The 112050-nt window shown below is 63.9% G+C and carries 113 protein-coding genes, 1 tRNA gene and 1 pseudogene (1 of these 115 only partly in view); 66 read left to right on the plus strand and 49 right to left on the minus strand.

Annotation, left to right across the window (positions count from 1 at the left end; all coding sequences use genetic code 11):
- Window positions 1-288 precede the first annotated feature (288 nt).
- The 9 genes and pseudogenes from ureC (at window position 289) to LB564_RS27300 (ending at window position 6995) form a co-directional block, all read left to right on the plus strand.
- Window positions 289-2001 (plus strand): urease subunit alpha, encoded by a 1713-nt coding sequence (ureC, locus tag LB564_RS27260; protein ID WP_140703150.1) that lies wholly within the window; start codon window positions 289-291, stop codon window positions 1999-2001.
- Window positions 2002-2062: 61 nt separating this feature from the next.
- Window positions 2063-2556, plus strand: a pseudogene (locus LB564_RS27265) (DUF29 domain-containing protein).
- A 2-nt stretch (window positions 2557-2558) separates the two neighbouring features.
- The gene (locus tag LB564_RS27270) at window positions 2559-3152 is read left to right on the plus strand and encodes a hypothetical protein (RefSeq protein WP_140703148.1); all 594 of its coding nucleotides are present in this window, start codon (window positions 2559-2561) and stop codon (window positions 3150-3152) included.
- Window positions 3153-3196: 44 nt separating this feature from the next.
- Entirely contained in the window at window positions 3197-3802 is a 606-nt protein-coding gene (locus LB564_RS27275) for a glutathione S-transferase family protein (RefSeq protein WP_224542306.1), read from the plus strand.
- Window positions 3799-4407: an urease accessory protein UreE gene (gene ureE / locus LB564_RS27280; protein ID WP_224542307.1), complete on the plus strand. Its 609-nt coding sequence runs from the start codon at window positions 3799-3801 to the stop codon at window positions 4405-4407. The genes LB564_RS27275 and ureE overlap by 4 nt, the downstream gene beginning before the upstream one ends.
- On the plus strand, window positions 4400-5071 hold the full coding sequence (locus LB564_RS27285; RefSeq protein WP_224542415.1) for an urease accessory protein UreF: 672 nt from the start codon (window positions 4400-4402) through the stop codon (window positions 5069-5071). The genes ureE and LB564_RS27285 overlap by 8 nt, the downstream gene beginning before the upstream one ends.
- On the plus strand, window positions 5068-5508 hold the full coding sequence (locus LB564_RS27290; protein ID WP_224542308.1) for a DUF3995 domain-containing protein: 441 nt from the start codon (window positions 5068-5070) through the stop codon (window positions 5506-5508). Before LB564_RS27285 ends, LB564_RS27290 begins: the two co-directional genes overlap by 4 nt.
- Window positions 5505-6146 (plus strand): urease accessory protein UreG, encoded by a 642-nt coding sequence (ureG, locus tag LB564_RS27295; protein ID WP_140703141.1) that lies wholly within the window; start codon window positions 5505-5507, stop codon window positions 6144-6146. Before LB564_RS27290 ends, ureG begins: the two co-directional genes overlap by 4 nt.
- Before the next feature lie 81 nt (window positions 6147-6227).
- On the plus strand, window positions 6228-6995 hold the full coding sequence (locus tag LB564_RS27300; protein WP_224542309.1) for a class II aldolase and adducin N-terminal domain-containing protein: 768 nt from the start codon (window positions 6228-6230) through the stop codon (window positions 6993-6995).
- 317 nt (window positions 6996-7312) lie between these two features.
- Here LB564_RS27300 and LB564_RS27305 read toward each other — a convergent pair whose 3' ends face one another.
- The gene (locus LB564_RS27305) at window positions 7313-7948 is read right to left on the minus strand and encodes an HAD family hydrolase (RefSeq protein ID WP_224542310.1); all 636 of its coding nucleotides are present in this window, start codon (window positions 7946-7948) and stop codon (window positions 7313-7315) included.
- A 241-nt stretch (window positions 7949-8189) separates the two neighbouring features.
- On the opposite strand from LB564_RS27305, the gene LB564_RS27310 reads away from it, so the two are divergent.
- On the plus strand, window positions 8190-9149 hold the full coding sequence (locus LB564_RS27310; protein WP_140703135.1) for a sugar-binding transcriptional regulator: 960 nt from the start codon (window positions 8190-8192) through the stop codon (window positions 9147-9149).
- A 25-nt stretch (window positions 9150-9174) separates the two neighbouring features.
- Here LB564_RS27310 and LB564_RS27315 read toward each other — a convergent pair whose 3' ends face one another.
- Window positions 9175-9360: a hypothetical protein gene (locus LB564_RS27315; protein WP_224542416.1), complete on the minus strand. Its 186-nt coding sequence runs from the start codon at window positions 9358-9360 to the stop codon at window positions 9175-9177.
- A gap of 111 nt (window positions 9361-9471) precedes the next feature.
- Between LB564_RS27315 and gcvA (LB564_RS27320) the strand changes: the two genes are divergently transcribed.
- From gcvA (LB564_RS27320) to LB564_RS27360, 9 genes are all read left to right on the plus strand, one after another.
- Window positions 9472-10377: a transcriptional regulator GcvA gene (gene gcvA, locus LB564_RS27320; protein ID WP_224542311.1), complete on the plus strand. Its 906-nt coding sequence runs from the start codon at window positions 9472-9474 to the stop codon at window positions 10375-10377.
- Between the two features lie 221 nt (window positions 10378-10598).
- Window positions 10599-11909, plus strand: coding sequence for an ABC transporter substrate-binding protein (locus LB564_RS27325; RefSeq protein WP_224542312.1), 1311 nt, complete (start codon window positions 10599-10601; stop codon window positions 11907-11909).
- 123 nt (window positions 11910-12032) lie between these two features.
- A complete protein-coding gene (locus tag LB564_RS27330; protein WP_224542313.1) occupies window positions 12033-12905 on the plus strand; it encodes a carbohydrate ABC transporter permease in 873 nt (290 codons plus the stop codon).
- 11 nt (window positions 12906-12916) lie between these two features.
- Window positions 12917-13741, plus strand: a complete 825-nt coding sequence (locus LB564_RS27335; RefSeq protein ID WP_224542314.1) for a carbohydrate ABC transporter permease — start codon at window positions 12917-12919, stop codon at window positions 13739-13741.
- A 49-nt stretch (window positions 13742-13790) separates the two neighbouring features.
- Complete coding sequence (locus LB564_RS27340) at window positions 13791-14795, plus strand: ABC transporter ATP-binding protein (protein ID WP_224542315.1); 1005 nt, start codon at window positions 13791-13793, stop codon at window positions 14793-14795.
- A gap of 11 nt (window positions 14796-14806) precedes the next feature.
- Window positions 14807-15577 carry an L-iditol 2-dehydrogenase gene (locus LB564_RS27345; RefSeq protein ID WP_224542316.1) on the plus strand — a complete coding sequence of 257 codons (771 nt, stop codon included), beginning with the start codon at window positions 14807-14809 and terminating at the stop codon, window positions 15575-15577.
- Window positions 15578-15742: 165 nt separating this feature from the next.
- Window positions 15743-17221, plus strand: coding sequence for a mannitol dehydrogenase family protein (locus tag LB564_RS27350; protein ID WP_224542317.1), 1479 nt, complete (start codon window positions 15743-15745; stop codon window positions 17219-17221).
- 15 nt (window positions 17222-17236) lie between these two features.
- Window positions 17237-17920 carry an HAD-IA family hydrolase gene (locus tag LB564_RS27355; protein WP_224542318.1) on the plus strand — a complete coding sequence of 228 codons (684 nt, stop codon included), beginning with the start codon at window positions 17237-17239 and terminating at the stop codon, window positions 17918-17920.
- On the plus strand, window positions 17917-19503 hold the full coding sequence (locus LB564_RS27360) for an FGGY-family carbohydrate kinase (protein WP_224542319.1): 1587 nt from the start codon (window positions 17917-17919) through the stop codon (window positions 19501-19503). Before LB564_RS27355 ends, LB564_RS27360 begins: the two co-directional genes overlap by 4 nt.
- 9 nt (window positions 19504-19512) lie before the next feature.
- Here the strand turns inward: LB564_RS27360 and LB564_RS27365 are convergent, their stop codons facing one another.
- The 6 genes from LB564_RS27365 to LB564_RS27390 form a co-directional block, all read right to left on the minus strand.
- Window positions 19513-20598, minus strand: coding sequence for an ABC transporter ATP-binding protein (locus LB564_RS27365; protein ID WP_224542320.1), 1086 nt, complete (start codon window positions 20596-20598; stop codon window positions 19513-19515).
- Between the two features lie 2 nt (window positions 20599-20600).
- Window positions 20601-21647, minus strand: coding sequence for an NAD(P)-dependent alcohol dehydrogenase (locus tag LB564_RS27370; RefSeq protein WP_224542321.1), 1047 nt, complete (start codon window positions 21645-21647; stop codon window positions 20601-20603).
- Window positions 21648-21662: 15 nt separating this feature from the next.
- Window positions 21663-22475 (minus strand): carbohydrate ABC transporter permease, encoded by an 813-nt coding sequence (locus LB564_RS27375; protein ID WP_224542322.1) that lies wholly within the window; start codon window positions 22473-22475, stop codon window positions 21663-21665.
- Entirely contained in the window at window positions 22472-23338 is an 867-nt protein-coding gene (locus tag LB564_RS27380; RefSeq protein WP_224542323.1) for a carbohydrate ABC transporter permease, read from the minus strand. Before LB564_RS27380 ends, LB564_RS27375 begins: the two co-directional genes overlap by 4 nt.
- Before the next feature lie 141 nt (window positions 23339-23479).
- Window positions 23480-24751 (minus strand): ABC transporter substrate-binding protein, encoded by a 1272-nt coding sequence (locus LB564_RS27385; protein ID WP_224542324.1) that lies wholly within the window; start codon window positions 24749-24751, stop codon window positions 23480-23482.
- A gap of 240 nt (window positions 24752-24991) precedes the next feature.
- Entirely contained in the window at window positions 24992-25909 is a 918-nt protein-coding gene (locus LB564_RS27390) for an AraC family transcriptional regulator (protein WP_224542325.1), read from the minus strand.
- Window positions 25910-26142: 233 nt separating this feature from the next.
- On the opposite strand from LB564_RS27390, the gene LB564_RS27395 reads away from it, so the two are divergent.
- Both LB564_RS27395 and LB564_RS27400 read left to right on the plus strand, forming a co-directional pair.
- The gene (locus LB564_RS27395) at window positions 26143-27546 is read left to right on the plus strand and encodes an MATE family efflux transporter (RefSeq protein WP_224542326.1); all 1404 of its coding nucleotides are present in this window, start codon (window positions 26143-26145) and stop codon (window positions 27544-27546) included.
- 425 nt (window positions 27547-27971) lie between these two features.
- Complete coding sequence (locus LB564_RS27400; protein ID WP_224542327.1) at window positions 27972-29033, plus strand: aromatic ring-hydroxylating oxygenase subunit alpha; 1062 nt, start codon at window positions 27972-27974, stop codon at window positions 29031-29033.
- Window positions 29034-29527: 494 nt separating this feature from the next.
- Here the strand turns inward: LB564_RS27400 and LB564_RS27405 are convergent, their stop codons facing one another.
- The 4 genes from LB564_RS27405 to speB all read right to left on the minus strand — a co-directional run bounded on the left by LB564_RS27405 (window position 29528) and on the right by speB (window position 32785).
- Window positions 29528-30175 carry an amino acid ABC transporter permease gene (locus LB564_RS27405; RefSeq protein WP_140703106.1) on the minus strand — a complete coding sequence of 216 codons (648 nt, stop codon included), beginning with the start codon at window positions 30173-30175 and terminating at the stop codon, window positions 29528-29530.
- Window positions 30172-30828: an amino acid ABC transporter permease gene (locus LB564_RS27410; protein ID WP_224542328.1), complete on the minus strand. Its 657-nt coding sequence runs from the start codon at window positions 30826-30828 to the stop codon at window positions 30172-30174. The genes LB564_RS27405 and LB564_RS27410 overlap by 4 nt, the downstream gene beginning before the upstream one ends.
- Window positions 30829-30834: 6 nt before the next feature.
- The gene (locus LB564_RS27415; RefSeq protein ID WP_140703104.1) at window positions 30835-31644 is read right to left on the minus strand and encodes a transporter substrate-binding domain-containing protein; all 810 of its coding nucleotides are present in this window, start codon (window positions 31642-31644) and stop codon (window positions 30835-30837) included.
- Between the two features lie 79 nt (window positions 31645-31723).
- Window positions 31724-32785 (minus strand): agmatinase, encoded by a 1062-nt coding sequence (gene speB, locus LB564_RS27420; RefSeq protein WP_140703103.1) that lies wholly within the window; start codon window positions 32783-32785, stop codon window positions 31724-31726.
- Between the two features lie 209 nt (window positions 32786-32994).
- Here speB and gcvA (LB564_RS27425) point away from each other — a divergent pair, with 209 nt between their 5' ends.
- The 8 genes from gcvA (LB564_RS27425) to LB564_RS27460 all read left to right on the plus strand — a co-directional run bounded on the left by gcvA (LB564_RS27425) (window position 32995) and on the right by LB564_RS27460 (window position 41907).
- Window positions 32995-33966, plus strand: a complete 972-nt coding sequence (gcvA, locus tag LB564_RS27425; protein ID WP_224542329.1) for a transcriptional regulator GcvA — start codon at window positions 32995-32997, stop codon at window positions 33964-33966.
- 119 nt (window positions 33967-34085) lie between these two features.
- Complete coding sequence (pncB, locus tag LB564_RS27430) at window positions 34086-35390, plus strand: nicotinate phosphoribosyltransferase (RefSeq protein WP_224542330.1); 1305 nt, start codon at window positions 34086-34088, stop codon at window positions 35388-35390.
- Between the two features lie 244 nt (window positions 35391-35634).
- Window positions 35635-37044, plus strand: coding sequence for a hypothetical protein (locus LB564_RS27435; RefSeq protein ID WP_224542417.1), 1410 nt, complete (start codon window positions 35635-35637; stop codon window positions 37042-37044).
- 155 nt (window positions 37045-37199) lie between these two features.
- Complete coding sequence (locus LB564_RS27440) at window positions 37200-38504, plus strand: ABC transporter substrate-binding protein (protein WP_224542331.1); 1305 nt, start codon at window positions 37200-37202, stop codon at window positions 38502-38504.
- A gap of 106 nt (window positions 38505-38610) precedes the next feature.
- Window positions 38611-39492 carry a branched-chain amino acid ABC transporter permease gene (locus tag LB564_RS27445; protein WP_224542332.1) on the plus strand — a complete coding sequence of 294 codons (882 nt, stop codon included), beginning with the start codon at window positions 38611-38613 and terminating at the stop codon, window positions 39490-39492.
- Window positions 39489-40451: a branched-chain amino acid ABC transporter permease gene (locus LB564_RS27450; RefSeq protein ID WP_224542333.1), complete on the plus strand. Its 963-nt coding sequence runs from the start codon at window positions 39489-39491 to the stop codon at window positions 40449-40451. The genes LB564_RS27445 and LB564_RS27450 overlap by 4 nt, the downstream gene beginning before the upstream one ends.
- A complete protein-coding gene (locus tag LB564_RS27455) occupies window positions 40448-41173 on the plus strand; it encodes an ABC transporter ATP-binding protein (protein WP_224542334.1) in 726 nt (241 codons plus the stop codon). The genes LB564_RS27450 and LB564_RS27455 overlap by 4 nt, the downstream gene beginning before the upstream one ends.
- Window positions 41170-41907, plus strand: coding sequence for an ABC transporter ATP-binding protein (locus LB564_RS27460; RefSeq protein WP_224542335.1), 738 nt, complete (start codon window positions 41170-41172; stop codon window positions 41905-41907). Before LB564_RS27455 ends, LB564_RS27460 begins: the two co-directional genes overlap by 4 nt.
- A gap of 59 nt (window positions 41908-41966) precedes the next feature.
- Here LB564_RS27460 and LB564_RS27465 read toward each other — a convergent pair whose 3' ends face one another.
- Entirely contained in the window at window positions 41967-43349 is a 1383-nt protein-coding gene (locus tag LB564_RS27465) for a sodium:proton antiporter (RefSeq protein ID WP_224542418.1), read from the minus strand.
- A 70-nt stretch (window positions 43350-43419) separates the two neighbouring features.
- Window positions 43420-44034: a bifunctional nicotinamidase/pyrazinamidase gene (pncA, locus tag LB564_RS27470; protein WP_224542336.1), complete on the minus strand. Its 615-nt coding sequence runs from the start codon at window positions 44032-44034 to the stop codon at window positions 43420-43422.
- A gap of 295 nt (window positions 44035-44329) precedes the next feature.
- Here pncA and LB564_RS27475 point away from each other — a divergent pair, with 295 nt between their 5' ends.
- From LB564_RS27475 to LB564_RS27500, 6 genes are read left to right on the plus strand one after another with little or no spacing between them, the layout of a single operon-like run.
- Entirely contained in the window at window positions 44330-45184 is an 855-nt protein-coding gene (locus LB564_RS27475; RefSeq protein WP_224542337.1) for an FAD binding domain-containing protein, read from the plus strand.
- On the plus strand, window positions 45181-47934 hold the full coding sequence (locus LB564_RS27480) for a molybdopterin-dependent oxidoreductase (protein WP_411910216.1): 2754 nt from the start codon (window positions 45181-45183) through the stop codon (window positions 47932-47934). Before LB564_RS27475 ends, LB564_RS27480 begins: the two co-directional genes overlap by 4 nt.
- On the plus strand, window positions 47931-49472 hold the full coding sequence (locus tag LB564_RS27485; RefSeq protein ID WP_224542338.1) for a 6-hydroxynicotinate reductase: 1542 nt from the start codon (window positions 47931-47933) through the stop codon (window positions 49470-49472). The genes LB564_RS27480 and LB564_RS27485 overlap by 4 nt, the downstream gene beginning before the upstream one ends.
- Window positions 49472-50356 carry a UPF0280 family protein gene (locus LB564_RS27490; protein ID WP_224542339.1) on the plus strand — a complete coding sequence of 295 codons (885 nt, stop codon included), beginning with the start codon at window positions 49472-49474 and terminating at the stop codon, window positions 50354-50356. Before LB564_RS27485 ends, LB564_RS27490 begins: the two co-directional genes overlap by 1 nt.
- Window positions 50349-50933 (plus strand): amino acid synthesis family protein, encoded by a 585-nt coding sequence (locus tag LB564_RS27495; protein WP_224542340.1) that lies wholly within the window; start codon window positions 50349-50351, stop codon window positions 50931-50933. The genes LB564_RS27490 and LB564_RS27495 overlap by 8 nt, the downstream gene beginning before the upstream one ends.
- Window positions 50930-51391: a MarR family winged helix-turn-helix transcriptional regulator gene (locus LB564_RS27500; RefSeq protein ID WP_224542341.1), complete on the plus strand. Its 462-nt coding sequence runs from the start codon at window positions 50930-50932 to the stop codon at window positions 51389-51391. The genes LB564_RS27495 and LB564_RS27500 overlap by 4 nt, the downstream gene beginning before the upstream one ends.
- A gap of 47 nt (window positions 51392-51438) precedes the next feature.
- Here the strand turns inward: LB564_RS27500 and LB564_RS27505 are convergent, their stop codons facing one another.
- Genes LB564_RS27505 through LB564_RS27515 form a run of 3 tightly spaced genes read right to left on the minus strand, consistent with a single transcriptional unit; the run spans window position 51439 to window position 55297 of the window.
- A complete protein-coding gene (locus LB564_RS27505; RefSeq protein ID WP_140703079.1) occupies window positions 51439-52407 on the minus strand; it encodes a substrate-binding domain-containing protein in 969 nt (322 codons plus the stop codon).
- Window positions 52404-53717, minus strand: coding sequence for an ABC transporter permease (locus tag LB564_RS27510; protein WP_224542342.1), 1314 nt, complete (start codon window positions 53715-53717; stop codon window positions 52404-52406). The genes LB564_RS27505 and LB564_RS27510 overlap by 4 nt, the downstream gene beginning before the upstream one ends.
- On the minus strand, window positions 53714-55297 hold the full coding sequence (locus LB564_RS27515; protein ID WP_224542343.1) for a sugar ABC transporter ATP-binding protein: 1584 nt from the start codon (window positions 55295-55297) through the stop codon (window positions 53714-53716). The genes LB564_RS27510 and LB564_RS27515 overlap by 4 nt, the downstream gene beginning before the upstream one ends.
- A 219-nt stretch (window positions 55298-55516) precedes the next feature.
- Between LB564_RS27515 and LB564_RS27520 the strand changes: the two genes are divergently transcribed.
- Window positions 55517-56536: a LacI family DNA-binding transcriptional regulator gene (locus LB564_RS27520; RefSeq protein ID WP_224542344.1), complete on the plus strand. Its 1020-nt coding sequence runs from the start codon at window positions 55517-55519 to the stop codon at window positions 56534-56536.
- 19 nt (window positions 56537-56555) lie between these two features.
- Here the strand turns inward: LB564_RS27520 and LB564_RS27525 are convergent, their stop codons facing one another.
- From LB564_RS27525 to LB564_RS27540, 4 genes are all read right to left on the minus strand, one after another.
- On the minus strand, window positions 56556-57344 hold the full coding sequence (locus tag LB564_RS27525; RefSeq protein ID WP_224542345.1) for an inositol monophosphatase family protein: 789 nt from the start codon (window positions 57342-57344) through the stop codon (window positions 56556-56558).
- 76 nt (window positions 57345-57420) lie between these two features.
- Window positions 57421-58422: an LLM class flavin-dependent oxidoreductase gene (locus LB564_RS27530; RefSeq protein WP_224542346.1), complete on the minus strand. Its 1002-nt coding sequence runs from the start codon at window positions 58420-58422 to the stop codon at window positions 57421-57423.
- Window positions 58419-59252, minus strand: coding sequence for an arylamine N-acetyltransferase family protein (locus tag LB564_RS27535; RefSeq protein WP_224542347.1), 834 nt, complete (start codon window positions 59250-59252; stop codon window positions 58419-58421). Before LB564_RS27535 ends, LB564_RS27530 begins: the two co-directional genes overlap by 4 nt.
- A gap of 70 nt (window positions 59253-59322) precedes the next feature.
- Window positions 59323-60492, minus strand: coding sequence for an AI-2E family transporter (locus tag LB564_RS27540; protein WP_224542348.1), 1170 nt, complete (start codon window positions 60490-60492; stop codon window positions 59323-59325).
- A 413-nt stretch (window positions 60493-60905) separates the two neighbouring features.
- Here LB564_RS27540 and LB564_RS27545 point away from each other — a divergent pair, with 413 nt between their 5' ends.
- Together LB564_RS27545 and LB564_RS27550 are read left to right on the plus strand one after the other, a co-directional pair.
- Window positions 60906-61406 carry a carboxymuconolactone decarboxylase family protein gene (locus tag LB564_RS27545; protein WP_224542349.1) on the plus strand — a complete coding sequence of 167 codons (501 nt, stop codon included), beginning with the start codon at window positions 60906-60908 and terminating at the stop codon, window positions 61404-61406.
- A gap of 121 nt (window positions 61407-61527) precedes the next feature.
- Window positions 61528-62346, plus strand: a complete 819-nt coding sequence (locus tag LB564_RS27550; RefSeq protein ID WP_224542350.1) for a helix-turn-helix domain-containing protein — start codon at window positions 61528-61530, stop codon at window positions 62344-62346.
- A gap of 28 nt (window positions 62347-62374) precedes the next feature.
- On the opposite strand, the gene LB564_RS27555 is transcribed toward LB564_RS27550, so the two are convergent.
- The gene (locus LB564_RS27555) at window positions 62375-63436 is read right to left on the minus strand and encodes an LLM class flavin-dependent oxidoreductase (protein WP_224542351.1); all 1062 of its coding nucleotides are present in this window, start codon (window positions 63434-63436) and stop codon (window positions 62375-62377) included.
- Between the two features lie 221 nt (window positions 63437-63657).
- Between LB564_RS27555 and LB564_RS27560 the strand changes: the two genes are divergently transcribed.
- Window positions 63658-64086 carry a DUF6481 family protein gene (locus LB564_RS27560; protein WP_224542352.1) on the plus strand — a complete coding sequence of 143 codons (429 nt, stop codon included), beginning with the start codon at window positions 63658-63660 and terminating at the stop codon, window positions 64084-64086.
- A gap of 139 nt (window positions 64087-64225) precedes the next feature.
- Here LB564_RS27560 and sugE read toward each other — a convergent pair whose 3' ends face one another.
- Together sugE and LB564_RS27570 are read right to left on the minus strand one after the other, a co-directional pair.
- Window positions 64226-64540: a quaternary ammonium compound efflux SMR transporter SugE gene (gene sugE / locus LB564_RS27565; protein ID WP_224542353.1), complete on the minus strand. Its 315-nt coding sequence runs from the start codon at window positions 64538-64540 to the stop codon at window positions 64226-64228.
- Window positions 64541-64737: 197 nt separating this feature from the next.
- Window positions 64738-64920, minus strand: coding sequence for a hypothetical protein (locus LB564_RS27570; protein ID WP_181173632.1), 183 nt, complete (start codon window positions 64918-64920; stop codon window positions 64738-64740).
- A gap of 154 nt (window positions 64921-65074) precedes the next feature.
- Between LB564_RS27570 and LB564_RS27575 the strand changes: the two genes are divergently transcribed.
- The 3 genes from LB564_RS27575 to LB564_RS27585 all read left to right on the plus strand — a co-directional run bounded on the left by LB564_RS27575 (window position 65075) and on the right by LB564_RS27585 (window position 67480).
- Window positions 65075-65884, plus strand: coding sequence for a transglutaminase-like domain-containing protein (locus LB564_RS27575; RefSeq protein ID WP_140703056.1), 810 nt, complete (start codon window positions 65075-65077; stop codon window positions 65882-65884).
- Window positions 65885-66003: 119 nt separating this feature from the next.
- Complete coding sequence (locus tag LB564_RS27580; RefSeq protein ID WP_224542354.1) at window positions 66004-66963, plus strand: cation diffusion facilitator family transporter; 960 nt, start codon at window positions 66004-66006, stop codon at window positions 66961-66963.
- 112 nt (window positions 66964-67075) lie between these two features.
- Window positions 67076-67480 (plus strand): GFA family protein, encoded by a 405-nt coding sequence (locus tag LB564_RS27585; RefSeq protein ID WP_140703052.1) that lies wholly within the window; start codon window positions 67076-67078, stop codon window positions 67478-67480.
- Window positions 67481-67569: 89 nt separating this feature from the next.
- Here LB564_RS27585 and LB564_RS27590 read toward each other — a convergent pair whose 3' ends face one another.
- On the minus strand, window positions 67570-68823 hold the full coding sequence (locus LB564_RS27590) for a DNA recombination protein RmuC (protein WP_224542355.1): 1254 nt from the start codon (window positions 68821-68823) through the stop codon (window positions 67570-67572).
- Between the two features lie 103 nt (window positions 68824-68926).
- Here LB564_RS27590 and def point away from each other — a divergent pair, with 103 nt between their 5' ends.
- The 6 genes from def (at window position 68927) to truA (ending at window position 72508) form a co-directional block, all read left to right on the plus strand.
- Window positions 68927-69457: a peptide deformylase gene (def, locus tag LB564_RS27595; protein ID WP_224542356.1), complete on the plus strand. Its 531-nt coding sequence runs from the start codon at window positions 68927-68929 to the stop codon at window positions 69455-69457.
- A 76-nt stretch (window positions 69458-69533) separates the two neighbouring features.
- Complete coding sequence (locus LB564_RS27600) at window positions 69534-69821, plus strand: plasmid stabilization protein (RefSeq protein WP_140703046.1); 288 nt, start codon at window positions 69534-69536, stop codon at window positions 69819-69821.
- Window positions 69818-70243, plus strand: coding sequence for a type II toxin-antitoxin system VapC family toxin (locus LB564_RS27605; RefSeq protein WP_224542357.1), 426 nt, complete (start codon window positions 69818-69820; stop codon window positions 70241-70243). Before LB564_RS27600 ends, LB564_RS27605 begins: the two co-directional genes overlap by 4 nt.
- A 38-nt stretch (window positions 70244-70281) precedes the next feature.
- Window positions 70282-71235, plus strand: a complete 954-nt coding sequence (fmt, locus tag LB564_RS27610; protein ID WP_224542358.1) for a methionyl-tRNA formyltransferase — start codon at window positions 70282-70284, stop codon at window positions 71233-71235.
- Window positions 71232-71738 carry a GNAT family N-acetyltransferase gene (locus LB564_RS27615; RefSeq protein WP_140703041.1) on the plus strand — a complete coding sequence of 169 codons (507 nt, stop codon included), beginning with the start codon at window positions 71232-71234 and terminating at the stop codon, window positions 71736-71738. Before fmt ends, LB564_RS27615 begins: the two co-directional genes overlap by 4 nt.
- 23 nt (window positions 71739-71761) lie before the next feature.
- On the plus strand, window positions 71762-72508 hold the full coding sequence (gene truA, locus LB564_RS27620; RefSeq protein ID WP_140703039.1) for a tRNA pseudouridine(38-40) synthase TruA: 747 nt from the start codon (window positions 71762-71764) through the stop codon (window positions 72506-72508).
- Between the two features lie 53 nt (window positions 72509-72561).
- Here the strand turns inward: truA and LB564_RS27625 are convergent, their stop codons facing one another.
- Both LB564_RS27625 and dapE read right to left on the minus strand, forming a co-directional pair.
- Window positions 72562-73194 (minus strand): transporter, encoded by a 633-nt coding sequence (locus tag LB564_RS27625; protein ID WP_224542359.1) that lies wholly within the window; start codon window positions 73192-73194, stop codon window positions 72562-72564.
- A gap of 5 nt (window positions 73195-73199) precedes the next feature.
- On the minus strand, window positions 73200-74393 hold the full coding sequence (gene dapE, locus LB564_RS27630) for a succinyl-diaminopimelate desuccinylase (RefSeq protein WP_224542360.1): 1194 nt from the start codon (window positions 74391-74393) through the stop codon (window positions 73200-73202).
- A 125-nt stretch (window positions 74394-74518) separates the two neighbouring features.
- On the opposite strand from dapE, the gene LB564_RS27635 reads away from it, so the two are divergent.
- Window positions 74519-75571 carry a 2-dehydropantoate 2-reductase gene (locus LB564_RS27635; RefSeq protein ID WP_224542361.1) on the plus strand — a complete coding sequence of 351 codons (1053 nt, stop codon included), beginning with the start codon at window positions 74519-74521 and terminating at the stop codon, window positions 75569-75571.
- Here the strand turns inward: LB564_RS27635 and LB564_RS27640 are convergent.
- The 4 genes from LB564_RS27640 to dapD form a co-directional block, all read right to left on the minus strand.
- Window positions 75474-76247, minus strand: coding sequence for a hypothetical protein (locus LB564_RS27640; protein WP_224542362.1), 774 nt, complete (start codon window positions 76245-76247; stop codon window positions 75474-75476). The two genes, LB564_RS27635 and LB564_RS27640, sit on opposite strands and share 98 nt — an antisense overlap.
- A 30-nt stretch (window positions 76248-76277) precedes the next feature.
- A complete protein-coding gene (locus LB564_RS27645) occupies window positions 76278-76655 on the minus strand; it encodes a DUF805 domain-containing protein (protein ID WP_181173590.1) in 378 nt (125 codons plus the stop codon).
- Window positions 76648-77001 (minus strand): DUF805 domain-containing protein, encoded by a 354-nt coding sequence (locus LB564_RS27650; protein WP_140703030.1) that lies wholly within the window; start codon window positions 76999-77001, stop codon window positions 76648-76650. Before LB564_RS27650 ends, LB564_RS27645 begins: the two co-directional genes overlap by 8 nt.
- A gap of 72 nt (window positions 77002-77073) precedes the next feature.
- Entirely contained in the window at window positions 77074-77928 is an 855-nt protein-coding gene (dapD, locus tag LB564_RS27655) for a 2,3,4,5-tetrahydropyridine-2,6-dicarboxylate N-succinyltransferase (RefSeq protein WP_224542363.1), read from the minus strand.
- A 224-nt stretch (window positions 77929-78152) separates the two neighbouring features.
- On the opposite strand from dapD, the gene LB564_RS27660 reads away from it, so the two are divergent.
- Window positions 78153-78998, plus strand: coding sequence for an LOG family protein (locus LB564_RS27660; protein WP_115141502.1), 846 nt, complete (start codon window positions 78153-78155; stop codon window positions 78996-78998).
- A gap of 135 nt (window positions 78999-79133) precedes the next feature.
- Here LB564_RS27660 and LB564_RS27665 read toward each other — a convergent pair whose 3' ends face one another.
- Complete coding sequence (locus LB564_RS27665; protein WP_224542364.1) at window positions 79134-79838, minus strand: pyrimidine 5'-nucleotidase; 705 nt, start codon at window positions 79836-79838, stop codon at window positions 79134-79136.
- Between the two features lie 160 nt (window positions 79839-79998).
- On the opposite strand from LB564_RS27665, the gene LB564_RS27670 reads away from it, so the two are divergent.
- The 3 genes from LB564_RS27670 (at window position 79999) to LB564_RS27680 (ending at window position 82567) form a co-directional block, all read left to right on the plus strand.
- A complete protein-coding gene (locus tag LB564_RS27670) occupies window positions 79999-80760 on the plus strand; it encodes a GGDEF domain-containing protein (protein WP_140703024.1) in 762 nt (253 codons plus the stop codon).
- 185 nt (window positions 80761-80945) lie between these two features.
- The gene (locus LB564_RS27675; RefSeq protein WP_140703023.1) at window positions 80946-81131 is read left to right on the plus strand and encodes a hypothetical protein; all 186 of its coding nucleotides are present in this window, start codon (window positions 80946-80948) and stop codon (window positions 81129-81131) included.
- Window positions 81128-82567: a GMC oxidoreductase gene (locus LB564_RS27680; RefSeq protein WP_224542365.1), complete on the plus strand. Its 1440-nt coding sequence runs from the start codon at window positions 81128-81130 to the stop codon at window positions 82565-82567. The genes LB564_RS27675 and LB564_RS27680 overlap by 4 nt, the downstream gene beginning before the upstream one ends.
- 227 nt (window positions 82568-82794) lie before the next feature.
- Here LB564_RS27680 and LB564_RS27685 read toward each other — a convergent pair whose 3' ends face one another.
- From LB564_RS27685 to LB564_RS27695, 3 genes are all read right to left on the minus strand, one after another.
- Window positions 82795-83769: an amino acid ABC transporter permease gene (locus LB564_RS27685; protein WP_224542420.1), complete on the minus strand. Its 975-nt coding sequence runs from the start codon at window positions 83767-83769 to the stop codon at window positions 82795-82797.
- Window positions 83766-85064 (minus strand): NAD(P)/FAD-dependent oxidoreductase, encoded by a 1299-nt coding sequence (locus LB564_RS27690; RefSeq protein ID WP_224542366.1) that lies wholly within the window; start codon window positions 85062-85064, stop codon window positions 83766-83768. The genes LB564_RS27685 and LB564_RS27690 overlap by 4 nt, the downstream gene beginning before the upstream one ends.
- Before the next feature lie 77 nt (window positions 85065-85141).
- Window positions 85142-85906 carry a transporter substrate-binding domain-containing protein gene (locus tag LB564_RS27695; protein WP_224542421.1) on the minus strand — a complete coding sequence of 255 codons (765 nt, stop codon included), beginning with the start codon at window positions 85904-85906 and terminating at the stop codon, window positions 85142-85144.
- A gap of 421 nt (window positions 85907-86327) precedes the next feature.
- On the opposite strand from LB564_RS27695, the gene LB564_RS27700 reads away from it, so the two are divergent.
- Window positions 86328-86774 (plus strand): Lrp/AsnC family transcriptional regulator, encoded by a 447-nt coding sequence (locus tag LB564_RS27700; protein WP_224542367.1) that lies wholly within the window; start codon window positions 86328-86330, stop codon window positions 86772-86774.
- Between the two features lie 67 nt (window positions 86775-86841).
- On the opposite strand, the gene LB564_RS27705 is transcribed toward LB564_RS27700, so the two are convergent.
- Window positions 86842-87474 carry a TetR/AcrR family transcriptional regulator gene (locus tag LB564_RS27705; RefSeq protein WP_224542368.1) on the minus strand — a complete coding sequence of 211 codons (633 nt, stop codon included), beginning with the start codon at window positions 87472-87474 and terminating at the stop codon, window positions 86842-86844.
- Window positions 87475-87574: 100 nt separating this feature from the next.
- On the opposite strand from LB564_RS27705, the gene LB564_RS27710 reads away from it, so the two are divergent.
- A complete protein-coding gene (locus LB564_RS27710) occupies window positions 87575-87979 on the plus strand; it encodes a VOC family protein (RefSeq protein WP_140703013.1) in 405 nt (134 codons plus the stop codon).
- 101 nt (window positions 87980-88080) lie between these two features.
- Here LB564_RS27710 and phhA read toward each other — a convergent pair whose 3' ends face one another.
- A complete protein-coding gene (gene phhA, locus LB564_RS27715) occupies window positions 88081-88917 on the minus strand; it encodes a phenylalanine 4-monooxygenase (protein ID WP_224542369.1) in 837 nt (278 codons plus the stop codon).
- A gap of 135 nt (window positions 88918-89052) precedes the next feature.
- On the opposite strand from phhA, the gene LB564_RS27720 reads away from it, so the two are divergent.
- Together LB564_RS27720 and bchE are read left to right on the plus strand one after the other, a co-directional pair.
- The gene (locus tag LB564_RS27720) at window positions 89053-89529 is read left to right on the plus strand and encodes an Lrp/AsnC family transcriptional regulator (protein WP_127296467.1); all 477 of its coding nucleotides are present in this window, start codon (window positions 89053-89055) and stop codon (window positions 89527-89529) included.
- A gap of 111 nt (window positions 89530-89640) precedes the next feature.
- Window positions 89641-91209: a magnesium-protoporphyrin IX monomethyl ester anaerobic oxidative cyclase gene (bchE, locus tag LB564_RS27725; protein ID WP_224542370.1), complete on the plus strand. Its 1569-nt coding sequence runs from the start codon at window positions 89641-89643 to the stop codon at window positions 91207-91209.
- Between the two features lie 7 nt (window positions 91210-91216).
- On the opposite strand, the gene argB is transcribed toward bchE, so the two are convergent.
- The gene (gene argB, locus LB564_RS27730; protein ID WP_140703007.1) at window positions 91217-92110 is read right to left on the minus strand and encodes an acetylglutamate kinase; all 894 of its coding nucleotides are present in this window, start codon (window positions 92108-92110) and stop codon (window positions 91217-91219) included.
- A gap of 103 nt (window positions 92111-92213) precedes the next feature.
- On the minus strand, window positions 92214-93713 hold the full coding sequence (locus tag LB564_RS27735; RefSeq protein ID WP_224542371.1) for an amidase: 1500 nt from the start codon (window positions 93711-93713) through the stop codon (window positions 92214-92216).
- Window positions 93714-93851: 138 nt separating this feature from the next.
- Between LB564_RS27735 and LB564_RS27740 the strand changes: the two genes are divergently transcribed.
- From LB564_RS27740 to msrB, 4 genes are all read left to right on the plus strand, one after another.
- Window positions 93852-94391, plus strand: a complete 540-nt coding sequence (locus LB564_RS27740) for a sigma-70 family RNA polymerase sigma factor (RefSeq protein WP_027040874.1) — start codon at window positions 93852-93854, stop codon at window positions 94389-94391.
- Window positions 94388-95110 (plus strand): anti-sigma factor domain-containing protein, encoded by a 723-nt coding sequence (locus LB564_RS27745; RefSeq protein ID WP_224542422.1) that lies wholly within the window; start codon window positions 94388-94390, stop codon window positions 95108-95110. The genes LB564_RS27740 and LB564_RS27745 overlap by 4 nt, the downstream gene beginning before the upstream one ends.
- A 223-nt stretch (window positions 95111-95333) precedes the next feature.
- Entirely contained in the window at window positions 95334-95891 is a 558-nt protein-coding gene (locus tag LB564_RS27750) for a fasciclin domain-containing protein (RefSeq protein ID WP_140703003.1), read from the plus strand.
- Between the two features lie 228 nt (window positions 95892-96119).
- Window positions 96120-96623, plus strand: a complete 504-nt coding sequence (gene msrB / locus LB564_RS27755; protein ID WP_224542372.1) for a peptide-methionine (R)-S-oxide reductase MsrB — start codon at window positions 96120-96122, stop codon at window positions 96621-96623.
- Window positions 96624-96786: 163 nt separating this feature from the next.
- Here msrB and LB564_RS27760 read toward each other — a convergent pair whose 3' ends face one another.
- Window positions 96787-98343 carry a DHA2 family efflux MFS transporter permease subunit gene (locus LB564_RS27760; RefSeq protein ID WP_224542423.1) on the minus strand — a complete coding sequence of 519 codons (1557 nt, stop codon included), beginning with the start codon at window positions 98341-98343 and terminating at the stop codon, window positions 96787-96789.
- A 124-nt stretch (window positions 98344-98467) separates the two neighbouring features.
- Window positions 98468-99658 carry an HlyD family secretion protein gene (locus LB564_RS27765; RefSeq protein WP_140702997.1) on the minus strand — a complete coding sequence of 397 codons (1191 nt, stop codon included), beginning with the start codon at window positions 99656-99658 and terminating at the stop codon, window positions 98468-98470.
- A gap of 128 nt (window positions 99659-99786) precedes the next feature.
- Here LB564_RS27765 and LB564_RS27770 point away from each other — a divergent pair, with 128 nt between their 5' ends.
- Complete coding sequence (locus tag LB564_RS27770) at window positions 99787-100521, plus strand: TetR/AcrR family transcriptional regulator (protein ID WP_140702995.1); 735 nt, start codon at window positions 99787-99789, stop codon at window positions 100519-100521.
- 227 nt (window positions 100522-100748) lie between these two features.
- Here the strand turns inward: LB564_RS27770 and yihA are convergent, their stop codons facing one another.
- The 3 genes from yihA to LB564_RS27785 form a co-directional block, all read right to left on the minus strand.
- Complete coding sequence (yihA, locus tag LB564_RS27775) at window positions 100749-101408, minus strand: ribosome biogenesis GTP-binding protein YihA/YsxC (protein ID WP_140702993.1); 660 nt, start codon at window positions 101406-101408, stop codon at window positions 100749-100751.
- Window positions 101405-102043, minus strand: a complete 639-nt coding sequence (locus tag LB564_RS27780; RefSeq protein WP_224542424.1) for a CatB-related O-acetyltransferase — start codon at window positions 102041-102043, stop codon at window positions 101405-101407. The genes yihA and LB564_RS27780 overlap by 4 nt, the downstream gene beginning before the upstream one ends.
- Before the next feature lie 122 nt (window positions 102044-102165).
- Complete coding sequence (locus LB564_RS27785) at window positions 102166-102480, minus strand: hypothetical protein (RefSeq protein ID WP_224542373.1); 315 nt, start codon at window positions 102478-102480, stop codon at window positions 102166-102168.
- 399 nt (window positions 102481-102879) lie between these two features.
- Here LB564_RS27785 and LB564_RS27790 point away from each other — a divergent pair, with 399 nt between their 5' ends.
- The gene (locus LB564_RS27790) at window positions 102880-104175 is read left to right on the plus strand and encodes an HlyD family secretion protein (RefSeq protein ID WP_224542374.1); all 1296 of its coding nucleotides are present in this window, start codon (window positions 102880-102882) and stop codon (window positions 104173-104175) included.
- Window positions 104172-105719, plus strand: a complete 1548-nt coding sequence (locus tag LB564_RS27795; protein WP_140702987.1) for a DHA2 family efflux MFS transporter permease subunit — start codon at window positions 104172-104174, stop codon at window positions 105717-105719. Before LB564_RS27790 ends, LB564_RS27795 begins: the two co-directional genes overlap by 4 nt.
- A gap of 193 nt (window positions 105720-105912) precedes the next feature.
- On the opposite strand, the gene LB564_RS27800 is transcribed toward LB564_RS27795, so the two are convergent.
- From LB564_RS27800 to rpmH, 4 genes are all read right to left on the minus strand, one after another.
- Complete coding sequence (locus LB564_RS27800; protein WP_224542375.1) at window positions 105913-106473, minus strand: fasciclin domain-containing protein; 561 nt, start codon at window positions 106471-106473, stop codon at window positions 105913-105915.
- Window positions 106474-106651: 178 nt separating this feature from the next.
- Window positions 106652-108472: a membrane protein insertase YidC gene (yidC, locus tag LB564_RS27805; RefSeq protein WP_140702983.1), complete on the minus strand. Its 1821-nt coding sequence runs from the start codon at window positions 108470-108472 to the stop codon at window positions 106652-106654.
- 14 nt (window positions 108473-108486) lie between these two features.
- Window positions 108487-108840 (minus strand): ribonuclease P protein component, encoded by a 354-nt coding sequence (rnpA, locus tag LB564_RS27810; protein ID WP_140702981.1) that lies wholly within the window; start codon window positions 108838-108840, stop codon window positions 108487-108489.
- Between the two features lie 14 nt (window positions 108841-108854).
- Window positions 108855-108989, minus strand: a complete 135-nt coding sequence (rpmH, locus tag LB564_RS27815) for a 50S ribosomal protein L34 (protein WP_008833937.1) — start codon at window positions 108987-108989, stop codon at window positions 108855-108857.
- A 276-nt stretch (window positions 108990-109265) separates the two neighbouring features.
- Here rpmH and LB564_RS27820 point away from each other — a divergent pair, with 276 nt between their 5' ends.
- Both LB564_RS27820 and LB564_RS27825 read left to right on the plus strand, forming a co-directional pair.
- Complete coding sequence (locus LB564_RS27820) at window positions 109266-110753, plus strand: ATP-binding protein (protein WP_224542376.1); 1488 nt, start codon at window positions 109266-109268, stop codon at window positions 110751-110753.
- Window positions 110754-111023: 270 nt separating this feature from the next.
- Window positions 111024-111100 (plus strand) — tRNA-Arg (locus LB564_RS27825).
- 338 nt (window positions 111101-111438) lie between these two features.
- Here the strand turns inward: LB564_RS27825 and LB564_RS27830 are convergent.
- On the minus strand, window positions 111439-112050 hold the 3' portion of the coding sequence (locus LB564_RS27830) for an SDR family oxidoreductase (protein ID WP_140702978.1). 177 nt of this gene lie beyond the right edge of the window; 612 of the gene's 789 nt are visible here — the last part of the coding sequence; its start codon lies off the right edge, out of view; its stop codon occupies window positions 111439-111441.

Raw genomic sequence — 112050 nt, forward strand, 5'->3', positions numbered from 1 at the left:
GAGCGGGGGCGGCCGGGGCGGGGGCAGTCGGAGCGGGCTGTTGCGCGGGCTGCTGCTGGGCACTGGCGGCGCCCGCCAGCATCAGGCTGGCGGCGGCTGCAAGAACTATCGTTTTGCGCATGGATTTTCCTTCCATCGATTGGGCAAACGGTCGTTGGGGGGTGACCTGCCAACCTCAACCGCCAAATGGGTCCGGAAGGTGTCGCCCAGCGGGTCATTGCGTGACCATTGGACGGCGGCAATGTGCAGCCCGGCTTCACCAACACCGCATTTCGGGAGCAATCGCTGATGGCCAGACTAACCCGTGCCGCCTACGCCCAGATGTACGGCCCGACGGTCGGCGACAGAGTGCGGCTTGCCGACACCGAACTCTTCATCGAGGTCGAGAAGGACTTCACCATCCATGGCGAGGAGGTGAAATTCGGCGGCGGCAAGGTCATTCGCGACGGCATGGGCCAGAGCCAGGTCTCCCGCGCTGGCGGCGCGGTCGACACCGTCATCACCAACGCCTTGGTGATCGATGCCAGCGCCGGCATCTTCAAGGCCGATATCGGCCTGAGGGACGGCCGCATCGCGGCGATCGGCAAGGCCGGCAATCCCGATACGCAGGATGGCGTCACCATCATCATCGGCCCGGGCACCGAAATCATTGCCGGCGAGGGCAAGATCCTCACCGCCGGCGGCTTCGACGCGCATATCCACTTCATCTGTCCGCAGCAGATCGAGGAGGCGCTGATGTCGGGCATCACCACCATGCTCGGCGGCGGCACCGGCCCGGCGCATGGCACGCTGGCCACCACCTGCACGCCGGGGCCATGGCACATGGCGCGCATGATCCAGTCCTTCGACGCCTTCCCGATGAACATCGGCCTGTCCGGCAAGGGCAATGCCTCGCTGCCGGCGGCGCTCGAGGAGATGGTTCTGGGCGGCGCCTGTTCGCTGAAGCTGCACGAGGATTGGGGTACCACGCCGGCGGCGATCGATTGCTGCCTGTCGGTCGCCGACGACCACGACGTGCAGGTGATGATCCACACCGATACGCTCAACGAATCCGGCTTCGTTGAGAACACGGTAGCGGCCATCAAGGGCCGCACCATCCATGCCTTCCACACCGAGGGGGCCGGCGGCGGCCACGCGCCCGACATCATCAAGGTCTGCGGCCTGCCCAACGTCATCCCTTCCTCGACCAACCCGACGCGGCCCTACACGGTCAACACGCTGGCCGAGCATCTCGACATGCTGATGGTCTGCCATCACCTGTCGCCGTCGATCCCCGAGGACATCGCCTTCGCCGAGAGCCGCATCCGCAAGGAGACCATCGCGGCGGAAGACATTTTGCACGACATCGGCGCCTTCTCGATCATCTCGTCCGACAGCCAGGCCATGGGCCGCGTCGGCGAGGTGGCGATCCGCACCTGGCAGACCGCCGACAAGATGAAGCGCCAGCGCGGCTCGCTGCCGCAGGAGACGGGCGACAACGACAATTTCCGCGTCCGCCGCTACATCGCCAAATACACCATCAATCCGGCGATCGCGCATGGCCTGTCGAAGGAGATCGGTTCGGTCGCGGTCGGCAAGCGCGCCGACCTGGTGCTGTGGAACCCGGCCTTCTTCGGCGTCAAGCCCGACATGGTGCTGATCGGCGGCATGATCGCCGCCGCCCCGATGGGCGATCCCAACGCCTCCATCCCGACGCCGCAGCCGATGCACTACAGGCCGATGTTCGGCGCTTATGGCAAAGCCCGGACCAACTCGTCCGTGACCTTCGTCTCGAAAGCCGCGCTAGAGTCAGGGCTGCATGGCCGCCTTGGCGTCGACAAGCAGTTCATGGCTGTCGAAAACACCCGCGGCGGCATCGGCAAGCATTCGATGGTGCTCAACGACGCCACGCCGCATGTCGAGGTCGATCCCGAAACCTATGAGGTGCGCGCCGATGGCGAGTTGCTGACCTGCGAGCCGGCGACGGTGCTGCCGATGGCGCAAAGGTATTTTCTGTTTTGACGCGAACAGTGATTGGCGGACGGCGATTGGCTTGGGGCCTAAAACGGCGCATTATGCGACCATGAACAAGGTCCAGATACAGCAGCGGCATAAGTCTACACCCATTGAGGCCGACTATGCTCAGTGGTGCGCCGAGCAGGGCGCGCTGCTGCGCCAAGGTCGTCTTTCCGACCTCGATCGCGAGAATCTTGCCGAGGAGATCGAGAGCTTGGGGCGGAGCGACAAGAGGGAGATTGCGAACCGACTTGGGACGCTGCTTTTGCATTGCTGAAGTGGCAGTTCCAAGCAGAGCGACGCAAGGCAGGTTGGTTGCTCACCATTCGGGAGCAGCGGTATCAGATCAAGAAGCTCATAGATGAAAGCCCAAGCATGAAGGCCTATCCGGGAAAGCAGCTTTCCAGCGAGTTCGAGTTTGCCAGGCTGAAAGCAATTGACGAAACGGGTATGTCTGGAAGGAATTTCCCGATCGATTGTCCTTATCAAATCGCCGACGTGCTCGATCAGGAATTTTTCCCTGGCGTCCCTTGGTTGCCGGATCAACTCATTCGCGACTAGGCATGGCCACCGAGATAGCTTCTCCCCACGACATTTTCCCGCATATCCGCATCGTCATGGGCATGGTGATCGGGCTTGGCGTCGCCCGCCTGCTGTCGGGGGTGGCGCGCATCGTCCAGCATCCAGGCCAGTACCGGCTCTATCCCGTGCATCTGGCCTGGGTCGCCTCGGTGCTGCTGATGCTGGTGCATTTCTGGTGGTGGGAGTTCGGCCTCTACACCATCGAAACCTGGACCTTCGGCAAATACCTCTTCATCATCTTCTACGCCATCACGCTGTTCCTGCTGTGCGCGCTGCTATTCCCGGATTCGATGCTCGATTACACCAGCTACGAGGATTATTTCTATTCGCGCCGAGGCTGGTTTTTCGGCCTGTTGGGCGCGACCTATCTGCTCGATGTCATCGACACGCTGTTGAAAGGGCCGGAGCATTTCGCCCGCTTCGGCAATGAATATCTGTTCCGAACGCCGATCTTCGTCGCGCTCTGCATCGCCGCGATCCTGGTGCGCGAACGCCGTTTCCACATCGCCTTCGTCACGGCGGCGCTGATCTATCAGATATCGTTCATCCTGCGGCTGTTCGACACCATCGTATGACCGCGCGGGATGGTCTAAAGTTCCCGCGAATGCAGGGTTCAACCATGTACAAGGCCGTCGGATCGCGCGGATCCCGGGTCAGCCGCGTCCTCTGGATGCTCGAGGAACTCGGGCAGCCCTATGAATTCGTCGAGGTCAAGTTCCGCTCGCCGGAAGCCTACGAACTCAACCCGTCGGGCAAGGTGCCGATCCTCATCGACGGTGAACTGACGGTGACGGATTCGGCGGCGATCTGCGTCTATCTCGCCGACAAACACGCCGACAGAGGCTTGGGCGCCAATCCGGGCCTCGCTGGCCGCGCCGAAATGGATTCCTGGATGCATTTTGCCCAGTCGGAGTTCGAAGCGCCGCTGTGGAACAAGCTGCGTCATCGTTTCCTCCTGCCCAGGGAAGTGCGGGTGGATGTCGGCCCCGCGGCAGCCTATGACTTCGCCACGGAAGTCAAGGCGCTGGATCGGCGGCTCGGCGACAAGCCGTTCGCACTCGGAGACCGGTTTTCCGCCGTCGACGTGATGCTCGGCGACATGGGCGGTTGGGCCCGCGCCGGCCGCTTCCCAATCGAATCCGATCGCGTCAACGCCTATTTCGATCGCGTGCTTTCGCGCCCCGCCCGGGTGCGGGCACAGGCTAACGGAGGCTCCATGAAATGAAGCTCAACCTCAACACCGACTTCACCAAATTTCCGCGCGCCGTCTCGGTGCTGTCAGCCGGCACGGCCGCGACCACCGCGCCATCGGGCCGTGCGGTTCTTGCCCATGACGAGCGGCATCTGCGCCGCCGCGCCATCGAACTTGCCGATGGCGGCAAGGTGCTGGTCGACCTGCCCGAGCCTGTTGCCCTGAACGATGGCGACCGGCTGGTGCTGGAGGATGGCGGCCAAATCGAGATCGTCGCGGCGCCCGAGGAGGTCTATGACATCCGCGCCCGCGACGCGGTGCATCTCGCCGAACTCGCCTGGCATATCGGCAACCGCCATCTCGCCGCGAGCATCGAGGCGCACCGCATCCTCATCCTGCGCGACCACGTCATCAAGGCGATGCTGGAGGGGCTCGGCGCCACGGTGCGCGACGTCTCCGAGCCGTTCAAACCGGTGCGCGGCGCCTATTCCGGCCATGGGGGAGGGCACGACCACGGCCATGCCCACAGCCATGCCGAAGCTCATTCCCACGCGCACGGCGAGTCGCACGCCCACGCGCACAGCCAAGCGCATGGTCATCCCCATTCACATGATGACCACCACCACGACCATGACTGATCAGCCGTCCGGCATCGCCCTGCTGCGATTGATGGCGTGGCTGTCGCCGGCCTTTCCGGTTGGCGGCTTCTCCTACAGCCATGGCCTCGAGCGCGCCGTGCATGACGGGCTGGTGAGCGACGGCGACAGCCTCGCGTCCTGGCTGGAGACGCTGGTCGAGATGGGATCGGGCTGGAACGATGCCGTGCTGTTCGCCGAGAGCTGGCACCGCGCCCACGAAGGCGGCGATCTGGCCGAGGTCGCCGCGCTGGCCGAGGCACTGGCCGGCTCGCGCGAACGCCACGCCGAGACCATGCTGCAGGGGGCGGCTTTCCTGAAAGCCGCCGCCGCCTGGCCCAATTCCGTGCTGGAGCACTTGCCGGCCGAATGCGCTTATTGCATCGCTGTCGGCGCTGTCGCTGGCGGCAACGGCATTGCGCTGCGGGACGCGCTGTCCGCCTTCCTGCAAGCCTTCTTCTCCAACCTCGTCCAGGCCGCGATCCGGCTCGGCGTGATCGGCCAGAACGATGCGATCATGCTGCTTGCCGGCTTCGAGCCGCTGGCGCTTTCGACCGCCGCTGGCGCGTCGCGCTCGACACTCGACGATCTCGGCGGCTGCGCCTTCGTCTCCGACATCATGGCGATGAAACACGAAACACAATATTCAAGATTGTTCCGTTCATGATCCTGCTCGCCTTCGTCCTCTCCTTCGTCCTGCTGCTGATCACGGCGCTGCATGTCTATTGGGGCATCGGCGGCATCTGGCCGGGCAGCGACGCCGCGTCCTGCGCCCATGCCGTCGTCGGCTTTCGCGGCGTCGACGAAATGCCGACGCCATCAGCCAGTTTCGCCGTTGCCGCTTGCCTTGGCCTGGCAACGCTGTGGCCTCTCGCCCTCATCGGGTTCTTTGCCTCGCCCTTTCCAAGGGAGGGGCTTGCCGCCACGGCCATGCTGATCGGTCTGGTGTTCCTGGGACGCGGCATTGCCGGGTTCACGCCCTGGTGGCGCCGGCTGGCGCCGCAACAGCCTTTCGCCCGGCTCGATACCAGTCTCTATTCGCCGCTGTGCCTGTTGATCGGGCTCGGCTTCGCGGTCCTCGCCATCATGGAGTTTCCGGCATGACACAACCCAACGGTCCTCTTCGCATCGGCATTGGCGGCCCCGTCGGCTCCGGCAAGACGACGCTCACCGAAAAACTCTGCAAGGCGCTGCGTGACGAGTTTTCCATCGCCGTCGTCACCAACGACATCTACACCAGGGAGGACGCGATGATGCTGGCCCGGCTGCAGGCGCTGCCGGAGGACCGCATCGTCGGAGTCGAGACGGGCGGCTGCCCGCACACCGCCATCCGCGAGGACGCCTCGATCAATTTGCAGGCTATCGCCGAGCTCAACCGAAAATTCCCTGATCTCGACATCATCTTCATCGAATCCGGCGGCGACAATCTGGCCGCCACCTTCTCGCCGGACCTTGCCGATCTCACGCTCTACGTCATCTCCGTCTGCCAGGGCGAGGAGATCCCGAGGAAGGGCGGCCCGGCGATCACCCGCTCCGATTTCCTCGTCATCAACAAGAGCGACCTGGCGCCCTATGTGAACGTCAATCTCGATGTCATGGAGAGCGACGCCGGCCGCATGCGCGGCAAGCGTCCGTTCGGCTTCACGGATCTTTCGCGCGGCAAGGGCCTGCGGGAGGTCATCGATTTCATCGTCGAGCATGGCGGGCTGCGAACCATTGGCGCCGCGAGCACGGCGGCATAGCTGGTCTCCTGCACCAAGCGAAAGCGGTTGCGGGCACCAGCGCGGCGCGGCATTCTTGCCGAAACCGGAGGATTTCTTACGATGAGCATTGCCCGCCTGCAGAAGGAAACGCTGACCAACCTGCCCTTCTACGAAGAGCGCGTCGATCTTGCCTGCGCCTTCCGCTGGACGGCGCGGCTCAACATGCACGAAGCGGTGGCCAACCATTTCTCGCTGGCCGTCAACGAGGACGGCACAAGGTTCCTGATGAACCCGAACCAGGTGCATTTCTCGCGCATCAAGGCGAGCGACCTGATCGAAATCGACGCCAACGACCCCGAAACGCTTTCCGGGCCGAATGCGCCCGACCCGACGGCATGGGGCCTGCATGGCGCCATCCATCGCAATGTGCCGCATGCGCGCTGCGTCATGCACGTCCACTCGATCCACGCCACCGTGCTGGCCTCGCTTGCCGACTCGACGCTGCCGCCGATCGACCAGAATTCGGCGATGTTCTTCAATCGTCACGTGGTCGACGCCCATTATGGCGGACTGGCCTTCGAGGAGGAGGGCGAGCGCTGCTCACAGCTTCTCACCGACCCCAAGGTCAAGGTGATGGTGATGGGCAACCATGGCGTGCTGGTCATCGGCGACACCGTCGCCGACGCCTTCAACCGCATGTTCTATTTCGAGCGCGCCGCTGAGACCTACATCAAGGCGCTGTGGACCGGCCGGCCGCTGCGGACGCTCTCCGACGCCATCGCCGAGAAGGCGGCGAGCGAGATGGACGACTATCCCGGCCAGGCTGAACGCCATCTCGCCGAGCTGAAGGCGATCCTCGACGAGCAGGAGCCGGTGTACAGGAACTGATACCGGACTCTTCCCTCTCGCCGTTTACGCTACGCTATGTACATATCTTCTGTGACTTGGGTGACTAATCGGCGCGACGGTTGATTGCCACGTGGTTCCCCCAATCCGTCGCTGCTTCGCAGCGCCACCTTTCCCCCCTCCGGAGGGAAAGGAAGGGTGTCTTACTTGACAAGCGTTAACGGCAAAGTCTTGGCGCCTTTCCTCTACCCCGTCGATCGGGGGGTCCGAAGGACGGGCGAGACCCGTGGCTCGCCCCGGCAAGGTGGCTCGGCGAAGCTCGACGGAGTGGGGGTCGACCAGCGCGGCAGACGCCCTGCTTAGCTCAACCCCAATTCTCTGCGCAATTCCCCGGCGCTGTTGATGACGACGGCGCCGGGCGGTCCTTCCATCGGCGCTTCCGGCCAGAAGATGGTCGTCATGCCCGCTGCCAGGCCCGCCATGGCGCCCGGCCAGCTGTCGTCGACCGCCACGGCGTGCGCGGGATCGACATCGGCCAGATAGGCGGCGCGCAGGAAAGGCTCGGCATGCGGCTTGCCTTCGCGCACGTCGTTGCGGCTGATCGTCTTCATGCCGGGATAGGTGAGACCGACCATGCGCAGATTGGCGTCGACGATCATCCGGTCCGAATTGGAGACCACCGCCTGCTGAACGCCGAGCGCGCGCAATTCGTTGAAGACCTCGATCGCGCCGGGACGCGGCTTCAGCCCTTCGACCAGCGGCAGGTAATGCTCATATTTATGGACGATCCATTCGTCGAAGGGCAGTTGCAGCCCGAACTCGTCGCGCATCATTTCGTAGACCGGCCAGGCGGCAACGCCCAGCACGCGCTCATGCAGGTCGTCGGGCGGCGTCAGGCCGACATTGCGCATCGCCGCGATGAGGGCCGCCTCGTGCAGCGGTTCGCTGTCGACCAGCGTGCCGTCCATGTCCCAGAAAACCGCCTTCGGTGTCATGCAGCGCTCCTTTTTGCGATCCCTTAAAGGGTTTGCGCCGGGAGATAAACCTTTGGCGGCGATAGAACATGGCCGCAGACGGAACGGGAACCCCTTCGCACCTGCTCCGAGCAGATGTTGGTGGAGAAATTTCCATCTGTGCAGGGCAGGCATTTGCTCCCAAGATTGACAATTGCGCAGTCGGTCATTCCCTGCGAAACTGATAGGGACCGCCTGATCGGCGGGTTCGGGGAGGCAGCACGTGAATACCCGGCAGGATGGCGGCAGCAACAGGCTGGACGACGCGGCGCGCGCCGGATGGCTCTATTATGTTGCCGGCAACACACAGGACCAGATCGCCGCCACGCTCGGCATCTCGCGCCAGACGGCGCAGCGGCTGGTGTCGCTGGCGGTGTCGGAAGGCCTGATCAAGGTCCGCGTCGATCATCCGATCGCCAATTGCCTGGACCTCGCGGCGCGGCTGAAATCGCGCTTCGCGCTCGACCTTGTCGAGGTGGTGCCGAGCGATCCCAATTCATCCTCCACCACCATCGGTATCGCCGAAGCCGCCGCCGCCGAGATCGAACGGCGGCTGCGGTCGCCGACGCCGATCGTCATGGGCATCGGCACCGGACGCACGCTGAAAGCGGCGATCGAACAGCTGCCGCCGATGGAATGTCCGCAGCACAAGGTGGTGTCCTTGACCGGCAACATCTCGCCGGACGGTTCGGCGGCCTTCTACAACGTCATCTTCACCATGGCCGACAGGGTCAAGGCGCGGTCCTTCCCGATGCCGCTGCCGGTCATCGCCTCCTCGCCGCAGGAGCGCGAAATGCTGCTCAACCAGCCGATGATCCAGCCGACGCTGGCGCTTGCGGCGGAAGCCGACGTCACCTTCATCGGTATCGGCGACCTCGGCCCGAAGGCGCCGCTCTACGAGGACGGCTTCATTTCCGAAAGCGAGCTGAAAGCCCTGCAGAAAGCCGGCGGTGTGGCTGAAATCGTCGGCTGGGTGTTCGATCGCGAGGGCCGCATGATCGAAGGCATCACCAACGACCGGGTGTCGTCGGCGGCGCTGCCGTCGCGCGAGAAGTCGCTGGTCATCGCGCTCGCCATGGGCGAGCGCAAGCTGCCCGGCATCCTGGCCGCCGTGAACCGCCGGCTGGTCAACGGGCTCATCACCGACGAGCGCACGGCCGCCGCCCTGCTGGGCGGCATCTGACTGTTTTGCGATAAAGTCGCCAAGGCTATTGGTGACGGCCGAAAGGGTCGTTGCCATCGAGGAAACCGAGGTCGCGCTGCAGATGCGGCGACAGGTCCCTGATATCGAGATGCGCCTTTCTCCTGGTCCCGAACCAGCCGAAACCGTCCACAAGCCACGAAATCCAGCGATGATCGGGGGCGGGAGTGCATTTTTGCTGCGTCATGGTCATGATCGTCAACCTTCGCTATCCTGAGACCCGAATGACGGGTTGAGGATGAATGTCGGCCTTGCCGGCCGCCTTTGCCAATCGAACATCGATAACGACCCATAAGGACGCCTTATGCCTGACCTTAGCACGCCGCAGGTTTCGCAGCTGCCTCCATTGCAGGCGATCCGGGTTTTCGAGGCGGTGGCGCGGCATCTTTCCTTCACCAAGGCCGCCGGCGAACTCGCCATGACGCAGGCGGCGGTCAGCTATCAGATCAAGGTGCTGGAGGAGCGCGTCGGTGCGCCGTTGTTCCTGCGCCGGCCGCGACAGATCGAACTGACCGAAGCCGGCCTGCGCCTGGCGCCGGCGGTCAGCGAGGCCTTTGCCATCCTCAGCCAGGCCTATGCCGCGGCGCGCGGCGGGGCGGACGGGCTGCTGTGCGTTACCACGGTGCTGACCTTTGCCTCGAACTGGCTGGCGCATCATCTGGGCGCGTTCCAGATCGCGCATCCCGCGCTTGCCGTGCGGCTCGAGACGTCGAGCCGGCTTACGGATTTCGCCCGCGAGGACGTCGACCTCGCCATCCGCTCGGGCGGCGGCAAATGGCCGGGGCTGGAAGCCCATAAGCTGCTCGATGCCGATTTCACCCCGATGCTGAGCCCGAAGCTTGCGGCCAGCATCGGCGGCATCAACGAACCGGCCGATCTGCTCAAGCTGCCGATCCTCGATCCCAGCGATATCTGGTGGACGCAATGGTTCGAGGCCGCCGGCGTGCACAGCCATGACCTTGCCAAGCGGCCGGGCAGCAGCATGGGCGCGCAAGCCTATGAAGCCAACGCGGCCATATCGGGCCATGGCGTGGCGATCCTGACGCGGGCCCTGTTCAAGGCCGAACTCGCCGACGGTCGCCTGGTCCAGCCATTCGACCTGGTCGGCGACGACGGCCACGCCTATTGGCTGGTCTATCCGGAAGCCCGCCGCAACGTGCCCAAGATCCGCGCCTTCCGCGATTGGCTGCTGGCCGAGATCGCCTGCTGACCGGTCCGTCGCGCCCGCTTCAATACTGGACTCCTTTCTGTCCCGTTGCCTGATGTCCGGCGCGCGCGCGGCTCGCCGCCTCCAATGTCCATCCGTCGGTTGTCCATCGGCAAGCCCGCTGCTGCGCTGCAGCATCGAATCCGGCTTGACATAATTCACACTTAGTGAGTAATTGCCCACAGCCAAGGCAAATGCTCATCTTGGTCCATGGGAGGAATTTGATGAAACTTCGTACGCTCATCCTGGGCTTGTGCTCGGCCAGCGCGCTGGCGTTCGCCGCACATGCCGAATCCATCACCATCGCCACCGTCAACAATGGCGATATGGTCCGCATGCAGAAGCTGACCGACGACTTCACCAAGGCCAACCCCGACATCCAGCTCAACTGGGTCACGCTCGAAGAGAACGTGCTGCGCGAGCGCGTCACCACCGACATCGCCACCAAGGGCGGCCAGTATGACGTGATGACCATCGGCACCTACGAGGTTCCGATCTGGGCCAAGCAGAGCTGGCTCCTGCCGCTCGACAAGCTCGGCGACGACTACGACGCCAAGGACATCATCCCGGCCATCGCTGGCGGCCTCTCGGTCGACGGCAAGCTCTACGCCGCGCCTTTCTACGGCGAAAGCTCCTTCGTCATGTACCGCAAGGATCTGATGGAGAAGGCCGGCCTCAAGATGCCCGACGCGCCGACCTGGGATTTCATCAAGCAGGCCGCCGACAAGATGACCGACCGCGCCAATGGCGTGAACGGCGTCTGCCTGCGCGGCAAGGCCGGCTGGGGCGAGAACATGGCCTTCCTGACCGCCATGTCGAATTCGTTCGGCGCCCGCTGGTTCGACGAGAACTGGAAGCCGCAGTTCGACCAGCCGGAATGGAAGAACACGCTGCAGTTCTATGTCGACCTGATGAAGGCCGACGGTCCGGAAGGCGCTTCGTCCAACGGCTTCAACGAGAACCTGGCGCTGTTCCAGCAGGGCAAGTGCGGCATGTGGATCGACGCCACCGTCGCCGCTTCCTTCGTCTCAGATCCGAAGAACTCCACGGTCGCCGACAAGGTCGGCTATGCCTTGGCGCCCGACAACGGCCTGGGCAAGCGCGGCAACTGGCTGTGGGCGTGGTCGCTGGCGATTCCCGCCGGTACGCAGAAGGCCGATGCAGCCGAGAAGTTCGTCTCCTGGGCGACCAGCAAGCATTACGCTGAGCTCGTCGCGTCGAAGGAAGGCTGGGCCAACGTACCTCCGGGCACCCGCTCCTCGCTTTATGCGAACGCCGAGTACCAGAAGGCGGCTCCGTTCGCCAAGATGACGCTGGACTCCATCAACGCCGCCGACCCGACGCATCCGACCGTCAAGCCGGTGCCTTATGTCGGCGTGCAGTTCGTCGCCATCCCTGAATTCCAGGGCCTCGGCACCACCGTCGGCCAGCTCTTCTCGGCGGCCCTCGCCGGTCAGTCGAGCGTCGACGACGCACTGAAGCAGGCCCAGGACGCCGCGACCGCGGCGATGACCGAGGGCGGCTACATCAAGTAGGCTCCTCCCGGTGCCGAATGCCGGTCACCTCCTCGACCGGCAACGGCCGCCCGAAACCCAGTTCGGGCGGCCGCCTTTCCAACGCCTGTGAAAATTCAGTCTGATCCTTGAAGGGTGACCGTCATGGCTACTCAGCAGACCCGTTCGCTTGCCCGTTTCATGATGGCGCCTTCCGTGGTGCTGCTGTTCGTCTGGATGATCGTGCCGCTGGCGCTCACGCTGTGGTTCTCCTTCCAGCAGTACAATCCGCTCAATCCGGTCCGCGATGGCTTCGTTGGCCTCTCGAACTACGCGTTGTTCTATTCCAACCCTGCCTTCCTGCAGTCGATCCTCAACACGCTTGTCCTGGTGGTCAGCGTGCTTCTGATCACGGTAATCGGCGGCATCCTGCTGGCGCTGCTCATCGACCAGCCGATGTGGGGTCAGGGGATCGTGCGCATCCTCGTCATCTCGCCGTTTTTCGTCATGCCGCCGGTCGCCGCACTGGTCTGGAAGAACATGATCATGCACCCGCAATATGGTGTCTTCGCCGATATAGCGCGCTTCTTCGGGGCCCAGCCGATCGACTGGTTCGGGCAGCATCCGATGACGGCGATCATCATCATCGTCGCCTGGCAGTGGCTGCCTTTCGCGACACTGATCCTGCTCACCGCGCTGCAGTCTCTCGACGGCGAGCAGAAGGAAGCCGCCGAGATGGACGGCGCCGGCTTCATCAGCCGCTTCATCTACCTGACGCTGCCGCACATGTCGCGCGCCATCACCGTGGTCATCCTGATCCAGACGATCTTCCTGCTCTCGGTCTATGCCGAGATCCTGGTGACCACCAATGGCGGCCCCGGCTACGCCTCCACCAACCTGCCCTTCCTCGTCTACCAGAAGGCGTTGCTGGAGTTCAAAATCGGCCAGGCATCCGCCGGTGGCGTGATCGCCGTCATTCTCGCCAACATCGTCGCCTTCTTCGCCATGCGCGCCGTCGGCAAGAACCTGGACAAGTAAGGGAGGATAAGATGGCACGCTCAGTCACCACCCAGCACAAGACGATCGCGACAATTGCCGCCTGGATCGTCGCGCTGCTGATCTTCTTCCCGATCCTCTATACGATCATCACCTCGTTCAAGTCGGAACAGGAGGCGATCCAGGGCTTCAACCTGATCCCGTCGGGAACCTTCGAAAGCTATGCCGAGGTCCAGGCGCAGAGCGGCTACTTCAAGTTCTTCCTGAACTCCGTGTTGCTGTCGGTCGGCTCGACCATCCTGGCCCTGCTGGTCGCCATCCCGGCGGCATGGTCGATGGCATTCTCGCCGACCAAGCGGACCAAGGACATCCTGATGTGGATGCTGTCCACCAAGATGATGCCGGCGGTCGCCGTGCTGTTCCCGATTTACCTGATCTTCCGCGACGCCGGCCTGCTTGACTCGCGCATCGGCCTGATGGTCATGCTGATGCTGATCAACCTGCCGATCGTGGTGTGGATGCTCTACACCTACTTCCGCGAAATCCCCGGCGAGATCCTCGAAGCGGCGCGCATGGACGGCGCATCGCTGTGGAACGAGATCATTTATGTGCTCACACCCATGGCGGTGCCGGGCATCGCCTCGACCATGCTCTTGAACATCATCCTGGCCTGGAACGAGGCGTTCTGGACGATCCGGCTGACGACCACGGACGCCGCGCCGCTCACCGCCTTCATCAGCTCCTTCTCCAGCCCGCAAGGCCTGTTCTGGGCCAAGCTTTCGGCGGCCTCGACGCTGGCCATCGCGCCGATCCTGATCATGGGCTGGTTCAGCCAGAAGCAGCTGGTGCGCGGCCTGACCTTCGGCGCGGTGAAGTAAGACGTTTGCCTGAAGCAATCGGCGAAAAAGAACCCTCGGGGAGGAAACCATGGGAAACATCACGCTCAAGAACGTCTCCAAATCCTTTGGATCGACGTCCATCATCCCCGGCCTCGACCTGGTGATCGAGAATGGCGAGTTCGTCGTCTTCGTCGGCCCGTCGGGCTGCGGCAAGTCCACGCTGCTCAGGCTCATCGCCGGGCTGGAGGACACCAGCGGCGGCAGCATCAACATCGACGGCCGTGACGTCACCGGCGAGGCGCCGGCCAAGCGCAAGCTCGCCATGGTGTTCCAGTCCTACGCTCTCTACCCGCATATGACGGTAGCCAAGAACATCGGCTTCCCGCTGAAGATGGCCGGCGAAGACAAGGCCACCATCGACAAGAAGGTGGGAGACGCGGCGCGCGTCTTGAACCTCACCAATTACCTCGAACGCCGTCCCGGGCAGCTTTCCGGCGGCCAGCGCCAGCGCGTCGCCATCGGTCGCGCCATTGTGCGTCAGCCGACCGCTTTCCTGTTCGACGAGCCGCTGTCCAACCTCGATGCCGCACTGCGCGGCACGATGCGGCTCGAGATCAGCGAGCTGCACCATCAACTGAAGACGACCATGATCTACGTCACCCACGACCAGGTCGAAGCCATGACCATGGCCGACAAGATCGTCGTCTTGAACGCCGGCAATATCGAGCAGGTCGGCTCGCCCATGGAGCTCTACAAGACGCCGAAGAACCTGTTCGTCGCCGGCTTCATCGGGTCGCCGAAGATGAACCTGATCGAGGGCGCGCCCGCGGCCAAATACGGCGCCAAGACCATCGGCATCCGGCCCGAGCATATGCAGATCTCGACCACGGCGGGAGAATGGAAGGCCACGGTAGGCGTGGCCGAGCATCTCGGCTCCGACACCTTCCTGCACGTCCAGGCCGATGGCGTCGGTCCGCTGACGGTGCGAGCTGACGGCGAACTCAGCGTCCATCACGGCGACAGCATTTATCTCACCCCCGACAAGGCTAAGCTGCATCGCTTCGGCCCCGACGGAAAAGCGATGGCCCAGTGAGGGATGGGACAGTGAGGCTGAAAGGCAAATCGGCGCTGATCACCGGATCGGCACGCGGCATCGGCAGGGCCTTCGCCGAAGCCTATGTGCGTGAAGGCGCCACCGTGGCGATTGCCGATATTAACCTGGAGGCGGCGCGAAAGACGGCGGCCGAAATCGGCGACAAGGCCTATGCGCTGAAGCTTGACGTCACCGACCAGGCCTCCATCGACGCGGCGGTGAAGGCGGTGGAGGACAAGACCGGCGGCCTCGACATCCTGATCAACAACGCAGCGCTGTTCGACCTGGCGCCGATCGTGGAGATATCCCGGGCGAGCTACGAAAAACTGTTTTCCGTCAATGTCGCCGGCACGCTGTTCATGCTGCAAGCCGCCGCCCGCTCGATGATCGCGCGGGGCAAGGGCGGCAGGATCATCAACATGGCGAGCCAGGCCGGGCGTCGCGGCGAACCGCTGGTCGCGGTCTATTGCGCCACCAAGGCCGCGGTCATCTCGCTCACCCAATCGGCCGGACTCGACCTGATCAAGCACCGTATCAACGTCAACGGCATCGCGCCGGGCGTCGTCGACAGCGACATGTGGGACGAGGTCGACGCCCTGTTCGCCAAATACGAGAACCGGCCGAAGGGCGAGAAGAAGCGGCTGGTCGGCGAGGGCGTGCCGTATGGCCGCATGGGCAAGCCGCAAGATCTCGCCGGCATGGCCGTGTTCCTCGCCAGCGACGAGGCCGAATACATCGTCGCCCAGACCTACAATGTCGATGGCGGCCAATGGATGAGTTGAAAAGGATGGGTTGAGGGCGAAGGCGCTTCTCTTTTTTCCTCCGGAGAAGGCGCCGCGGGGGCGGGTGAGGGGCCGCATGCCGGAACATCAGGTGCGGCCCCTCATCCTCGCCCTCCCGAAGGAGGCGAAACAGTCGGGCTGCAAATCGGCCAAAGGGTAAAGCAGATGACCGTGAAACTCTCTTCCTCGAACCTCGCCAGGCTGCCGTCCAAGGTCGCGGGTCCGAACTATGACCGGTCGGCGCTGAAAGCCGGCATCGTGCATTTCGGCGTCGGCAATTTCCACCGCTCGCATCAGGCCGTCTATCTCGACGACCTGTTCGGTCAGGGCATCGGCCATGATTGGGCGCTGGTCGGCGCCGGCGTGTTCGATGGCGAGAAGATCGGTCGCGGCAAGCTCGAAGAGCAGGACTGGCTGACATCGGTGGTCGAGCAGGATGAAGGCCATATGAGCGCCCGCGTCACCGGTGCGATGATCGATTTCCTGATGCCGGGCGATGCCGCCGCCATCATCGAGCGGCTGGCCGACCCGGCGATCAGGATCGTTTCGCTGACCATCACCGAAGGCGGCTACTTCATCGATCCGGCCTCCGGCGTGTTCAACCCGACCCATCCCGACATCGTCGCCGATGCACAGGCAGGTGCGACACCAAAGACTGTGTTCGGCATCATCCTGGCCGGGCTGGTGCGCCGCCGCCAGGACGGCATCATGCCATTCACCGTCATGTCCTGCGACAACATCCCCCATAACGGCCATGTCACGTCGGATGGCGTGATCGGCCTTGCCCGCCTGATCGACGAGGATCTGGCGAACTGGGTCCGCGAGAACGTCGCTTTCCCAAACGCCATGGTCGACCGCATCACGCCGGCAACCAGCGATCGCGAGCGCAAGATCCTCGCCGACGATTTCGGCCTCGATGACAATTGGCCGGTGTTCTGCGAGCCGTTCCGGCAATGGGTGCTGGAAGACCATTTCACAGACGGCCGCCCGCCGCTGGAAAAGGTCGGCGTGCAGTTCGTCAAAGACGTCGCCCCTTACGAGCTGATGAAGATCCGCATCCTCAATGGCGGCCATGCCACCATCGCCTATCCGGCCGGGCTGATGGACATCCACTTCGTCCATGAGGCGATGCAGGAGCCGCTGGTGCGCGGTTTCCTCGACAAACTCGAGCATGACGAGATCATCCCGACCGTGCCGCCGGTGCCGGACACGGTGCTCGAGGATTACTACCAGCTCATCGAGAAGCGCTTCTCCAATCCCAAGATCGGCGACACCGTGCGCCGGCTCTGCCTCGACGGTTCCAACCGCCAGCCGAAATTCATCATCCCGACCATCGCCGACCGGCTGAAGGCGGGCAAAGGGGTTGCCGGTCTGGCGCTGGAATCGGCGCTATGGTGCCGCTACTGCTTCGGCACGACGGACAGCGGCGCCGTCATCGAACCCAACGATCCGAGCTGGGACCGGCTGCAAGCAACGGCAAAGGCGGCAAAGGACGCGCCCGCGGCCTGGCTTGCCATGGACGACATCTATGGCGATGTCGGCCGCGCCACCGCCTTCGTCGAGGCCTTCAGCCATGCGCTCAGCGTGTTGTGGGCCAATGGCACGCGCGCCACGCTGATGCGCTACCTCGCCGGCAAGCTCTGAGAGCCAGTCGACATCGTGGCGCCTGAACTGGTCATCTTCGACTGCGACGGCGTGCTGGTCGACAGCGAGGCGCTTTCCGTATCGGCGCTGCTTGGCATGATCGAACTTGCCGGCGGCAGTCTCAGCGAGGACGCCGCCTACGAGCATTTCCTCGGCAAGAGCATGAAGAGCGTGCGCGAGATCCTCGGCCGCGACTTCGGCCTGGAGATCAGCGACAGCCATCTCACCGCCATGCGCGTCGACCTCATGCGCAAGTTCCGCGAGGAGTTGATGCCGATCGTCGGCGTCAAGGAAATGCTGCCGAAGCTTGGCCTGCCGTTCTGCGTCGCCTCTTCCGGCACGCTGGAACGGATTCGCTACGCGCTCGACGTCACCGGCCTGCTCACGCTGATGGAGCCGCATCTGTTCAGCGCCGCCATGGTGGCCAAGGGAAAGCCGGCGCCCGATCTTTTCCTCCACGCCGCCGCCAGCATGCGGGCGCATCCGCGCAATTGCCTGGTCATCGAGGACAGTCCGGCCGGCGTCGCGGCCGCGCGCGCGGCCGGTATGCGCGTCTTTGCCTTCACCGGTGGCGCCCACGCCGGCAACCCGGCACTGAAAGCGCGGCTTGCGTCGACCGAACCGGACTTTATATTCGCTGACATGCTGCAATTGCCCGATCTGATTGCAGGCCTGGGAGCGAGAGTTAAAGCATCTTGACGAAACACTTTGTCTGCGCGGTCGATGTCGGCACCGGGAGCGCTCGCGCGGGCATTCTCGACACCAGTGGCACCTTGCTTGGCCGCGCCGATCGGCCGATCGCCATGAACCAGCCAAAGCCTGATCATGCCGAGCATGATTCACGCGATATCTGGTCCGCCGTCTGCGCCGCAGTGCGCGCCGCGCGCGAAAAGGCCGGCGTCGCCGCCGGAGATATTGCTGGCATCTCCTTCGATGCCACCTGTTCGCTGGTCGTGCGTGACAGCCAAGGCGGCCAACTCAGTGTCTCGACCACCGGCGACAGGCGCTGGGACACCATCGTCTGGCTCGACCATCGCGCCATCGCCGAGGCCGACGAATGCACGGCGAGCGGCCATGAGGTGCTGAATTATATCGGCGGCGTCATGTCGCCCGAGATGGCGACACCGAAGCTGATGTGGCTGAAGCGCAACCTGCCGGGAACGTGGGCGCAGGCCGGCACTCTATTCGACCTGGCCGATTTCCTGACCTGGCAGGCGACCGGCTCGCTGGCGCGCTCGCAATGCACGCTGACCGCCAAATGGACCTATCTGGCGCACCAGGAAATCGCATGGCAGCGAGACTTCTTCGATCTCGTCGGCCTCGACGATCTTTTTGACCATGGCAGTCTACCTCAAAGGGCAAGCCCGGTTGGCGCCGATATCGGCCCGTTGACGGCGCAGGCGGCGGCGGAACTCGGCCTGACCGAAAACTGCCGCGTCGGTGCCGGCGTCATCGATGCCTATGCCGGAGCGCTTGGCGTGCTCGGCGGTTTCGCGGGCGACGACCAGAATATCGGCCGGCATCTGGCGCTGATCGCCGGCACATCGAGCTGCGTCATGGCGATGTCACCGGATCCGCAGCCTTTCGCCGGGGTCTGGGGTCCCTATTACGGCGCCGCGCTGCCGAAGCTCTGGCTGTCGGAGGGTGGTCAGTCGGCGACCGGGGCGCTGCTCGACCACATCATCCGCTGGCATGGCGCCGGCGGCGAGCCGAACGCCGCCATGCATGCCAGGATCGCCGCGCGCGTCGCTGAACTGCGCGCCGCAGAGGGCGAGAGCCTTGCCGGCCGGCTGCACGTGCTGCCGGATTTCCATGGCAACCGCTCGCCGCTCGCCGATCCGCACGCGGTCGGCGTCGTCAGCGGACTGACGCTGGATTCGTCCTTCGACAGCCTGTGCAAGCTCTACTGGCGCACCGCCGTCGGCATCGCGCTTGGCGTGCGCCACGTGCTGGAGGCGCTGAACGAGAACGGCTACCTGATCGACACGCTGCATGTCACCGGCGGCCACACCAAGAACCCGCTCTTGATGGAGCTCTATGCCGACGCCACCGGCTGCACGGTGGTCGAGCCGCTGGCCGACGAGGCGGTGCTGCTCGGCACCGGCATGGTGGCGGCCACCGCCGCCGGGCTGTTCCCCGATCTCAACGCCGCCTGCCTTGCCATGCAGCAGGGCGGCAAGACACGCGCCGCCAACCCGGCCGCCGGCGCCCGCTTCGATCGCGACTACCGGATCTTCCTGGAAATGCACCGCCAGCGGCAGGTGCTTGACGCGATCCGGTAGACTTTCGCGCTATTGCTGGCGCAGGGATGCGCCCGATGTGGCGTCGAACAGGTGGATGCTTGCCTCCTCGAACGTATAGCGCAGAGGCGCGCGCAGCACCGGGCATTCGCGGGCCGGAACCAGGGCGCTGATCTCCTTGCCACCGGAGCCGAATGTCACCAGCGCGTCATTGCCGTGGAATTCGATGAGATCGGCGGTGCCTTGCAATATGCCGGCGTCGCCATCACGGGCTGTCTTCAGGTCCGGAGGCCGGATGCCCAGCACGGCGCGACCGCCCGGCTGGAGATGGAAACCAGCCCCGTCTATCGACAGCGCCGTTCCGGCGCCGGTCAGCGTCCAGCCGTTCCCGCTTCGGGCGACCGTCACCTCGATGAAATTCATGTTCGGCGTGCCGATGAAGCCGGCCACGAAAATATTGGCCGGCCGCCCGTAGATTTCCGCCGGTGAGCCGATCTGCTCGATGATGCCATCCTTGAGCAGCACGATACGGTCGGCGAGCGTCATCGCCTCCAACTGGTCGTGTGTGACATAGACGGTGGTGGTCTTCAGCGACTGGTGCAATCGCGCGATCTCGACGCGCATATGGTTGCGCAATTTGGCGTCCAGATTGGACAACGGCTCGTCGAACAGGAAGACCTTGGGCGTCTTGATCATGGCGCGTGCGATCGCCACGCGCTGCTGCTGGCCGCCGGAAAGCTCGGCCGGCTTGCGGCCGAGATAGGGGTCGAGCCCCAGCGTCGCCGCCACCGTCCGGACCCGCTTGTCGATCTCGGGCGCCGGCACTTTCTGCCGCCGCAATCCGAAGGCGATGTTGTCGAAGATCGTCATGTGCGGATAGAGCGCGTAGTTCTGGAACACCATGGCGATGCCGCGATCGCCCGGGTCCAGATCATTGACCACCTTGCCGCCGATCGAGACCTCGCCGCCGCTGATGTCCTCCAGCCCGGCCAGCATCCTGAGCAAGGTCGACTTGCCGCAGCCGGACGGGCCGAGGAAGACGACGAATTCGTGCTCCTCGATCGCCAGATTGAGATCGCGGATCACCGTGGTGGCGCCATAGGCCTTGTCGACATGGGAGCAAACGATCGCGGACATGGTCAGCCTTTTTCGCCGGTCAGCAGGATTTGCAGCTTGACGTCCTGCGGGTTGCCTTCGGCCGCCCGCTCGAAGGCCTTGATGCTGTCGGAGAAAGCGTAGGTGCCGGTGATCAGCGGCTTGAGATCGACCTTGCCGGAGGCGATGAGCTGCAGGGCGCGGTCGAAGATGTTGGCGTAGCGGAACACTGTTTCGATGCGCACTTCCTTCGAGATCGCCGCCGGCACGTTCAGGCTTACCGGCTCGACCGGAAGCCCGACCAGCACCACCGCGCCGCCTGGCCGCACCACTTCGAACAGATCGGCGAAGGCCTTCGGACTGCCGCTCGCCTCGAAGACGATGTCGGCGCCCCAATTGTCGGTCGCGGCGGCGACGGCATCGGCCAGCGATTGCTCGCCGATATTGACCGGCACGATGCCCGCATACTGCGAGGCGATCTTCAGTTTGGGCGCGGAAAAATCGGAAATCAGCACTTTCGAACAGCCGCCGGCAAGCGCGGCAAGCGCGATCATGATGCCGATCGGGCCGCAGCCGACGACGACGGCGACATCGCCCGGGACGATGCGGGCGCGGCTTGCCGCCTGCATGCCGATGGCAAACGGCTCGACCATGGCACCCTCGGCGAAGGAGACATTGTCCGGCAGCCTGTAGGTGAAAGCGGCCGGGTGCACGGCATAGGGCGCAAGAATGCCGTGTACCGGCGGGGTCGCCCAGAAAGTGACGTCAGGGTCGACATTGTAGATGCCGAGCTTTGTCGCGCGCGACGACAGGTTCGGCACGCCAGGCTCCATGCAGACGCGGTCGCCGACCTTCAGACTCCTGACATTGGCGCCGACCTCGACGACCGTGCCTGCGGCCTCGTGGCCGAGCACCATCGGCGCGCGCACGACATAGCTGCCGATGGCGCCATGAGTGTAATAGTGCACGTCGCTGCCGCAGACACCGACCGTGTGGATGGCGATCCTGACGTCATCGGCTCCGACATCGAGCGGCAACGCGATCTCGCGCAGCGACAGTTCGCCTTTTTTCTCAAGTACCAAAGCCCGCATCGGGTCGTCCTCACTTCAATTCTTCTTTTGCCGGAACACGGAATTCAGGAAGCCGCTGAGCACGCCGAGGAACAGCAGCGGCGGCAGCGACAGGAGCACGACCGAGGCGTTGAGAATGCCCCACGGCACGTTCATGCCTTGCTGGGAGAGTTCGGAGGCGACGATCGGCAAGGTCTTGGCGTTGGAACTCGACAGCATCAGCGCGATCAGGAACTCGTTCCAGACCAGCACGAAGCTGAAGGCGACCGCGCCGATCAGCGAGCGCGCCGCGACCGGTAGCGCGATGCGCCAGAACACCGAATAGGCGCCGTAGCCGTCGACGAAGGCCGCTTCCTCGACCTCCTTCGGCACGCCCTGAAAAGCGGGAATCGCGAGCCACATGATGACCGAAATGGTCAGCAGCGAGTAGGTGACGATCAAAGCCGGCAAAGTGTCGTAGAGACCGAGTTGCAGCCAGATCACCATCAGCGGGATCGCCACCGCCACCGGCGGCAGGAAACGCAGCGACAGGACGAAGAACTGGATGTCGCCGGCCCAGCGGTTGGGATAGCGCGCCACCGCGTAAGCCGCCGGCAGGCCAAGCACGACGCCGATCAGCACCGCCGAGCCGCAGGCGACGACCGAATTGTAGAGGCCGGTGATGACGCTGTCGCGGCCAAGGATGTAGCTGATATTGGCAAGCGTTGGCGTAAACACCAGGCGTGGCACGCGGGTGATGATGTCGACGCTGTTCTTCAGCGAGTTCAGCGCCGTCCACAGCAGCGGGAACACAGCGAGAAAACCGGCGAAGGCCAGGACGGCCTTGGCGATGATGCGGCCGGGCTTCATGCCTGCACCCGCTTCCACAGCATGGTGAAGGTGATGACGGTGGCGATCATCATCAGCACCGCCATGGCCGAGGCATAGGAGACCTTGCCGGATTCGATGAAGCCTTGCGAGAAGGCGTACATGTCGAGCGTTTCGGTCGCCACGCCGGGCCCGCCGCGGGTCATCACATAGATCAGGTCGAAGGAGCGCAGCGACTCGATCATCTTGACGAACATTAGGCTGACCAGCGGCGCCTTCAGCATCGGCAAGGTGACATAGGCGTGGATCTGCCAGCGTTTGGCGTGGTCGAGACGTGCCGCCTCGATCGGCTGCGGAGGCAGGGTTTCCAGGAGCTTCAGCACGATGACGGCGAAGAACAGGCCCCACTGCCAGACATCGACCGAAGCGACGGCGAACAGGGCAGTCGAAGGCTTGGAGAGCGGGTCGAAGATCAGCCCGCCGGTCAGCAGCCGGTAGGGGTAGGTGGCGATGCCGTAGAGCGGATGGTAGGCGAATTTCCACACGAAGGCGGCCGAGACGCGCGGCAGCAGCACCGGGATGATGAACAGCAGGCAGTAGACATTGCGCAGGCGCGGCGAGGCGACCTCGAACATCAATACGCCGAGCCCGATCGCCACCACCATGGTCGCCATGACGGTGACCACCTCCCACTTCACCGACACCCAGACGGCATTGAGGAAGCGGCGGTCGGAGAACAGGTCGACAAAATTCGAGAACCAGACCCAGGAATAGACCGTTGAACTCAGCTCGCGGTTCTGCAAGGCAATGATGATCGCGTAAAGCGTCGGCACCATCGACAGGATCAGCAGAATGACCAGCGTCGGCACGACAAAAGTCACCGGCAGGGATGAACGTCGAGGCATTGGTCTCAGGCCTTGCTGTGTCTCGAATGTCCGGGAGTGGCGGAACGGTCGCGCGCTCGGGGGAAAGGCAGGCCCTCCTGCGACACACAGGTCCGGCATTCCCGGGAATGCCGTGGACCGTGCGCCGCAAGAGGGAGAGGCCTATTTCTTCACCAACTCGTTGGCATAGGCCTCGAGCTCGTTGAGGCTGCCCTTGACGTCGGTGCGTGTGCCGGCGATCAGCTCTTCGAGGATGATGCCCCAGCGGTCGCCGAGATCCGGCCAGCGCGGATCCTGCCAGAAGTTCACCGCCGTCACCTTGCCGGTTTCGGCAAGTGCCTGGCCGAGATCGGCGCCGTAGATATCGGCGAATTCCTTGCTGGACAGGATGCTGGTGCGGTTCAACTCGCCGAACTGGTGAGCGTCGAGCCGGCGCTTCTCGTTTTCCTTCGACGTTGCCCAGGCGATGAACAGGCCGGCGCATTTCTTCGAAGCGTCATCGGCATTGGCTTTTGCCGCGATGGCGAGGCCGTGACCGTAACCGCCGCCGGGAAGCGGCGAGGGCGGCGGCAGGAAGCCGATCTTGCCGACCACCTGAGAGGTCTTCGGGTCGACAGCCATGCCCGAAAGCGGCGTCGATTCGACCAGGATGGCGACCTGGCCCGACAGGAAGGCGCCGGTCGATTCGTCCCAGCTGCCGGTCTGCGTTCCCGGTGCCGAATCCTTGAACAGCTTCAGATAGGTCTCGGTCGCCTTGACGGCTGCTTCCGAGTTGAACGCCGGCTTGTCGCCGTCGAACCATTTGCCGCCATAGGCCTTGAAGAAGGGCATCCAGCGCCAGACATTGGCGCCCGAACCGCGCGCGCCGCGTAGCGCGATGCCATACATGCCCTTGTCGGCGTTGGTCAGTTTCGCCACATCGGCGATCAGCTCATCCAGCGTTTTCGGCGGCTGGATGCCGGCGGCCTCCAGCACATCCTTGCGGTAAACCATAAGGTCGCCGCCGCCGGTCAGCGGCGCGAACCAGACCTTGCCGTCATAGGTGGCAACCTTCTGGCGGCCCGGATCGAAGTCGGCATAGTCATAGTCAGCCGGATAATAATCGGTCAGCGGCACGATCCATTTCGACGAGGCGAACAGCGCCACATTCGCTTCATCGACATAATAGACGTTGTAATTGCCGACGGTGGACGCGTCCGCGCGCGACTTGGCGCGGCGGTCGTTCTCGTTGAGATAATCGATCTTGAAGCTCGCGCCGGAGAGCTTCTCGAACTCGGCCTTGGAGTCCTCCAGAAGCGTCAGGCCGTCGCGTGGCTGCGCCAGCACCTTGACCGGCGCCGAGCAGACCGGCGCCTGCGCCAGGGCTAGGGTTGAAACGGTAGCGGAAAGCACGAAAGCTGCGCCAAGGCTGGCAGCGAGCCGAACTGGTTTCATGATCTTTTCTCCTCCAGGAATATGTCGCAGGAACGCAAATCCTCGGGTCTCGCGATCCTCACCATCGCCCGAGCGACATGCCACCCATCGCCAAAATGCGGGGTTGCGACGGGTCAAGCTAGAAGCCCCGTTGCACCAGACCTGTACTTTTATGCATTGTGCAGCGCAAAAACAGGCGTCCACCCGGCGAGCCTGTCACACGAGTATCAATCCGTTGGGAAACGGTGATTTAGGCTGCGCTTATGCGCGCGTCGCCAGGCGCTGCCGCGACAGCTTGCGGTAGGAGGACGGCGTGATCTTGTGCTTGCGCATGAAGGCACGGTTGAAGTTGGAAATGTTCATGTAGCCGACCTGGAAGCAGATATCGGTGATTGGGATGTCGGTGTCGGCCAGCAGCTTGCAGGCCTGCCAGAGCCGGAGCTTGGCGACGTGGTCGCTGAACGAGTTGCCGGTGTTCTTCTGGAAGAAGCGCGAGAATGTACTTTCGCTCATCCCGGCGAGCTCGGCCACGTCAGGCAGCCTCAGATCCTCGGCGAAGTGCTGGAACAGATAAGTCAGCGTGCGCTGGATGATGTCGAGCGAGGCGGCGTCGAGGACCGGCTGGAAGTCCGGCGATGATAACAGCTCATACTCATCGGTCCTGGCCAGCAGGTCGACCAGTTCGAGGAACAGGCAGAAACGGGCGAGCCCATGCACCGCGCCCATCCGCTCCATCAGCGCCGCGCCTTCCAGCGCAGTCTCGCCATGGAAGACGATGCCGCGCAGCGACCGCTCCAGAAATGGCTCCAGTTCGCGCAGTTCCGGTAGCAGGCCGGCCGAGCCACGCAGCCTGTCGGCATCGAACTGGAGCACGATGTCGCGGCCCTCGATCAACTCGCCCGACTGCACCGCGGTGACCCAGTCATGCGGCAGGCCGCCACCGACGATGGTGAGGTAACCCGGACCGAACTCGCCTATATGGTCGCCGACCAACACCACGCCGGAGGATTTCCTGAGCAGGTGTATCTCGTATTCGGGATGGAAATTCCAGACATTGCGCTCCCAGGGATAGTCATCCAGGCGCCACAGGAAACTCTCGCTCGCCTCGGTGACGATATGCTCGAAGGAAGGCGCCGTGCGCGGGATCGCGGCCGTGTTCTTTCTGCGCCTGAACGCCATCCTGCCTCCCACATTCGCCGGTTGCCGATATCTGATCCGTAGCAGTCCGGGGCCGGCAAGGGAACGAGACGGCGGTTCCCGGCAACGGCGCTGGCTCAATCTGTTCCCGCGCCTCCTCTCTTGCCTTCATGTCGCATCTCGTTCAATAGACGGCGCAAACGGCGCCATTTTGTGCCGTTGCTGTGCGGCTTCCGGGCCTGGTCCCGATGCGCCGTGTTCTGAAAGACGGAACAATGTCCGCGATCGAAGCCGGCGCCCGCGCGCCGGAAAACCTTTGGCGTCAGGAAATCAGGGCGACGCTGGCGCTGGCCTGGCCGATGGTGCTGACCAATCTCGGCCAGACGGCGATGACCGCCACCGACGTCATGATGATGGGGCGGCTCGGAGCGGACACGCTGGCCAGCGGCGCGCTGGGCGCCAACCTCTATTTCATGCCGCTGATCTTCGGCCTCGGGCTGATGCTGGCGACCTCGCCGATGATCGCCACCGAACTTGGCCGCCGCCGCCATTCGGTGCGTGACCTGCGCCGCACCGTGCGCCAGGGCCTGTGGCTGGCGATTCTGATCTCGATCCCGATCTGGCTCGTGCTGTGGCACGGCGAGGGGCTTCTGCTGGCCATGGGCCAGGAGCCCGCGCTCGCGCACCAGGCCGGCATCTATCTGCGCTGGCTCGAATGGGCGGTACTGCCCTTCTACGGCTACATCGTGCTGCGTTCGTTCATCTCGGCGCTGGAGCGGCCCGGCTGGGCTCTGGTCATCGTCTTCGTCGCCGTGGCTTTCAACGTGTTTGCCAACTGGGTATTCATGTTCGGCAATCTCGGCTTTCCGGCCATGGGCATCGCCGGCTCCGGCCTTGCCACCTCGCTGTCCAGCACGCTGATGTTCGTCGGCATGGCCGTCGTGGTGATGTGGGAGAAGAAGTTCCGGCGCTACCATCTGTTCGGCCGCTTCTGGCGGTCCGACTGGCCGCGCTTCAAGGGCTTGTTGCGGCTCGGCCTGCCTATCGCCGGTATCCTTGCCTTCGAGGTGACGATCTTCAACGCGGCGGCCCTGCTGATGGGCCTGATCGACGCCGATTCGCTCGCCGCGCACGCCATCGCCATCCAGATCGCCTCGATCTCCTTCATGGTCCCGCTTGGTCTCAACCAGGCGGTCACGGTGCGGGTCGGGCTGGCACATGGCGCCGGCAATCCCGAGGGCGTGTCGCGCGCCGGCTGGACCGCCTTCGTCATCGGCGTCTCGTTCATGGCGCTGATGGGCCTGGTGATGGTGCTTTGGCCGCATCTGCTGATCAGCGCCTTCATCGACCTTGGCAATCCCGCCAATGCCAGGGTGATCGCGCTTGCCGTGTCGTTCCTGGTGTTCGCCGCCCTGTTCCAGGTCTTCGACGGCGCGCAGGCGGTTGCAGCCGGCATGCTGCGCGGCCTGCACGACACCAAGGTGCCGATGATCTACGCCGCGATCGGCTATTGGGGCGTCGGCCTGCCGCTCGGCGTGCTGCTCGCCTTCCATTTCGGCTTCCACGGCGTCGGCATCTGGATCGGCCTGTCCAGCGGACTGGCCGTGGTGGCGGCGCTGCTTCTGGCGCGCTGGCTAAGGCGCGACCGCATCGCGCCATCGCTGGCGTTTGGGCACTGAAGGGCAAAGGGGGGGCGCCGGTGCGGCGGCAGGGACATCTCAATAGGGCCGTATCCGGACGGTCTGCTTCTAGGAAGCGCTCGTCGGTAAGCTGCCGTTCGAGTTTACAGCCATCGGGCAAAGTTTGCCTCGTCAGCTGACGACCCCATCCTCGTCGTTCGCGAGCGAACCGCACCACACTGATACCGGGCGCTCATCAAGCGGACGACGAACTGTGCTCGAAGTCGGCTGGAACCTGTGCTGAGGTTAAGGCATCCGACGTGATGATCGCGGTCGACTACCAGGTCGCAGAATTGGAACCGCAATTCCAGCAAATTTGCGCTAAAGCAAAATTGCACACCGGCTTACAGGCTGTGCGCAGCAGAGCCCATCCCTTGCGATGTCGCCCCGCTTACGACAGGATGGCAGCAACTCGAGGTTAGCCTATGACGCCAGACACTTTGCGGCCCGACCACCTGCCACTCGACACTCCGCCCCTGCAATACCTGAACCTGGACCCTTCGCTTTATGTCCGCGATGACATCTGGCAGCAGGAACGGGGCAGCATTTTCGCGCACACCTGGCAGTTCATGGGGCCTGTCGCCTCAGTCGCGACATCAGGTCAATACCTTGCCATCGACATCGCCGGCACGCCGGTCTTCGCCATCCGGGGCCGGGACGGGACCTTGCGCGGGTTCAAGAATGTCTGCCGCCACCGGGGGGCGAAACTTCTGGCCGATGGCGCGGGCAAATGCGGGCTGATCGTTTGTCCCTATCACAAATGGTCCTTTGCCGACACCGGACGGCTGGTGCAGGCCCCATGGTATGGCAAGGATCCCGCGATCATCGCCGAGGACTGGCCGCTGGAGACGGTGCAGTTGTCCGAATGGCGCGGGCTGCTCTTCGCGGCACTCGACCCGAAAGAAAGTCTTCTGGATCAACTTGGCTCTCTGCCCGCCGAACTGGCGGACGAGCCGTTGGAGACCTATGCCGCCACCGATCAGGCCACCGTCAGCTTTGCGGCGAACTGGAAGATCTACACCGACAATTTCGTCGAAGGCTACCACATCCCTGGCACGCACCCCTCGTTCTACGCTGCCATCGACTTCGAAGCTTTCCAGACCACCGCCCATCCCGGTTATGTCCGGATGACCGCACCGCCGAAAGACGGTCTGTTCTATCGCGGCAAATGGCTTTGGATGTGGCCGAACTGGACGCTGTCGCTTTTTGATGGCGGCATGAACGTTAGCCGGATCAACCCAACCTCACCGCATCATGCAGACCAGCACTACCATTTCTTCTTTGCCGACACCTCTGCGGAAGCATCCGAGAGCAGGGCAAAATCCGTGCAAGGCACTCTGGCCGTCGTACGCGAGGACTACACCATCTGCGCCGATACGCATCGCAACTATGCCGCCGGGGCCTATAGCTCCGGCCCGCTTTCGGGGCGGCATGAGCGGGGAGTGCAGTATTTCCAGGAACGGGTCGCTACGGCACTGGGGCTGTGACCGCCCCTGGCGTCCTTGTCCGCCGGATAGTGCTCCGGCTCGGCGCCGGCACCAGAGCACCAGGCCAGTCGAGGATAAAGGGCGGGCACGGTAAGATGAGTTACGAGCGTCGCGGCAATCGGAGCTCGCTCGATGCGGAGAGCAGATCGGCGAACGCGGCTTTGAGGACCAAGTTAGTGGGCGCTCTTACCGGCCGCCCCCTAGACGGCTGGAACGGGGCCGGAACCTGATGGTCTGCTTTCCGAACTGATTGCCGAAAGCACCCAGCCCAGATACGCGGCACCGAATTTGTCTACTCGATTGGCAATCAGGCACGCCTCACGATCACCGAGTACTACTTGAGGAAGCACGGCCTGGCTCCCTGAGGTAAGGGGCGGCTGCTTATATGGGCGCATGGTCATCGACGAACTAACGTCCGCTTTTTGGAACACTGGCAACTCGCCGAATGACCGGATGCGGCGCAAAGTAGCCATTCGCGCCTTCAATCCTTCGACTCAGTGTCGCGCCGCGCGCTGTTCGAGCCGGCGCGCATATTGGGTCAGCGGGAAGCACATGAGGAAGAAGATCAGCGCCACCAGCCCATAGACCTTGAACGGTTCGAAAGTCGCGTTGTTGATGGCGTTCGAGGTCCGCACCAGTTCCTCGAAGCCGATGATCGATGTCAGCGCCGTCGACTTGATCAGCTGAACCAGGAAGCCGACCGTCGGCGCGCGGGTGATCGCGAACGCCTGCGGCAGGATGATCAGCCGCAGTTCCTGGAGGTAGTGCAGGCCAAGGCTGGCGCCGGCATCCCACTGGCCAAGCGGCAGCGCGTCGACCCCCGAACGCCAGATTTCGGCCAGATAGGCGCTGGCGAAGAAGGTCAGGCCGAGCACGGCGGCCGTCCAGGGCTCGATGCGCAGGCCGAGCATCGGCAGGCCGAAGAACATCAGGAAGAGCTGCATCAACAGCGGCGTTCCCTGGAACAAGGCGATATAGCCGGAGGCAAGGCGCCGGCTCCATTTATTCTCAGAGATCCTGAAGAACAGCACCGCCATTCCGACCAGCGCGCCGCCGATGAAGGCGGCCAGCGACAAAAGCACCGTCCAGCGGGCCGCGAGCAGAAGGTTGCGTATGATGTCCCAGAGCGTGAACTCGATCATGACACACCAGCTCCGAGCGCGCGGCGCCCGCCTGTCACCAGCAGCCGGCGCAGGGCCATCGACAAAGCGAGATAGACCAGCGTGACGACGAAATAGGTCTCGAACGAGCGAAAAGTGCGCGCCTGCAGCATGTCGGCTTCATAGGTCAGCTCGCGCACCGCGATCTGCGACACAGCGGCCGACTCCAGCATCATGATGACGATCTGGCTGGTCAGCGCCGGATAGATGATCTTGAGCGCCTGCGGCAGCACGATCTTGATGAACACCTGACGCGGCCGCAGCCCGAGCGCCAGGGCCGCTTCCGTCTGTCCGTGCGGCACGGCGTCGAGCCCGGCGCCGACGATCTCGATCGTGTAGGCCGCCATGTTGAGCGTCATCGCCAGCATGGCGGCCAGGATCGGATCGAGCCTGATGCCGAGGCTCGGCAGGCCGAAGAAGATGAAGAACAGCTGCACCAGGAAGGGCGTGTTGCGCATCACCTCGACATACCAGGCGATGGCCCGGCGCAGCAGCGCGGGGCCGTTTCGCCGTCCGGCGGCGCCCAGGATACTGAGCAGCGTTCCCGCCAGCGTGGTCACGGCGATCAAGAGGATCGTCGTGGCGGCGCCATGCGCGATGTCGCCCACGGCACCCGGGAGCCAGCCGAAGGCCACGGCAACTCAATCCTTGAGATTGTCGGGGTTGAGCGGCGTCTTCAGCCAGGCCTTCGAGCTTTCATCCAGCTTGCCGTCGGCGAGCATCTTGGCGATGGCGTCGTTGACCGCTTTTTTGAGGGCATCCTCATTCTTGTTGAGGCCGATATGCGAGGGCGAGGTCAGAAGCTGGAACTTCTGCTCCGGCTTCAGCGCGTCCTGCTTGGCCAGCACCTGGGCGCCGACATCGTTGCCGACCACCATCAACTGGGTCTGGCCGGAGATGAAGGCCTGGATCACCGAATTGTAATTGTCGAAACGCTTGATGTCGGCGGAAGCGGGAGCGGCCTCGGTCAGCGAGGTGTCCTCGAGCGTGCCGCGATTGACGGCGATCGACTTGTCGGCAAGGTCTTCCTTGCCTTTGACGTTCATTGCGGCGGGACCGATCACCGCGATGTAATAGGGCGCATAAGCGGCGGCGAAGTCGATGACCTGCTCACGCTCCTTCGAGTAGCCGACGCTCATCAGCAGGTCGACACGGTGGTCGTTGAGATATGGGATGCGGTTCTGGCCGGTGACGGCGACGGTGTTGAGCTTCACCTTGAGCGTGTCGGCGATGTATTGCGCGACGTCCATGTCATAACCCTTGAGGCTCATATCGGCACTGGCCGAGGAGAAGGGCGGGAAGTCTGCGAAGACCCCGACATTGATGGTGCCGGCCTTGGTGATATCGGCCAGCGCGTCGGCATTGGCTGCCTGCGTGGCAAAGCCAAGACCGGTGGCGCCCAGCACCAGGATGGCGGCAATGGATGATTTCAGTGTCGAGTGGATTGTCATTGTCATTCCCCTTCTGGAAGCTTTTGATTGTTTGGGTCGGCCGCCGGCTCCAGCGCGGCGGCCGCCTTGGTTCTGATCGTCAGGCTCCCTTGCCGGTCACGGCCGGGCTGAACACCATCAGGCTCAATATCTCGAACAGCACCTGGGCGCCGGCATGCGCGGTGTTGGTGGTCGCGTCATATTGCGGCGCCACCTCGACGACGTCGCCGCCGACGATGTTGAGGCCCTTGAGTCCGCGCAGCAGTTCAAGCACCTCGCGCGTGGTCAGCCCGCCGATTTCTGGCGTGCCGGTGCCCGGCGCGAAGGCCGGATCGACGCTGTCGATGTCGAAGGACACGTAGGTCGGACCGTCGCCGACGATCTTGCGCGCCTTTTCGATGATGGCGGGAATCCCGAGCCCGGTCACCTCCTCGGCGTGGACCACGGTCATCCCAGACTCGTAGGTAAACTCCCAGAGGTATTCGGCCGAGCCGCGAATGCCGATCTGGATGGTGCGGGTCGGGTCGAGCACGCCGTCGAGCACCGCGTTGCGGAACGGCCCGCCATGGTGGAACTTGGTCATGTCGAACAGGCCGCTGGTGTCGCAGTGGGCGTCGATGTGGATGAGGCCCACGGGCGCCTTTTTGCCGACCGCCTTCAGGATCGGATGGCTGATCGAATGGTCGCCGCCGACCGACAGCGGGATGACGCCGGCATCGACGATCTGGTTGGTGCGGCGCTCGATATCCTCATGGCTGATCTCCAGCCGGTAGCGGCTGCGGAACGGCGTGTCGCCGATGTCGGCGACCCTGAGCTCATGTGTCGGGGCGCATTCCAGCACGTGATTGTAGGGGCCGATGCGCTCGATGGCGCGCAACGCCCTCGGCCCGAAGCGCGAGCCCGGCCGGTTGGTGACGCCGAGATCCATCGGCACACCTATCATCGCCACCTGCAGGTCGCCGAAATCCGGGTTCTCGGCCGCGATCTCGCGGTAGGGCGCGGCAAGGAAGGTCGGGATGCCGGAATAGGGGGCAAGGCGTGTGCCCGCCTTGTTGAAGATCTTGTCGGCGACTTTGCGGAATTTCGGGTCGAACATCTCGCCGCCATGGCTCTCGCCATATTTGCGCCGCAACGCGTCGAGCTTGTCGCTGTTGTAACCCATATCCGCTCCTCCTGGACTGGCGCAGTACGACCGTCGGCGACTCCAGGCAAACCGGCCGTCGCCCGGTCGGTCGCTGCCCCGCTGGCTGCCTGCAATTTCACGCCTTGGTGCTTGTTCCAGGCAAAAGTGTCCGGCAGCCGCATTGAAAAAGCAATTGATATTGTTAGGGTGGTTTCTGTGAGAAAATCTCACAATAAAGCCGAGCATCCATGGCCAAGCGCCTGCCCCCTCTCAACCCGCTGCGCGCCTTCGAGGCCACGGCGCGCCATGCTTCGCTGACCAAGGCGGCGAGTGAGCTGAATGTCACACATGGCGCCGTCAGCCACCAGATCAAGGCGCTCGAGCAGTCGCTCGGCGTCAAGCTGTTCGAACGCGTCGGCCAGCGCGTCAAGCTGACCCCGCATGGCGCCGAACTCTTGCCGGCGGTCTCGACGGCCTTCGATGGCATCGCCGCCGCCACGCAGCGGCTGACGCGGCCGGCTAGCAGTGGCGCGCTGTCGGTGTCCTGCGTGCCCGCCTTGCTGCTTTTGTGGATGACGCCGAGGCTGGGCAGCTTCACCGCGCAATATCCCGACATCCAGCTGACGCTCATTCCCTCCAACGACCCAAGGGATATCCGTGCGCCGCATATCGATGTCTGCGTGCACTATGGCGATGGCAGCTGGGCCGATTGCTGGATGCGCAAATGGTCGGGCCTGGAGCTGTTCCCGGTGGTCAGCCCGACCTTGATCAACAACCGGCCGATCCGCAATGTTCGCGACCTTGCCGACCATGTCTTGCTGCATGGCGACGATGGCCGCGAGTGGCACACCTGGCTGGCCGCCGCCGACGCGCTGGACCTGGAGCGCGGCCGCCGCCATCATCTGGGCGATGCGCGCATGACGGCGGAAGCCGCTGTGCACGGCCATGGCGTGGCGCTGGGCGACTCGGTGACGGCAAGCGCGCTGCTGGCCAGGGGCATGCTGGTCGCTCCGTTCAGCCTGTCGGTGCCGGCGGTCGATGATTTCTATGTCGTTTGCCGCAACGAAATGCGGGCGACGCCGATCGTGCAGGTGTTCATGGACTGGCTGTTCGCCGAGAAGGCCGGGGATGACGGCCGCGCCGACGCCCCGGTGGCGGGCCGCCTCGTCACCCGCCGCAAACGTCCCGCGCTCAAGGTGATGGGCGGCAAATCTTCATAGACATACGCAGGGCTCTCTTTTTGTCGGGCCAGCCTGAAAGCGGGCAGCGTTCTGGCCAATTCGATGCTATGAGGCCTGTCGCTATTGTGGTGGCAGGGCAGCGAAGGCGGTAACGAGACATGGCCAGGACCGATATTGCGCGGCGCGTCTACAACCACACCTGGAAGCTCGATCCGATCGTGCGCAGCCTGCTCGACACCGACTTCTACAAGCTCTTGATGCTGCAGATGATCTGGGGCATGTATCCCAAGGTCGATGCCACCTTCTCGCTGATCAACCGCACCACCTCGGTTCGGCTCGCCGACGAGATCGACGAAGGCGAGTTGCGCGAACAGCTCGACCATGCCCGCACGCTACGCTTCTCCAAGAAGGAGATGATCTGGCTGGGCGGTAACAATTTCTACGGCCGCAAGCAGATTTTCGAGCCCGAATTCCTCGCCTGGCTCGAAGGCTTCCGGCTGCCCGACTACGAACTCTCCAAGCGCGACGGCCAGTATGAGCTGACCTTCAGCGGGCCGTGGATGTACACCACGCTGTGGGAAATCCCGGCGCTCGCCATCATCAACGAATTGCGCTCGCGCGCGGCCATGCGGGCCTTCGGTCCGTTCGCGCTCGATGTGCTCTATGCCCGCGCCAAGGCCAAGATGTGGGCCAAGACCGAACGGCTGAAGGCGCTGCCCGGCATCCGCATTTCCGATTTCGGCACCCGGCGGCGCCATTCCTTCCTCTGGCAGCGCTGGTGCGTCGAGGCGCTGAAGGAAGGCATCGGCGAAGCCTTCACCGGTACCTCCAACGTGCTTCTGGCCATGGACAACGACCTCGAGGCGCTCGGCACCAACGCGCATGAACTGCCGATGGTGTTTGCCGCACTCGCCAATTCGGAAAAAGAGCTGAAGCAGTCACCCTATAAGGTGCTGCAGGACTGGCAGCGCTACTATGGCGGCAATCTGCTGATCGTGCTGCCCGACGCCTTCGGCACCGCTTCCTTCCTGCGCGACGCCCCGGACTGGGTCGCCGACTGGACGGGCTTCCGTCCCGACAGCGCTCCGCCCATAGAAGGCGGCGAAAAGATCATCGACTGGTGGCGCGAGAAGGGCAAGGACCCCAGGCAGAAGCTGCTGATCTTCTCCGATGGGCTCGAGGTCGAAACCATCGAGGAGACCTACCGCCACTTCAAGGGCAAGGTGCGCATGTCCTTCGGCTGGGGCACCAACCTGACCAACGACTTCGAAGGCTGCGCGCCGACCGAAACCAACAGCCTGGACGCCATATCGCTGGTCTGCAAGGTGACCGAAGCCAATGGCCGCCCGGCGGTCAAGCTCTCCGACAACCCGGCCAAGGCGACCGGCGATCTCAAGGAGATCGAGCGGTATTTGCGGATTTTCGGGCAGAAGGACCGCGTGGAGCAGCTGGTCAAGGTGTGAGGTAACGGGGCTCTTGGATAGGTCGAGTTCCCTGGCTCCTTTCCTCTCCCTCCGGAGGGGGGAGAGGTGGCGCCGCGAAGCGGCGACGGAGTGGGGGAACCACCTAGAAACCGCCGCAACTGACATAGGAAAGAGGATCGCGTGTACGCAGCGTCTTGATCCGCGCCAGGGTCGACCCCCACTCCGTCGAGCTACGCTCGACACCTCTCCCCCGATCGACGGGGGAGAGGAAGGGCGCCAAGCCATAGAGCGGCATCTTTGCGGCCTCGTTCCTATCTCCTTTGCCTTGGTCCTCTTACCCACCCCCGCCTTCGCCCACGCCTCCGACCGTGGCCACGTCCTCCTCCTCCCCACCGGCTACTACCTGATCGGCGGCGCCTTCGCGGTGGCCATCAGCTTCCTCGTCCTTGCCCTGCTACCGCCCGACACCCTCGGCCGTTTCTGGCGTCGGCGCCTGCCGCTTTTCACATTCAACGACAGTGCCCGCACCACCGTCAGTCCGATCTCCTTTGCCGGCTTTGCAATCCTCATCGCCGCCGGCCTCTTCGGCAGCCGCGACCCACTCTCCAACCCGCTACCGCTGGTCATCTGGACGCTGCTCTGGGCCGGCCTGACGTTGCTGCAAGGCGTGTTCGGCGATCTCTGGTCGTGGCTCAACCCCTGGTACGGGCCGTGGCGGCTGCTGTCGCGCCTGACCGGCAGAGGCGATGTGGGGGCCTGGCGTCTTCCGCAATGGCTCGGCTGCTGGCCGGCCGTTGTTCTATTTTTCGCCTTTGCCTGGTTCGAGCTCATCGATCCGGCACCCGATGATCCGGCACGGCTTGCCTTTGCCGCCGGGCTCTATTGGCTGGTTACCCTCATCGCCATGCTGCTGTTCGGCCACGACAAGTGGAGCCGAAGCGGCGAATTCCTGACCATGTTCTTTTCGATGGTGGCGCGTTTCGCCACTGTCGGACGCGATGAACAGGGCCGTCTCGGCCTGTGCTGGCCGGGTGCCAAGCTGCTGGCGGCCGAACCCTTGCCGGCCAGCGGCATCGCCTTCCTGCTGCTCGCTTTGTCCTCGGTCTCCTTCGATGGCGTGTCGAAGACTTTCTTCTGGCTCGGCCTGTTCGGCATCAATCCGCTGGAATTTCCCGGCCGCACGGCCGTGATCGGCAGCGGCAGCCTGGGTCTTGTGCTGACATTCGTGCTGCTCGCGGGCGCGTTCCTGCTCGCGGTCTTCATCGGCCAGCGTCTGGCCGGCAGCGATAGGCCTCTCGCCCAGGCGGCGGGGCTGCTGGTGTGGTCGATCGTGCCGATCGCGCTCGCCTATCATGTCGCGCACTATCTGACGGCGCTGCTCGTCGACGGCCAGTATGCCTTGACCTCCCTGTCCGACCCCTTTGCGCTGGGTTGGAACCTGTTCGGCACCGCCGACATGCAGGTCGAGGCCGGCATCGTTTCCGGGGCAGCGTCGGCATGGTGGCTGTGGAATATCCAGGCCGGCGCGATCATCCTTGGCCATGTGCTCGCCGTCCTCGTCGCCCACGGCTTTGCCTGGCGCCTGCACCCCCGGCCCGCCGGCGCCGCGCTCAGCCAGTTCCCGCTCACCGTTTTGATGATCGCCTACACCATTTTCGGTCTCTGGCTGCTTGCCACGCCGACGGTCGGGTGACACAAGCGATCCCGTGGGCATGCCCCGAGGGAAAGCTCGCTTGCCAGGCCAGGTCTTTGGTGATTTAGTTTGTACACATGCAATTTTGCATCCTCTTGCCGAGGATGTTCGAGCCGCCTTATCGTTGGTCAAAACGCAAAAACAGGGGAACGAACGTGACTGACAAGAACGGATTTTTCGACCTCTCCAAGTCAGGCTTCACTCGTCGCACCGCACTGAAGGGACTCGCGGCAGGTGCCGGCCTTGCCGTGGCGCCCGGCTTCGTCCGCTACTCCCAGGCCCAAAGCTCGGCGCCGATCAAGATCGGTTTCCAGTCGCACCGCACCGGCATCGGCGCCGCCTATGGCCGCTGGTACGAGAAGACGACCGCTGCCGCGATCAAGGCGATCAACGCCGCCGGCGGCATCAACGGCCGCCAGGTCGAGGTGATCATCGAGGATGACGGCACGGACCCCGGCCGTGGCGCTGAGGTGGTCGGCAAGTTCGCCACCCAGCATAAGACCGACATCGTCTTCGGCACGCTGTTCTCGCACGTCGTCATCGGCTCGGCGCCCGCCGCCGGCGAAGCCAAGATGCCCTATTTCGTCGTCAGCGAAGGCCACCATGTCGCCTCGACCAAGCTGAACCGCTACGTCTTCCAGCCCGGCATCACCGACGTGAAGAGCCAGATCCAGTCGATGGCGCCGTGGATCGCGGCCAATGCCGGCAAGAAGGTGACGCAGATATTCCCGGATTTCGCCTTCGGCTATGACCATCGCGACTACCTGCCGCCGGCACTGAAGGCGCAGGGCGCCGAGGTGATCGCGCAGATCGCCATTCCGCCGACGGAATCCTCCTTCACCAAATATTTCCCGCAGATCCCGACCGAGACCGAGGTCATCTATCACGTCATGGTAGGGCCGGCGGTGCTCACCTTCGTCAAGGAACTCGGCGAGTTCTACGGCTCGAACCGGCCGCAGCTGTTCGGCTTCATCGATTCGCTGGAAGCCGTCGACATCAACAGCCCTGGGCTGGAATTCCTCGACGGCAGCCATTTCTGGGAAGGCTCGCCGCGCTACGCCCAGGCCGATGACACCGAAGCGCAGAAAGCCTATCGCGCCGCGGTCGGCATCGACGACAATGGCGCCGCCGTCGGCGATCCCAAGGACGTCTCCACCGCCGCGCATATGTTCGGCTGCTGGGAAACGCTCTACGTCGTGAAGAAGGCGATGGAGGATGCCGGCTACAAGGGACCGGAAGACCGCGCCAAGCTGGTCGAGGCGACCGAGGCGCTGAAGGAATTCGCCGAAGGGCCGGAGCATCCGCAAGGTGCCAAAACCTTCAACGGCAAGATCCACCAGTGCTTCGGCATCCAGAACATCTCCAAGGTCGAAGGCGGCAAGCTCAAGGTCGTCCACAAGACCAAGATCGAGGACGGGCTCTACGAGGCCGAAGGCGATTACACGACGCAGGCACTGTGAGCTTGGCCATTCTCCGAGCGTGAGCGCCAAGGCACCCCCCTCTGTCTTGCCGGAATCGGCAGGGCAGAGGGAGGAGCTTCGTGCCGCCCTCTCAAGCGTGTAATCAATGCACTTCGGACCCCATCTCCTCCTGGCAACCCTCGAAGGCCTCGTCACGTCTGCCGTGTTGGCGCTGACGGCGCTGGGCTTGTCGCTGGTGTTCGGCGTCATGCGTGTCGTCAACGTCGCCCATGGCGAATTCTTCATGCTCGGTGCCGTGCTTGCCTGGGCGATCACCACGGCGATCTCGGGCCACCCGGCACTCGGTTTCCTGGCGGCGCTGGTGATCGCACCGCTGATCGTCGGCGCCATCGCGCTGGTCGCCGAGCGGCTGGTGCTGCGCCGGCTCAATTACAATCCTGAAGGCACCATCGTCGCCACGATCGGCATGCTCTACATCATCCAGCAGCTGGCGCTAACCTTCTATGGTCCTGAAGCGCGGCCCGTCGAGCCGCCCTTCAGCTACCGCATCCTTCTGCCGTGGTTCGGCTATTCCGGCTACAAGCTGTCGATCATCGCCGCCTCCGCGCTGCTGCTGATCGCGACATGGCTGGTGCTGACGCGCACGAAAATCGGCCTGATCATGCGCGCCACGCAGTATGACAGCGAGACGGCGCAGGCCTTCGGCATCCCAGTCGGCCGCGTCTATGGCGGCGTCTTCGCGCTCGGCGCCATGCTGGCGGCCATCGCCGCGGTGCTGATCGTGCCGATCAGCCAGGCGCATTATCTGATGGGACAGGATCCGCTGCTGCTTTCCTTCATCGTCGTCATCATCGGCGGGCTGGGCTCGCTGCGCGGCACCGTCGTCGCCGCCGTGCTGATCGGCCTGTCCGACGGCATCATCTCGATGTTCTTCTCGCCGACCTTGGCCAAGATCATCGCCACGCTGCTGGTCGCCATGGTGCTGGTGTTCCGCCCGCAAGGCCTGTTCGGGACGGCAGCGCGATGAGCGAAGCTTCGCCGGCAAAGGCCTACGCGCTCCATCTCGGCGTCATCGCCCTGCTCTTCGTGCTGAGCTTCGTCCTGCCGGAATACTATCATGGCCTGCTGGCCCGCATCATGGTGCTGGCGGTCTTTGCCATGGGCTACAACATGCTGTTCGGCTATGTCGGCCTGCTCAGCCTCGGCCACGCCATGTTCTTCGGCGCCGGGCTCTATGGCGCCGGGCTTGCCATCATCCAGTTGGGCTGGGGCGTGCCGGCGGCATTCGCCGCTGGTCTCGCCTGCGGCGCCGCTCTCGCCCTGATCATCGGCCTGCTGGCACTGCGCACCACGGGTGTCGCCTTCATGATCGTCACCATGATGTTCGCCCAGGTCTTCTACCTCGCCATCCTCTATTTCGCGGCGTGGACCGGCGGTGATCAAGGCCAGGTCGTGCCGCAGCCGGCGCGTGTCCTTACCTTCGGCGCGACGTCGCTCGATCTCACCAATCCGACCATGCGCTACATGACGGCACTCGGGTTGTTCTCGCTCGTGCTGCTGATCACGCTTGCCGTCGTCCGCTCCCGCTATGGCCGCGTGCTGGTCGCCATCCGTGAAAACGAAGAACGCACGAGGATGCTGGGCTACGACACGTTCTCGAACAAGCTGGCCGCCGTGGTCGTCTCCGGCACGATCTGCGCGGCCTCGGGGGCCGCCTACGCGCTGCTGTTCGGCTATGTCGGATCGAGCTTCGCTTCGGTGCAATATTCGATCCTGCCGCTGCTGTGGGTCTTGCTCGGCGGTGCCGCCACAACGCTCGGACCGCTGATCGGCACGCTGTTCATGTACTATGTCATCGACCTCACCAGCGGCTACACATCGGCCTATCTGCTGATCGTCGGCATCGCGCTGATCCTGCTGGTGCTGTTTTTTCCCAAAGGGATTCTCGGCACCATCCGCCAGCGCTGGCTCGGATGGCTGCCATGACACCGCTTTTGACCACCAAGGGCCTGTCGCGCGACTTCGGCGGCCTGCGCGCCGTCGACAATGTCGACTTCGCCTTGATGCCCGGCGAAATTCGCGCCGTCATTGGCCCCAACGGGGCGGGGAAGACCACCTTCGTCAGCCTGATCAGCGGCCGCATCCAGCCATCTTCGGGAACGATCGTCTTCGACGGCGCCGATATCACCGGTCTGCCGACCTATGTCAGGGTCCGACGGGGCATTGCCTACACCTTCCAGATCACCAGTGTCTTCGCCAACCTCAGCGTATATGACAATGTTGCGCTGCCGGTGCAGCTCACACTGAGCGACATCCGCTCGAAGGATGCATTGCGCGCGGGCGTCATGTCGGCGCTCGAACGTACAGGGCTGGCCGACCGCGCTCATATGCCGGCCGGGCAATTGTCCTACGGCCATCAGCGGTTGCTGGAAGTGGCGATGGGCCTGGCGTTGAAGCCGCGCCTGCTGATCCTCGACGAGCCGACGCAAGGCCTGGCCGATGGCGAGATCGATAATTTCATCGAACTCGTGCGCGATATCGCCAAGAGTGCCACCGTCCTTCTGATCGAGCACAACATGCCGGTCGTCATGCAGCTTGCCGACCGCATCACGGTCTTCAACGCCGGCAAGATCCTGGCTGAAGGCACGCCCGAGGCGATCCGCGAAAACAAGGCGGTGCAGGAAGCCTATCTGGGGACCGCCCCATGATCGAAACGAACAAGGCGGAGACCAGCAAGGCGGAAGCACTGGCGATCTCGGGGCTGAATTGCTTCTATGGCGAGGTCCAGGTGCTCTACGGGCTCGACCTCGCGCTGAACAAGGGCGAGGTGCTGTGCCTGTTCGGCCGCAACGGCGCCGGCAAGACGACGACGCTGAAGGCGATCATGGGCCTGGTTCCGGCGAGTGCCGGTTCGATCAGCCTTGCCGGCAAGGAATTGACCGGCCTGCCGGCGCATGAAGTGCCGAAGGCCGGCGTCGCCTATGTGCCGCAGGGAAGGCGGCTGTTCGCCGAGATGACGGTGGCCGAGAACATCGAGATCGGGCTGATGGCGCGCGGCAAGGGCAAGGCGACGAAGGAGCAGGTGCTCGACCTCTTCCCGCTGCTGCGTCAGCGGCTGCGGCAGCGCTCCGGCACGCTGTCGGGCGGCGAGCAGCAGATGCTGGCCATGGCGCGTGCGCTTTGTCTCGAGCCGCAGGTGCTCTTGCTCGACGAGCCGACCGAAGGGTTGATGCCATCGATGATCGGGAAAATCCGCGAGACGGTGTCGAAGCTGCGCGAGATGGGCGTGTCTACCATCCTGGTCGAGCAGCGGGTCGATGCCGTTCTGTCGGTCGCCGACCGCGTTTGTTTCATCGAAAACGGCCGCAACCGCGAAACGGTCGATGTCGAGGAACTGCGTGCCGACCCGTCGGCGGTCAGGCGCTATGTCGGCGTCGGCTGACAGAAGCATTCCAGGAAGAGTGTGTAGCGGTCTTCCGCCCGGAATTGCGTTGGATAAATCTAGCCAAAGAACAGAAAACCCGCGATCAAAAAGGTCGGGATCAGCACCAGCCCGGACCACAGCATATAGCCGAAGAAGCCCGGCATCTTCACCCCGCGATGCCTGGCAATGGCATAGACCATGAAGTTGGGCGCGTTGCCGATATAGGTGTTGGCGCCCATGAACACGGCACCCGCCGAGATCGCGGCGAGCGTCGAGGCCAACTCGGTCATCAGGTGCTGAGTGTCGCCGCCGGCCAGCTCGAAGAACACCAGATAGGTCGGCGCGTTGTCGAGGAAGGACGACAGCGCCCCGGTCAGCCAGAAATAGGCGAGGTCATTGGGCGTGCCTTGCGCCGAGGTCACCAGCGCGACCAGAGGCGCCAGCGCGCCGTCATGGCCGGCTCTCAAAATGGCGACGACCGGCACGATGCAGATGAAGATGCCGGCAAACAATTTGGCCACTTCAGCGATCGGGCCCCAGTTGAAGCCGTTCGCCTCGCGGTGGCTCTTGTAGGAAAGGGGAAGCGACAGCAGGGCCAGCGCGAGGATGACGGCGTCGCGTACCAGGTTCTGCAGTTCGAGACCGACGCCGAACACGGAAAAGCTCACGCCCGGCTTCCAGGCCGCCGACAGCAGGATGGCGCCGATCACACCGGCCAGCAGCGGGAGGTTGGCCAGGCCACGCAGCCGCACCTTCGTATCGGGTGTCGGATCCTTGATCTTCGGTGCGCCAGCCTCGCGCCGGTGCAGGATGATGTCGATCGCCAGGAACACCGCCAGTACGACGACGCCGACGAACAGCGTCTCGCGCCAGAGATTCGTCGTTGTCCAGAAGAAGTCGACGCCGCGCAGGAAGCCGACGAACAGCGGCGGGTCGCCGAGCGGCGTCAACGAGCCGCCAATGTTGGACACCAGGAAAATGAAGAAGATGACGACATGGGCATTGAAAGGCCTGGCATCGTTGGCGCGCAGGATCGGCCGGATCAGGATCATCGAGGCGCCGGTCGTGCCGATGACCGAGGCAAGCAGCGCTCCGACGATCAGCAGTCCTGCATTGACCAGCGGTGTGCCGTGGATGTTGCCGGCAAGCAGGATGCCGCCTGAAATCGTATAGAGCGCGAACAGCAGCACGATGAACGACATGTATTCGGTGAGCAGCGCGTGCAGCACCGCCTCGGTTGCGGCCGGAGCACCGAAGGCGACCGCGAGCGGCACGATCACCAGCGCCGCCCACAAGGCTGCGATCTTGCCGTAATGGTGTTCCCAGACATGGTGGAACAGCAGTGGACCGGTGGCGATCGACAAAAGCAGCCCGGCAAAGGGCAGCGCCCACCACAGCGATATCGTGGCGCCTGGCAAGCCATGCTCTTCGGCCGCGAAGGCTTCTGCCGGAAACAGCATCGCGAGGGCGAGCGCGCCGGCCGCCCCGATCGCAATCGGCAAGGATCCCTTTATGCCCCCCACGGCGTCGTTAGCCCGGCGTGTGATCTTCGAGTGTCACGCCGGCATCGCGCATTTTGGCCAGCATCGTCTCGAACGATCCGTTGAGATCGATGCCACGGCAGGCATCGAGCCTGACCGTGGTCTTGAATCCCTGTTTGACCGCATCCAGTGCCGAGAAGGCGACACAGAAATCGGTCGCCAGGCCGACCAGGGTCAGCGTGTCGATGCCGCGCTCCCTGAGATAGCCGGCGAGCCCCGTGGGCGTCGCGTGATCGTTCTCGAAGAAGGCGGAATAGCTGTCGATGGCGGGCCGAAAGCCCTTGCGGATGACGAGTTCGGCCTTGGTCCAGGCCAGACCCGAGTGAAAATCCGAACCCAGGCTACCCTGGATGCAATGGTCCGGCCACAAAGTCTGCGGACCATAGGGCATCTCGATTGTCGAATAGGGCTGTGAACCCGGGTGGCTGGAGGCGAAGCTGGAATGGCCGGCGGGGTGCCAGTCCTGTGTCAGCACGACATGGTCGGTTCGCCGTATCATGTCATTGACCAGCGGCACGATCTCGTCGCCGCCGGTAACGGCCAGCGCGCCGCCCGGGCAAAAATCATTCTGCAGGTCGATGACGACAAGCGCTTCGTCGGCCATGGGGCCTCCTTCTTCTCTGTGTTGGGATCAGGCTCCAGTAGAAAGATGCCGCTGACGCGACCGGACGCAGAAACTTGACCAGATGGCCGGCCGCGTCAACCTCCGAAGACATAACAATCGCGTTGCCCGCGTTCCGGCAAGGACGGTGAGCAAAACTCTGGCTTTGACAATTTCCGCCGTCTTGATATCATTTGCATACGAATGAATTTCCGGGTCAAAAGCCGGGAATTGTCCCGAGGTAAGCGCCTTGGGCGGGCACTTTCGGGGAAGGCCCATCTTGTTGGGAAGGCAAAGCGTGACCCGTTACGCGAAACCCACCACGGTCGACGAGGCGCTCGCGCTGCTTGGCGAGGGCGCCTGGCGCATCCTTGCCGGCGGCACGGATTTCTATCCGGCGCAGGGCAGCAGGCCGTTTCGCGACAATGTCCTGGACATCAACGGCCTCGCCGCGTTGCGCGGCATCGCCGAGACCGATACCCATTGGGTGATCGGCGCGCGCACGACCTGGACCGATGTCATCCGCCATCCCTTGCCGCCAGCCTTTGACGCGCTGAAACAGGCCGCAGGCGAGGTCGGCTCGCCGCAGATCCAGAACGTTGCTTCCGTCGCCGGCAATCTCTGCAATGCCTCGCCGGCCGCCGACGGCGTGCCGGGGCTGCTCGTGCTCGACGCCGAGGTCGAACTGCGCTCGGCGGCGGCGACACGCCATCTGCCCTTGTCGGATTTCATCCTCGGCAACCGCCGTACGGCCTTGCAGCCCGGCGAGATGCTGACGGCCATCCGCGTGCCGAAACCCGCCGGCACATCGGCTTTCGTCAAGCTCGGCGCCCGGCGTTATCTCGTCATCTCCATCGCCATGGTGGCGGCGCGTCTGGTGGTCGAGAACGGCGTTGTCGCGGATGCGGCGATCGCCGTCGGCTCCTGCTCGGCCGTAGCCAGGCGGCTTGCTGGGGTCGAGGCGGCATTGCGCGGGCTGCCAGTGGGCACTGGGCTTGCCGAGGCTGTCCGGTCCGCGCCGATGACGGAACTGTCGCCGATCGCCGATGTGCGCGGCAGCGCCGAATACAGGCTCGACGCCGTGCGCGAGATCGTTGCGCGCGCGGTGCTTGCGGCGGCATCGATGCCGACGGACGACAAGGTGGCTGCATGAGCATGGATCGCGCCGATATCGCCTTCGCGGTCAATGGCGCCGCTGTCTCTGTCAGCGTGCCGCCGCTGCGCCGGCTGTCCTCGGTATTGCGCGACGAATTGCGGCTGACCGGCACGAAGGTCGGCTGCGACGCCGGCGATTGCGGCGCCTGCACGGTGCTGGTCGACGGCGACCCCGTCTGCGCCTGCCTGATGCCGGCGGCCTCGGCAGCTGGCACCGCGGTGACGACGGTCGAAGGACTGGCCAATGGCAGGCTGTCGGCGCTGCAAGCCTCGTTCCTGGCGCATGGCGCCGCGCAATGCGGCATCTGCACGCCGGCGCTGCTGGTCGCCGCCACCGCGCTGCTGGATACCGAACCCAGGCCGACCGAAACCGAGGTGCAGGACGCGCTGGGCGGGATCCTCTGCCGATGCACCGGCTACCGCAAGATCATCGCGGCGGTGATGGAGGCCTCCCTCCAGGCCGCCAGCCTGGACTTCCGTCTGCCCCGGTCCGGCCACGCCATTGGCGCGTCACCGGTCAGGCTCGACGGCGTTCCAAAGGTCACCGGCGACGAAAAGTTCGGCGGCGATTCCTTTCCGCCCGATGCGCTTGCCGTGCTGGTGATCCGCTCGCCCCATTATCATGCCGGCTTCGCCTTCGGCGACATCGATGGCTGGGCGAAGGCGCATCCAGGCATCGCGGGCGTTTTCACGGCCGCCGACATCCCGGGAAAAAACTGTTTCGGCGTCATAGGTCCGTTCGCCGACCAACCGGCGCTGGCCGAAGACTTTGCCCGGCTTCGCGGCGAGGCGGTGGCGCTGGTCGCCGGCGAGCGCGAGGCGATTGCCGATCTCGATCTGTCGGATTTCCCTATCCGTTGGACCGAGCTGCCGCATGTGCTGCAACCCCGCGACGCGCAGGCCGAAGGCGCGAGGCTGATCCACGGAAACCGCCCGGCCAATCTGTTGACCAGGGGTTTTGTCGAACGCGGCGATCCCAAGGCAGCGCTTGCCAATGCGGCCGTCACCGCGACCGGCGCGATCGAGACCTCCTATGTTGAGCATGCCTATATCGAGCCGGAAGCCGGCTATGCCTATCTCGACGGCGACACGCTGGTCGTCGTCGCCTGCACCCAGGCACCCTACATGGACCGCGACGATACGGCCAAAGTGCTTGGCCTTGCCGTCGACAAGGTGCGCATCGTGCCGACCGCGACTGGCGGTGGCTTCGGTTCCAAGCTCGACGTTTCCCTGCAGCCTCTGATAGGCCTCGTGGCGCTGAAGACCCGGCGGCCGGCCGCCCTTGCCTACAGCCGCAACGAATCGATGATGTCGACCACCAAGCGTCATCCCGCCGAAATGCAGGCCACCATCGGCGCCGATGCCGACGGTCATGTCACAGGCATGGTCTTCGAAGGCGATTTCAACACCGGCGCCTATGCAAGCTGGGGTCCGACGGTGGCCAACCGCGTGCCGGTGCATGCGTCCGGCCCTTATCTCACGCCCAACTATCGTGCCGAGGGTCGCGCCATCCACACGCATGGGCCGATTGCTGGCGCCTTCCGTGGCTTCGGCGTGCCGCAGGCAACGATCATGCAGGAGACGCTTTATGACGAGCTCGCCGGCAAGCTCGGTATGGATCGGCTCGAGTTTCGCCTGACGAACTGCCTTCGGAACGGCTCCGAAACGGTTACTGGACAGCGTCTGGAGTCTGGCGTCGGCATCGCCGAATGCCTCGAGGCCCTGCGGCCGCACTGGGCGCGGGCGACGGCTGACGCCGATGCGTTCAACAGCGCCAGCATCGATAGAAAGCGTGGCGTCGGCGTCGCTTCGTGCTGGTATGGTTGCGGCAACACCTCGCTGCCCAATCCGTCGACCATTAGGGTCGGCATCGCACCCTCGGGCGCCGTCATCCTGCACCAGGGCGCCGTCGACATCGGCCAGGGCTCCAACACCGTCATCACCCAGATTTGCGCCGACGCGCTCGGCCTGCCGCTGGAGAAATTCCAGCTGAAAAGCGCCGATACGGCGATCAGCCCCGACGCCGGCAAGACCTCGGCCTCGCGCCAGACTTTCGTCACCGGCAAGGCGGCCGAAAAGGCGGGCCGCGCCTTGCGCGAAAAAATCCTGCGCTTCGCCAATGTCTCGGACAAGGCTTCCCTGCGACTGGATGGCGCGGCGATCGTCATCCGCGAGGGCGAGGCGACGCGCAGCGTCGACCTCGCCGCACTCGATGCGGATGCCGACGGCTTCGTCTTCCGCGCCGAGGAGACATACGATCCGCCCACGCTGCCCCTCGACGCCAAGGGCCAGGGCAAGCCCTATGCCGTCTATGGTTACGGCGCGCAGATCGCCGAACTGGAGGTCGACCTCAAGCTCGGCACGGTGAAGCTCTTGAAAATCACCGCCGCGCATGATGTCGGCAAGGCGATCAATCCGCTGATGGTCGAGGGCCAGATCGAAGGCGGCATAGCGCAAGGCATCGGCATGGCGCTGATGGAAGAATACATCCCCAGCCGCACCGAGAATTTGCACGACTATCTCATCCCGACCATCGGCGACGTGCCGCCGATCGAGACCATCCTGATCGAGGTTCCCGATCCCGAAGGGCCGTTCGGCGCCAAGGGCCTGGGCGAGCATGTGCTGATCCCGACGGCGCCGGCGATCCTCAACGCCATTCGTCACGCCACTGGCGTGCTGGTCACCAAGGTGCCGGCAACGCCAAGCCGCATCTTGGCGGCCATTCGCGACAAGGAGGCACGCCAATGAGCGAGCTTGCCGAGCGCTTCGAAACCCATGATCCCGGCGAAAAGCTGGTGGCGGAAAAGATCCGCTGCGATGCCTGTCCGGTCATGTGCTACATCGCCGACGGCCGCACCGGCGCCTGCGACCGCTATGGCAATGTCGCCGGCCGGATCGTGCGCATGGACCCGCTGACCATCCTCGACCATGCGGCCGAGACCGGGGCTGCGATGGTGCCCTTTGCCGCCGAGGGCGAGCAGTGGGATGGCGAACTGGTCAACACCGGCCGCCGCTTCGTCACGGCGATCGGCGCCGGCACCACCTATCCCGACTATAAGCCCGCACCCTTCATCGTCAGCCAGGAGGTCGAGGGCGTCGATCTCGTCACCGTGGTGACCGAAGGCATCTTCTCCTATTGCGGCGTCAAGGTGAAGATCGACACCGACCGTCATCTCGGACCCGAGACGGCTGTGGTGCGGTCGCAAGGCGAGGCCATCGGCCATGTCACCACGGGCGAATATGGCTCGCAGATGCTGTCGCTGGGCGGCGTGCATCATCTGACCGGCGGCTCCAAGGCGGAGGGCCGCGCCACCTGTGATGCGCTGCTCGATTTGTGCAACCGCAAGCCGGTGGAACTCGCCATCGACGGCGGCGCGACGGTGATCGTCGAAGCCGGCAAACCACCTGTCATCGACGGCAAGGCCGAACACCGCATGCGGGTCGGCTGCGGCTCGGCGACCATCGGCATGTTCGCCACGCAATGGCGCGGACTGGTCGACGAGGTCGTGGTGGTCGACGACCACATCACCGGCGTCGTCTCCGAACACCAGGCCGGCAAGGTGCTGGGCTGGCAGGATACCGGCATCAAGATCGTCGGCCGCCGCTCGACGCCAGGCCGCTATTTCAAGGTCTCCGAGCCAGGCCTAGGCTGGGGCGGCACCAGCATATCGGATCCGCTGTCGATCCTCGGCGAATGGAACGCCAAGAAGGGCGCACGGCCGGGCCTGTCGCTGCTGATGGTTTCGACCACCGGCGAGCAGTTCGCCTATTACGAACTCGACGACGAGCTGAAGCCGGTCGAAAAGCCGTTTCCGGAGCGGTTGCGGAAATCCGTCAATCTGATCGAGGACAATTGCGAGCCGGCTTTGTGCACCGTGCTGTTCATCGGCGGCGCCGGCGGCTCGCTGCGCGCCGGCGTCACCGAAAACCCCGTCAATCTCACCCGCTCGGTGCAAGGCCTGAAGACCTACGTGACGGTCGGCGGCGCGCCGGTCTATGTCTGGCCGGGTGGCGGCATCACGCTGATGGTCGATGTCACCAGGGTGCCGGAAGGCGCCTTCGGCTATGTGCCGACGCCGGCCTTGGTGGCGCCGATCGAATTTACCTTGCGCCGCGACGACTATGTCAGGCTCGGCGGCTACCAGGCCGAGATACGCAGCGTCGAAGACATCGTTGCCAAGGGCGGCGAATATCTCAATCCGCGCCGCGGCGGCGATGCGCCTGCCGGCAATCCGTGGCCGCCGCTGGCACAGTTGCGCCGTGCCGGTTCGAACGGGGCCGGGTGATGCAAGGCCCGCAAGCGCACTGGCTGCAGGACGGCAAGCGGCTACATCTTAATCATGGGCCGATCGACCTGATCGTCGAGGCCTTTGGCGAGGCGAATGAAAGCCGCCTGGCCTATGAGCAGGCCGTCGCTCGCTTCCAGACCATCCTGATGGAGTTGGTCGAAGAGCTTCCCGACCTGCGCCTCCCGGCGTTTTTCCTGGCGCCGCGCGCCTTTGCCGGCCCGACGGCGCGCCGCATGGAAGCAGCCGTCATGCCCCTGGCCGAATGCTTCATCACCCCTATGGCCGCTGTGGCCGGATCGGTAGCCGACGAAATGCTCGCCGCGCTGCTTGCCGGGCGCAAGCTCGATCGCGCCTACGTCAACAATGGCGGCGACAGCGCCCTTCACATCGGCAAGGGCCGTTCGATGGGATTGGCGGTCGCCGGCACGGGCAACGGCATGGCCGACCGGATCACGATCCGCGCGGCGGATGGCGTGCGTGGCGTTGCCACCAGCGGCTGGCGAGGCCGCTCCTTCTCGCTCGGCATCGCCGACGCCGTCACCGTGCTGGCGCGGACCGGCGCCGAGGCAGATGCGGCGGCGACGCTCATCGCCAATGCGGTGGACCTGCCAGGCAATCCCGCCATCAGACGCGTTCCCGCACGCGACTTGTCGCCAGACAGCGATCTTGGCACGCGTCTGGTGACACAAGCCGTCGGCACGCTTGCACCTGATGAAGTGGCACGCGCCCTGGACAATGGCCTTGCCGTCGCCGAAGATTTTCGCCGGCGCGGCCTGATTGCCGCATCGGCGCTGTTTCTGGGTGGGGAGGCCCGCATCAGCGGCGCAGTGGCACTCGGCGCGCCCGACAAGCATGAACCGGAGGAAGTTGCCCATGCCTGAATTCCCGATCCGCAAGATCGCGGTGCTGAGCGAGGAAATTTTTCATGAGGGCGGGCCTGTCGCTGAGGTGCCGCGCCGGCGTGCCGCGGCCATGGCCGTGGTCAGGAATCCGTTCGCCGGGCGCTATGTCGAGGATCTGCAAAGCGCGATGGAGGATCTGAAGCCGCTCGGTCTGCTGCTCTCCGACAAGCTCATCGCCGCGCTTGGCGGCGACGTCAAACAGATCGACGGTTACGGCAAGGGCGCAATCGTCGGCATCGCGGGCGAACTGGAACATGGTGCGCTGTGGCATGTGCCGGGCGGCTACGCCATGCGCGAGCGGCTGGGCGATGCCAAGGCAATCGTGCCGTCGGCGAAGAAGGTCGGCGCCTTCGGGTCGAAGCTCGATGTGCCGCTCGGCCACATCAACGCCGCCTATGTGCGCAGCCATTTCGACGCCATGGAAATCGGCATCAGCGACGGCCCGCGTCCCGACGAGATCCTGTTCTGCCTTGCCATGACCTGCGGCCCGCGCATCCACAATCGCATGGGTGGCCTCGCGGCGGATGGGATAAAAGCCTGGGACGGGCTGCGGTGAGCGGCGAGGACAACCTGCTCAAGCTGGTCGAGGCCGAGGAGGTCGACGATCACGACTACCTCCTGCAGGAGCAGGTCGGCTTCATCCTGCGCAAGGCGCATCAGCGCCATGTTTCGATCTTCGCCGCCCGCATCGGTGATCTGACGCCGCCGCAATTCGCCGCGCTCGCCAAATTGCGCGACGTTGGCGAGACCTCGCAGAACCAGCTCGGCACGCTGATTGCCATGGACGCGGCGACGGTGAAAGGCGTCATCGACCGGCTGAAGGCGCGTGGCCTGGTCGAGCTTTCCAGGCATGAGGTCGACAAAAGGCGGCTGCTGGTGAATCTGACGCCGGAGGGCCGCGACGCGATCGAGCGCCTGATACCGCTGGCCCGCGAGATCACGCAGGAGACCCTGGCGCCGCTCTCGGCCAAGGAGATCGCCACTTTCATGAAGCTGCTGGCGAAGCTGGCATAGATCGATACCGCCGGACGCCGATCAGCGCCCGGCGGTATCGTATCGTCTCAGAGCCCGTTGTCCTTCAGCACCTGGGCGGCGTTTTCCTTGGTGATCTTCTCGGTTGGCAAGGTGATGGTCTTCTCCACCTTCTCGCCATTGAGGAACTTGATCGCCTGGCGCAGGCCTTCAGCACCTGGGGTGACATAGGTGAAGGTCGCCGTCAGTTCGCCCTTGTTCACCATCTGCACGCCTTCGTTGGGCAGGCCGTCGATGCCGATGAACTTGATGTCCTTCTCGCGGCCGACATCCTTGGCGGCGAGATAGGCGCCGTACGCCATCGGGTCGTTGTGGCCGTAGACGAGATCGATCTTCTCGTTGGTCTTCAGCGCGTTGGCCATCAGATTGTAGGCCTGGTCCTGCTTCCAGTCGCCCGATTGCTGGTCGAGCAGGTATTTGATGCCCGGTTCCTTGTCGGTGAATTCATGGAAGCCGTCATGGCGGTCATGCGCCGGCTGGGTGCCCATGCCGCCCCAGATCTCGACGACATTGCCCGCCGCCTTGCCCTTGCCGCCGAGCAGTTCGACGGCATATTCACCGGCCGCGCGGCCGATCAGCGCATTGTCGCCGCCGACGAACTGCGTGTAGTCCTTGGTATCGACATTGCGGTCGAGCACGAAGACCGGGATCTTGGCGTCGATCGCCTGCTGCACGACACCGGTCAGGCCGGCCGATTCCTTCGGCGACACCAGAAGCGCGTCGACTTCCTGACGGATCAGGTTCTCGACGTCGGCGACCTGCTTCTCGGTCTTGTCCTCGCCGTCGGTGATGATCAGCTCGACTTCCGGATGCTTGGCGGCCTCGGCGATGATGTCCTTGTTGAACTGGGCGCGCCAGGGCTCGATGGTGGTCACCTGGGAGAAGCCGATCTTCCACTTCTTGTCCTGGGCGAAGGCATGGCCGGTGGAGAGCAGTGCCGTGGTGGTCAGCAGGGCCGCGCCGAATGCGGCAAGCTTCAGCATGTCACGTCGTTTCATTTCTTGTTTCCTCCGAGATTGAGAGACGGTGTCTCTTGCGACGGCCGTTTCGCGGCGGCCGTTTCCTTGTGCGCCGCCCCGGGCAGGCGCAGATAGGCCATGAGATCGCCGGCATTGCGCTCCTGCACGAGCACGGTGCCGATGATGATCATCCCCTTCAGCACCAGCTGAAGGTTCGAATTGATGTTGTGGAGCTGCAATATGTTGGAGAGCAGCCCGAAGATCAGCACGCCGCAGAAGGTGCCGATCAGGCTGCCGCGCCCGCCCATCAGGCTGGTGCCGCCGATGACCACGGCGGCGATGGCGTCGAGTTCCAGCCCGGCGCCGGCGTCCGGCTTGCCTTGCCGGTACTGCGCCACGTAGAGCACCGCGGCGATGCCGGCGAGCAGTCCCGATATGGCATAGGTGGCGATCTTGACGCGGCCGGCGGCGATGCCGGAAAGCCTGGCCGCCTCCTCATTGCCGCCGATGGCATAGACATAGCGGCCGAACGGCGTGAAGCGCAGCACCGCGCCGTAGATGACGATGGCGCCGAGGAAGAACAGGCCGGGCATCGGGATGACGCCGAACACCAGTGAGCGCAGCAGCTCGAAATCGGCGGTGGCGTTGGAGCCGGTATAGACCGGCAGCACCGCATTGTTCTGGCCGGCGGTGAGCCGGGCGATGCCGAGCGCCGTCACCATCATCGCCAGCGTGACGATGAACGGCTGCAGCCGCCCGCCGACGATGATGAATCCGTTGATGGCTCCGAACAGCAGGCCGACGCAAGGTGCCACCAAAAGCACCCCGAGGACGCCGAATTTGGGCTCGATCTGCGGCAGCAGGTACCAGAGCGAAAGGCAGCACAGGACGATGCCGACGATTGCCGGCGTGACCAGGCCACGAACCGCGTCCAGCCTGACGTCGCGGGCCACGGCATCGGCGCCGGCGCGGGACTTCTCCAAATTGAGGAAGACGAAGCGGGTGACGACGAAGCCGAGGCACAGCGCCACCAGGGCAACGGTCGGCACGCCCAGCACGACGCCCGGCGTCACGCCCGGAACCGTCAGCAGCATGGCGCAGACCACCGAACAGATGGCCATCAGCGAGCCGACGGAAAGATCGATGCCACCGGTGATGATGACAGCCGTCATGCCGGTGGCGATCAGCCCGGTGGTCGACACCTGGCGCAGCACGTCGAGCAGATTTCCATAGGACAGGAAGATGTTGTTGCCCTTGGAGCTGACCGGCGAGCCCAGCACGCCGATCAGGAAGATGGCGATCAGGCCCCAGTAGAGCTTGGTGCGCGACAGGAGTTTCAGTGCGGTCATGCGGGTCTCGATAGGGTCCGGCGCGGTGCGGCGAGACGCATGATGGCCTCCTCGCTTGCCGCGCCGCGCGAAAGAATGCCTGTCTGGTGGCCGTCAGCCATCACCAGGATGCGGTCGGAAAGATGCAGCAATTCCGGCAGCTCGGAGCTGATGACGGCGATGGCCAGGCCATCGCTCGCAAGCCGGAAGATAAGGTCGTAGATCTCGCGCTTGGCGCCGACATCGATGCCGCGCGTCGGCTCGTCGAGCAAAAGTACGCGTGGCCTGGTCGCCAGCCATTTGCCGATGACCACCTTTTGCTGGTTGCCGCCGGACAGCGTGCCGGCCGGCTGGTCGATGTCGCGGCAGCGTATGCCGAGCGCCTTCACCGCCTGCCGCGCCAGCCCCTGTTCGCCGGCCAGCGAGCGGATGCCGAAGCGCGCCAGCGCGCCGACCAGCGGCAGTGCCACATTGTCCGATATCGACGCCTGCAGATGCAGGCCTTGCGTCTTGCGGTCCTCCGTGACGAGCGCGATGCCCAGCCGCCGTGCGTCACGTGGCGAACGGATATCCACCGGCTGGCCGTCGAGCCTGATCTCGCCGCCGGCGCGGCCACCGCTCGAGCCGAAGATCGCTTCCATGATCTCGGTGCGGCCCGAGCCCAGCAACCCGCCTATGCCCAGAATCTCTCCGGCGGCCAGATCGAAGCTGACGCCTTCCATCACCTGCCGCCAGCCCTGGCGGTCGGGCTTCGACAGCGACAGACCGCTGACCGAAAGCACGGTACGGCCGCCGGGATCCCGCTCGTCTTGGGAGGATGCGAGCAGGTCCCGTCCGACCATCGCCGAAATGATGGCATTCTCGTCGAGTTCGGCCATCGGCCGCGTCAGCACATGGCGTCCATCGCGAAAAACGGTGACGCGGCCGGCCAGATGCATCACCTCGTCGATGCGGTGCGAGATGTAGACGATGGCGACGCCGCTGTCGGCAAGCTGGCCGATGATGCGGAACAGCCGCTGGCATTCGGCGGGCGACAGGGCCGAGGTCGGCTCGTCCATGATCAGGATTCGCGCCGACATCGACAGCGCCTTGGCGATCTCGACCAGTTGCTGTTCGCCGACACGCAAGGCGCCGACGCGTGCGTCCGGATCGAGTTCGATGCCGAGGCGCTGCAAAAGGGCGCTTGCGGCGCGGCTGCTCGCCTTGCGGTCGACGATCAGTCCCGCGATCAGCTTCTCGCGCCCGAGGAAGATGTTATCGGCGACGCTGAGCTCCGGCACCAAATTGAGTTCCTGGTGGATGATGGCGATGCCCGTGTCCTCGGCATCGCGCACCCCGGCGAAGCTGACCGGTCGCCCGTCGATGCTGACCGTGCCTTCGTAGCCGGTATAGACGCCGGAGAGGATCTTCATCAGCGTCGACTTGCCGGCGCCGTTCTCGCCCATCAGCGCATGGACCTCGCCGCGGCGCAGTTCGAAGCCGACATCGATCAGGGCGGCGATGCCGCCAAAACTCTTGGAAATGTGCTCGGCGCTCAGAACGGTATCCGAGCGATCCGATGCCGCACCCTGCGTCGAGGAAAGGGAACTGCTCTGCTCCATGACAATGGCGGCCTCCCTTCCGTCGTCGTCAACGTCTACAAAAGCTAATCTAAACGTTTCGAATGTGTCAAGCCGATATCAGGTGTCGGAAGTTTGATGCATTTCGATTCTTGCCTAAAAGGACAGGATTCCGTACGTATTGGTGACAAAGGGGTGACGAAACGTTTCGAAATGACAGGGTCAGGGCGAAAAAAGCAGCGAAAATCCACCGCGCCCACCATGCTTCACGTGGCGGAAGCGGCGCGTGTCTCGGTCGCCACCGTGTCGGCGCTGATCAATGGCACGGCGACCGTCAGCCCCGAACTCAGCGCCCGCATCGAACAGGCGATCCGCGATATCGGCTACAAGCGCAACGCCATCGCCCGCAGCCTGAAGATGGGGACGACGCGCACCATCGGCTTGACCGTTCCGCACATCACCAACCCGTTCTTCACCGCCGTCGTCTCGGTCATCCAGCAGGCCTTCGATCGCGCCGGCTATGCCGTCATGCTGTGCTGCACGGACGAGGATCTGAATACCCAGGACGACCAGATCAGGCTGCTGCTCGACCGGATGGTCGACGGGCTGATCGTGGCCCGCGTCGGTGACGGCGCGATCCTCGAGCGGATCGTCGCCGATGCCAATGTGCCGGTCGTGCTGCTGGATCGCCTGTGCGAGGGCGTCGACACCGACGCCGTGGTTCTCGACAACCAGCGCGCGGTGTTCGACGCCATCAGCTATCTGGTCAATCTCGGCCACCGGCGCATCGGCTATATCACCGGCACCTCGGATATTTCACCCATGCATGACCGGATGACCGGATATTGCGAGGCGCTCCAGGCCGCCGGCTTGCCCGTGGCCGAGGAACTGATCCGCTCCGGCAATTTCCACGAGATCGACGGCTACAACGCAACCATGCAGCTTTTGTCGCTGCACGACCGGCCAAGCGCGATCTTCTCGGCCAACAACCCGATGGTGATCGGCACCATGAAGGCGATCCGCGACATCGGCCTGTCCTGTCCGGAGGACATTTCGGTCGCCTGCTTCGACGACTTTCCCTGGTCGGATGTGTTCCAGCCGCAACTGACCACGGTGGCGCAGCCGGTGCAGGCGATCGGCGAACAGGCGGCCAATCTGCTGCTCGACCGTCTCGCCGGCAACAGGGATGCGCCGCCGCGCAAACTCGTGCTCAAGGGCCGGCTGATGATCCGCAATTCGTGCCGCCCACTGGCTGCGGTTGTGCAGAGCGTGAGGGCCTGAACAGGCGTCCGCGCATCGACTAAAAGACGCCGGAGCACAGCTCCTGCAGCTTGGAAAACACACCCTTGCCGCCCGTGATGACCTGTGTCCCGCTTTGCAGCACCGTCTTGGGATCCGCCTTCAGCACCGTGCCGCCGGCTTCCTCGATCAGCAGCATGCCGGCCACGCAGTCCCAGGCGTTCATGTGTTCCTCGACATAGCCAAGCAGGCGGCCCGAGGCGACATAGGCAAGCATCAGGGCGCCGGACGCGTTGCGGAAGAAGACGCCGCCTTCGGCGAGAACTTTCTTGATCAGCACGGCGATGTTTTCGGCCTCGGCCCGGTTTGAAAACCCGGTTCCCACCGAGCCCTCTTCCAGGCTGGTCGCCGCACTCGTCTTGATAGGCTTGGCATTGACGAAGGCGCCGCCGCCGAGCCGGCCATGAAAGGTCTCGCCAGTCGACGGCTCGTGGATGACGCCGACGACCGTCTCTCCATCCCTGGCGCAAGCGATCACCACGCACCAGGCCGGAATGCCGCGCACGAAATTGGCGGTGCCGTCGATGGGGTCGATCACCCAGGAATAGCCGGTCGCGCCGGCGACCGAGGCGTGTTCCTCGCCGACGATGCCGTCCCGCGGATAGTCGGCGGCGATGGCCGCGCGGATGAACAGCTCGACCTCGCGGTCGGCCTGCGAGACCAGGTCCTGATGGCCCTTGCTCTCGATGGTCAGGCTGTCGAGATCGCGGAAATATTTCAGCCCGAGTTCGCCGGCGCGCCGCGCCAGTTCGATGGCAAACTGCTCGCGTCTATCGAGATCATGGGGCAAGGCAAGGCTCGCTGTTGCGAATGATACCCCGCACGTAGCAGAGCATTGATCTCGACAAAAGCTCTAGGACCCTGTTTCAGGCCGCTTGCGACAGCGATTTGTGCGCCTCGGCGAGGATCTCGAAGGAGCGCACGCGGGCGGCGTGATCGAATATCTGCGCGGTGACCATCAGCTCGTCGGCGCCGGTGCGGCGCACGAAGGCGTCGATGCCTTGCCGGACCGTCTCGGGCGAGCCGACGACGGCGCAGGACAGCGCTTGGCCGAGCATGGTCCTGGCCATCGGGTCGAGATCCCGGTCATAATTCTCGACGGGTGGCTGCAAGCGTCCGGGCCGGCCGGTGCGCAGATTGACGAAGGCCTGCTGCAGCGAGGTGAACAGCAGCCGCGCCTCGGCATCGGTGGGGGCGGCAAAGACATTGAGGCCGAGCATGACATGCGGCTTGTCGAGTTGCTCCGACGGCTGGAAGCGCGAGCGGTAGATGTCCAGCGCGTGATCGAGTTCCGCCGGCGCGAAATGCGAGGCGAAGGCGTAGGGCAGGCCGAGCATCGCCGCGAGTTGCGCGCCGTAGAGGCTGGACCCGAGAATCCAGATCGGCACCGTCTGGCCCTCGCCGGGCACGGCGCGCAGGCGCTGGCCTTCCTCGGCCGGCAGAAAATAGCCCATCAGCTCGACGACATCCTGCGGGAAATTGTCGACGCCGGCCTCAAGATTGCGGCGCAGCGCCCGCGCTGTGTTCATGTCCGTGCCGGGAGCCCGGCCGAGGCCAAGGTCGATGCGGCCTGGAAACAAGGCGGCCAGCGTGCCGAACTGCTCCGCGATCACCAGCGGCGCATGGTTGGGCAGCATGATGCCGCCGGCGCCGACGCGGATGGTTTCGGTACCGCCGGCGACATGGGCGATGACGACGGCCGTTGCCGCGCTGGCAATGCCCGGCATGTTGTGATGCTCGGCCAGCCAGTAGCGCTTGTAGCCAAGCCGCTCGGCGTGGCGGGCAAGGTCGAGCGAATTGGCGAGCGATTGCGAGGCATCGCTGCCTTCGACGATCGGCGCCAGGTCGAGAACGGACAGTTCGGTCATATGTTGGTCTCCACGATCTTCGTCTCGCGCACCCGTGCCTCGAAGGCCGTGCGGTCGGGAATGGTGATGCCGAGCTGGCCTTCCAGCGTGTCGGCAAGTTCGGCGGCGGTGGCGATCTGCCTCTGTTCGGTGCGGCCATCGATGTGATGGATCGACAGGCGGTTGCCGCGCAAGCCGTAGCGCCGGTCGGGCGCCGCGCGCGCCGCCAGGACCGAGGTCAGGAAATGCGATGCCGGGTTGGTCGACAGGAAATAACTGGTGACGGAACAGTCGACTTCATAGTGCGGCTGCAGATCGAAGCGATAGAGCGAGCGCCAGTCGCCGCCGATGGCGGCCTGCAGGCGGAAATGGTCGCCGGTTTCGACGATGCGGAATGTCTCGTGCGGGGTGTTCTGTTCGAGACCCGGCTCGAGCAGCAGCGGGGCGGTCATCGTCAGGCCGCCGAAGCCGACATCGGCTATATAGGTCCGTCCATCGAGTTCGGTGCGCAGCAGCATGTGGCTGCGCGCCGTGATCGCGTCCTCGTTCTGGCCCCAGAGCACACGCGCGGCAAGACCGCCGACCTTGAAGCCGAGCGCCTCCAGCGCATGCATGAAGAGGAGATTGTGCTCGAAGCAATAGCCGCCACGTCCGGCAAGCACGATCTTGTCCTGCAGCGAGGCGGCGTCCAGCCGGACCGGGCGGCCCAGAAACGGATCCATGTTCTCGAAGGGGATAGCCTGCGGATGCAGGAAATGAAGCGTCTTCAGCGTGTCGAGCGAAGCCCCCCTGGAACCGGCATGGCCGATCCGGGCGAAATAGGCGTCGAGGCCGAAGGGAATGTCGCTCATGGGGAAAGACACCGGGCGCTGATCGGCCGGATATAGGCACTCGATCCCGCCGCCGCAAACCCTGCCACGGTTATGCGGCAGCCTTGCTATCCTGTTCGTTGGCTTCCTCTTCCACGACCGTGACATGTTGCGCGGCGAGGAAATTGCCGACATGGCTGAGGCCTTCGAAATGGTCGCAGAACACCTTGATGACGACCAGCAACGGCACCGCCATCAGCGCGCCAACGAAGCCCCACAGCCATGACCAGAAGGCGATGGCGATGAAGATCGCAACGGCGTTGATCTCGAGCCGCCGCCCGACCACCATCGGCGTCACGAACTGGCCTTCGACGATGTCGCACAGGATAACGAAGGCGGGCGCCAGAAGCGCGTAGGAGATCGAATCGAAACTGATCAGCGCGATGACCGCGACCAGCAGGATGGTGATCAGCGCCCCGACATAGGGCAGGAAGTTGAGCAGCGCCGCCGCCGCGCCCCAGACCAGCGGATTGGGCATGCCGAGCCCCCAGAGGCCGAGCCCGATCACGGCGCCCAGCCCGGCATTGATGACGGCGACGGTGAGCAGATAGTGCGAGATCTCGCGCTCGACATCATAGACGACGCGAAGAGCCCGCTTCTTCTGGCTGAGGCTGGCGAAGGACTGGATGATCTTCTCGTAGAACAGCGTGCCCGAGGCAAGCAGGAACAGCGACAGCACGAAAACGATGGTGATGCTGGTGCCCGCGTCGAGAATGTTGCTGGCGGCTGTCGACAGGATGCCGGACGGCGCCACCGCGACCCGCTGCACGCCCGGTTCCTGCGAGGTCTCGGTCAGCGCTTCCAGTTGATGCGCGAGATCCATCATCCGCGCCAGCGGCCGCTTGAACTGCGCCAGCCGTTCCGTGAGCTGCTGCCCGATCGAGGAGGTGTTGTTGATCAGATCGATGACCGGCCCGCTGAGCAGATAACCGGCGCTGGCAAACGCGAAGATGGAGAAGAGCACCAGCATTGTCGCCGAAACCACCTCGGGAATGCCGCTCTTGCGCAGGAAGCGGACGATCGGCGTCAGGGTCAGCGCCAGCAGGAAGGCAAGGATGACGGGCATGAAAAAAGCCCGGCCGAAGTAGAACGCGGCGGTGACCGCCAAAATGAAGATTCCGATCAGCAGCGACCGGATCAGCCGCAAGTTCGCGCGCGCCTCGGCACGCGAATACTGTTCGTCGGCAACGCCTGCGGCTAAGGCAGCGGGTTCGGTCTTCATGCTCACCCCCTCGCGCCGGCGCCCCTCAGCGATCGGCAATGCCCGGTGGAAACGCGGAGTCGCGGGCGGAGGTTCCATAAGCCGGCTTCGAGAGCGAGGTCCGTCATGCGCACTCTTCAGACCACTCCGACGCAGCGCATCGCGCGAAATATTACATCCGATGTAATTGAGACGACGCTCGCGGCTTGGCTAGAACAAGCAGGCTTTCGCGCAGCGGGTTTTAGGTAAATCCGTGCTCGGATGAGAAAAGCGGGCAGTGCAGCGCACGATTGATCACACGATGCCGTGGCGCGGCGCCGAAACTGTCCATGCGATCAGAAACCGATCTTTGAACAGAGGATTTCACAATGCAAAGGTTTACCCTTCAGACAATCGAGTCGGCACCGGAACGATCCAGGCCCACGCTAGAGGCGTTGCAAGAAAGATTTGGCTTTCTTCCCAACGTCATGGCGACCATGGCCAACAATCCGGTTCTCCTCAACGGTTTCGTCTCCAGCTTCGGCAGTTTTCACGGCGGAAGCTTCGACGAGATCGAAAAACAGGTACTGCTGCTGACCAACGCGGTCACCATCAGATGCCCCTGGACCGTCGCCGCGCATTCGACATTCGCCATCGAGGATGGGATTGCGCCAAGCGAGGTCAAGGCAATCCGGGACGGCGGCTTGCCGGCGGACCCGAAATATGCGGCTCTTTCGGCCTTGACCAGGGCGTTGATCGAAAACAAGGGAAACGTGAGCGATGCCGACATCGACGCGTTTACCTCGGCGGGCTATTCGAAGGCGCAGATCCTGGAAGTGGTAACCGGCGTCGGCGTTTCCACCATCGCGGCAACCACCACCAATATGGCCGGCACGCCGATCGAGGAACGCTTCCAGGCGCAGGCATGGTCTCCCGCCGCCGCGATGGCCGCCTGACCCGATCGACGGCGCATGGACCGGCTGGTGCCATGCGCCGTGAGGCAATGCCGGTCGTATCGGTGTATCGTCCGAGGGATCGCGAGGACAGCGAGCTATGAAGACGAACCCTCGAACGACCATGACAGCCGACCTGGGTACGCTCTTGCGTTACTGGCGCGACGTGCGTGGCAGAAGTCAGCTTGACCTATCGCTCGATACCGGCATTTCGCAAAGGCAGATCAGCTTCATCGAAAGCGGGCGCAGCGTTCCCGGCCGTGAGACCTTGATGGCGATCGCCGGGGCGCTCGATGTGCCTTTGCGCGAGCGCAACGCCTTGCTCCTGGCGGCGGGCTACGCGCCGATGTTTTCCGAAGGCGCCTGGGACTCCGTGGAAATGAAGAGCGTGACCGATGCCTTGACGCGCATCCTGCGGCAGCACGAACCCTATCCGGCGCTGGTCATGGACCGGTACTGGAATGTGCTGATGACCAACCAGGCCGCGCCGCTCTTCTTCGGCTGTTTCCTCGACATGGCCGCACGGCAAGGGCAGCGCAACATGCTCCACCTCATCTTCGATCCCGAAGGCATGCGCCCGTTCGTCGCCAATTGGCCTGACGTGGCGCGGAGCCTGTTCGAGCGGGTCTATCGTGAATCCATCGGCCGTGTCGTCGACGAAAAGACCGGGGAGCTGCTGGCGGCGCTGCTTGCCTATCCGGACGTGGACGTCGAATGGAAAAATCCAGTGGCGATCGGCTTCACGCCGGTCATTCCGCTTGGTTTCGTCAAGGACGGTCGCCGCTTGAATTACTTTTCGATGGTCACCACGGTGGGCACTCCCCAAACCGTCGCCGCCCAGGAGCTGCGTATCGAGTGCATGTTCCCGGCCGACGAGGCGACCGAAATCCACCATGCCGCGATGATGGACGCGGCCTCGTACCGCGCAACGCCAGCGCAATGAGGCCCCATCGGTGCGGGCTTCATCAAGGTCATGCCACGGGCGCCGCCACGGCCGGCGCGGGTTTCGCCGTTTCCTTGCGCACGATCGGCGCGACCTTGGTGCCGTAAAGCTCGATCGCCCTCATGATCTTGGCGTGCGGCATGGTGCCGATCGCCATCTGTAGCAGGAAGCGGTCATTGCCGAAGATCCTGTGCTGGGCGACGATCTTTTCGGCCACCTGGTCCGGATTGCCGACGAACAGCGCGCCATCGGGACCACGCGATTGATCGAAATGCGCGCGCGATGTCGGCCCCCAGCCGCGCTCGCCGCCGATGCGGTTCATCACTTCAGCCTGCGGGCCATAGAAATCGTCGGCCGCCTGCTCGGTCGTGTCGGCGATGAAGCCGTGCACATTGATGCTGGTGGCCAACCCTGCCGGATCGCTTCCGGCCCGCTTGGCGGCCTCACGGTAGAGGTCGAACAGCGGCGCGAAGCGCGCCGGTTCACCGCCGATGATGGCAAGCGCCAGCGGCAGGCCGAGCGCGCCGGCGCGAGCGGCCGATTGCGGCGTCCCGCCAATGGCGATCCAGACCGGCAGCCTGTCCTGGAAGGGCCTGGGATAGACGCCGCGATCGTTGATCGGCGCCCGCAGACTGCCCGACCAGGTGACCTTCACCTGATCGCGGATGGCAAGCAGAAGGTCGAGCTTTTCGGCGAACAACTCGTCATAGTCTTCCAGCTTGTAGCCGAACAACGGGAAGGATTCGATGAATGAACCGCGCCCGGCCATGATCTCGGCCCGACCGCCGGACAGAAGGTCGAGCGTGGCGAATTGCTGGAAGACGCGCACCGGGTCATCGGAAGAGAGCACGGTGACCGCACTGGTCAGCTTGATGCGCTTCGAACGCTCCGCCGCCGCGGCCAAAGCCACGACCGGCGCCGAGGCGGCATAATCGGGCCGATGGTGTTCGCCGAGGCCAAAGACATCGAGCCCGACCTGGTCGGCCAGTTCGATCTCCTCGATCAGGTTGCGCAGCCGCTCGTGCGGGCCGATGGCGCCGGGACCCGGCACAGGGCTCACATCGGCAAAAGTGTAGAGGCCGAGTTCCATTTGGATGTCATCCCAGTGTGTTGATTGTTGCGCTAGAGGTAGCGGCGCGTCCGTCGCGCCGCCAGAGGGCCGCTGGTGAACAGTGCATGTCGATTTCGGCGGGAAATGCGTCTCCCCGGTGCAACATCCCGGAATTTCATGGCTGGCATACCGTTTTGGCGCTTGAACTCCCGGTTTTCGCGCGTATGTAAGCGTCGCGAATAGACTTCAAGGAAGTGGACTTGGCTATCTACAGGGAAAAAGACATTTTCGAGCGGCGCAATGCCGCGACCGAGGCAAAGAAGGCGCTTCTGGAGCGCTTCAAGTCAAAGCCGGCAGCAGACGATCCCGCCGTGCTGGCGCGACAGGCCGAACGCAAGGCGATCCTTGCGGCGCGTGAAATCCGCGAGGCCGAAAAGGCCAAGCTGAAGCAGGAAAAGCTGGCACGCGAGGCGGCCGAGAAGGCCCAGCGCGAGGCCGCCGCCGAAGCGGCGCGCATCGCCGCCGAAGAGGCAGCGGAAGCGGAGGCCAAGGTTCGGGAGGCTGAAGAGACCGAGCGCATTGCTCGCTTGCTTGCCGACGAAGCTGAGCGAAAGGCAAAGCGCGACGCGCGCTATGCGGCACGCAAGCAGCGCACCGGCAGGACACCGCCCGGCTTTACGGGTCGCTAGGAGCGCACTCGCCTCGACGGATGATGAATGAGGGACGCGCCAAGGCGCGGCCCCTTTCGCGTTTGTCGGTGTTGCCCACGGGAAGCCTCCCTGCGTCCAGGGATGTCGATCGATATCGTCTGTCGGCGGCCAAGGCCGTTCAGGCCGCGAATTTCAGCCCCATGACACCGCAAACGATCAACGTGATGCAGCCGAGCCTGATCGCCGTCGCCGGCTCGCCCAGCAGCCAGATACCGAGCAGCGCCGTGCCGACGGTGCCGATGCCGGTCCACACCGCATAGGCTGTGCCGACAGGCAGCGCCTTCAGCGCCAGGCCGAGCAAGGTGAGGCTGACGATCATCGAAGCGACCGTGAGCACGGTCGGAGCCAGCCGGGTGAAGCCGTCGGTATATTTGAGGCCGATCGCCCAGCCGATTTCGAACAGGCCGGCGAAAAACAGAAGAATCCATGACATAGGAACGCTCCATCCAGAACATCCGAAAGGTCTTCGGATGTTTCATCAAACAATGGGCGGGCCGTCCCAACCGGATTTTCGGGAAATGCGAGGTCGTCCCCGCATCGTCGATATAGGGTGTCTGAACGCCCAATCAACAACTCGCCGGCGGCATTCGGAACGCCGCCGGTAAAATCCATGCGCGCGCTTGGCGAGATCTACTTTTCCTTGATCCTCATTGCCTTGACCGGCGGCGCCTTCAGGGCCGGAGCGGCTACAGGCTTCTTGGCGTCTTTCTTTGGTTTGCGGGCTTCCTTGCCTGCCTTCATCGCACCTTTAGCCATGATTCGTTCCTCCAGTTGCGGGAAGCGAAGTGAAACAAGAGAAACGCTTTGCCGCAAGGGGGGAGCGCCTGTCACGGCCCCCGGCCGGCCGCTTTCAACCGGTTTCTAATTTGCTCGTAAACCCCGGCAGTCCATGCCATGGTTGTCTTCGCGCTGCAGCATCGACCCGCGCACCGCCGGGTGATCGTCAGGCAGGCCGGTCAGGACGACAATGCGGATCCATATCGGCTGCGAGATGAGCTTCGACTTTCCGCAGGAAACGCCGCTCATCGCGATGCTCAATGTCCACTATTCCCGTGCCTCCGATCTCGAGCGCCCGGATTTCCTGACCTCCAACCCGCCAGTCCCGATTCAGGGTTATCGCGACAGTTTCGGCAACTGGTGCAACCGGTTCGTCGCGCCCCCCGGGCGTTTCACTTTCGGCACGGATGCGGTGATTCGCGATCCCGGCACATTCGAGATGGGCGAACTCACAGCGTGGCAGCACGAGGTGCGCGACCTGCCGGCGGAGACACTGCTGTTCCTGCTGCCCAGCCGGTTTTGCGAAAGCGACCTCTTGGCAAACGAGGCATGGCGGCTGTTTGGCCACACGCCGCTCGGCATCCCGCGCGTACAGGCGGTGTGCGATTTCGTCCATGACCACATCGTCTTCGACTACGGCAACGCACGGGTGACGCGCACCGCCGCCGAAGCCTGGCGCGAGCGGAGCGGCGTGTGCCGCGACTTCGCGCATCTCGCCGTCACCTTCTGCCGGGCACTCAACATCCCGACGCGCTACTGCACAGGCTATATTAGCGACATCGGCATGCCCAAGCCCTGGGCGAGCATGGATTTTTGCGCCTGGATGGAAGTCTATCTCGGCGGCCGCTGGCACGCTTTCGATCCACGCAATAACGCGCCACGTATCGGGCGCATCCTGATCGCCTCCGGGCGCGACGCCGCCGATGTGCCGCTGACCCATATTTTCGGACCAGGGACACTCGCCGGCTTCAAGGTGTGGACCGACGAGATTCAGGAATAGCCGGCGGCTCCTTCCCGCTTCTTCGAAGACTTTGAACGACCCGGGGATTGGCGCGTTGTGATGGCTGTGGAGCTTCGGCGGCGGGGCAGCTACACTGTACTTGAAGGGGACAAACCTGCATGGCAGGGCACGGCGGCTCCAAAACGGTCATCTATGCGGCGCTCGCCGGCAATCTTGCCATAGCGCTGACCAAGTTCGCCGCCGCCTTTTTCACCGGCAGTTCGGCAATGCTGTCGGAAGGCGTGCATTCGCTGGTCGATACCGGCAATGGCGGTCTGCTGCTCTACGGCATGCACCGGGCCGCGCGCCCAGCCGACCGTACGCATCCGCTCGGCCATGGCCGCGAACTCTATTTCTGGAGCTTCATCGTCGCCCTTCTCGTCTTCGCGCTGGGCGCCGGCGTGTCGCTCTACGAGGGCATCATCCACATCATGGCGCCCGAACCGGTCGCCAACGCCAAGGTCAACTACATCGTGCTCGGCCTGTCCTTTTTGTTCGAAGGCAGCTCCTGGCTGGTGGCGCTGAAGGAATTCCGCAAGCAGAAGGGCAAGCAGGGTTGGCTGACAGCGGTGCAGTCGAGCAAGGATCCGAGCGTCTACACGGTGCTGTTCGAGGACAGCGCCGCCCTGCTCGGCCTGATCGTCGCCTTCGCCGGCATCCTTGCGGCGGAACTGCTGGAGATGCCCGAACTCGACGGCGCCGCCTCCATCGGCATCGCCCTCATACTCGGCGCCACGGCGATTTTCCTGGCGCGCGAAAGCAAGGGCCTGCTCATCGGGGAGCCGGCCTCGCCCGAGGTGCAAAGGAAGGTGCTGGCAATCGTCCAGCAGGATCCGGCGGTGCAGCGGGCGAACGGTGTGCTGACGGTGCATATGGGACCGGAAGAGATCGTTGCCGCCCTGAGCGTCGAGTTCGAGGACCATCTGGCGGCCCCGGAGATCGAGGCCTGTGTCGAGCGCATCGAGGCGCGGCTGAGGAAGGAAATGCCTGAGATCACGCGGCTGTTCGTCAAACCGCAGACGTCAGGCACCTGGGAAAAACGGCGCAAGGTGATCGAATCCGCGTCAGGAGAAAGTTGAGCATGACCCGAAACCCTCTTCGTGATCATGCCCTGGCCTCTGGACCAGCGCCGCGCCGTTGCCTCGCGTCCCCGCGCCGCTAAGATCAGCCAAACGATTTGGAGGAATGACGATGAAGATCGACGGCGGCTGTCATTGTGGTGCCATCGCCTATGAGGCGGAGGTCGACCCGGAAAAGACCTCCATCTGTCATTGTACCGATTGCCAACAATTGACCGGCACGGCGTTTCGCGTCACCGTTCCCGCGCCGGAGGATCAGTACCGGATCACAAGGGGTACACCGAAAATCTATATCAAGATCGTGGCGAGCGGCGCCAGGCGAACCCAGGCTTTTTGCGCCGACTGCGGTTCGCACCTTTATGCGACATCGGTCGGCGACGGTCCGAAGGTCTATGGGATCAGGGTCGGCACCTCGCGGCAGCGCCAGGACTTGATCCCCAGACACCAGAAATGGCACCGGTCGGCGCTGCACTGGCTTCCGGAATTCGAGGGCATGACGACGGTGGAGGAGCAGTAGCTCCTGTCTCTCACCCAATTCCCAAGGGGAAGCGCTACGCGCTTCTTCCGGGAAAACCGCAGCGCGGTTTTCCTGGAATTGCTCCCCTCTCAGTCGTCGCCTTCGACGACCCTCAACCTCAGCTGTCCGGTCTTGGAATCGGCCACCCGCGGTGCGGCCTCCACTTTGGTGGCGCCGCCGCGCGTGGCTTCGGGCTCGCCTTCCCCGAATTCCAGCGCCTCGATCTTCTGGCCGCGCTTGGTCACTTTCGAGGTCGAGACGAGGATGTCTTCGATGTCCTTGGCCGACTGGCCGAAATGGCCCTGCAATTTGCGCACCCGCTCGTCGACACGCTGGACGTCCTCCATCAGCCGGATGACTTCGCCCTGGATAAGATGCGCCTGCTCGCGCATGCGGGCATCCTTGAGGATCGACTGGATGACCTGGATCGACAGCATCAAGAGAGACGGCGAGACGATGACGACGCGGGCGCGGTGCGCCTTCTGGACAACCGCTTCGAAATTCTCGTGGATCTCGGCGAACACCGATTCCGACGGCACGAACATGAAGGCGGTGTCCTGGGTTTCGCCCTGGAGCAGGTATTTTTCCGAAATGTCGCGGACGTGGATCTCGATATCGCGGCGGAACGCCTGGGCCGCGACCTTCTGCAGGTCGACGCCATCGGCGGCGCGGATGGCATTCCAAGCCTCCAGCGGAAATTTGGCGTCGATGGCCAGCGACGGCGCGCCGTTCGGCATTTTCACCAGGCAATCCGGCCGGCTGCCGTTCGACAGTGTCGCCTGGAATTCATACGCGCCGTGCGGCAGGCCGTCGGCGACGATCGCCTCCATGCGCGACTGGCCGAAGGCGCCGCGCGTCTGCTTGTTGGAGAGGATCGCCTGCAGTTGCACAACCTGGCCGGCCAGCGACTGGATGTTGCCTTGCGCGGTGTCGATGACCGCCAGCCGCTCCTGCAGTTTCGCCAGGCTTTCATGGGTGGATTTGGTCTGTTCTGTCATGGTCTGGCCGATGCGGCCGGTCATGGCGTCGAGACGCTGGCCGATCGACTGCGTCAATTCGGCCTGGCGGGCGCCGAACACTTCGGCGATGGCGCCCATGCGGCCCTGCATCTCGGCCTGGGATTGGAGAATGCCGGCCATCCGCGCCTCGGCGTCACGGGCATGGTCGGCGGCTTCCGCGGCAGCCACCGTGCGGGCCTTGGCCGACCGCCACAGCGCAACGACGAGCGCTATGAACAAGCCGAGAAACAGCAACGCGCCGAAGGCCAGTGCGTGGCCGAGCGTGATTGTCGAGGCGCCAAGCCGCGCGACGGGCTCCGAAAGGATGGTGCTCAGATCATTCATGTGGACAGCATAACCGATTCGGCACGCTGGCACAGATCAAAACGTGAACGAGACGCAGGCGCACCGGTTGACGCCTTTCCTTGGAGGTCTTAGGTGAAGCGCCATGCCGATCAAGCCGCTCATCATCCTTCCCGACCCCATCCTGCGCCAGGTTTCCAAGCCGGCGGAGCGCGTCGACGCGCCCTTGCGCAAACTGGCCGACGACATGCTGGCGACCATGTATGACGCGCCCGGCATCGGGCTGGCGGCGATCCAGATCGGCGAGCCGCTGCGCATGCTGGTGATCGACCTCGCCAAGGAAGACGAAACGCCCGCGCCCCACGTCTTCATCAACCCCGAAATTCTCGAAAGCGCCGACGCGCGGTCCGTCTACGAGGAAGGTTGCCTGTCGATCCCGGACTATTATGCCGAGGTCGAACGCCCGGCTTCGGTGCGGGTCAAATATCTCGACCGCGACGGCACGCTGCGGGAGATGGAGGCCGAAGGCCTGATGGCGACCTGCCTGCAGCACGAGATCGACCATCTCAACGGCGTGCTGTTCATCGACCACATCTCGAAGCTGAAGCGCGACATGGTGGTGAAGAAGTTCAGGAAGCTCGCCAAGGACAAGGCGCCTGGCAAGCTGGTCGGATAGGCGCGGATCGACAGCGTAGACTCCATTGAGCCGCAACCCTTATCGTGATATCATCGATATCACGCTGGAGGGTTGCATGGGCGATATGCTGATCAGGGACATCCCCGAACCGTTGAAACGCGAAATCGAACAAGCTGCGCGAAGCGGCGGCCAAAGCTTATCCGGCAAGGCGATCGATCTTTTGCGTAAGGGCATGGTCGCCGAAAAGGAGGCCAAGCCAGAGCCTGGTCTGTCGGCATGGGACAACATTCGCTCCGCGTTCGCGGCCGAGAATGCGGTCGACGACGAGTTCGCCGAGATCATGGAAGAAATCGAAGCGGAGAGAAAACGCGACTTCGGGCGAGCGGTCGAGGATTTCGAGTGATCGTCCTCGATACCAACGTCATTTCCGAAACGAGCAGGATGGCACCCGATGCGAACGTGGTCGAATGGTTTCGCAAACAGGAGTTGCTCGACTTGTATCTGTGCGGCCCCGTCGTCATGGAGCAATCCTTCGGTGCCGAACGGTTTCTGAACAAGACCGGTTCCGATCGTCATGTCCGTGCTCTCGATCACCTGATCTCGAAGCAGTTCTCCGGTCGCGTCGTCGAATTTACTGGCTCCATCCCCCGTCTTGCCGGCAAGCTCCGGGCGGCGCGGGAAAGGATCGGCCGCCCTATCAGCCTTCCGGACGCCATGATCGCCTCGATCTGCCTCGCGCATGACGCTACGCTGGCGACCCGCAATGTCCGCGACTTCGACGGGCTTGACCTGAAGCTCGTAAACCCGTTTGAAGCGGTTGCCTGAACCGGCTCGTGCAAGCAGAGAAAGACCACGGAAGAAAAATGCCCCTTCGCGTCATCTTCATGGGCACGCCGGAGTTTTCGGTGCCGACGCTGCGCGCCATTGCTGAAGCCGGACATGAGATAGCAGCTGTTTATACGCAGCCGCCGCGCGCCGCGGGCCGGCGCGGGCTGGAACTGACGCCATCTCCTGTGCAGCGCGAGGCCGAGCGACTGGGCATCGAGGTGCGCACGCCGACATCTCTGAAAGGCGAGGCCGAGCAGGCCGCTTTTGCCGCGCTCGACGCCGATATCGCCGTGGTCGTCGCCTATGGCTTGCTGTTGCCGAAGGCGGTTTTGGGGGCGCCCCGGCTTGGCTGCGTCAACGGCCACGCCTCGCTCTTGCCGCGCTGGCGCGGCGCCGCTCCCATCCAGCGCGCCATCATGGCCGGCGACACGGAGACCGGCATGATGGTGATGCGCATGGAGGAGGGCCTCGACACCGGTCCGGTGGGATTGCTTGAAAAATGCGCCATCGACCCCGATATGACAGCCGGCGATCTGCATGATCGGTTGATGAGCATTGGCGCGGCCCTGATGGTGGAAGCGCTGGCGCGGCTGGAAGAGAGCACCCTGACATTTACCGCGCAGGCGGTGGACGGGGTGACTTACGCCAGGAAAATCGATAAATCCGAGACGCGCTTGGATTGGACACGGCCTGCTGTCGAGGTCCACAATAGCGTTCGCGGCCTGTCGCCCTTTCCCGGCGCCTGGTCCGAGATTGAAATTGGCGGCCGCATGGAGCGGCTGAAACTGCTTCGCTCGACGCTGTCCGGGGGCCTGTCGCTTTCGGAAGATTTGGGCGAGTCGGGAGGAATTCTCGATGACCGGCTGACGATCGCCTGCGGAAAAGGCGCGATCAGGCTGGTCGAAGTTCAACGTGCGGGCGGAAAGCCCGCCGCCGCGTCGGAATTCCTGCGCGGAGCCAAGATCGAAAAAGGACTGAAATTCTCATGAGCATGATGTCGATACGCGCGGCGACGCCGCGGGACCGCGAGGCCATTCGCCTCGTCGAGGAACACGCGTTCGGCCAGCAGGCGGAGGCCGGGCTGGTCGACGCGTTGGTGACGGGCGGTGATGCCGTCGTCGAACTGGTGGCGGAAGAAGACGGCCAGGCCGTCGGCCACATCCTGTTTTCGCGGCTGTTCGTCCAGAGCGGCGGCAAGAGCTTCGCCGCCGTGGCGCTGGCGCCATTGGCGGTGGAACCGTCTTTTCACGGCTCCGGCATTGGCGGCGCGCTGATCCGCGAGGCCCACATCCGGCTCAAGGACGCTGGCGAGACGCTGGCCGTGGTGCTGGGTGATCCGGCCTATTACGGCCGTTTCGGCTACAGCCATGCGCGTGCCGAGAACTTCGAAAGCGAATACCAGGGCGAAGCGCTGCAGGCGCTTGCCTGGGGCGACGCACCCGAAGCCGGCAGGCTGGTCTACGCCTCCGCCTTCACCGCTCTCGCCGCCTAGGCGAGAGCGTATAGCCGACCGGCATGCCGCGTTTTCGCCTCGACATCGAATATGACGGCAGCCTGTTTGCCGGCTGGCAGCACCAGGCCGATCAGCCTTCGGTGCAGCAGGCGATCGAGCAGGCCGTCGAGAAATTCAGCGGCGAAGAGGTCCGCTTGCGCGCCGCGGGCCGCACCGACGCCGGCGTGCATGCGACCGCCCAGGTCGCGCATGTCGACCTTGCCAAGGCATGGTCGGGCGACAAGGTGCGCGACGCAATCAACGCCCATCTGCAGGCGGCCGGCGCGCGCATTGCCGTGCTGAAGGCCGCGGTCGTCCCCGACGAATTCGACGCCCGCTTCTCGGCCACCGGCCGGCACTATCTCTACCGTGTCCTCAACCGGCGCGCGCCCTCGGCACTGGAAAAGGGCAAGGTGTGGTGGGTACCGAAGCGGCTCGACGCAGCCGCCATGCATGAAGCCGCGAAGCTCCTGCTCGGACGACACGACTTCACCACCTTCCGCTCGACCCAGTGCCAGGCAAACAGCCCGGTCAGGACGCTGGAGCGGCTCGATGTCAGCCGGACGGGCGACGTGATCGAGGTAAGAGCCTCGGCGCGCTCCTTTCTGCACAACCAGGTGCGCTCCATGGTCGGCTCGCTCAAGCGGGTCGGCGACGGCGGCTGGACATCAGGCGACCTCAAGGCCGCGCTCGAGGCGCGCGACCGCGCCGCCTGCGGCCAGGTGGCGCCGCCCGACGGACTTTTCCTGATAGGCGTCGATTACCCCTGATGGAACCCCGTTCCATCGATGGGACCCGGTTCCATCGGAGACAAGCACCCAGCCTACCCCGGATAGAGTCCCGACAGGCTCTGCGCCCCGACATCGTCCGGCATGCTGATGCCGAGCACCATCTGCAGCCCGAACAGCACCAGCAGCGAAGCTATGAACATGCCGACGAAAACGGCTGTGCCGACGGCTGCCCCCTTGCCGATCGTGACATTGGTCATGCGCCAGGTCAGCACCATCGACAGGGCAAACAACAGCAGCGACACCAGGCTCGAGACCTGGCTTGCCGACGACAGGAAAAGCCTGATCAGCGCCGAGGGCAGCATCAGCCAGGCGGTGATCGCCGAGGCCCAGTTGCTGGCGACGACATAGTGGACGAAGCGCCCGCCAATGCCGGCGCGCGGCGCCACCAAGGCGAGCGCCACCAGCGGCAGCACCCAGGAGCCGATATCGACCGTCGCCAGGCGCACCAGCATGGAGAAGCGGCCTGCGAAGGCATCGGGGTCGCCGATCTCGTTGGCGATGCCGACCCAGCCGACGATGAGCGCCGGAGCCGCGACGATGATGGCGAAGAACGAGTTCCAGAAACCATCCGCCGACAGGTCGAGCAGGCGCAGGCCGTCGACCTTGCCGAGCATCAGCCGCCAGGCGCCCGTCAGCGAAGCTTGGGTTTCGTCCGCCGAAAGCATGCTGGTCAGCCCTGTCCGAACCAGTCTTCGATGAAGCGCTGGTAGATTTGAGTCAGCGTTTCGAGATCGGCGATGGCGACGCGCTCGTCGACCATGTGCATGGTCTTGCCGACCAGGCCGAACTCGACCACCGGGCAATAATCCTTGATGAAACGCGCATCCGATGTGCCGCCGGAGGTGGACAAAGCCGGCTTTTTGCCGACCACCGCGCCGACCGAGCCGCTCAGCGTCTCGACCAGCCTGTCGTCGCGGGTCAGGAAGACATGGCTTGGCCGGTCGCGCCAAACCAGCTCGTAGTCGACCGGCGTTGTCTTGCCTGGCCGGTATTTCTTGCGCCCCGCCGCCTGATCGAGGCGGTTGTGGATTTCCGCCTGTACCGTCTCGGCCGTCCAGCTGTCGTTGAAGCGGATGTTGAAGGTGGCGGTCGCCTTGGCCGGGATGACGTTGGTGGCCGGGTTGCCGACATCGATGGAGGTCACCTCCAGATTGGTCGGCTGGAAATCCTTCGTGCCCTTGTCGAAGACGGGATGCAGCAAGGCGTCGACCAGGCTCATCAGCCCGCGCACCGGATTGTCGGCGAGCTGCGGATAGGCTGCGTGCCCCTGGCGGCCATTGACGGTGATGCCGCCCGACATCGAGCCGCGCCGGCCGATCTTGATCATGTCGCCGAGCGCATCCGGATTGGTCGGCTCGCCGACGATCGAGGCGTCCCATTTCTCGCCTTTGGACGCGGCCCATTCGAGCAGCTTGACCGTGCCGTTGATGGCCGGCCCTTCCTCGTCGCCGGTGATCAGCAGCGAGACCGAGCCCTTCGGGCCGCCCTTCTCTTCGACATGGCGCGCCACCGCCGCGATGAAACAGGCAATGCCGCCCTTCATGTCGACCGCGCCGCGGCCATACATCTCGCCATTGGCGATCTCTGCGGCGAAGGGCGGATGCGTCCAGGCGGCTTCGTCGCCGACCGGCACCACGTCTGTATGGCCGGCGAACATCAGATGCGGGCCGTTGCCGGAACGCCTTGCATAGAGGTTCTCGATATCGGGCGTGCCATCCTCGGAGAACACCGGCCGGTCGACCAGGAAGCCGAGCGGCTTCAGCATCGCCTCCAGCGCGGTCAGCGCGCCGCCTTCGGCTGGGGTCACCGAGGCACAGCGGATGAGGGAGGCAAGGTTTGCGGCGGGATCGGTCGGCAGCGTCATGGCAAAAGCGATAGTCGAAAGCTGAGGGCCTGTCACGGCCAGACGTAGAGGCCAGCCCTATCGCCGACGATGCCGCCGACATTATGGTTTTCATGTCGTATAGTCGAACTGGTGCGGAGCAAGAGATGGCAAACGGGGGAAACAGGATCGTCATTGCCGGCGCCGGCAGCATTGGCTGTTATGCCGGCGGCTGCCTGGCACTCGCCGGGCGACAGGTTGTCCTGCTCGCCCGGCCGCGCATCGAGGCAGCGTTGCGGCAGGGCGGATTGCGTGTCAGCGACCTGGAGGGCCGTGATCGCCTGATCAAGCCGGAACAGCTCGTCGTCACCACCGATCCGGCCGCTGCCTTGCCGGAGGCCGATGTGATCCTGGTCACCGTCAAGAGCGGCGCGACGCAGGATATGGCGGCACTGATCAAGGCCCATGCCCGTCCCGAAGCCGTGGTGGTGAGCCTGCAGAACGGCGTCGACAATGCCGACAGGCTGCGCGCCGCGCTTGGCCAACGAACGGTGCTGGCCGGCATGGTGCCGTTCAATGTCGTGCAGTCGCCCGACGGCGAACCGCCGCTGCGCGTCCACCGTGCCAGCGACGGCAACGTAATGGTCGAGGACGGGGGACCTGCCGGGCTTCTCGATATCGCCGGTTTTCTTGATGTCGATGGCCTCGCCGTCGAAACGCATGGCGACATGAAGGCCGTGCTGTGGGGCAAGCTGCTGATGAACCTGAACAATGCGCTGGTGGCGCTGTCGGACCTGCCGCTGGCGACTGAACTCGCCGACAGGCGCTGGCGGCTGATCCTGGCCGGCCAGATCGACGAGGCCTTGCGGGCGATGAAGGCTTCCGGTATCGAGCCGGCGCGCATCGCCGGCCTGCGGCCGGCGCTGCTGCCGACAGTGCTGAGGTTGCCCGGCTGGCTGTTCAAATTGCTGGCGCGGCGCATGCTGGCAATCGACCCCGAGGCCCGCTCGTCGATGTGGGACGATTTGCAGCGTGGCCGGCCGACGGAGATCGACGACCTGCAGGGTGCTGTCTTGCTACTGGCCGAAAAAGCCGGCACGCCAGCGCCGACGGTCCAGCGGGTCAGCGCCTTGGTGCGCGCGGCGGAAGCCGAACGGCTTGGCTCGCCGGGCCTGGCGCCGCGACAGGTAGCGCCACCGGATGGCTCTCGATCAGCGTGATCTTCTGCCAGATCTTTCGCGACAGGTTGGACGCCAGGTTCTCGATGTCGTTGACGCCGTCGATCACCACGTCGTCATTGACGGACTGAGCGAACAGCGCCGCGATCTTGCCCGTGATCGACAGCATTTCGGAGCAATAGTCGAGATAGCGCGCGAGATCCGGGGCATTGGTGATGCGCGCCGGCGAGTGCGAGGTCGGCTTGAAACTGGCCGACAGCGCCGCCGGATCCTTGGTCAACTGGTGCATGTCGATGACGTGGATCAGCGATCTGAGGCCATGCAGCTGGCGAAACACCTGCTTGCGCTTGATGCGCTCCTCGGTGCGGATCAGGGCGAGGAAGCCGAGCACGGCGAGGATGATCATGTTGATCGTGGCTTCGATGCCTTGCACCGACTGCACCGCGTCGTCGGCCTGGGAGATGTGAATGAGCGGCAGGATGGTGCCGACGAACAGGAAGATCAACGCGCCGGCGATGACGGCCGCGACGATAATGCCGCGCAGCCACCAGATCGGCGCTTCCAGTGCCTTGGCGGCCTTGGCCAGATCGCGCGACAGTGACACCAGTTCGGCGGCGACGCCGCGCAACCCGGCGTCCGGGAAACGCTCGGCGACGCGGCCTTCAAGCCGCTCGGCGGTTTCGATGATCAGTTTCGGATCAAGCGTGCGGTAGCGCATGGCGAGATATCCGACCCCATGAATCGGGCCTCAGGGTTGCGCCGGCTCGTTGGTGCGCCGGCCATAGCGATTGGGTCCAGGCTGCCCTGGAAACAGGCACAAGACAATAAAGGCGACGATGGAGACGACCGGCACGAACAGGATCAGCGCGGCAATCCCCGGCTTGTCGAGGTCGTGCAGCCGCTTCACCGCCAGCGCGATGTTCGACCACAGCGAGGCGATGAAGGCGATGAAGAAGATGAACGACCACATGTTGCTCTCGGGCGAGCCCTCCGGCACCAGTGTGAAACGGTACAGCGGGAAGGCCTGGATTATGGCGACGAGCAATCCGCCGAGGAAATAGGCCGCGCGGCTGACGCGGCCCGATGTCTTGAAGAAAAGCCAGGTGAGATCTGATCTGTCAGGCAAGCGGGTCCGGTCCGTATTGATTGGCACCCTTGGTGCCCTCGAGAATGCCGCACTCCACCAGGAACCAGATCGCGCCGATGACAGGCACCAGGATGATCAGGGTCCACCAGCCGGATTTATCGCGATCATGCCAACGCTTGGCATAGACGGCGAAGATCGAATAGAGCATGGCGAGCGAGTAGAGCAAATAGATAAAGCCGTAAGGCATCTGGTTGAATGTGGTGCCCAGTATGTTGTCGAGGATCATCGCGATCACCGCGCCGACGAAAATGACGCCCACGCATGCCCAGAATTTTGCGCGGTTGATGCGGCCCTCATAGCTGGTCAGCAGATATTTCCAGTCCATGTCACCCCTCCATGTTGAACCAGCGCGACCGATCGTCGCGCCGGCGGAAGGTGCGCTTGCCGGGCTGAAAGATCAATCGCGCAGCAATTCGTTGATCGAGGTCTTGGAGCGGGTCTTGGCGTCGACGCGCTTGACGATGACGGCGCAGTAGAGGCCCGGTCCCGGCTCGTTGTTCGGAAACGCCTTGCCCGGCATCGAGCCGGCGACGACGACGGAATTCGGCGGCACCTCGCCATAGAAGACCTCGCCGGTGGCGCGGTCGACGATCTTGGTCGACTGGCCGATGAAGACGCCCATCCCGAGCACCGAGCCTTCGCGCACGATACAGCCCTCGACGACTTCGGAACGCGCGCCGATGAAGCAGTTATCCTCGATGATGGTCGGGCCGGCCTGCATCGGCTCCAGCACGCCGCCGATGCCTACGCCGCCCGAAAGGTGGACGTTCTTGCCGATCTGGGCGCAGGAGCCGACCGAGGCCCAGGTGTCGACCATGGTGCCTGAATCGACATAGGCGCCGACATTGACGAAGGACGGCATCAAAACGGCGCCCGGCGCGACATACGCCGAACGGCGCACGATCGACGACGGCACGGCGCGGAAGCCAGCCTTTTCGAAATCGACGGCGCTCCAGCCGTCGAATTTGGACGCCACCTTGTCCCACCACACGGCCTCGCCGGGGCCGCCCTTGATGATTTCCATCGGATTGAGCCGGAAGGAGAGCAGGACCGCCTTCTTCAGCCACTGATTGACATGCCATTTGCCATCGGCCTGCCGCTCGGCGACCCGGACGGTGCCGTGGTCGAGCAGGTCGAGCGCCGCCTGGATGGCGTCGCGCACTTCGCCGCGGGTCGCGGTCGAAATGGCGTCGCGTTCCTCGAAGGCCTTGTCGATGGTCTTTTCGAGGCTCGCCAGATCGGGCTTCGACATGAATTTGCTCCATTACCAAGCTGTTAAGGGGCTGCGCCTTAACCTGTTTTAAAGTCGCGCGGACCCCGGCATGCTTTGCATGCCTGGGTCTTTGCATGTAGCAGGTTCTTGTCGCAAAACCGCCGGACACGTTTGCGGAACCTGCTTATGTTAAGGCTTAATGAGGGTCAATCGCGGCTGCGTCACGGGACGACGCAAGTGAAGGAATTGGACGGGTGGATTTGATGACTCCCATGGAAAAGGCGGGATGGACGCCGCTGCCGCATTCGGACGAGGATCTGGAGCGGTCGAAAAGCGTGCCGGACACGCCGCAAACGCGGGCCGAGACCTATCGCCTGGCCTGGAACGATCCCGACTTCATGACGCGCCGCGAACTGCGCGCGGTCCGGCTGCAGCTCGAACTGCTGAAACCGGAAATGATCCTGGCCGAGCGTGGCATCCGTTCGACGGTGATCCTGTTCGGCGGCGCGCGTCTGCCGGAGCCCGGTGGCGAGGCCTGGGCGGCCAAGAACGAGACGCAGAAGAAGAACCTAGAGGAAAACAGCAAATACTACGAGGAGGCGCGCAAATTCGCCCGCCTCTGCTCGCAGCAGTCGGCCGCTTCATATTATCGCGAATACGTCGTGGTGACCGGTGGCGGACCGGGTGTCATGGAAGCCGGAAATCGCGGCGCCGACGATGTCGGCGCGCCGTCGATCGGGCTCAACATCGTGCTGCCGCACGAGCAGGCGCCCAACGCCTATGTGACGCCGGAACTGTGCTTCAACTTCCACTATTTCGCCATCCGCAAGATGCACTTCGTCATGCGCGCCAAGGCGGTGGCGGTGTTTCCCGGCGGCTTCGGCACGATGGACGAGTTCTTCGAAACGCTGACCTTAATCCAGACCGGGCGCATGGAGCGCGTGCCGGTGATCCTGTTTGGCAAGTCCTTCTGGAAGCGGGCGATCGACCTCGACTTCCTCGCCGAGCAGGGCACGATCAGCCCCGGCGACCAGGACATCATCGATTTCGTCGACACGGCCGACGAAGCCTGGGGCATCATCAGCCGGTTTTACAAATTAGGGGAGTAGGGATGGGAACTGGGGAATTGAAGAACTGAAGAATTGAAGAATTGAAGAAAAAAGGGGGCCGGATCGTTCCTCAGTTCCTCAGTTCCTCAGTTCCTCAGTTCCTCAGTTCCTCAGTTCTCCAATTCCCTAATTCCCCTACTCCTTCTCCACAATCGCCGTGAGAAACGTCGCCAAGTCGTCGGTGACATAGTCGACATCGTCCTCTTGCGCTGGATCGCGTTCCCAGATCTCGGAAAAGGTCGGCTCGAAATTGCGCGGCACCACGAGAACCGTGGTCATCCCCAGCGACTTAGGCACCGCCAAGTTGCGCGCGAGATCCTCGAACATCACCGCGTTGTGGCCGGTGACGGCGTGCAACTCGGCGAATTTCTCGTAGGTCTGGCGCGCCGGCTTGGGGTTGAGGTCGGCGGCGACGATATCGAAGATGTCGTCGAAATGGTCGAGGATGCCGAGCTGGCGAGCGGTGCGTTCGGCATGCCTGCGGTCGCCATTGGTGAAGATGAACTTGCGGCCGGGAAGCTGGCGAATGGCGGTGCCCAGGACGGGATCTGGCACCAGCCATGAATAGTCGATGTCATGGACCTTCTCGAGAAAGTCGTCCGGATCGATGCCGTGGCGCGTCATCAGCCCGTTCAGCGTCGTGCCATATTCGCGATAGAGCTCTTTCTGCAGCTTGCGCGCCTCCTCGCGCGGCAACGCCAGCAACTCCCCGACATAGGCAGTCATCTTGACGTCGATCTGCGAGAACAGATTCGAGTGGTGCGGATAGAGCGTGTTGTCGAGGTCGAACACCCAGTCGGTGACGTGGGCGAAGCGGGTGGGATCGGGAAGCGTCGTCATGGCTCCTTATGGCATGAAACAGGGATTCCGAAAGGGACTTTATCCACAACTTCTGCCCGTTGAGGTTGCAGAAATGGCCTGACGATTCAAATTTTAACCATCCGGGAAAGGTGGCCTTCAGGGCTTGCTGGCACAGAGACAGTCCTGTGGGGAGTTCGCGATGAACAGCATTATACTGAGATCCGCCGCCATCGCTTTCGCCTCCGTAGCCGCTTCCCTCCTGCTGACATTGATCATCGTCCCAGCCATGGGATTCCCGATAACGCGCACGATCTGGCTGACCTCGACCCTCTGTCCGCTGGTTCTTGCCTGGGCAGCCTGCGCCAGCACGTTCTGGCAGAGCGACAGGCTGAAGAACGCGCATCGCGAACTTGCCCGTGCCCATGCTCAACTCGCCGCCGCGCACCGCCGCCTGGCGGAAAAGGCGAGCCGCGACGACATGACCGGCATGCTCAACCGGGAGAGCTTCTTTGCCGCGCTGGACGGGTCCCGGCGCAAGTCCGACCGCGGCGCGCTGCTGATCATCGACGCCGACCATTTCAAGGCGATCAATGACAGTTTCGGCCACCTGACCGGAGATGATGCGCTGCTGCTGATCGCCAGCGCCATCGAGCGCGGCGTGCGCAACGGTGACGTGCTCGGCCGCATCGGCGGCGAGGAGTTCGGCGCGTATCTGGTCGGAGCCACCGAGCAGGAGGCCAAACGCGTCGCCGAGCGCATTCGCCGCGAGGTCGAGCTGATCCGCTTCCGGCCGGTCGACGAAAGGACCATTCCGCTCACTGTCAGCATTGGCGGCACCGTCTGCGGCGAGGAGGCCAACGTCTCCGAACTGATGCGGGCCGCCGACCGCCGCCTCTATCAAGCCAAGCATGCCGGCCGCAACCTCACGATGCTGGATACGGACATTTCCGCAGCCGCGTGAGCCGGCGGGTCGATACACTCGGCCCGTTAAGGAATTTCTAACCCTGTTTGCATTCGGTTGTACCGCTTATCAGCCTTTTCACCGCGTTGAGGCCATGCGTGGCACGATACTGGCTTGCGTGACGATGCGTGTGCCGTTCGGGGAACGTCATGCGCGCATCGAAGCCCTGCCCCGAGAGGCCTGTCATGAGTTTCTTCATCAAAAGAATGTCGCGCCGCACGCTCGTGCAGACGCTGATTGCCCTGCCTGCCCTGTCCTTGTTCCGCAATCGGCCGGATGCCAATGCCGATCATGCCGGTCCGTCGCGGGCCGACCCTGACGAAATCGTCGAGGTCAATGGCTGGATCCTGAAGCGGAGCGACCTGGCATGATCTTCGACAGCTATGAGGCGTATCGCGCCGCCAATTTCGCGCCGAAGGTCTGCATCCTTGGTTCCGGTCCGGCCGGCACCACGATCGCTAGAAAACTTGGTGCGGCCGGCATCCCGGTCGTGGTGATGGAAGCCGGATCGCGGGACTTCAGCGACGAGTCCCAGGACTTCTACCGCGGCACCACGGTTGGCGATTTCTATTTCGATCTCGACATCACCCGGCTGCGGCTCATGGGCGGCAGCTCCAATCACTGGGCCGGATGGTGCCGCGTGCTCGACAAACAGGATTTCGAGCCGAAGGCCTGGGCGCCCGACACGGGCTGGCCGATCCGCCGCGCCGATATCGAACCTTACCTGCCGGAGGTGCGCGACATCCTCGAGCTTCCCGATTTCCGGCCCGACGTGCCCATCTCGGATGACATTCGCTGGGTGCAGCTGATCAAGAGCCCGGCGGTGCGGTTCGCCGAAAAATTCGCCGACGAGCTCGACAAGAGCAAGAACATCGCCGTCGTGCTCAACACCTACGCCACCGAGCTCGCCGGCGACGGCAAGCGGGTGACGGGCGCCAGGCTGTGGTCCAACGGGCAGGACGCCGGCTCGTTCGCTGCCGATTACTTCATCGTCTGCACCGGCGGTCTGGAGAACTCGCGGCTGCTTCTATGGTCGAACCAGCGCTCCAATGGCGGTGTGGTGCCGAACGCCACGGCCCTTGGCCGCTATTGGATGGAGCATCCGACCTTCGAGGGCGGCGATGCCATCCTGGGCAATTATGGTGCCTTCGAGGTCGATGCCGTCAACGAGGCCTTCTTCTCGCCGACGCTTGCCGCGATGGAGCGGCTGCGGATCATGAATTTCGGTATCAGGCTGATCGAGAAGCCATATCCTGGCGTCAAGAACCTCATCGCCGATCTCGCCTGCACGGCGCCAAACATGGCCGAATGGATGTCATCCAAGCTCAGCCAGAATTTGCGCTGTGCCGCGCAGCTCTATGTCGCCTGGGAGCAGGCGCCGCTCGCCTCCAACCAGATCGAACTGTCGAAAACCGATGTCGATCATGCCGGTGTGCCGCGCATCGAGCTGCATTGGAAGAAATCGGAGCTGGAACGGCGCACGCTGCTCGAAGGGCTGAGGCTGTTCGGCGCCACGCTGATCGAGAAGAACCTGGGCCGTGTGCGCATCGCCGACTGGATCGGCAATGGCGCGGACTATCCGACCGACGAAGAAACGGCGGGGCACCATCATATGGGTGGCACGCGCATGGGCACCGACGTGACCAGGAGCGTGGTGGATGCCAATTGCAAGGTGCATGGCATGGACAATCTCTATGTCGGTGGCTCTTCGGTGTTCTGCACGTCGGGCCAAGCCAACCCGACGACGACCATCACCGCGCTCGCCTGCCGGTTGGGCGAGCATCTGAGCAAGGTGGTTTTCGTCTGAGGGCCGACAAAGTCGGCCCGCCGAATCGCATCGGCCGGCAAGCCCGGCGCCAATGATGGCGCCGGCAGCGGGTTCAAAAGCCTTGGACGGCGATGCGCACCAGAACGGCGGCGGCCGCCAGCGCGCTCGATCTGCAGCGCGCCCAGCTCGAGCGGTTGAAGGCCGAGGCGCCACCGCCGCGCTAAGCATGTCGCATGGACCGTTCCGATACACTTTAGGCCGCCGGATCACACCTGGCGTCCCGATCGGCCGAAACGCCGTTCGAGATAGGCCTGGCCGAATTCCAGCGCGATCGACAGGGCCCAGTAGATCATCGAGGCGGTGATCAGCATCTCGATGTGACGGAACTCCGTCTGGCCCATCGTGCGGGCGAGATACATGATCTCCCAGACGCCGACGACGGACACCAGCGAGGAATCCTTCAGCATGGCGATGAACTGGTTGCCGGTCGGCGGGATGATGACGCGCATGGCCTGCGGCAGGATGACCAGCGCCATGGTTTGGCCCGGGCTCAGGCCGAGCGCCGTGGCGCCTTCGCTTTGGCCGCGCGGGATGCTTTCGATGCCGGCGCGGAAGATCTCGGTCATGTAGGCCCCGTAACACAGCGACAGCGCCACGATGCCCGCCGGCACCGCGCCGATCACATAGCCGACCTGCGGCAGGCCGAGATAGATGATGTAGATCTGCATCAGCAAAGGCAGGCCGCGAAACAGCGACGTGTAGAAGGTGGCCAGCCCGTAGACGATGCCATTTCCGGTCAGCTTGGCGATGGCGCCGACCAGCGCGATGACGGTCGCGATCAGGATCGAGATCGCCGAAATGTAAAGCGTCGTGGTGACGCCCTGCGTGACCAGGAAACCAATCTTTCTGGCGATGAAAGCGAGCGAGAGGTCGAAGGAATAGAAGAACAGCATCAGTAGCGCGAACAGCTCGATCCAGACGCCGACGATCTGCTGGCGTCGGGGCAGGAGGAGCAGCAGCTTGCAATTCACCAGCACCAGCAGCGCGATCGATACGGCGGAGAGGGCCTGCGACAAGGCGGGGTTGGCCCGCAACCAGTCGGATGCGTCGGGCATCAACGAAGCGAGCCAGCTCGACTTGATGCCCATGGCGTAGAGGGCCGCGGCCAGCAGCGCCGGAAAAAACACCGCGGCCGCACGGCGGGCGAGCCCTGGATGAGAGAGCATCAGCCGGCCGATCATGCCGCCACCTTGGCGGTGGCGTTGCGTTCCCGCCACCAGTCCTGCGCCTGCAGTTTCCAGTAGGTGAGCTGCGCGGCGGCCAGGCCGGCGGCGCCGCCGGCCCAGTTCAATCCGAACGGCGCGAACTGCCGGTAGCGATCCGAAGCGCCCAGAATGCCTTCCGCGACGACTTTTCCGGCAATCGCCGTGGTGTTGAGGCCATGGCCACCGAAAGCGGTGCAGTACCAGACACCCGGCTGCAGCGCGCCGATCTGGGGCATCAGATGCCGGGCATAGGACATCAGACCCGACCAGGCCAATTCGGTCTTGAGACCGGCAAGTTGCGGGTAGGTGCCGATCATCTCGCGGCGCAACTCGCGCGCCAGCGCGTCGGCGGAAGCGGCGCGCGTGGTGATGCGCCCGCCCCACAAAAGGCGATTGCCGCTCTCGACCAGACGATAATAGTCGCCGGCCCGCCTGTTGTCGCCGACGGCATCCGTCGTGGCGATGGCCTGCGCGATGAGGCGGGGAGCAGCCTCGGAAACCATCACATAGGTCGCGATCGGCAGAAAGGCGCGGTAGAGCTGGCCGAACACCGGCCCGGTGTAGCCGCCGGTCGCCAGCACGATCTGGGGCGCCCGAAGCGTGCCCTGTCTGGTGCGCAGCATCTTTTGCGTTCCCGACAGGTCGCATTGCACGACCTCGGAGCTCTCATGGATCTTGCCACCCAGGCGCTCGACTTCGTCGGCCAGGCAACGCAGATAGTTGAGCGGATGGATGTGAAAGGCGTTTGGGTCGCGCAGGCCCTGGTAATAGCGGGCGGACTTCAGCGCTGATCGGACGTCTTCCCGGCGCAGATATTGAAGTTCGTAACCATGGTCGCGTGCCATCTGGTCGGCATAGGCCTTCAGCGCGTCGCCATCGTCGTAGCGCAGGACGCTGAGCAGGCCGGCGCGCGGCTCGGCGGCCGATATTGCGAGCGCCTCTATGGTGTCGCGGACGAATTCGACGCCTTCGATCGACAGCCGGTGCAGGTCGCGCGCTGCCTCGCCGCCGACACGTGCGGCGATGTTGTCGCCGCCGGTGGCGAAGCCGGGCGTGACGAAACCACCATTGCGGCCCGAAGCGCCAAAACCGACGAGCTGGGCTTCCAGCACGGCGACATGCAGTCCGGCGCGCGCAAGCTGCAGCGCCGTCGTCAGCCCGGCCAACCCGGCGCCGACGACGGCCACGTCACATCGCGCCTCGCCTTGCAGCGGCGGCCTCGTCTTCCGGTCGGTCAGGGTGCGGGCGTAATAGGTGTCCGGATAGGCCATCGGCGACTTTGCTGTGAGTGGCGGTTCATTTTGTGGGGTAACGCTGCCGGCTGCCGAGGGCAGCCGGCGCAATGACCTCACTTGGCGCTGTAGTCCTTGCCGTACCACTTCGTGGTCAGCGCGGCGAGCGTGCCATCGGTCTTCATCCCGGTGATGATGCCAGCGACCTTTGCGGTCCACTCGGGATCCTTCTTCTCGGCGATGACGACGAGCGGCTCGCGGAAGGCGTACTCGCCTTCCAGGATCTTCACGGGATAACCCTTCTTGATGGCGTTCTGCGCCGTCTGCTCAGGCGCGATCACGGCGTTCAGGCGCACGCCGTCTCCAAGCCGCAGATCATCGAAGGGAAGCATCGAATCCGCGTAGGTGCGGACCTCGCCCGGCTCCAGTTTGTATTCAATGGGGGGCAGGCCGGGAGCGTCGATTTCGAGCTTGCGGCGGATGAAATCCTCCGAGGTCGTGGCCGTCTCGACGCCGATGATCTTGCCGTTGAGATCGGCGACCGATTTCGCGCCGCTGTCCTTGTGCAGGACGTAGACATAGGGGCTGTAGTAATAGATGCCGACAAAGTCGATCACCTTGGAACGGGCCTTGGTCGGGGTGACCGATCCGACGCCGAGGTCGTAACGTCCCTGCCAGCGGCCGCCGGTCAGCGTCGCCCAGTCGGGTGTTTCGAACGAGACCTCGACACCAAGCCGCTTGCCGATCTCGCGCGAGACGTCGATGTCGAAACCGGCGAGTTCGTTGCTGTCGTTGAGGAAGCTCTGTGGCGGCCAGGCGGCGTTGGTGGCGATGACCATCGCCTTTTTCGACGTGACGCGGTCCAGGGTTTCCCCGGCCATGGCCGCCGTCGTGATCGCGAATGTCGCGGCGGCAAGAACGGCTAAATCGAGCAGCTTTTTCAAAGTTATCCCTCCCTTGTGGTTGAAACTGATAGGATGCGTAACGTTGGACCTCAGCGCTTCGGCACAGGTCCAACGCGGATTGGTTTGTGCCCCACGCCGAGGCTTGTTCCCCTGATGAACCGGCGTTTGTGCCCCAGACAGTCAGGTCGCAAAAAGCAGGCTTCCACCCGGCGAAATGCGCGATAATGGCGATTACGCAGTCATTGCGTGCCTTGAGACGGCAAAGTGCCTGAAAGGTTCGCCTTGTGCTGTTCGCCCCGGCCAGTCTTCCAGCCAGTCTTCCCGATTGTCGTGGAGGCGGTTCAGCCGATAGGATCGCGCGGCGGTTACAGCGCGGATCGAGCGAGAGGATTTGTTTGTGGAATTGACCGAGAAGGATCGTCAGCTGCTCGCGCTCATGCAGAAGAATGCGCGTGAGCCGGTCGCATCACTGGCACGGCAGCTCGGCGTATCGCGGACGGCGCTGCAGGAGCGGATCCAGAAGCTGGAGGCCGGCGGCATCATCGAAGGCTATACCGTGCGGCTGGCCAAGGCGGTGGCCCAGAACGCGGTCCACTGTTTCACGCTCGCCGCCTTGAACAACAAGAGCTATCCGGACGTCTCCAGGAAGATCAAGGCGATGCCTTCGATCCAGGCGGTCTACGCCATAACCGGCGAGTGGGACCTGATCATTCACCTTGCCGCCGAGACGCTCGAAAAGCTGAACCGGGAGGTGAATGCCGTCAATGAAATCAGCGGCGTCGTCAAAACCGCTTCCCATGTGGTGATGGAGACGAAGTTCAACCGCACCATCTACGCATTGTAGCGCGTGGCGGGACGCCTCCGCGGCCAACACCCGGCCGGCTTTGCCGCAAACGTCGGCGGGCGACGGACTATTTAGGCTGGACGCCATAGGCGACAAGAAACGCTTCTACCGAGGCATCCGCGTGCCGTTCAAGTTCGGCCTTGGAGCGCGGGTTGCTCCCAGTGAACATGGCTTCATTCATGGGGATCCAGAGAAGCATTCCAAACAAATGGCTGGCTGCCAGATGGGGGTCGCTGGTTTGCATCAGTCCCCGATTGGTGAGCTTTTGAAAGCACGACGCCATCGAGGCCAACATGCGCTCAAAACCTTTTTCGTACCAGCTGCGACCAAGCTGCGGCATTCGATCCGCATTGGCGATGATCAGGCGTCGCAGCTTCAACAACTCTTCATCCATGAGCAGCGTTATCAAACGTCGGGCAAGCTGCTGCAGGCCACCCTGCATGAATTTCGCCTCTGAAAGCAGTGTCGTCACGGACTCGATGATATCGTTGACCTGGGTCGCGGTTGATAGAACGACTTCGGCGAAAAGCGTCTCCTTGTCCGTGAAATGCTTGTAGACAGTCTGCTTGGAAGCTCCCGCCCTGGTGGCGATTTCCTCCATGCTGGTTCCATCATAGCCCTTGGCGATGAACGCCGCCGTGGCCGCCTGGATGATTTCACGATCCTTGCGTGCCGATCTGGTCTCCTCTTCGATTTGCATGGCTCCTTGACCGGTACTAGACGGTACCGTTCCCGCATGATAGTCGTCAAACGGTACTGGACTGACTAGTACCTGTCAACGAAGGCAAGGCTTTAGACCGATGACCAAGATGATCTTCATAAATCTGCCGGTGCGCGATCTGCAGGCAGCGACCAACTTTTATCTCGCGATCGGGGGCACGCTGAATCCGCAGTTCTCGAACGACCAGGCCAGCTCGATCATGTTCTCGGACTCCATTGGAGTCATGTTGCTTACGCATCAGCATTACGGCCAGTTCACGGCAAGGCAGATCGGCGACCCCAAGCGTGAAAGCCAGATGCTGATCGCTCTCACCACCGACAGCAAGGACGACGTCAATGCCGTGATCGAGAAGGGCGTGGCGGCAGGCGGCCGCGCTGATCCCAATCCGGCGCAGGATCTCGGCTTCATGTTCAACCGCCACATCGAAGACCCTGACGGCAACGTCTGGGAGTTCCTGTGGATGAACCCCGCCGCCCTGCAATAATCTGTCGGGATCAAAGCGTCTAAGGCGCGTCGCGTCGAGAGGGACTCATGCGACGCGCCTTAGTCTACCCTAATGGCGAGGTCATTTTTGACCGAAACGCATTAGACCGTCGCCGGGTCGAGCGCCGGTTGCCCCTTGCGGCGGGCGACGATCGCCTCGAAATCCGCGCTCTGGAAGGCATCGCGCAAGGCGTCGAAGGACGGTAGCACGAAATAGGCGCGCTGGAACTTGTCGATCTCGTAGCCGGTGCGCATCACCGTTTCCAGGTCGAAAGGCACATGGTGGGCGTCCTTGCCTTCGACCGCGAACTGCAGTTCGGTAAAGGACGACATCAGCCCGGCGCCAAAAGCCTTCAGCGGCTGGCCGGCCTCCTGCATCAGGCCGTATTCGGCGGTGTACCAATAGAGCCGGGTGATCATCTCGTCGCCGCCGAGCGCGATGATGTCGCCGGCCTTCCTGCCATACATTTGCATGAAGTCAGCGAACACCGGCTGCGACAGCACCGGCACGTGACCAAAGAAATCGTGGAACATGTCCGGCTCGACGATGTAGTCGAGCTCCTGCCTGGCGCGCAGCCAGTTGGTGACCGGGAAGCGGCGGTTGGCAAGGTGATCGAAGAAGGGTGCGGCCGGAATGAGGCCCGGCACGGCGACGATCTCCCAGCCGGTCAGCTCGCGCAGCCTGGCGCTGACGTCAGCGAAATCGGGAATGCGGTCGAGCAGACCGAGTTTCTCGACGCCGTCGAGATAGGAATGATGGGCGAGTTTTTGCGTCAGCTTGGTCTGGCGGTCGCACAAAGTGCGCCACACGGCCTGCTCCTCGGCGCTGTAATCATAATCCTGCGCCACGGTGAAATCGGCGCGGCAGACCGAATAGTCGCCGCGCAAACCCTGTGCCGCGCAGTCGCGGGCATATTCGGCAACGCTCATCGTCGTCATGGCTGTCTCTCCCTCGCAAATCATCAGTGGCTGAGAAGAGGTTAACCGGATTTGCCGAGGCAAATCGGTTTTGATGATGGCTCGCTGGCGGCAATCGGGATAATATTCACCATAATTGGGATCAGGGGAGTGAAAATGCCTCAATTTGACGACTTCGAGATCAAGATGCTCGATGTCCTGCAACGCGATGGGCGCAAGCCCGTCTCCGAGCTGGCACAGGAGATCGGCCTGTCGACCACGCCTTGCGCGCGGCGCTTCGAGGCGCTGCAGGAAGCCGGCATCATCAAGGGATTTGCCGCCGTGATCAGCCGCCGCGCGGTCGGCCTGATGGTCGAGGTGTTCATCCAGGTGCGCCTGGTCAGCCACAGCGACGGCTCGCCCGAAAGCTTCATTGCCGCCGTGCAGCGCATGGACGAGGTGTCATCGTGCTGGACGATGACCGGCGACCACGATTTCCTGCTGCATGTCATGGTGCCCTCGGTCGACGAACTCAACGCCTTCGTGATGCACCGGCTGATGCGGCTTGACGGGGTGCGCGACGTCCACACGCAGCTGGTGCTGCAAAACATCAAGGGACCCGGCCACGTGCCGCTCGCGCATCTGAGGCGGTGAGGGCGCTTCCCCGTTTCTGCGGAAAAGCTGCAAGCAAACTGCTGAAACAGGCCAATCGGGCGGCACGATCGCCACCCAGCATGCGCGGACCAACTTCCCCGGAGGTCCGCCATGAACATCGTCCTGATCAATCCGCCGCACACCGCCATCGGCAGCCGCGTGCCCGACGATCACCTGCCGCCGCTCGGCCTGCTGGCCATCGGCGGCCCGCTGATCGATGCCGGCCACCAGGTGCGGCTCGTCGATGCCGAGTTCGGGCCGATGCCGCTTGCCACAGTCGTCGCGGAAGCCTTGGAGGACTGTCCCGACTTCGTCCTGATCGGCCATTCCGGATCCACTTCGGCGCATCCGACCGCCTTGTTGATCGCCGGCATGATCAAGGCGCGCGCGCCGGCGACGATCGTCATCTATGGCGGCGTCTTCCCGACCTATCATTGGCGCGACATACTGGCAGAAGCGGACGTTTTCGACTTCATCGTGCGCGGCGAGGGCGAAGCGACCGTGATGGCGCTGGTCGAGGCGGTGGAAATGCGCCAGCCGCCGGCAAGCGTTGCCGGCATCGCCTATCGCGACGATCTTCGCCGTCCCTTCGCCACGCAGGCAGCGATGACGATTGCCGATCTCGATGCCTACCGCGTCGGCTGGGAACTGATCGACCACCGCAGATACAGTTACTGGGGCGGCAAGCGTGCCGTGGTCATGCAGTTTTCGCGCGGCTGCCCGCATCTGTGCAATTATTGCGGCCAGCGCGGCTTCTGGACCCGTTGGCGGCACCGCGACCCCAAGAAATTCGCGCAGGAGATCGCCTGGCTGCACCGCGAGCACGGCGTCGATCTGGTCAACCTCGCCGACGAGAACCCGACCGTCTCGAAGAAGGCCTGGCGCGCTTTCCTGGATGCGATGATCGCCGAGAACGTGCCGGTGCTGATCGTCGGCTCGACACGCGCCGACGATATCGTTCGCGATGCCGACATGCTGCATCTCTACCGCAAGGCCGGCGTCATCCGCTGGCTGCTCGGCATGGAAAACACCGACGAGCAGACGCTGCAATTGATCCGCAAGGGCGGCAGCACCTCGTCCGACCGCGAGGCGATCCGGCTGTTGCGAAAGCACGGCATCCTGTCGATGGCGACCTGGGTGGCCGGCTTCGAGGACGAGGGTTTTTGCGATCTGTGGCGCGGCTTTCGTCAGCTCCTCGCCTACGATCCCGACCAGATCCAGGCGCTCTATGTTACGCCGCACCGCTGGACGCCGTTCTTCCGCATCGCGCGCGACCGCAAGGTCATCCAGCAGGACGCGCGTCTATGGGATTACAAACACCAAGTCCTGCACATGACCCGGCTGAAGCCGTGGATGCTGTTCTTTTCGGTCAAGCTGATCGAAGTGGCGGTGCAATCGCGGCCGAAGGCGTTGGCACGCATCCTGTTTCATCCCGATCCCGAACAGCGGCACTCGATGCGCTGGTACACGCAAATGGGTCGCCGCGTCTGGTTCCGCGAGGTCTGGGGATTCCTGGCGACGGACCGCCGTGTGAAGGATGGTCCGACGCTGGCCGAATTCTGGGGCGCGCCGCAGGACGCCGAAGAGGAATCGATGAGGGTTTCACGCCCGGCGCGAAAGCTGGCCGTCCCCGTCATCGAGGGCAGTCAGGTGCCAGGAGAACAGAAGTTAGCCGGCTGATCGTCGGCTACGGCACGATCAGCGTGCCGGCGCCGTGCTCGGTAAACAGTTCGAGCAGCACCGAATGCGGCGTCTTGCCGTTGAGGATAACGACGCCCTCGACGCCGCGCTCGATGGCCTCGATGCAGGTCTCGACCTTGGGGATCATGCCGCCCGACACGGTGCCGTCCTTGATCAGCGCCTTGGCCTCGGCGACCGTCAGCTCATCGATCAGCTTCTTGTTCTTGTCGAGCACGCCGGGCACGTCGGTGAGGAACAAAAGGCGCGAAGCCTTGCAGGCGCCGGCGATGGCACCTGCGAACGTGTCGGCGTTGATGTTGTAGGTGTGGCCGTCGCGGCCGGGCGCCACCGGCGCTAGCACCGGGATCATTTCGGAGCGGGCCAGAAGATCGAGCAGCGTGCGGTCGACCTCGACCGGCTCGCCGACGAAACCGAGATCGAGCACGCGCTCGATGTTGGAGTCGGGGTCGATCATGGTCTTGCGTGCCTTTTCGGCGAAGACCATGTTGCCGTCCTTGCCACACAGACCGATCGCCCATTCGCCCTCGGCGTTGATCAGCGCCACGATCTCCTTGTTGATGGATCCGGCGAGCACCATCTCGACGATCTCGACCGTCTTCTGGTCGGTGACGCGCAGTCCGCCCTCGAACTTCGATTCGATGCCCATCTTGGCCAGCATGGCGCCGATCTGTGGGCCGCCGCCATGGACGACGATCGGATTGACGCCGGACTGCTTGAGCAGAGCGATGTCGCGGGCGAAGGCCTTGCCGAGTTCGAGATCGCCCATGGCATGGCCGCCATATTTCACCACGACCGTCTTGTGCTCGTAGCGCTGCATGTAAGGCAGCGCGCGCGACAAGAGGGCGGCCTGCATTTCGGCGGTGGCGGCGACGTCCGTCATCGGCGTGGTTCCCTGGATAATAATAGCTAAGGACGGCGGCGTCTTAGCGGGAATTGACGCGAGCCGCAAATGGCATTGCTGTCATAGTCGGTTCACGGTGTCGTCATTGTGACGGCACCATCAGCGGCGCCCTGCGGCCAAGCCAGCCCGAGATTTTCTCCATCTGCGCGGCGAACGACAAAAGCGTTTCCTCGTCGCCCGGCCGGCCGGCGGCCTGGATGCCGAGCGGCAGGCCGGCCGCCGTGACATGGACGGGCAACGCGATCGACGGCTGGCCGCTGACATTGTGGATCGCCGGCCAGTGCGTGAACCAAAGGCTCTTGTCCATCAACTGGCCGAACAGGGGCTTGATCCTGAGCAACGGGGTCAGGTGGAGTTTGTCGAGCAGGTTTTCGATCAGTTCGTCGGCGCCTTTGGGATCCATGGCGCCGCAGGGAAGCGGCGGGTGCGCGATGATGGGCATGAGGACGGCGTCGTACTGCGCGGTTTCCTCGATCATCCGCCGTGAGGCGGCATGCAGCCGCTGCAGGCCGGCATAGACCTCGCCGGCCGAGACCAATTCGCCCAACCGGCCGAGCACCCGCGTGGCGCGCTCGATGTCGCCCGCCACGGAGCGGCCGACGCGCAGCGCTTCACCCCGCAATGAACCGGCAACGGCGGAGGCGACCGTCGTGCAGAAATCGGCGAAGAACTCGCGGCCGATGAAGGGCAGCTCGATGTCCTCGACGGTATGGCCGCCCTCGCGGGCGAGCGCCACCGCAATGTCGAGTGCCTTGAGCGTCTCGGCCGAGATCGGCAGACCGAGGGGTGATTTGCGGTACAACGCCAGCTTGAGCTTGCCGGGATCGCGCGCGGCGGCCGCGGCGAACGGGCCCTTGGGCGGCAGCGCCGCATAAGGCGCCAGCGGATCGGGACCGTGGGTGAGGTCGAGCAGCAGGGCGCAGTCGCGCACCGAGCGGGTGACGGCGTGATCGACGACCATGCCGTACCAACTCTCGCTCACCAGCGGCGATAGCGGAATGCGGCCGCGCGAGGTCTTGAGGCCGACAAGCCCGCTGCAGGCGGACGGCACCCGGATCGAGCCGCCGCCGTCCGAAGCATGCGCCACCGGCACGACGCCGGCGGCGACCAGTGCCGCCGCGCCTCCGGACGAGCCACCGGTGGTGTGGCCGGTGTTCCAGGGATTGCGGGTGATGCCGAAGGCTTTCGACTCGGTCATCAGCCGCAGCCCGTGTTCCGGCGATGTCGAGGTGACGATCGGGATCAGTCCGGCGGCGAGGTAGCGCTCCGTCATCACCGAGTTGACGTTGGGCACCCAGGCGGGAATGCGGCTGCCACCATGCGTGGGCACGCCCTTGACGGCGATGCCGAGATCCTTGATGGCAAAGGGCACGCCGGCCAGCGGCAGCGAACGGCCGATGCTCTTCGCCCGGACCCGTGCCGCCTCATAGAGTGGCTCCGCCGTGGCGTTGATTGCGGGCCTTGTTGCCTCCGCGCGGGCGATCGCCGCTTCAGTCAGCTCGATCGCGGTCAGCTCGCCTTTGCGCACCAGACCGGCAAGGCCGGTTGCGTCTTCTTCCCACAGGACCCGTTCGACCGACATGCGCGCTCCCCCCGTTTGCCGCCACGCTAGTGAGCGGCAATTCCCTTGGCAATCGCAGCCTGCGCGTGGCGCCGAACTTTAGGTGCACAGCATATTTCCGGCGTTGCAAATACAACGCAATTGCCTAATTTGGCTCGCATGACGCCGCAGGACATTACCAAGCTGATCGTCCGGACTTCGATGAAGGATCGGGCAGCGTTCGATCTGCTTTACCGACAGACCAGTGCGAAACTTTTCGGCGTATGCCTTCGTGTATTGAACGACCGGGGAGATGCCGAAGAAGCGCTGCAGGAAGTCTTCGTCAAGATATGGACGAAGGCGGATCGCTTTGCTGTCTCCGATCTGAGCCCGATCTCCTGGTTGGTAGCGATCGCGCGCAATCATGCGATCGATCGCATCAGGGCGCGGCGCAAGCCCGCCGCCGATATCGATGCCGCGCTCGACGTGGCCGATCCGGCGCCGGGGCCTGAAGCGATGGTGGTGGCGGGCGACGAATCCGAGCGTATCCATCATTGTCTCGATGAGTTGGAAAAAGACCGGGCGGCGGCCGTCCGGGGCGCTTATCTCAAGGGCGAAAGCTATGCCGAACTGGCGGAACGCCACGGCGTGCCGTTGAACACGATGCGTACCTGGCTGCGCCGCAGCCTGATGAAACTGAGAGAATGTCTGGAAAGATGACGCTGGCAGAGGACAACGGACCGGAACGAGGGGGCGACGACCTGTTCGCCGCCGAATACGTTCTTGGCGTGTTGCCGGTCGAAGAGCGGCAGATAGCCTCCAGGCGCATCGACGCCGAGACCGATTTCGCGCGGCTCGTCGATGGCTGGGAAGTTCGCCTGTCGCCGCTGGCGGCGGCCTATCCGGAAGTCGAGCCGCCGGCCTCGGTGAAGCCGGCGATCGACGGCAGGCTGTTTTCATCCGCCGCGACCACTGCAGCCGAGGCACGCGCCGGCTTGTGGTCCAGCCTAGCCTTCTGGCGCGGACTAGCCGCCGCGGCGGTCGCCGCACTGGCGATCTACATTGCGATCCCTTACGTCAACCCACCGGTCGCACAGCCGCAGGCTCGGCTCGTCGCCTCGCTGGCTGCCGATGGCAGCGACGTCAAATATCTGGCCGTTTATGATGCCGCGCATCACGAGGTTGGCCTGTCGCATGTCTCCGGTGAGCGTGCCTCCGGCAAGGACTTCGAACTTTGGATGATCGAGGGCAAGAATCCGCCGGTGTCGATGGGTATCATCCCGGTCGGGTCGACAGCGCATATCGTCGTCTCGCCGGCAGCCCAGCAGAAGCTTGCCCAAGGTGCGGTGCTGGCCGTCAGTCTTGAGCCCGCCGGTGGTTCGCCTACCGGGCAGCCCACCGGGCCGGTGGTGGCCGCGGGCGACCTGAAGAGCATCTGACCTCGTCTCCTCACCGCGAAACCGTCACCAGAATAATTCCAATGCATCTTATGTCATGCGTGTCTAAACAAACGCGTAAGCCGGCAAATATTGAGTCGAATAAATCTCTCGACCGCGCGATTAAATTGAAAATTCAAAAACATTCTGAAACTCACGCGTTTCTGTCTCGTATCTCCTCGCGTCCCCAAAGATGGGAAGAGAAAACCCGAGGAGTTTTAATACAATGCGTAGATTCGCCACCCTTTTGCTCGCCGGTACGATCGCTGTCTCGGCGCTTGCCACGGCTGCTTATGCTGAAAACCCGATGGTCGGCGGCGCCGCCATGTATGCCAACAAGACCATCGTCGACAACGCCGTCAATTCCAAGGATCACACGACCCTGGTCGCCGCCGTCAAGGCCGCCGGCCTGGTCGAGACCTTGCAGGGCGCCGGCCCGTTCACTGTCTTCGCGCCGACCAACGAAGCCTTCGCCGCGCTGCCGGCCGGTACGGTCGACACGCTGCTCAAGCCCGAGAACAAGGACAAGCTCACCAAGATCCTGACCTGCCATGTCATTGGCGCCAAGGCGATGGCGGCTGACGTGGCCGCGATGGCCAAGGCCGACGGCGGCACACACAAGGTCAAGACGGTCGGCGGCTGCGAACTGTCGCTCAAGGCCGATGGCGGCAAGGTCACCGTCACCGACGAGAACGGCAATGTCGCCAATGTGACGATCGCCGATGTCGAACAGTCCAACGGCGTCATCCACGTCATCGACAAGGTTCTGCTCCCGAAGATGTGATCGGGTGGAGGATGTAACGGGGAGGCTGTCGCGGACGAACCCGTTGCAAGAGCTCTCCGTCGATCGCGTCGTCTCGCTCCCGTGATCCGCTATCGACATGCGTGCTCCGCGCCGTTCCATGGTCAATCGTGGAACGGCGCGGGGTTCGTTTGAGAGCAGCCGTCACCGGCTTTTGACTTTCGCGTGGCGGGTATAGTTTGGCAAAACGGACGACAGGAGGAACTGGTCATGAACCGTCGCGACTTTCTTTTGAGCGGTGCCGCCGCCATCGGCGTCGTTGGAGCCGCGGCAGCAATGCTGCGCATGGGCGCCCCGCAGGCCGCACTGGCCGCCGAGAAATTCGAGGTCACCAAGACCGACGACGAATGGAAGGCCATCCTGTCGCCGGCCGCTTTCAATGTGCTGCGCAAGGAGGGCACGGAGTATCCCGGCACCAGCCCGCTGCTCAACGAACACCGCAAGGGCATCTTCGCCTGCGCCGGCTGCGACCTGCCGGTCTATCCCTCGGAGACGAAATTCGATTCCGGCACCGGCTGGCCGAGCTTTTGGCAGGAGATCGCCAACGGCATCGGCAAGACCGAGGACCGCTCGCTGGGCATGACCCGCACCGAAGTGCATTGCCGGCGCTGCGGCGGCCATCTCGGCCACGTCTTCGACGATGGCCCGGCGCCGACCGGCCTGCGCCACTGCATCAACGGCGCGGCGCTGAGCTTCAAGCCCGCGACCGCCTGACGACACCAAGGGCAATAAAAAACTCCGGGCTTTGCGGCCCGGAGTTTTTTGCGTGGGTCAGAGCTTCGGGCGTGGACTGGAGGAGCTTCCCGAAACCGCTGCCCACTTTTCTTTGTTTCACGCAATACCAGGAAAACCACTTCACGCTTTCCTGGAATCGCTTTCAGTGCCCGCCGCCTCCGCCACCACCGGGCGCGGCCGGCTTCTTGATCAGCATGGTGAAGAACCCCAGCGTCCCGAACAGCACGGTCAGCAGATAGAACACATCCATGAACGACAGCAGCGCCGCCTGCTGCTGGACCATGCCCGACAGCTTGGAGATAGCCGCGGTTGAGGCATCCAGGCCGGTGGTCTGCTCGAAATTGAGCGTCATGTTCTGCAGCTTGGTCTGCGCGGCGGCACTGCCCCACTGCACGTGCTCGGCGAGCCGGGCGTAGTGGAAGGCATTGCGGTCGATCAGCACCGTGTTGATGAGGGCAAGGCCGACCGCGCCGCCGAGGTTACGTGTCAGGTTAAACAGGCCGGAGGCATTCTTCAACCGGTCCGGCGGCAAGGTGCCGAGCGCGATGTTGTTGATCGGCACCATGCACAGCATCATCGAACAACCGCGCAGGATCTGCGGGATGAGCAACTCGTAGAAATCCCAGTCGGCGGTCAGATGCGTCATCCACCACGTTCCCGTGGCGAAGCCGAAAAGGCCGATCATCATCATCAGCCGCAGATCCATCTTGCTGGACAGGATACCGGAAATGGGCGCGGTGACGAACATGGCCAGGCCGCTGACGAACAGCGCTTCGCCGATCATCATCGAATCGTAGCCGCGGATACGGCCGAGGAAGACCGGATAGAGATAGGTCAACCCATAGAGGCCGATGCCGATGACGAAGGAAAACAGCGAGCCGAAGGCGAAGTTGATGTTGCTGAACGCCTTGAGGTCGACGATCGGTTCCTCGGCGGTGAAAACCCGCCAGAAGAAGATCACCGCGCCGATGGTCATGACGATGGCGCAGATGAACACGCCTTGGTCCTGCATCCAGTCATTGTTCGGGCCTTCTTCCAGCACATATTCCATGCAGCCGAGGAAGGCCGCCATGCCGGCGAGGCCCCACCAGTCGAACTTCGAGAACAGCTTGAGATTGGGCTTGTCGAAATCGATCAGCGTCCAGGCCGCGGTCGCCACCAGAATGCCCGGCACGACATTGACCAGGAACAGCCAGTGCCAGGAAAAGGCGTGGCTGATATAGCCGCCGACAGTCGGGCCGATGGTCGGCGCCAGCGTCGCCACCAGGCCGATCATCGGCGAGACGATGGCGCGGCGCGACGGCGGAAAGATGGTGAAGGCGGCCGCGAAGACACTCGGGATCATGCCGCCGCCGATGAAGCCTTGCACGGCGCGGTAGACGATCATCTGGTCGATGTTGGTGGCGGTGGCGGCCAGCGCGCTGGCCGCGGTGAAGCCCGCCGCCGCGACGGTGAACAGCACGCGCGTCGACAGCATGCGGCTGAGGAAGCCCGACAGCGGGATCATGACCACCTCGGCGATCAGATACGCCGTCTGCACCCACGGGATCTCGTCGGAGCTTGCGCTGAGGCCGGCCTGGATCTCGGCCAGCGAGGCCGAGACGATCTGGATGTCCAGGATCGCCATGAACATGCCGAACACCATCGCCAGGAAGGCGATGACGCGGCGCGTCGAAATCGTGTCGGGCGCGGCCGGCATTGCCGGCGGCGATCCTGCGGTGATGGTTGCGGTTGCCATTTCCTGGCCCTCCTTGGGGCCTCGTTGAGGCAGGCCGGGCGGCTCGGTGCTTCAATCAGCCACCAAGCCGCCCTCCGAAAAGCGCTTAGTTGCTGGTCGCGGCGGGCGCGGTACGGCTGTCGACGGCCACGACGACGCTCAAGCCGGCGCGCAGCTTGCCGGTCTTCAGCGCATCGGCGGGCACGTCGATGCGGACCGGCACGCGCTGCACCACCTTAGTGAAGTTGCCGGTGGCGTTTTCCGGCGGCAGCAGCGAAAACACCGCGCCCGAGGCAGGCGCCAGCGAGGAGACGGTCCCCTGGATGGGCTGGCCGTCGATGGCGTCGACCGAGATGTTGACCTTTTCGCCGGGCACCAGCCGGGCAAGCTGCGTCTCCTTGAAATTGGCGACGATGTAGAGCTTGTCCATCGGCACGACCACGGCGAGCTTCTGGCCGGGGCTGACCAGATCGCCCTGTTCGACGGAGCGATTGCCGACGACGCCGTCATATGGCGCCTTGAGCACGGTGAAGGAGAGGTCGCGCGCGGCCTTGTCGCGGCCGAGCTGCAGCGAGGCCAGAGTGCTGGCGGATTCCGCGCGCTGCGCCTCGAGCACGCCGATATTGGCCTGCGCGGCGGCGATCTGCGCGTCGGCGCCGACGAGCGCCGCCTTGGCCTGGTCGAGCGCGGTCTGGGCGTCGTCCAGCTGTGCCTGCGTGCCGACATGCGTCTTGACCAGTTGCGCGGCGCGCTGCTGGGCACGGCCGGCATTGTCGGCGGCGGCCTGGTCGGCGACCTTCTGCGCCTGCGCCTGCTGCAGGGAAGCCTGCGCGGCCTTGGTCTGCGCGTCGATGCGGTCGAGCGTCTTGGCCAGCGTGGCAATCTGCGCCTCGGCCTGGGCAACGGCGATCTTGTAGTCGCCGGCGTCGATCGTCAGCAGCGGATCGCCGGCCTTGACCTGCTGGTTCTCGCTGACCAGGACCTGATCGACATAGCCGGAAATTTTTGGCGAGACGAACGCCATGTCGGCCTGGACATAGGCGTCGTCCGTCGAGATCATGAAGCGGCCCGTGGTCCAATAGTCGTAGCCGTACCAGGCGCCGCCACTCAAAAGGGCAAGGCCGATGATCGGCAGCAGGAGGGAGCGCACCGAGCGCTTCTTCTTGGCCGGGGCTTCCGCTTCAGGTGGCGGTGCGACAGCCGGCTGGACATGCACATCGGGCGCTTCCGTCGCCGGGGCAACCTTGGCGTTGGGGAAAGGACGGACTTCGGCGGTGGCGGGCGTGTTCGAGGACATGACATCTCTCTAAAATTATAATACTGAACCGTTCGGTTCGATCCGGGCGTTGACATAGCGCGGAAAGAGGACCATATCAAGGGGAAATCGAACCGGTTGGTTCGAATTATTTTCGAGGTGTCACTTTGATGGTTGAGACTGTGAGCAATGCCGAAACCGACCACTGCGAAGACCTGCTGGACGGTCTGCGCCGTGGCCGCCCGGCGGCCGGACAGGATCCGGTCAAGCGCGGCCAGATCATCGACGGCGCCCGTCGTGTCTTCATAGAAAAAGGCTTCGAGGCCGCTTCGATGAACGACATCACGCGCGAGGCCGGGGTGTCGAAAGGCACCATCTATGTCTACTTCGCCAACAAGGAAGAGCTGTTCGAGGCGCTGATCGAGGAAGAGCGCGGCACCATCTTCAAGAACATGTATGACGTGCTCGACCGCGCCGACGATTTGCGCCAGACGCTGGTCAAGTACGGCAAGGTGCTGTCGATGAAGATCACCTCGGCCAGGGTCATCCAGGCGCAGCGCACGGTCATCGGCGCCTCCGACCGGATACCCGACATGGGCGCGCGTTTTTACGAACGCGGCCCCAAACGCGGCCATGACAAGGTCGTGACATTCCTCAATGTCGCCATCGAACGGGGCCTGCTTGAGATCGACGATGTCGATCTTGCCGCCTATCAATTCACCGAACTGTGCCTGGCCGGCCTTTTCAGGCAGTGCATCTTCGCCTACCGCACCAAGGCGCCGAGCCAGGAGGAAATCGACCACATTGTCAGGTCGGGGGTCGACATGTTCCTCAAGGCCTACGGCACCGAGAGGCTGGCCGAGGAAGAGAGCCACCAGCTGATCGCAATCGAGGCGAAGCCTTAGCCAAGGTTCCGGACGTCGCTTGCCTGGCGCGTCTTTTGGCGGTCGGCGGGAACCTTAATCCCTTCGTCATCCTCGCGTCTCCGCGACGGAGCTTCGCTCCTGCTCCGCCCGTGGATGACGAAGTTGGCGAGGCTTCGGTCAATTCCGAATGTCAGAGACGGTCCGCCGGAAAAAATCATAATCCCCGCCGCCAACGGCCCTAACGCCATCAGCCCTGTCCCGCGCTGCTAGCCGCCATTGGCCGCGAGCACGATCGCGGCCTGCAAGTCCTCCAGGCCTTCGGCCTTTTCCGAGGACGTCGCCAGGACGAACGGAAACGCCGCAGGACGCTTCTTGATCTTGGCCAGCGTTTCCTCGATCAGCCGCGGCACGCCGGCGGCCTTGATCTTGTCCGTCTTGGTCAGCACGATCTGGTAGGACACCGCCGCCTTGTCGAGCAGCGACAACACCTCGTCGTCCTTGGCCTTGATGCCGTGGCGGGCATCGATGAGCACATAGACCCGCTTCAGCGTGACCCGGCCCTTGAGGTAGTCGAAGACCAGCTTGGTCCAGTCGTCGACTTTTTCCTTGGGCGCACTCGCATAGCCGTAGCCCGGCATGTCGACCAGCGCCATCGGCGGCAGGTCGGCGCCCTCGCCGGAAAATCCGTCCGGCACGAAGTAGTTGAGTTCCTGCGTGCGCCCCGGCGTATTCGAGGTACGCGCCAGCCCCTTCTGGTTGACCAGCGCGTTGATCAGCGAGGACTTGCCGACATTGGAGCGGCCGGCAAAGGCGATCTCCGGCGGTCCTTCCGGCGGCAGGAATTTCATGGCCGGCACGCCCCGGATGAAGATCCACCCGCGCGTGAACAGGTCGGTTTGGATCGCGGTGCTGTTGGGAACGTTCAAGCTGCTGCCTCCAGAAGAGAGATATCGGCGCCCCTGATGGCATCGAGGTTGCGGCCGATCTTGTCCACCGGCCAGTCCCACCAGGCCACCGCCACGAGCCGCCGGATCGTCCTGTCGTCGAAACGCGTCTTGACCACCTTGGCCGCGTTTCCGGCGACGATCGCATAGGGCGGAACGTCATGCGTCACCACCGATTTGGCGGCGACGATGGCGCCATGGCCGATTTCCACGCCAGGCAGGATCACCGCCTCCATACCGATCCATACATCGTTGCCGACGATCGTATCGCCGCGCACTTCCTTCGACCATGTCTGTGGGTCAAAACCCTTTTCCCAGCCATGGCCGAAAATGTTGAATGGATAGGTCGAGAAGCCGGACATGGCGTGATTGGCGCCATTCATGATGAAGCGCGCGCCTTCGGCGATGGCGCAGAACTTGCCGATGATGAGACGATCGCCGATGAAGGGATAGTGATGCAGCACGCATTTTTCGGCGAATTTGTCCGGCCCCTCCGGGTCGTCATAATAGGTGAAGTCGCCGATCTCGATGTTCGGCGCCGTCACCAGAGGCTTCAGGAAGCCGACGCGCGTGTGCATCGGGATCGGGTGCTTGATGCCGGGATTGGGTCCATCCATGTCGAAGTCCGTCCAGGAAGTGATAGCCACGCGGATCCGGAAATCCGCGCGCCTGGTCAAAATAACGTGATCCGCCCTATAGCACCAATCGGCTGACGTGCGAGCTTCCTTGCTCACCGCGCTCACTTGTTGCCGCGGCAGATCACGATCGGGTTGGACAGCGCGCTGTCGAAACCGCTGCCCTGGTAGACCTGAACGTTGGAGGCTCCGGGCGGCAGCATGAAGCTGCCTTCGACGACCTTCTGATCTCCCGCCATGGTGTGGAGATCCCAGCTAAAAGTGCAGAATTGCGGCGGCGCCTTGGGTTCGACGTGGCTGCAATTGAGCTGCGCACCGCCCAGCATGGCGGCGCCGCCGCAGCTGACCGCGTCCTTTGCAACAGCGGCACCGGAGCATCCCACCAGAGCCGTGACGGCTGCGATCCTGATCCAGTTCATCGTCGAAATCCTTGCCGGCAAACGCCTATCGCCCGGCACTTGCCGCGTGCCGTGGCCCATCAGTTTTTTCTTCTGCGCGGCTTAGTGCGTCTTGCGCGCGCCGTCCAGCAGGATTATGTGCATGATGATAATAAGCATGCTCACGAAAACTTGTCCGCAGACGATCCCTTATCATGGCCTCCTCATCCACCATCGGCTTCGTGCCGCGTGACGCCGCGCGCCGGCTTCGACAATGGCCTGGGCATCGGGGGCCTGGGCATCGGGGGCCTGGGCATCGGGGCTTTGGGCATCGGCCGCTTGGACATTGGCGGCTTGGGCATCGGCTGAAAACGCAACGCTTGATCGAATCCAATCTGTTCGCGGCTCGCACCCATCGGGCCGTCGACCGGGAGAAAATACATGGCTGACTCGACATCCCCCAAGAAGCCTGCCGGAGAAGAAACGCCGGCGGGCCGGACCGACCAGATTATCCAGCTCGACAGCGAGCGCGAACAACGGCGGGCCAATGTCGTCATCGACAATGACGAACTGGAAGCGCCGGTCGCCCTGGAGCCGGCGGCGCTCGAGGCTCCGGCCAAGGAGCCGCAGTCACAGCAGGCTCCTCCTGTCGCTGTTGCTCCCCCTGTGCCGGCCAAGCCAAAGCGCGGCCTGACGCGGCCGGTGCTTTTTGCCCTGCTTCCCGTCGCCCTTGTCGTCGGCGGTTACTACTATGTCACCGGCGGTCAGCTTATGACGACCGACAATGCCTATATCCAGGCGCAGTCGCTCGGCGTCTCCACCGACGTCTCCGGTACCGTGCAGGAGATCGACGTGCACGAGAACCAGGCGGTGAAGAAGGGCGACGTGCTGTTCCGCTTGCGGCCGGCCTCCTTCGAGACCGCTCTCGCCGCCGCCCAGGCCCAGCTCGGCACGGTGCGCAACCAGGTTCTGACCCTGGAGGCGAGCTACCAGCAGTCGCTGTCGCAGATCGAGCAGGCGCAAGCCGACATCCCCTATTACGAAGCCGCTTTCCAGCGGCAGCAGGATCTGCTCAAGACCTCCACCGCCTCGAAGGCTTCTTTCGACAGCGCCCAGCACGATCTCGTCGCCGCGCGCCAGAAAGTGTCCGTCGCCAAGGCGCAGGCGCAGGCCACGCTCGCGCAGCTCGGCGGCGACGCCAACCAGCCGGTCGAGAAGAACCCCTTCTACCTGCAGGCCCAGTCGGGCGTCGACGATGCGCAGCGCAACCTTGCCGATTCCGTGGTCAAGGCGCCGTTCGACGGGATCGTCACCAATGTCGACGCGCTGCAGGTCGGCAAATATCTCCCGGCCTCGCAGCCGGCGTTCAGCCTGGTCTCGTCGACCGATCTGTGGATCGCGGCGGAACCGAAGGAAACCGAGCTGACCTATGTCAGGCCGGGACAGACGGCCACGATCAGCGTCGACACCTATCCGGGTGCCGTCTGGCACGGCAAGGTCGCCTCGATCAGCCCCGCCTCGTCGTCGAGCTTCTCGCTGCTGCCGGCGCAGAACACCACCGGTAACTGGGTCAAGGTCGTGCAGCGCATTCCGATGCGCGTGACGATCGATGGTATCGAGGGCAACCCGCCGCTGCGCGGCGGCATGAGCGCCGTGGTCGATGTCGACACGGGCCATGCGCGCGGCCTGCCGGACTTCGTCACCAACCTCACCGGCCTGTTCGGACAAAAGTCATGACCAGCGCGTCCGCGACAGCTGCCACGCCGGTGGTCGCCAATCGCGGCGCCATCACCGCCTGCGTGATCCTGGCCGTCATCATGCAGGCGCTCGACACCACCATCGCCAATGTCGCGCTGCCCTATATCCAGGGCAGCGTTTCGGCCAGCGCCGACCAGATCAACTGGGTGCTGACCTCCTACATCGTGGCAGCCGCCGTGATGACGCCGCCTTCGGGCTATCTTGCCAATCGCTTCGGCCGCAAGCGCATCCTTCTGACCTCGATCACCGGCTTCGTCGTTGCCTCCGTTCTGTGCGGTTTCGCGCAGTCTTTGCCGCAGATCGTCGGCTTCCGCCTGCTGCAAGGCCTGTTCGGCGCCGCACTCGTGCCGCTGTCGCAGAGCATTCTGCTCGATATCTACAGCGTGGAGGAGCGCGGCTCCGCCATGGCGCTGTTCGGCATTTCGGTGATGGTCGGGCCGGTGCTGGGACCCGTCATTGGCGGCTGGCTGACCGAGAATGTCAGCTGGCGCTGGGTGTTCTACATCAACGTTCCGATCGGCGCGCTGGCCTTCGCCGGCGTGTCGCTATACGTCCTGGAAACCAAGCTGGACTTCAAGGCAAGGCTGGATTGGCTGGGTTTCGGCATGCTCAGCATCACCATCGCCGCCCTCCAGATGTTTCTCGATCGCGGCGAGCAGCTCAACTGGTTCTCGTCATCCGAGATCATCGTCGAGGCGGTGATCTGCGCGTCGGCCTTCTACATCTTCCTCGTCCACACCTTCACCGCCCGCAACACCTTCGTCAATCCGAGGCTTTTCCTCGACCGGAATTTCGCCGTCGGCATGGTCTTCATCTTCATCATCGGCATCACCTATCTCGCCTCGCTGGCGCTGATGACGCCCTATCTGCAGACGCTGATGGGTTATCCCGTGGTGACGGCCGGCATTGTCATGGGGCCGCGCGGGCTTGGCACGATGGCCTGCATGTTCCTGGTTGGCCGGCTGATCGGCAAGGTCGACACGCGCTGGCTGCTGCTCATCGGCCTGCTGGTCACCGCCTGGGCAATGTATGACATGACTGGCTGGACGCCCGATGTCTCGCAATGGACCATCATCTCGACCGGCTTCATCCAGGGCGCCGGGCTTGGCTTCCTGTTCGTGCCGCTGACCACCATCACCTTCGCCACGCTGGCGCCGGAGCGGCGCGCGGAAGGCACCGGCCTCTATAATCTGTCGCGCAACATCGGCTCCAGCGTCGGCATATCGGTGGTCACCGCGCTTCTGACGCAGAATGTGCAGATCAACCACGCCAACATCGCCACCTATGTCACGCCCTTCAACCAGGCGTTCAGCGATCCGGCGATCTTCCAGGCGATGAACCCCTACACCGCCGCCGGCCGCGCCGCGCTCGACGGCGTCGTGACACTGCAGGCGACTGTTATCAGCTACATGAACGACTTCAAGCTGATGATGATCCTGTCGCTGGCGGCGATCCCGCTGGTGCTGCTGCTGCGCAAGCCGGGAACGCCGGCCAAGGTCGACCATAGCGCCGTTATGGAGTGATCGGCCTGGGCGGTCGAGTTTCGATGCTGACCGTCCTCACGGCATTAAAGGAAACCGGGGCCCTGTGAGGGACGACAGGGCCCCGGCCTGGCCGACACGGCTTCCCAAGAAACATGGCACCTCGTGGTGAGGCGGGGATGGCGGACCGAGAAAGCCCCAACGGCCCGCCAACGCCCCCTTTCGCCGGAAGCCGTTACTTCGGCAACAGCACCTTGTTGACGACATGGATGACGCCATTCGACTGGTTGACGTCGGCGATCGTCACCTTCGCCTCGCCACCGGACTCGTCCATGATGTAGAGCTTGCCCTTCTTGACTTCGGCGGTGAGCGTGTCGCCCGAGACGGTCTTCATCTCGTATTTGCCGCCCATCGCCTTGGCCTTCTTCATCATCTCGGCGCCCGAGATCTTGCCCGCCACGACATGCGCGGTCAGCACCTTGGTGAGCTTGTCCTTGTTCTCGGGCTTGAGCAGCGTGTCGACCGTGCCTTTCGGCAGCGCCGCGAAGGCTTCGTTGGTCGGGGCAAAGACGGTGAACGGGCCAGCACCCTGCAGGGTGTCGACCAGGCCGGCCGCCTTGACGGCGGCGACCAGCGTCGTGTGGTCCTTCGACTTGACCGCGTTCTCGACAATGTTCTTGGTGGCGTACATCGGCGCGCCGCCGACATTCGGGTTTTTGGCATAGGCGGGAGCGGCAATCGCCATTCCGGCGACAAGGGCTGAAATGGCGATGGTCCTGAATGTGGGCAAGCGCATGTGGTCTTCCTCCGGGTGAGGGCTGATCGGAATTGATAGCCTTTGGAACGCACACGCAGTCACGCCCCGCGCGTGCTCGCAGTTTCGCCGATCACGGGAACGTGAACAGAGGCCTGCCCGAACGAAAAAGCGCCGGACGAGCCGGCGCTTTTGACATTGTTTGCCTTCAGGAGGGCGGCTATTCCGCCGGTGACGGTTTCTTGCGGAACAAGGCCACCAGATTGTCCCACAGTTCGATCTTGGCGCCCTGGCGCTTCATGATCACGCCCTGCTGCAGGATCGACAGCGTGTTGTTCCACGCCCAGTAGATGACCAGGCCGGCCGGGAAGCCCGCCATCATGAAGGTGAAGATCACCGGCATCCAGGTGAAGATCGCGGCCTGCGTCGGGTCCGGCGGCGTCGGGTTCATGCGCATCTGCAGGAACATGGTGACGCCCATGATCAACGGCCACACGCCGATCATCAGCATGTGCGGCAGGGTGACCGGGATCAGCCCGAACAGATTGAACAGCGAGGTCGGATCGGGCGCGGCCAGATCCTGGATCCAGCCGAAGAACGGCGCGTGCCGCATCTCGATGGTGATGTAGAGCACCTTGTAGAGCGAGAAGAAGACCGGGATCTGCAGCGCCACCGGCCAGCAGCCGGCGAGCGGATTGATCTTCTCGGTCTTGTACAGCTCCATCATCGCCTGCTGCTGCTTCATCTTGTCGTCCGCGTATTTCTCGCGGATCTCGAGCATCTTGGGCTGCACCTTCTTCATGTTCGCCATCGACGCGTAGGACTTGTTGGCGAGCGGGAAGAAGATGGCCTTGACGATGACGGTGGTGGCCAGGATCGCCAGGCCGAAATTGCCGAGGAATTTGTACAGCGTGTCGATCAGCCAGAACATCGGCTTGGTGATGAAGTGGAACCAGCCCCAGTCGATCAAAAGGTCGAACCGCTTGATGTGGCGGTCTTCGGCATAGGCGTTGATCTTGCCGACTTCCTTGGCGCCGGCGAAGATTTCGGTCTCGACGGTCGCCGACTGGCCGGCATCGACATTGATGGCGTCGGTCAGGAAGTCGGACTGGTAGCGATGGCGGCCATCCTCGAAATAGGCGTAGCGCGGCTGGAAAGGCTGCTTCTCGGTCGGCACCAGCGTGACGGCCCAATATTTGTCGGTGATGCCGAGCCAGCCATCGGTCGACTTGCCAGGCTGGTACTGCTTGTCCTTCTCGACGGACGCATATTTGTGTTCCTGCAGGCCTTCCGTGCCGGTGAAGCCGATCAGGCCTTCATGCAGCACATAGGTGCTGGCCACCGCCGGCTTGTCGTAGCGCGTGACGCGGCCATAGTTGAACAGCGAAACCGCGCTCGAGCCGGCGTTCTGCACCGTGTCCGACACGGTGAACATGTAGTTGGCGTCAACCGAGAAGGTGCGCTTGAAGGTCAGACCCTTGTCGTTGGTGTAGGTGAGCGTCACCGGCGTCGACGGGGTCAGCGTCGGATTGCCGTCGACGTTCCACACCGTTTCCGCGCCCGGCACCGCGCCGGTCTTGTCGTTGCCGACAAAGCCGATCTCGGCGAAATAGCCCGTGGGCAGCGCCTGCGGGTTGAGCAGTTCGATCTCGGGCGAATTCTTGTCGACGGTCTCGGTGTAATGCTTGAGCTTGAGGTCGTCGAGCCGCGCGCCGGTCAAATTGATCGAGCCTTCGAGGCTCGGCGTGTCGATCTTGACGCGCTTGGAAGCCGCCAGCGCCTGGTCGCGGCCGGCAGCGGTGACGACGTCGCCGCCGGGCGCATTGGGGATGGCGCCCGGAGCGGTCGTTCCCGGCGCCGGTGTCGACGCCCCCGGATTGGCGGCATCGGCCGCCTTCTTCTGGTCCTCGACGCGCTGCTGCTCGACCTTGGCGGCCTCGCGCTGCGCCTCGACGCGCGGGTTCATGTAGAAAACCTGCCACAAAGTCAGGATCAGCACCGACAGCGCGATGGTGATGAAGAAGTTCCGGTTGTTTTCCATCGAGAGCCCTTGGCCTATCGTGTTCCGCGAAGTCGGCGGGAGAGTTCGGCCTTCAACTGGCCGAAGGGGGCGCGCAGCGCATCGTCGCGCCCGACGATGACATAGTCATTGCCGGGCATCATGTCATCGGCGGCGTGGGTACGCACGGCTTCTTTCAGCCGCCGCCTGACGCGGTTGCGAACAACCGCGTTGCCGACCTTCTTGGTGACGGTGTAGCCGACGCGCGGCACCCCGCCATCGCCGCGGTCAAGGACCTCGACGAGGAAAAACCGCCCGCGGCGCTTTTCACCGCGGCGGACGGCCAGGAATTCCGCGCGTTTCAGAAGCCGCTTGGGACTTTGACCCACTGGCTTGCCGGTTGCGGGCAACGATCTCGTCTCGCTTAGGCGCTGAGCCGCTTGCGGCCGCGATTGCGGCGAGCTGCGACGACGCCACGGCCACCCTTGGTAGCCATGCGGGCACGGAAGCCGTGCCGACGTTTGCGGACGAGTTTGGACGGTTGGTAGGTACGCTTCATTTGTTTTAATACCGCGGGGTGCGGCCCTTCTTGTGTCTGTCACTTTGTAACAGGAGCTTTGCCGGGCCGGTTTTGGCGCGATCGAAACCGCGCCGGGACGAATGGCCCGAGCGTGAGCGGGCTTATAGAAAGAAGGGTTTTGGAAGTCAATCCGGCGTCGGCGCGCCAAAGACGCACGTCTTTTGAGCATCTATTTTTCCGACCAAGGGCGAAATTGGCAAAAAAGCCGTAATCGCATAATCTTGGCTGATCAAGTGATTGTGAAGATCGAGTCGCATGAGCGAAGCCAGTCAAGCGGGAGAAGGGACCGGAACGGCGTCGGACGCCGTCCGTACGGTGCCGCTGTCGCGCGGACTGTCGACGAAACTGCTGCTGCTCACCATCGTTTTCGTGCTTTTGGCCGAAGTGCTGATCTTCCTGCCCTGGATCGCCAGCTATAGGCTGAGCTGGCTCAAGGAGAGGCTGAGCACGGCCGCCGCCGTGTCGATCGTGCTGGTGCAGGGCGAGTCGACCTCGCTGTCGCGCACGGCCCAGAATGACGTGCTGATGGCGATCGGCGCCAAGGCGATCGCGGTGCGCGACGGCGGCGTCTCGCGGCTTCTGGTGGTGGCCGACATGCCGCCACAGGTCGACGAGCACATCGATCTCGCCAGCGTCGGCATGGTCAAGGGCATGACGGGCGCGCTGGACACGCTGTTTTTCGGCGGCGACAGGATGCTGCGCGTCTTTGGGCCGGTCGGCGACAGCGACAAGGAGTTCGAGCTGATCATGCCGGACTACTCCTTGCGCAAGGCCATGCTCATCTATTCGCGCAACGTCGCCTTCGTCTCGCTGCTGATCTCGCTGTTCACGGCCATGCTGGTTTACGCCGCGATCGACCTGATCATGATCGGCCCGATCCGCACCATGACGCGCTCGATGCTATCCTTCTCCGAGGCACCCGACGACCCCGGGCGGATCATCCATCCAGCCGACCGCGCCGACGAGATCGGCGTGGCCGAACGCGAATTGTCGCAGATGCAGGAGCGGCTGCAGAAGATGCTGGCCGAGCAGAAGCATCTGGCCGACCTCGGCCTCGCCGTGTCGAAGATCAACCATGACATGCGCAACATCCTGGCCTCGGCCCAGCTGATGTCGGACCGCCTGCGCCAGGTCAAGGATCCGACCGTGCAGGCTTTCGCGCCCAAGCTTCTGCGTGCGCTCGACCGCGCCGTCTCCTATTCGGAGGGCGTGCTTCACTACGGCCGCACGCAGGAACCGCCGCCGTCACGCCGCAGGGTGCGGCTGCGCCAACTGGTCGAGGACGTGCACGGCCTGCTCGCCATCGAGGACGGCATCGAGTTCATCAACGCCGTCGAGGCGGCTTTCGAAGTCGATGCCGATTCCGACCAGCTCTTCCGGGTGCTCACCAACCTGTGCCGCAACTCGGTGCAGGCGATGGCGGCCGATACCGAAAGCGCCGTCGTGCGCCGGCTCGCCATATCGGCCGAGCGCATGGGCAGCGTCAGCCGGATCGCCGTCACCGACACCGGTCCAGGCCTGCCGCCGAAGGCGCGCGACAACCTGTTCGCGGCCTTCCGCGGCTCCGCGCGCAGCGGCGGCACCGGCCTTGGCCTGGCGATCGCGCATGAACTGATCCGGGCACATGGCGGCTCGGTGGAACTGGTCGAGTCGATCGGCGGGCGCACCACATTCGCCGTCACCATCCCCGACCAGCCGGTGCGCCTCGACCAGGCCCGTGGCAGCCTGCGCCGCCCGGCCTGACGCTTCCCTGCCGTTTCCCCAGGGGATTCCCCGCCTTCCATGCCCGTTGTTCCTGCCTGGCCTCGCCTGATCGTCCGCCGTCTCGATCAAGGCCGCCCACGGCGGCTTCAGAATGCCGGATCGGCGCCGGCATCGCCGGATGACAGGCTTGCGACAAAACTTTTGCCGGATCGGCTTGCTTTTCGCAAATTCAGTCGTTAGGGAACTGCACACATTCGCGGCCGGTCTTTCGGATCGGATCGCGGGGCCGTCGAAAACATGGCCTGATGCGCGCCCGTAGCTCAGCTGGATAGAGCACCAGACTACGAATCTGGGGGTCAGGAGTTCGAATCTCTTCGGGCGCGCCACTCTTCAAGCAAGTGCTTGAAATCGCTTTAAGCGTTGATTTTACAGCATTCTGACCTGCACGTTTGCTACTGACGGAGCGTAAAATGGCGCGCATTAAATAGGTCCAGCGGCGGGCAAATCGGTTCGAATTCGGTATCAGCTACCAGAAGACATCGCTGGTGTAACCTAAGTTAGCGCAGCCTGGCCCGCGTAACGCGCAAGCTTTGGCGCGGCGGCCGGTGATCATGCGACCGCAGTCGCTCCTGAGGCCGGAGAGCAGAGGTTGAGGGCATCAGGGCATGTTCATACGTCTGTCCACGCTGGGCCAACTCGGCCAAGCGTGGACGGGTCCCTTTGATCAGACGGTCGGGACGGTGCCGCCGTCGACGACGAGCTCCGAACCATGGATCGAAGAGGCGCGATCCGAGGCCAGAAAGGCGATGGCTTCGGCGACTTCGAACGGATCGGCTCCGCGCCCGATGGCAATGCCGCCAAGGCCGGCCAGGACGAGTTGGCGCGCGTCCTCGATAGTGCCACCGTTGGCGGCTTGGATGCGCTTGAGAAATACATCGGTCCCCTCGGTCATGATCCAGCCGGGAGAGACGACGTTGACCCTCACGCCTTTGGGACCCAGTTCCTTGGAGATGGACTTGCTGTAAGTCCGCAGTGCGGCCTTGGCGCTGGCGTAGGCGGTTGTCGCGTCGGGAAGCGGCAGGACCGACTGGATGGAGGTGACGTGCACCACCACGCCGCTGCCTCGCTCGATCATCTGCGGAATCAGGAGCCGGTCGAGGCGGACGGTGGCCAGGAGGTTCAGGTTCAGCTCGGAAAGCCAGTACTCGTCAGTCAGGGCGACAAAGCCACCGCCCGGGGTGGTCGAGCCGCCGAGCACATGGGCGAGAATGTCGACGCCGCCCAGACGCTTGAGCGCCGCACTGGCGAGGGCTTCTCCGCCCTCAGCCGTGGTCAG

It is taken from the genome of Mesorhizobium sp. ES1-6, assembly GCF_020164775.1.
Lineage (GTDB): Bacteria > Pseudomonadota > Alphaproteobacteria > Rhizobiales > Rhizobiaceae > Mesorhizobium.

Bases quoted from the DNA above. Each gene is read 5' to 3' on its own strand.
- ureC (WP_140703150.1), top strand. From the start codon at position 289: ATGGCCAGACTAACCCGTGCCGCCTACGCCCAGATGTACGGCCCGACG.
- LB564_RS27270 (WP_140703148.1), top strand. From the start codon at position 2,559: ATGGCCACCGAGATAGCTTCTCCCCACGACATTTTCCCGCATATCCGC.
- LB564_RS27275 (WP_224542306.1), top strand. From the start codon at position 3,197: ATGTACAAGGCCGTCGGATCGCGCGGATCCCGGGTCAGCCGCGTCCTC.
- ureE (WP_224542307.1), top strand. From the start codon at position 3,799: ATGAAGCTCAACCTCAACACCGACTTCACCAAATTTCCGCGCGCCGTC.
- LB564_RS27285 (WP_224542415.1), top strand. From the start codon at position 4,400: ATGACTGATCAGCCGTCCGGCATCGCCCTGCTGCGATTGATGGCGTGG.
- LB564_RS27290 (WP_224542308.1), top strand. From the start codon at position 5,068: ATGATCCTGCTCGCCTTCGTCCTCTCCTTCGTCCTGCTGCTGATCACG.
- ureG (WP_140703141.1), top strand. From the start codon at position 5,505: ATGACACAACCCAACGGTCCTCTTCGCATCGGCATTGGCGGCCCCGTC.
- LB564_RS27300 (WP_224542309.1), top strand. From the start codon at position 6,228: ATGAGCATTGCCCGCCTGCAGAAGGAAACGCTGACCAACCTGCCCTTC.
- LB564_RS27305 (WP_224542310.1), bottom strand. From the start codon at position 7,948: ATGACACCGAAGGCGGTTTTCTGGGACATGGACGGCACGCTGGTCGAC.
- LB564_RS27315 (WP_224542416.1), bottom strand. From the start codon at position 9,360: ATGACCATGACGCAGCAAAAATGCACTCCCGCCCCCGATCATCGCTGG.
- gcvA (WP_224542311.1), top strand. From the start codon at position 9,472: ATGCCTGACCTTAGCACGCCGCAGGTTTCGCAGCTGCCTCCATTGCAG.
- LB564_RS27325 (WP_224542312.1), top strand. From the start codon at position 10,599: ATGAAACTTCGTACGCTCATCCTGGGCTTGTGCTCGGCCAGCGCGCTG.
- LB564_RS27330 (WP_224542313.1), top strand. From the start codon at position 12,033: ATGGCTACTCAGCAGACCCGTTCGCTTGCCCGTTTCATGATGGCGCCT.
- LB564_RS27335 (WP_224542314.1), top strand. From the start codon at position 12,917: ATGGCACGCTCAGTCACCACCCAGCACAAGACGATCGCGACAATTGCC.
- LB564_RS27340 (WP_224542315.1), top strand. From the start codon at position 13,791: ATGGGAAACATCACGCTCAAGAACGTCTCCAAATCCTTTGGATCGACG.
- LB564_RS27350 (WP_224542317.1), top strand. From the start codon at position 15,743: ATGACCGTGAAACTCTCTTCCTCGAACCTCGCCAGGCTGCCGTCCAAG.
- LB564_RS27365 (WP_224542320.1), bottom strand. From the start codon at position 20,598: ATGTCCGCGATCGTTTGCTCCCATGTCGACAAGGCCTATGGCGCCACC.
- LB564_RS27370 (WP_224542321.1), bottom strand. From the start codon at position 21,647: ATGCGGGCTTTGGTACTTGAGAAAAAAGGCGAACTGTCGCTGCGCGAG.
- LB564_RS27375 (WP_224542322.1), bottom strand. From the start codon at position 22,475: ATGAAGCCCGGCCGCATCATCGCCAAGGCCGTCCTGGCCTTCGCCGGT.
- LB564_RS27380 (WP_224542323.1), bottom strand. From the start codon at position 23,338: ATGCCTCGACGTTCATCCCTGCCGGTGACTTTTGTCGTGCCGACGCTG.
- LB564_RS27385 (WP_224542324.1), bottom strand. From the start codon at position 24,751: ATGAAACCAGTTCGGCTCGCTGCCAGCCTTGGCGCAGCTTTCGTGCTT.
- LB564_RS27390 (WP_224542325.1), bottom strand. From the start codon at position 25,909: ATGGCGTTCAGGCGCAGAAAGAACACGGCCGCGATCCCGCGCACGGCG.
- LB564_RS27395 (WP_224542326.1), top strand. From the start codon at position 26,143: ATGTCCGCGATCGAAGCCGGCGCCCGCGCGCCGGAAAACCTTTGGCGT.
- LB564_RS27400 (WP_224542327.1), top strand. From the start codon at position 27,972: ATGACGCCAGACACTTTGCGGCCCGACCACCTGCCACTCGACACTCCG.
- LB564_RS27405 (WP_140703106.1), bottom strand. From the start codon at position 30,175: ATGATCGAGTTCACGCTCTGGGACATCATACGCAACCTTCTGCTCGCG.
- LB564_RS27415 (WP_140703104.1), bottom strand. From the start codon at position 31,644: ATGACAATCCACTCGACACTGAAATCATCCATTGCCGCCATCCTGGTG.
- speB (WP_140703103.1), bottom strand. From the start codon at position 32,785: ATGGGTTACAACAGCGACAAGCTCGACGCGTTGCGGCGCAAATATGGC.
- gcvA (WP_224542329.1), top strand. From the start codon at position 32,995: ATGGCCAAGCGCCTGCCCCCTCTCAACCCGCTGCGCGCCTTCGAGGCC.
- pncB (WP_224542330.1), top strand. From the start codon at position 34,086: ATGGCCAGGACCGATATTGCGCGGCGCGTCTACAACCACACCTGGAAG.
- LB564_RS27445 (WP_224542332.1), top strand. From the start codon at position 38,611: ATGCACTTCGGACCCCATCTCCTCCTGGCAACCCTCGAAGGCCTCGTC.
- LB564_RS27450 (WP_224542333.1), top strand. From the start codon at position 39,489: ATGAGCGAAGCTTCGCCGGCAAAGGCCTACGCGCTCCATCTCGGCGTC.
- LB564_RS27455 (WP_224542334.1), top strand. From the start codon at position 40,448: ATGACACCGCTTTTGACCACCAAGGGCCTGTCGCGCGACTTCGGCGGC.
- LB564_RS27460 (WP_224542335.1), top strand. From the start codon at position 41,170: ATGATCGAAACGAACAAGGCGGAGACCAGCAAGGCGGAAGCACTGGCG.
- LB564_RS27465 (WP_224542418.1), bottom strand. From the start codon at position 43,349: ATGCTGTTTCCGGCAGAAGCCTTCGCGGCCGAAGAGCATGGCTTGCCA.
- pncA (WP_224542336.1), bottom strand. From the start codon at position 44,034: ATGGCCGACGAAGCGCTTGTCGTCATCGACCTGCAGAATGATTTTTGC.
- LB564_RS27480 (WP_411910216.1), top strand. From the start codon at position 45,181: ATGAGCATGGATCGCGCCGATATCGCCTTCGCGGTCAATGGCGCCGCT.
- LB564_RS27485 (WP_224542338.1), top strand. From the start codon at position 47,931: ATGAGCGAGCTTGCCGAGCGCTTCGAAACCCATGATCCCGGCGAAAAG.
- LB564_RS27490 (WP_224542339.1), top strand. From the start codon at position 49,472: ATGCAAGGCCCGCAAGCGCACTGGCTGCAGGACGGCAAGCGGCTACAT.
- LB564_RS27495 (WP_224542340.1), top strand. From the start codon at position 50,349: ATGCCTGAATTCCCGATCCGCAAGATCGCGGTGCTGAGCGAGGAAATT.
- LB564_RS27505 (WP_140703079.1), bottom strand. From the start codon at position 52,407: ATGAAACGACGTGACATGCTGAAGCTTGCCGCATTCGGCGCGGCCCTG.
- LB564_RS27510 (WP_224542342.1), bottom strand. From the start codon at position 53,717: ATGACCGCACTGAAACTCCTGTCGCGCACCAAGCTCTACTGGGGCCTG.
- LB564_RS27515 (WP_224542343.1), bottom strand. From the start codon at position 55,297: ATGGAGCAGAGCAGTTCCCTTTCCTCGACGCAGGGTGCGGCATCGGAT.
- LB564_RS27520 (WP_224542344.1), top strand. From the start codon at position 55,517: ATGCTTCACGTGGCGGAAGCGGCGCGTGTCTCGGTCGCCACCGTGTCG.
- LB564_RS27530 (WP_224542346.1), bottom strand. From the start codon at position 58,422: ATGACCGAACTGTCCGTTCTCGACCTGGCGCCGATCGTCGAAGGCAGC.
- LB564_RS27535 (WP_224542347.1), bottom strand. From the start codon at position 59,252: ATGAGCGACATTCCCTTCGGCCTCGACGCCTATTTCGCCCGGATCGGC.
- LB564_RS27540 (WP_224542348.1), bottom strand. From the start codon at position 60,492: ATGAAGACCGAACCCGCTGCCTTAGCCGCAGGCGTTGCCGACGAACAG.
- LB564_RS27550 (WP_224542350.1), top strand. From the start codon at position 61,528: ATGACAGCCGACCTGGGTACGCTCTTGCGTTACTGGCGCGACGTGCGT.
- LB564_RS27555 (WP_224542351.1), bottom strand. From the start codon at position 63,436: ATGGAACTCGGCCTCTACACTTTTGCCGATGTGAGCCCTGTGCCGGGT.
- sugE (WP_224542353.1), bottom strand. From the start codon at position 64,540: ATGTCATGGATTCTTCTGTTTTTCGCCGGCCTGTTCGAAATCGGCTGG.
- LB564_RS27575 (WP_140703056.1), top strand. From the start codon at position 65,075: ATGCGGATCCATATCGGCTGCGAGATGAGCTTCGACTTTCCGCAGGAA.
- LB564_RS27580 (WP_224542354.1), top strand. From the start codon at position 66,004: ATGGCAGGGCACGGCGGCTCCAAAACGGTCATCTATGCGGCGCTCGCC.
- LB564_RS27585 (WP_140703052.1), top strand. From the start codon at position 67,076: ATGAAGATCGACGGCGGCTGTCATTGTGGTGCCATCGCCTATGAGGCG.
- LB564_RS27590 (WP_224542355.1), bottom strand. From the start codon at position 68,823: ATGAATGATCTGAGCACCATCCTTTCGGAGCCCGTCGCGCGGCTTGGC.
- def (WP_224542356.1), top strand. From the start codon at position 68,927: ATGCCGATCAAGCCGCTCATCATCCTTCCCGACCCCATCCTGCGCCAG.
- LB564_RS27600 (WP_140703046.1), top strand. From the start codon at position 69,534: ATGGGCGATATGCTGATCAGGGACATCCCCGAACCGTTGAAACGCGAA.
- fmt (WP_224542358.1), top strand. From the start codon at position 70,282: ATGCCCCTTCGCGTCATCTTCATGGGCACGCCGGAGTTTTCGGTGCCG.
- LB564_RS27615 (WP_140703041.1), top strand. From the start codon at position 71,232: ATGAGCATGATGTCGATACGCGCGGCGACGCCGCGGGACCGCGAGGCC.
- truA (WP_140703039.1), top strand. From the start codon at position 71,762: ATGCCGCGTTTTCGCCTCGACATCGAATATGACGGCAGCCTGTTTGCC.
- LB564_RS27625 (WP_224542359.1), bottom strand. From the start codon at position 73,194: ATGCTTTCGGCGGACGAAACCCAAGCTTCGCTGACGGGCGCCTGGCGG.
- dapE (WP_224542360.1), bottom strand. From the start codon at position 74,393: ATGACGCTGCCGACCGATCCCGCCGCAAACCTTGCCTCCCTCATCCGC.
- LB564_RS27635 (WP_224542361.1), top strand. From the start codon at position 74,519: ATGGCAAACGGGGGAAACAGGATCGTCATTGCCGGCGCCGGCAGCATT.
- LB564_RS27640 (WP_224542362.1), bottom strand. From the start codon at position 76,247: ATGCGCTACCGCACGCTTGATCCGAAACTGATCATCGAAACCGCCGAG.
- LB564_RS27650 (WP_140703030.1), bottom strand. From the start codon at position 77,001: ATGGACTGGAAATATCTGCTGACCAGCTATGAGGGCCGCATCAACCGC.
- dapD (WP_224542363.1), bottom strand. From the start codon at position 77,928: ATGTCGAAGCCCGATCTGGCGAGCCTCGAAAAGACCATCGACAAGGCC.
- LB564_RS27660 (WP_115141502.1), top strand. From the start codon at position 78,153: ATGACTCCCATGGAAAAGGCGGGATGGACGCCGCTGCCGCATTCGGAC.
- LB564_RS27665 (WP_224542364.1), bottom strand. From the start codon at position 79,838: ATGACGACGCTTCCCGATCCCACCCGCTTCGCCCACGTCACCGACTGG.
- LB564_RS27670 (WP_140703024.1), top strand. From the start codon at position 79,999: ATGAACAGCATTATACTGAGATCCGCCGCCATCGCTTTCGCCTCCGTA.
- LB564_RS27675 (WP_140703023.1), top strand. From the start codon at position 80,946: ATGAGTTTCTTCATCAAAAGAATGTCGCGCCGCACGCTCGTGCAGACG.
- LB564_RS27680 (WP_224542365.1), top strand. From the start codon at position 81,128: ATGATCTTCGACAGCTATGAGGCGTATCGCGCCGCCAATTTCGCGCCG.
- LB564_RS27685 (WP_224542420.1), bottom strand. From the start codon at position 83,769: ATGATCGGCCGGCTGATGCTCTCTCATCCAGGGCTCGCCCGCCGTGCG.
- LB564_RS27690 (WP_224542366.1), bottom strand. From the start codon at position 85,064: ATGGCCTATCCGGACACCTATTACGCCCGCACCCTGACCGACCGGAAG.
- LB564_RS27695 (WP_224542421.1), bottom strand. From the start codon at position 85,906: ATGGCCGGGGAAACCCTGGACCGCGTCACGTCGAAAAAGGCGATGGTC.
- LB564_RS27705 (WP_224542368.1), bottom strand. From the start codon at position 87,474: ATGCAAATCGAAGAGGAGACCAGATCGGCACGCAAGGATCGTGAAATC.
- LB564_RS27710 (WP_140703013.1), top strand. From the start codon at position 87,575: ATGACCAAGATGATCTTCATAAATCTGCCGGTGCGCGATCTGCAGGCA.
- phhA (WP_224542369.1), bottom strand. From the start codon at position 88,917: ATGACGACGATGAGCGTTGCCGAATATGCCCGCGACTGCGCGGCACAG.
- LB564_RS27720 (WP_127296467.1), top strand. From the start codon at position 89,053: ATGCCTCAATTTGACGACTTCGAGATCAAGATGCTCGATGTCCTGCAA.
- bchE (WP_224542370.1), top strand. From the start codon at position 89,641: ATGAACATCGTCCTGATCAATCCGCCGCACACCGCCATCGGCAGCCGC.
- argB (WP_140703007.1), bottom strand. From the start codon at position 92,110: ATGACGGACGTCGCCGCCACCGCCGAAATGCAGGCCGCCCTCTTGTCG.
- LB564_RS27735 (WP_224542371.1), bottom strand. From the start codon at position 93,713: ATGTCGGTCGAACGGGTCCTGTGGGAAGAAGACGCAACCGGCCTTGCC.
- LB564_RS27740 (WP_027040874.1), top strand. From the start codon at position 93,852: ATGACGCCGCAGGACATTACCAAGCTGATCGTCCGGACTTCGATGAAG.
- LB564_RS27745 (WP_224542422.1), top strand. From the start codon at position 94,388: ATGACGCTGGCAGAGGACAACGGACCGGAACGAGGGGGCGACGACCTG.
- LB564_RS27750 (WP_140703003.1), top strand. From the start codon at position 95,334: ATGCGTAGATTCGCCACCCTTTTGCTCGCCGGTACGATCGCTGTCTCG.
- msrB (WP_224542372.1), top strand. From the start codon at position 96,120: ATGAACCGTCGCGACTTTCTTTTGAGCGGTGCCGCCGCCATCGGCGTC.
- LB564_RS27760 (WP_224542423.1), bottom strand. From the start codon at position 98,343: ATGCCGGCCGCGCCCGACACGATTTCGACGCGCCGCGTCATCGCCTTC.
- LB564_RS27765 (WP_140702997.1), bottom strand. From the start codon at position 99,658: ATGTCCTCGAACACGCCCGCCACCGCCGAAGTCCGTCCTTTCCCCAAC.
- LB564_RS27770 (WP_140702995.1), top strand. From the start codon at position 99,787: ATGGTTGAGACTGTGAGCAATGCCGAAACCGACCACTGCGAAGACCTG.
- LB564_RS27780 (WP_224542424.1), bottom strand. From the start codon at position 102,043: ATGGATGGACCCAATCCCGGCATCAAGCACCCGATCCCGATGCACACG.
- LB564_RS27785 (WP_224542373.1), bottom strand. From the start codon at position 102,480: ATGAACTGGATCAGGATCGCAGCCGTCACGGCTCTGGTGGGATGCTCC.
- LB564_RS27790 (WP_224542374.1), top strand. From the start codon at position 102,880: ATGGCTGACTCGACATCCCCCAAGAAGCCTGCCGGAGAAGAAACGCCG.
- LB564_RS27795 (WP_140702987.1), top strand. From the start codon at position 104,172: ATGACCAGCGCGTCCGCGACAGCTGCCACGCCGGTGGTCGCCAATCGC.
- LB564_RS27800 (WP_224542375.1), bottom strand. From the start codon at position 106,473: ATGCGCTTGCCCACATTCAGGACCATCGCCATTTCAGCCCTTGTCGCC.
- yidC (WP_140702983.1), bottom strand. From the start codon at position 108,472: ATGGAAAACAACCGGAACTTCTTCATCACCATCGCGCTGTCGGTGCTG.
- rpmH (WP_008833937.1), bottom strand. From the start codon at position 108,989: ATGAAGCGTACCTACCAACCGTCCAAACTCGTCCGCAAACGTCGGCAC.
- LB564_RS27820 (WP_224542376.1), top strand. From the start codon at position 109,266: ATGAGCGAAGCCAGTCAAGCGGGAGAAGGGACCGGAACGGCGTCGGAC.